This is a genomic window from Nannocystis sp. RBIL2 (assembly GCF_026626745.1).
Classification (GTDB): Bacteria; Myxococcota_A; Polyangia; order Nannocystales; family Nannocystaceae; genus Nannocystis.
In genome coordinates this window covers 1,663,872-1,779,214 of sequence record NZ_JAPNJW010000001.1, presented here as the reverse complement: position 1 = coordinate 1,779,214, position 115,343 = coordinate 1,663,872, and the positions used below count along the sequence as shown (strand labels likewise).

Genomic DNA, 115,343 nt, shown 5'->3' with positions numbered 1-115,343 from the left:
CTGGGCGACGTTGGGGTGCGACAGCTTGGCCATCGCCTGCGCCTCGCGCAAAAGCCGGGCCTGGCCGACGCTCTGCTGCTGGCCGCGGATCTCGCCGCGCAGCAGCTTGAGCGCGACCTTGCGCTCAAGCTGCTCGTCGTATGCCGAGTACACGACGCCCATGCCGCCCTCGCCGAGCTTGCGCAGCACGACGAACCGGCCGATCTTCGCGGGGCCGGCGTCGCCGTCCGACTCGGCCCGCTTGCCGCGCTCGGGCGCCGGTGCGGGCGTGTCGACGCGGGTGACGAGCTGGCTCGAGTGCGTGAGGTCGACGGGCATCGGCGCCTGTTCGAGGTTCTCGGATGCGGGCGAAGGGTGCAAGCTGCGGGCGGGCGATCCCGGACGTCGGCGCGCGATCGTGGACCGGGGATATCGCCGGGGCGCCGCGCCTCGGCCCCGGCGCACAGGTGGGCGCGGGTGTGGCGGACGGCCAAAGGCGATCGCAGGCCGATGTCTTCCGGGACATGTCCGTTGGTGCCGGCGCGGCGCGTCACCGAGGCTCCGCGCAGCCAGCGCGTACGCGTCGACTGCGTGAGGGGGCGAGCGAGATGTTTCGTGACGTCAGGTCGACTCGCACCTCGTCCGGCGACCTGTCCCGAAGGCCATCCACCTCCGGAAACCTCGACGGCGAGGCGCCGACTGATTCCAGTCGAAGGGGTCGCCCACGCCGGAGTCGGCCGCCTCACTGCGATGATTGGGGGTGGTCACCGTGTGCACATCGACGGCGCGCCGTACTCTGCGCATTCGGCGTGGCCCGAGCTGCGCCAGCTCGACGCTGGGCCGTCACCGGTTACGCGCCGCCGCGACCAGCCCCGCCGCGCGCCAGATCTGGACCGCGTGATCGCAGCGCGGCACCACCACGAGGTGCTCCCGGTCGGGGGTCAGCAGCACGCGCTCGATGGCGCCCTTGTTGTACGGCTTCAGCGTCAGCGCGCTGCTGCCGTCGGCGCGGTTCCACAGGACGAGCCGCGGATCGTGGGCGCCGCCGGTGGCCACGAGATCGTCGGTGAGGAACGTCGCCGTCTGGGCGCCGAGCTTGTGCTCGCCGGTGAAGCCGGCGCGCGTCTCACCGCTGGCGACCTCGACGATCGCGGTCGTCAGGCCCGGGAGCAGCAGCTCGGCGCCGTGAAAGCTCATGTCGTGCGCGGAGCCCTGGATCTGCAGCAGGCGGCGCTCGAGCCCCGACTCGGGGTCACACAGCCGCACGTTGCCGGCGGCGTCCGCAGTGACCAGGAGCTCGCCGTCGGGAGACAGCGCAGCGTCGGCCATCCACATCGCCTCGCCGGCGTGGGCGGCCAGCACTGTACCGTCGTCGAGGTCGATCCGCGTGCGCTTGCGGTCGTGGCCGCCGACCCATGCCGAGCGGCCGTCCCGCAGCACTGCGAGCCCATGCAGGCGGGTGTCGCAGACGCGGTGGACGGCGATGCAGCGCAGCTCCGGCCAGGTGAGCACCGCGACGGAGCCGACCCACAGCGTGGCGATCACCCGCGAGCGATCGGGCGTGAACGCGACGCTCGAGACGGCGTCGTACACGGCGGCGGGCACCTCGACCTCGTGCGAGCCGCCGCTGGCGAGGTCGATCACGAGGATGCCGCCGTGACGACCGAGCAGCAGCTTCGCGCCGTCGGGGTCGAGCGTCGCGCAGTAGTTCCAGCCCGCGAGCGGGATGTCGCGCTCGAGACACGCTGCCATGAGCTGCTTGCGTTCCTTGAGGGGAGCGAGTGGCATCGGCGTACTGTCGACGTGTACCAGAGGATCGGGCCGGCGAGATCTCCGGGGCCGTGGATGGGCGGTCGCTTCGCGCCAGCGCCTCGTCCGAGGGGGGCAGGCGGCCGCGGTCGGCGTCGGGGCGCCGACGACGATCCACCGGCGTCCCGGGGGGCGCTCGCGGCGTCTTGAAGGACGGATCGCAAACGGCTACGACGCTGGACCATGACCACGCATCGCGCCTCTTGTAGCTGCGGCCGGCTCGGTATCACGTGCGAGGGCGACCCCGTGCGCGTCTCGATCTGTCACTGCCTCGCCTGCCAGCAGCGCACCGGCAGCGCCTTCGGCGTCCAGGCGCGCTTCGCTCGCGAGCGGGTGACGTTCTTCGGCGCCGGGACCGAGTTCGTGCGCATCGGCGACAGCGGCGGCCGTGCGACCTTCCGCTTCTGTCCGACGTGCGGCTCGACCGTGTACTGGGAGGCCGACGGAGTACCCGGCTTCGTCACGGTCGCCGTCGGTGCGTTCGCAGACCCGGGCTTCCCGGCGCCGCAGCTGTCGATCTACGAGGAGCGCCGCCACGCCTGGGCGCTCTCGCCGGACCTCGACATCGAGCACCTGGACTGACCGGCTCGACGCTGGGTGCGAAGCGGGATGCTTCCGGGGAGCGAGGAGGTAGACTGTCGAACCGATGCTCGACGACCGCGCGCTGCTCACCGCATGGCAAGGAGGGGACGAGAGAGCGGGGCGGACCCTCGTCGAACGTCACTACGAGGCCGTCGTACGGTTCTTCGCCACCAAGGATCGGGCTGCCGCTCCCGACCTGATCCAGCAGACCCTGGTCAAGTTCGTGGAGTCCGTTCGGCGGATCCCGCAGGACTGCAGCGTCCGCGCGTACGTCCTGGGCATCGCCCGCCACGTGCTCTACGACCACCTCCGGGCCGCCTACCAGGGCTCCGGACGCATCGACTTCAGCGCGCGCTCGGTCGCCGACCTGCAGCCTGGGCCGAGCACCATCCTCGCCCGCGAGCGCCAGACCCGGCTGCTGTTGGAAGCATTGCGACAGCTGCCGCTCGAGAGTCAGCTGCTCGTCGAGCTCTATTACTGGGAGGAGCTCACGGGCGGCGAGGTCGCCGACATCCTCGGCGTTCCGGAGGGCACGGTGCGCACACGCCTGCGACGCGCGCGCAACCTCCTCGAACAGGCGCTCACGCGCCTCGCCGAATCGCCCGAGCTGCTTACCAGCACGCTCGCGGACCTCGATGGCTGGGCGCAGCGGGTCCGCGAAGAGCTGGGCTCGGCGTGAGCTCGTGCGATGTCGGGTCAGGCCGGCCGGCGAATGCGCCCACGCCATTCTCTACGGTTTGCGGGACCAGATGATGCCCTGAGAGCTGTAAAGGGTGTGAGGCTGCACCGAGGCGCACAGAGGCGGCTTGGCCACGTTCGGGCATTCGATATCGGCGTAGTTGTAAAGACGCAGCTGCAATCCGAGACAAAGGGCACCGTTCATGCCCCACACCGCATCGGTGAACGTGCCGCCGCCCTCGCCGATGCCGTACTTGTCTTCGTAATAGATCGGCGTGTTGTTCTCCGTCCATGATTTGCCGTCGCCGCAGTAGTCGGCGAGGATGAAGCGCAGGACGGCCTCGAACCGGTCGAGCCCGAGCATGGAGGGCCGGAAGCCGTAGCCCTTACTCGTGAGGGGCGCCTTGCCGACGGCGCCGCGGTAGCACGAGAAGTATACGGTATTCTTGCGCGCCACCACGTCGCCGGTCTCCGTGTCGATGTCGAAGCCGCCGTGGACGATCGCCTTTTTGCTGTTGTTGCCCTCGTCTTCTTCGCATGCCTCCTCGGGATGGTGGGCGATGCCATCGCCGTCGTCGTCCCAGAGCAGGCCGTAGCGCCAGTAGGGGTCCACAGGGTTCCAGCCTGCCACGGAGTTGATGTAGAGGAATTTCTGCTCGCCGGCGACGTCGAGGATGAACTTGGCGCCGACGAGGGCATTGCCGTCGCGCCGGACCGTGCCATTGGGGCCGTCGAAGTCGGCCCAGAGGTTGCCCTCCGTGGCCCCGAACGCCAACGCGGGCTCACCGTTGTGCACGAGGGTCTCCACGGTGATGCCCTTGTATTCGTTCCACGTCGTGTCGAGCGGCGAGATCGGGTGGAGGCTGCCCATCCACTTGGTGTTGCCGGTCGCCGGCGGGCAATTGGGGGCGCAGCGGAACTGCGCCTCCTCCTCGGGATCGCCGACGACCTCCTCGGGATCGCAAGCAGGGATGAAGGTGAGCGCAACGGCGAAGAGCAGCTTGTCGGCGGCGGACATGAGTGTAGTTCTCCCAAGAGTGCGGGGGCGCCCGGGGCACGGCTCCCCGCGCGGGTCCTCGCGCTGGATATCGGAGGCCGGCGGGCTTCAATTGGGCCGTCGTGACGAATTCTCCAATTCGCGGGCCAAAAAGCGCTGCACGGCCGCTGCCTCGGTTTTGCAGCCGGGCGCGCAGCGGCGCAGGGACGCGAGGGCGCCGCGCGCGAGCGACTCCGCGCGCGCTCTCTCGTCCGCGGGGCCGTTCGCCAGGGCGCGGGCCAGGGCGAACTCGAGCCGCGCCAGCAAGGGGTTGTGCGGCTCGGCGTTGTCCGCCACGTCGCGCCGGGCGGTCTCGTACTGTTCACGCGCGGCGGCGAGTCGACCGGCGTCGAGCAGGATATCGCCGACCTCGAGCCGGATCTCCGCGAGCAGGAGGAGGTAGTGCCGCGCGGGGGTGTCGAGCAGCTGGGCCAGACCCTGCGAAGCCAGCGCGACGGCGGCGTCGAGGTCGCCCACGGCGCGCAGGGAGGCGGCGATCCGGATGTCGTCGACCGCGAGCAGGTACGGCGCCGAGCCGGGCGCCTCCTCGTGGAGGGCGCGTACGCGCCGGAACGTGGCGAGCGCCTCGCTCGCGTCGCCGTGCGCGAGCAACAGCCGCCCCTTGGCGTCGAGGATGGTGGCGGCGGCGAGCGCCGGGCTCGGCCCCGCCTCCGCGACCGCCAGACCCGCGCGCAGCTCTGCCATGGCCTCGTCGTGGCGCTCCAATCCGGCGAGGGCCACGGCGCGGTGGGCGAACAGCGCCACGAGGAGTGGGTCGTCTTCCAAAGAGTGCGCGGACCCGACGGCGGCCGCCCGGTCCGCATATTCGAGGGCTTCTGCGAATGCGCCGCGGCGATTGCTCAGGTCCGCGAGCTGCACGTAGCAGTTGAGCAGCACTTCGGCGGATGGACCGTGGGCGCGCACCAACGCCGCGACCGCGGCCTGCATGCCGGGCAGGGCCGTGTCGTAGCGGCCGGCGTAGAGTTCAACCACGGCGAGGCCGAACCTGGCGAGCGCCACCCGGGGATGGCTGGCCCCGAGCGCGCCCTCGTCGCTCTCGAGCGCGCGGACCAGATACTCTCGCGCCGCGCGCAGATCGCCGAGCCCGAGCGCCACCAATCCCAGGTTGCCGAGCGTCACCGAGTACTCGAAGTCGAGAGCGCCGAGCTTCTCCTTCACCGCCAGCGCCGCGCGGGTGTGTTCGTGCGCCTCGGCGAAGCGGGCGAGGGCGTAGTAGGTCATGCCGGTGTTGTTGAGCAGCAACCAGCGCAGCTGATCGTCCCGCGACCAATCGACCAGGGCCCGCGCCAGCGGCACGTCCTGGATGGCCTCCTTCCCCCGGCCGGTCTGGCCCTGGACGAAGATCCTGCGGGCGAACGCCTCCGCCGCGACGAGCAGGTGGCCGGCGCGCAGGGCGGTCTCCAGCGCCTTCGTCAGCGCCTCCACCGCGGCTCCGTAGCGCAGCGCAGTCAGTTCGACGGTGCCGAGGGACAACCACGCCTCGGCCTCCAGCGGCGCGTACGCCTGCACCTCTTGCGAGTCGAGCACCGGCGTGACCAGGGCGCGCGCCTCCTCGTACCGCCCGAGCGCCTCGTACGCGTCGGCCTGGGCGAGGGTGCCCCGGTGGGTCTCGACCGCGCGGGCGACGTTCGGGTCCTCCGGGGGCGGCAGGGCGGCGACGAGCGCCTCCGTGTCCCGGCAGGGGGCGAGCGGCGGCAAGGCCGACACCGCCTGGGCCATGTTCTCGACGTCGCCGGCCGTCGCCGTCGTGAGCGCCGAGACCAGGGTGTCGAGGGCGGCGCGTCGACGGACCAGACAGGCGGTCCGCAGGTCGTAATGGCGATCGGACTCGAGCGCGTCGACGTGGGCGAGGCAGGACTCGGCGCGCATGGCGGTCCAGTCCTTGGCATAGGCATCGATCGCCGGCGCGAGGCGCTGCCAGGTGGCCTCGGCGAAGGGCAGCCCGGTCGCCTCGATCGCCGCTGCGACGGCGCTCCGCCGCTCCGGGTTCCACACGTCCGCGAGCTCGTCGGCGACCGTGGCGCACGGCGGCTCTGCCTCCGCGCCGCGGCTCGCCAGGACGTAGCTCCCGATCGACGCGCTCAGCACGAGCCCGCCGACCGTCAGCCGGCGGCGTCGGACGGCCACCGGATCGTCCACGAGCGCCGCCAGCAGCCCCGCGAGCGAGGGGTGACGCGCCTCCGGGCGGACCGCCAGGCCGCGGACGAGCAGGCGACGGATCCGCAGCGGCACGGGCGACCCCGGCGGCGCGTCGCGGATCCGTCCGCCGAGCACCGCGGCCTGGAGCGCCGCGAGGGTCGAGCCGGCGAACGGATGATGGCCGTAGAGCGCCTCGTACAGCGCGACGCAAAAGCTGAACTGGTCGCTGCGCTCGTCCGCCGCCTGCCCCAAATGCTGCTCCGGGGCCATGTACGCCGGCGTGCCCATCACCGTGCCGGTCTGGGTCAGCGCCTCTCCGGACAGCGCCTTCGGCCGCTCGCTCGCGTCTGCGGCCACCAGAGACGGACCGTCCTGGGGCGCCGCGCAGGCGAGGCCGAAGTCGAGGACCTTGACCACGCCGTCGCTGCGGACGATCACGTTCTGCGGCTTGAAGTCGCGGTGGATCAGCCCGGCCTGGTGGGCCGCGACCAGGCCGGCGCCCGCCTGGGCGAACAGCGCCAGCACTGCGCGCCAATCACTGTCTCTCCCGCGTCCGCGATGGCTCGCCGTCCAGACGTCGAGCCGCTCCCCGCGCACGAACTCCATGGCGATGAAGACCCGACCTTCGTGCTCGCCGACCTCGTGGACCGTGACCACGTTGGTGTGCGACAGCTGGGCCATCAGCCTCGCTTCGCGCAGCATGCGGGCGCGGAACACGTCCGGCCGCGAGGTCGCGTCGCCACGCAGCAGCTTGATCGCCACCTTGCGATCGAGATCCTCGTCGTACGCGGTGTAGACCACTCCCATGCCCCCCTCGCCCAGCAGGCGGAGGAGCGTGAAGCGACCGATCTGAGGCGGGCTCGCCTCGCGCGCGAACAGATTCGAGAGGATGAGCGCTCGCAGGTGCGGGCCGCCGAGTTCGGGCTCCGGCCGCGGTCCCAGCGGACGCACCAGGGTGCTGTCCGTGGCGATGTCGGGCGCGGGTCCGGCGGGCCGCTCGAGAGTGCTTCGCAGCTCCCACCCGCGCTCGTCAGGCGTCTCGCTCGCTCGCGAGTCGCTGCTGCGGGGTCGCGGCTCGGGCCTGAGGTCGTCGACCGCCTGGTCGTCAGGCCCGGGCCTCGACGTGTCGCCCGGCTTTACCCCGCTCCCCACGCATATCGGTGTAGCGCCGGGACCGACCCGCGCGCAACCGCGGCGACGGCGAAACCCCTGACGTTTTGGCGCCGGGGCCCGCCCCGCCGACGATCACGTGCCCGAGACGCGCGGCGACCTGGAGGTTCGCTGCCGCGCGCGGGTTCGCAAGCTGCGGCCCGCTCACCGCTCAAGCGTCGCGCTTGACGATGCCGCTGTAGCTCTGCAGCGATGCGGCGCTCACCGGGTCGACGTTGATCTTGTATTGGCGGTACTCGTAGATCGGCCCGTAGATCCGGCGCAGGTAGTAACCGTCGTCGAGATCGGACTGGCCGCAGTTGGTCGTGAGCGCGCCGCCGAAGCCGCGCACGTGGCAGAGCTCGGCGTGGATCACGTCGTTGTAGCCGGGGCTGCTGCTGGACTCGTAGTTGCACGCGACCATGTCGACGTGGCTGTCCTGATACCAATAACTGGGGTGCGGATTGTAGATCGTCGCCGAGCCGGTCGCCGAGCCGAGCTCCTCCACTCGACCGGGCGCGCCGGCGAAGCGGGAGCCCATGTAGCTCTGGAAGTTAGCCCACGACAGGCACGTGAAGTCGCTCTGATCCGTGTGGAGGATGTCCTCGAAGGCCGCCAGCGGGTCGGAGCCGGGGACCGCGAGGGGCCGGGGCGCGAGGACCGGGCGACCTTCGGCGGCGATCTGCCAGTCGTGGGCGAGCTGCAGGGCCTCGGGGACCGGCGCGTCGTCGGTGGCGACCGCGAGGTACAGCTCGAGCGGCGTGGCCTGCTGGGAGGTGATGAGACCGCCGTAATCGAAGCCGCCGTCCCGGCCGAGGATCGTCACGTCGACGGGGAAGTGCCCGTCGACGTCGGCGTCGCCGCGGCTGAAGTAGATGGTGGTCTCGGCGTCGGCCTCGACCACTGCGACGATCTGGTCCTCGCGCGCCCTGCCGTCCTCGTGGATCTCGAAAGCACGTGACCGGACGCCCAGGGGCTGCGCGGCGTCGACCGAGGCGGCCGGATCGTCGGCGTCGACGGAGTGCGCCTCGAGAGAGGTGTCGTCGTCGCACGCCAGCGGGGCGAGGAGGGCGAGGAGGAGGAAGGAATGAATCGATCGGGTCATGTTACTCATGCTCTTTCGGGTTCAGCGTCGCCGATGCGACTCGTCGCGCCGGGGAGCAGCCCCCCAGCGCGCCGTGGCCCATCGGCACTTCGAGAATCGGGACCCGAGCCGAATCAATTCACCCCGCACGTACTTTTCTTCGCGGCGATGTTTTTTGCGGAGAGGCGGCGCCCCGGGCAGGCGCAGTCTCGGGGAGAACCACGCATGCGACTGGCGAACAGCGCGAGTGACGCGCTGCGATCGAGGTCGGGCGAGATGGGGGCGAGCACCCGCTGCTCCGCGGCGGCCAGGTTGCGCGCGAGCGCCTTCGTCGCTCGAAAACATGCGACTCTCCGCTTCCTCCAGCTCCCCCCGATGAAGAGCGAAACACGTCCTTATACGATTGCCCAGGCGTACGCCTTTTCGTTCGACTCCGCCCTGATGGGCGCGCGCTACGACGTCTCGGTCGCATTGCCGGCGTCCTACGCGGCGACCGGGCGCAGCTATCCGGTGCTCGTCGTCGTCGATGGCAACCAGCTGTTCGAGCTCGCGGTTCAAATCGCGCGGAATTTCGCCATCGCGGGCGAAGTGGAGGAGCTGATCGTCGTCGGGGTGGCATGCCCGGCGGCCGAGGGGTTCCACGAGTTCGTCCGCCGGCGTCATTACGAGTTCTCGCCCCCTGGCCGGTATGCGTTCGACAACCCGCTCATCCAGCTCTTGAAGGAAAGGATGGAGACGGTGGGGCTCGATCCGCAAGAGGTGGGGGGAGCTCCGAAGTTGCTGCGGTTCCTGGCCGACGAGCTGTTGCCGACGCTCGCGGGCGAGTACCGGCTCGACATGCAACAGTCGGGACTCTTCGGTCACTCTGCCGGCGGGGCCTTCGTCCTGTACTCGCTCCTGTCGGATGCGTCGCCGTTCCGGAAGTACATCTGTGGCAGTCCGGCCACGTCGGTGAGCGATGGGGAGCTGTTCCGGATGGAGGAGCGCTATGCGGCGACCCACCGCGATCTCGACGCGACCCTGTACATGGCGGCAGGAGTCGAGGAGATGCAGAGCGCCTTCATGGAGTCCGGCGGGATCGTGAGCGGCTTGGCACGATTCGCGGGACTGTTCGCGCTTCGGCGCTACCCGAGCTTCCGAGTCGGTAGCGATGTCTTCCCCGGGGAGGGGCACACCTCCGTCATGCCCATGGTCCTGAGCCGGGGACTTCGGATGTTGTGGGGCACCGGTCGAGGGCCCGACGACGAGGTCATGCCGACAGATGGCGGATGCGGCGAAGCCAAGACGCCGAGCTAGCCCAGGGTGGGCGCCAGGAGTAAGGCGGCCAACACGAGCATGAGCACGGCGATCACGCCGTCGAGGATTCGCCATGCACGTGGCGTCGAGAGCCAGCGACCGAGCAGCCGCGCCCCGAAGCCGAGCGCGGTAAACCAGACCACGCTGGCGACCGCCGCTCCGAGGCCGAAAGCCCAGCGGCCGTCGCCGTGTGTGTTGGCCACCGAGCCGAGCAGGAACACCGTGTCGAGGTAGACGTGGGGATTCAGCCAGGTGAGCGCGAGACAGGTGGCGATGGCTGCCGCCGGTGTCGTCGCCCGGCCGGGGTCGTTGCCGGCGGTCAGACCGCTCCCGCCGGGGCGCACGGCGCGTCGCGCCGCGAGGCCGCCATAGCCGGCGAGGAAGGCTGCGCCGGCCCAGCGAGCCACGTCGAGCAGCCACGGCATCCGCTCCAGGGCCGCGCCGATCCCGGCGATCCCGGCGGCGATGAGCGCGATGTCGGAGAGCGCGCAGATGGCGACGACTGCGGCGAGGTGCTCGCGCCGGACGCCCTGGCGGAGCACGAAGACGTTCTGCGCGCCGATGGCGACGATCAGCGAGAGGCCGAGGCCGAAGCCGGACAGCGTGGGGGCGAACATGGAGGCCATGGCTGGACGCTAGCCGCCGCTCACTCGGCAATCCAGTTCATAATTTTTCAGTATCATTAGAATAGTTCACGATGGACATCGCCAGCGAGCTCCTCGTCACCCTTGCCACGGTCGTCGACGCCGGGACGTTCGACGCGGCCGCGCAGCGCCTTCGAGTCACGCCGTCTGCTGTCAGCCAGCGGATCAAGGCGCTGGAGCAGCAGCTCGGCCGCGTCGTCCTCGAGCGGACGAAGCCCGTCCGGCCCACCGCGTCCGGCGAGGTCCTGCTCCGCCTCGCACGCCAGATCGAGCGCCTCCAGGCCGATGCCTGCGCCGCGCTCGGGCTGGAGATCGGGGAGACGCCTTCGGTCGCGCTGGCGGTCAACGCGGACTCGCTCGCTACCTGGTTCCTGCCCGCTCTCGCCCCGCTCGCAGCGGAGGGCGTGCGCTTCGAGCTCTTCCGCGAGGATCAGGACCACACTGTCACGCTGTTGGAGGACGGGAGCGTGATGGCTGCCGTCACCTCGTCCGCGGATCCCGTGCCAGGGTGTGTGGTGAGCCGCCTCGGCGGCATGGAGTACGTGGCGATGGCCGCTCCCGCCTTTCGGGACCGCTGGTTCCCGCAGGGCTTCACAGCGGACGCGCTCGCCACGGCGCCGCTCGTCGATTTCGACCGGCGCGACAAGCTGCAGTCGCGCGTCCTCCGACGGCTCACGCGCCGTCCGCTCGACCCGCCGCGGCACTTCGTCCCCTCGTCGACGGATTTCGCCGAAGCTGCGGCGCTCGGCTTCGGCTGGGTGATGCTCCCGCCGTTGCAAGTCAAGGCGCACCTCGCCGCGGGCAGGCTCGTCCGCTTGCAGCCCGCGCAGTCCATCACGGTGCCGCTCTACTGGCAGCAGTGGCGGCTGGAGTCGCCGCTGCTCGCCCGGGTGGCCGCGGCCGTCGTCGCCGCGGCCGCGCGCTCGCTCGCCTAGTTTCGCGGCTTCGTGCATCCACCCGTTGGTGAGCCGTCGACGAGCCGCGGACGGCGGCGATGAACCGGTGGTATAAGGGGTTGTCCGCGCCCATGCCTGCCGCCATCGAAGCGATCGCGCGATACATCGATCACCTCGAAGATCGGGCGTGGATCGAGCAGCTCGTCGAGGGACACGGTGTGCCGCAGGTGCTTCGCGGCATCTCGGAGCTGGTCGTGGACGGGGCGCCCGGCCCGGCTCACAACGCCCTGACGCTCGCGCGTGACCTCGGCATGCGCGGCATCGTCGATCCGGACCTGACCTCGCGGGTGCGCGCCGAGATGCCCGCGCTGCTGTTCCCCTCGTTGCAGCGCGGCTTGCAAGCGACGGCGTACTCGGTCCGGGCCGGCGTCGTGTACACGATCGGCAAGCTCAGCTTCGACGATCAGGCGCAGCTCTTGCGGGACGCGTTCGAGCAGTTCTTGGACCGCGATCCGCTGCTGCTCCCGCGGATCTTCTTCGAACTCCACTGGCTGCTGCCGGGACCCGAGTGGTCCTACATCCGTCGCCTGACGGAGGCGCCGCACCGTCTGATCCGCTGGTCCGCGCTCGCGGCCATCGAGCCCTACCCCTGCGGGCCGGGGGATGACGCGTTGGCGCAGAAGCAGCAGACGTACGAGCGTCTGGCGACGGACCCCTTCGAGCCGCTCGCCGCGGAGAGTCGCCATCGCCTGGCTGCGCTGCTGCGAGGGACCGAAGCGGACGGCTCGCCGCAGCTCGTCAAGCCCGGTCTGACCTTCGAGGCCGTCGAGCTCCGCTTCACCAACCGCCTGCCGCCCGCCGCGGACTACACGATCGAGGAGCTCGATGCATTCGTCGTCTCGCTGATGCCGCGCTCGCGCGACGAATGAGGTCGCATACGTCTCGTACCGGAGGCCACCGTGCTGCACCTGACGCCCGGTCCCTGCTTCGCAGGTGAGCACGCCCGCACCGGCGCCGCTTGCGGGTGCAACCAAGGGGCAGGACCCTCGACACCGATGCCCATGCACCGCCGCGACCTGCTCCGCGTCATGCCCCTGCTCGCCTGCACCCCGGCGCTAGCGACGTCGTCGCGCGCCGCCGACCGGTTCGACGACGTGCTCGCCGGCTTCGACCACGACGAACATGCCGACCTGCGCGCCGTCAGCGTGCACCGCGGCGGGCGACGCGTCGCGCTGCGCACTTACAACGGCGCGCGTGCCGACGAGCTGCACGACGTGCGCTCCGCCGGCAAGAGCATCACCTCGCTGCTGGCCGGCGCGGCCTTCGATCGCGGCATGCTGCGCGATCTCGCCGATCCCGTGCAGCGCTACCTCCCGGCCTCGCGCGGCAGCGCCTTCGCCGATGTGCCGCTGCGCGATCTGCTCGACATGCGCAGCGGGGTCGACGCCTTCGACGAGGATCCCGCCTCGCCCGGCAGCGAGGATCGCATGGATGCCGCGCCCGATCCGGTGGCCTTCGCCTGGACGGTGCCGCGGGCCACGGCGCCGGGCCTGCACTACCGCTACAACTCGCTGGCCGCCTACGTGGCCGGCCTCGTCGTGCAGCAGGCCTGCGGACAGGACCTCGAAGCCTTCGCACGCGACACCCTGTTCGCACCGCTCGGCATCACGCGCTGGCAGTGGGCACGCGACGCGGCCGGAAACGTGAAGGGCCAGGGCAATCTCTCGCTCGCCGTGGACGACCTGCTGCGTATCGGCCGTCTGCTGCTGGACGGCGGCAAAAACGGCGACACGCGCGTGATCGGCCGCGAATGGATCGACCGCACGCTGCAACCCGCCTTCGCCATCGGCGACGCCGATCCCTTCGCCTCGCACTACGGCCTGTACTGGTACCACGCCACGCACGCAGCGCGCGGCGGGCCGGTGCGCGTGCTCTTTGCCTCGGGCAACGGCGGCAACAAGATCTACGTGGTGCCGGCGCTGGACTTGGCGATCGCCATCACGAGCCGCGCCTACGGGCGCGGCTACGGCCAGCGCCGCTCGCAGGCGATCCTGCAGGCCCTGCTCGCGGTGGCGTGACGCCGAGTGCGGCGGCCTTCTTCGCCACGCGTCTGGCGCGGGGCTCGAGGTCCGCGGCGACGTCGGCCAGCGTGATGCTCGCCCGGTGAGCTCTGGCGTCAGCCGTGACAGGCGTGGGTCGGCCTCCTCGCGGCCGACCCCGTGTTCACGCCGGCGCGAGGGCGCGGTCGACGATCTCGCGGACCGCCTTCGACAGGCCCGATTGACCCGCGATCCGCTCGAGCTGGGCGCGCATGCTCTGCTGGCGGGTGGGATCGAAGCGGCGCCAGGGGTTGAAGGCGGCGACCAGGCGGGCGGACAGCTGGGAGTTGTGGGGGTCGATGGCCAGCACCTTGTCGGCGACGAGGGCGTGGCCGCGGCCGTCCTTGCGGTGGAACTGATGCTGGTTGCGCGCGCCGAACACGCCGACGAGGGAGCGGGCGCGGTTGGGGTTGAGCAGGTTGAAGTCGGGGTGGTCGGCGAGGGCGGTGACGCGCTCGAGAGTGTCGGGGTGGCTCGAGGCGGCCTGCAGGGCGAACCATTTGTCGAGCACCAGCGGGTCCTTGTGCCAGCGGCGGTGGAACTCGGCCAGGGCCGCGTCGCGCTCGGGGCCGCCGTGGTCGATGAGGCAGGCGAGGGCTGCCTCGCTGTCGGTCATGTTGTCGGCGAGGTGGAACTGCGACACCGCGAGGGCGACGAGCTCGGGCTCGCCGAGAGTGACGAGGTAGGCGAGGGCGAGGTTGCGGAGCTTGCGGCGGTCGACCTCGGCGCGCTCGATGCGGTAGGTGCCCTGCGGCGCGCTGCTCTGATAAATGGCGAGCAGGGGCTCGCGCAGGGCGGCGGCGAGGGCCTTGACCGCGAACTCGCGGGCCTCGTGCAGCGCGTCGACGGCGACGACCGGCTGGTGCTGGCCGAGCAGCCGCTCGTTCGGCAGGGTCAGCGCCAGGGCCTTGAGCGAGCCGTCGAGGCCGGGGTCGGCGACGATCTTCGCGCAGGCGTCGACGAAGGCGCGGTCGAGCGCGAGCGGGCGGCGGGCCTCGACGTCGGCGGCGAGCCGCAGAAGCACGCGCCGGCCGAGCTCCTGGCCGGCGTCCCAGCGCGAGAAGGCGTCGGGGTCGGCGGCCATGAGGCGGGCCAGGTCGGCGTCGCTGCGCTCGACCTCGAGCTCGACCGGGGCCGAGAAGCCGCGCAGCAGCGAGGCCACCGGCGCGTCCGGGACGCCCTCGAAGCGGAAGCTCTGGCTGCGCTCGCGCAGCTCGAGCACGCGGGTGGCGTCGCCCGCGGCGGTCTCTCCGGACAGCTTGAGCGGGAGCGGGCCGCCCGGCCCGAGCAGGCCGACGGCGACCGGGATGTGCAAGAGCTCGGCGCTGGTGCGACCGCGCGGCGGGGCCTGCTCGAGCGTGAGGGTGTAGCTGCGGGTGTTCACGTCGTACTCGCCGCGGGCGCGCACGATCGGCGTGCCGACCTGGCTGTACCAGCGGCCGAACTGCTCGAGGTCGACGCCGTTGGCGTCGGCGAGCGCGGCGCGAAAGTCGTCGCAGGTGACGGCCTGGCCGTCGTGGCGCTCGAAGTAGAGGTCCATGCCGCGGCGGAAGCCGGCCTCGCCGAGCAGGGTCCGCATCATGCCGATGACCTCGGCGCCCTTCTCGTACACCGTGGTGGTGTAGAAGTTGTTCATCTCGATGTACGACTCGGGCCGGATCGGGTGGGCCATCGGGCCGCTGTCCTCGGCGAACTGATTGGTGCGCAGCGCCAGGACGTCGCCGATCCGCGCGACCGCGGGCGAGCCCATGTCGGCGCTGAACAGGCGGTCGCGGAAGACGGTGAGGCCCTCCTTGAGGGTGAGCTGGAACCAGTCGCGGCAGGTCACGCGGTTGCCGGTCCAGTTGTGGAAGTACTCGTGGGCGATGACCGACTCGATGCCGTCGTAGTCGTCGTCGGTGGCGGTGTCGGGGCGCGCCAGCACGTACTTGGCGTTGAACAGGTTGAGGCCCTTGTTCTCCATGGCCCCGAGGTTGAAGTCGTTGACCGCGACGATCATGTAGATGTCGAGGTCGTACTCGCGGCCGAACTTCTCCTCGTCCCAGCGCATCGACGCCTGCAGCGAGCGCAGGGCGTGGGCGCAGCGGTCGATGTTGTCGGGCTCGACCCAGATCTCGAGGCGGACGGTGCGGCCGGAGCGGGTGACGAACTCGCCGGGGAAGCAGCGCAGGTCGCCGGCCACGAGCGCGAACAGGTAGCTCGGCTTGGGGAAGGGGTCGTCCCAGCGGGCGAAGTGGCGGCCGCCGTCGAGGTCGCCGGTGGCGACGCGGTTGCCGTTGGCGAGCAGCACCGGATATTTGGCCTTGTCGGCCTCGACGACGGCGCTGTAGCGGGCCATGACGTCGGGGCGGTCGAGGAACCAGGTGATCCGGCGAAAGCCCTCGGCCTCGCACTGCGTGCAGAAGTTGCCGCTCGAGCGGTAGAGGCCCGACAGCTCGAGGTTGTCCTGCGGCCGGATCTCGACCACCGTCGCCAGAGTGAAGGCGGCCCTCGGGGCGGGGACCGTGAGGCTCGTCGGACTCACCACGTACTCGCCTTCGGCCAGCTCGCGGCCGTCGAGCGCGACCGACACGTGGCTCAGGTTCTCGCCGTCGAGCACCAGCGGCGCGGCCTCGGAGGCGCCGTCCAGGCGCCGCACGGTCAGCGTGGCGTGGACCCGCGTGACCTCCTCGCCGAGCTCGAACCGCAGGTCGACCCGGTCGATGGTGTAATCGGGGCGGCGGTAGTCCTTGCGGAAGATCGGCTGCGGCGCGGGCTTGGCCTCGGTCATGGTCCTGGTGTACCGAGCGCGCCCCCCTGCTTCAAGCCCGCCAGGGCCCGCGCACGGGCTTTACGGCGGTTTGCCGGGTCCAGCGGCGTGCGAGTCGGCGCACGCGGGCCCGCAGGGCCTCGCGCGGGGCGGGCGCCCGCGGCGAGGTCGTCCGCCTGGCGCGCCCGAGGGGGTTCCTGTGCGAGCGACGGATCGCGGCCGGTATCGACATTGGTGATTCGCGGCAAGATGCGCGAGTGTGCATATTGTGACGCGCATCCCTGCGCGCCGGACCGACACGGGTCGGTCCCAGGTCGGCGCCCGCGGACGTGGGCCCCCGCGGGCGCAGATCGGCCTCGGAAGGCCGCCTGGGCGGTTTCACGGGCGCTGCGGCGGATGCTCACGCGCGGCCGGCGATCCCGCGGCGGGGCGGCGTCGCTATCCCGGTCGCTTCAATGACATGAGGCGCCCTCGCGCGATAGACCCGCGAGGGCGGCCTGTCTTACCGGAGATAGTATCGTGGACGGAATCCTCGAAAGTGACCTGATCCTCGCCCGCGTGCGCGCGCTGATCGCCGAGAGCCTGCGCCAGCCGGCGTCCGCCATCCCGCTCGACGCCCGCGTCGACGGCAGCGAGCTCGGCATCGACTCCCTCGGGCTCATCAAGCTGATGGTGCGCATCGAGGAGACGTTCGACATCACGATGCCCGATCTCGCGGCGCCCGGCGCGGCCCCGTTCGGCTCGGTGCGCGAGGTGGCGGCGCTGGTGGCCCGCGAGGTGGCGGCGCGCCAGGCGGGAGGTGGCCAGTGACCGCCGCCGCCCACACCCGCGCCGAGCGCGAGGCCAACCTCCGCAGCGTCGCCGACCAGCGTGAACACGAGCGCGAGGCCGTCGCCGCCCACTATGAGCACAGCCCCGAGATCTTCTCGCTGGTGCTCGACAGCCGCCTGGCCTATGCGACAGGTGTGTACGAGCACGCGGGCGAGGACCTCGAGACCGCTCAGGCCCGCAAGTACGCCCGGATCGCCGCCAAGCTCGACATCCGGCCTGGCCAGCGCGTGCTCGACGTCGGCTGCGGCTGGGGCTCGAACCTGCTGTACCTGGCCCAGCACAGCGAGGGCGTGTTCCAGGGCATCACCCTCAGCGCGCAGCAGCGCGAGGAGGCGCTCCGCCGGGCCCGCGCGTGGGGCGTGGCCGATCGCGTGAAGATCGACGTGCGCCACGTCGAGGACTTGGACCTGAAGCCCGAGTCGTTCGACGCGGTGCTGTTCAGCGGCAGCATCGTCCACATGCACAACCGCCCGGCGGTGCACGAGATGGTGGGCGAGGTGCTGAAGCCCGGCGGGCGGGTGCTGATCTCCGACTGTTACTTCCCGGTCCAGCAGCGCGGCGATCGTGACAGCGCGGCCACCGAGTACATCTTCGTCGAGGCGCTCGGCTACTGCCGCCTGATCGGCCTGGCGGAGGAGCTGCAGCTGATGGAGCGCGCCGGCCTCGACATCCTCCACGTCGAGGACCTGACCCGCCACTACGCGCAGACTCTGGCCCACTGGATCGACAACGTGCGCAAGCACCGGAAGACGATCGACGCCATGGCCCCGGGCTTCGCCGCGGTGCTGCAGCAGTACATGACCGTGGCGCGCATGAGCTTCGCCCGCCGCACTGCGCTCGAGTACATGATCCTGGCGACCAAGGGCGCGCCGACGGTGGACCCCGGGGCGTGGCCGATCGCGCAGAAGGGCGGGCGGTCGTGAGCGCGCGGACGCTGGCAGGCCTGCTCGCGGCGCGCGCCGAGGGCCGCGCCGAGGCGGTCGCGCTGCGCTGCCGGGTGAGCGGCGACGAATGGCGCGAGTACACGTGGGCGGGCTACTGGGACGGGGCCCGCCGGGCCGCCGCGGGTCTGTGGGCCCGCGGGGTCCGCCCCGGCGATCACCTGCTGATGCTGGTGACCGACGTCGAATCGGCGGTGCTGACATTGTTCGGGGCGTGGTCGATCGGCGCGGTGCCGATCCAGGTCGGGCTGCCGTTTCGCCTCACCGACGTCGCCGGCTTCATCGCCCAGTTAGAGGACACTGCGGCCCGGCTCGACGCGCGCGCGCTGGTGCTGTCGGCGGCGCTGGCTCCGTTCGCGCCGACGGCGGCGGGGCTGCCGGTGCACGTGGCGGAGGAGCTGACCGCGAGCGCGCCATTCGACGGCCTGCCGCACCCCGACTCGTTCGCGGCCGACACTGCGCTGATTCAGCTGACCAGCGGCAGCACCGGCAAGCCGCGCGGGGTGGTGCTGACGCACGAGCGACTGCTGCGCCACCTGGCGTGCATGAGCCGGGTGCTGCCGAGCCACGAGGCGTCGGTGGCGGTGTCGTGGCTGCCGCTGCACCACGACATGGGGCTCATCGGCGGGCTGCTGTTCCCGTTTTATAACGGCTTTGTCGCCAACATGATGTCGCCGCTCGACTTCCGCGCGCGGCCGCTGGCGTGGCTCGAGGCGATGTCGCGCTTCAAGGCGACGATCTGCGCGGCGCCGCCGTCCGCCTACGCGATGCTGCTGCGGCTGGCGCCGAAGGCGATCGCGGCCGGCTACGACCTGTCGGCGTGGGAGTGCGCGATGATCGGGGCCGAGCCGATCGCGGCGCCGCTGCTGCGCCGCTTCGCCGACGCGTTCGCGCCGGTGAATTTCCGCGCGGAGGCGTTCTTCCCCGTGTACGGGCTGGCCGAGGCGACTGTGGCGGTGAGCTTCCCGCGCCTGTTGGCGCCGACGCGGGTGCTGCGGATCGATCGCGCGGCGCTCGAGCGCGACGGGTCGGTGACGCCGTCCGAGGAGCCGCACGCGCTCGAGCTGGTGGCGGTGGGGCGAGCGATCCCGGAGACCAAGCTGCGCATCGTCGACGTCGCCGGCGAGCTGTTGCCGGAGCGCCGGGTCGGCGAGATCCGCGTGTGCGCCTCGACGCTGATGCAGGGCTATTACAAGGACCCCGCGGCCACCGAGGAGGCGCTGGCGGAGGGCTGGCTGCGCACCGGCGACCTCGGCTTCGTCGACCGCGGCGAGCTGTTCATCACCGGTCGCTGCAAGGACATCATCATCCGCGGCGGGCTCAACCTCATCCCGTCGGTGATCGAGGACATCGCGGCCGAGGTCGAGGGCGTGCGCGCGGGCGGGGTGGCTGCCGTGGGCGTGCGCGAGCCGGAGCTCGAGACCGAGGTCGCCTACCTGGTCGTCGAGACACGTCTCGAAGGCCAGGAACAAAAGGACCTGCGGGCGCGCCTCGACGCAGCGTTGCAGCTGCGCGGCGTCACGGTCGATCGCATCGCCCTGGTGGCCCCGGGCGCGCTGCCGAAGACGACCAGCGGCAAGCTGCGGCGCGGCGAGATCGCGGCGGCGCTCGCCCGCGGCGAGACGCTGTAATTCGGCGGCGCGAGGCTCTCTCGGGGTAAAATCCGAGGACGAGAGCCTCGCGTCTCAGGTGAGGAAGTCGAGGACGCGCGCGCGCCATGGCTCGGGGGCCTCGATCGCCACCGTGTGACCGACGTCGGGCAGCACCTCGACGCGCGCAGGGCCGGGGAACGCCGCGGCGAGGACCTCGAGCTCGCTCGGCGAGGCCAGGCGATCGAGCTCGCCGGTCAGCAGCAGGACGGGGGCGCGCACTCGCGGCGCGAGTCGCAGCGGCGCCCACGGCGAGTCGGGCCCGTCGTCCAGAGTCTGGGCGAACAGGGCGGCGGTGTTTTCATACGAGTTGCGGCGCACGGTGGCCTTGACGAACGCGGCGAGCACCGACTCGTTGGCCTCGAGGTAACCCGGGCCGAGCGTGTCGGCCAGGCTGAGCCACGCCAGCGCCTCGAGGTCGCCGGTCTTGAGCGCCTCGCGCCAGGCGCGGAGGATCACCCGCCCGAGCGCGCCACGACCGGCGCCCACGCCCGACAGCACCAGCCGCCGCACCCGCGTGGGACGCTCCGCGGCGATGCCGAGCGCGATGCGGCCGCCGAACGAGAAGCCGCACAGGTCGACCGGTTCGGTCACGCCGAGCGCGTCGAGCAGGTGCTCGAAGTCGCCGACGTGGACCGGCGGCGACACGTCGCGCGTGGCGAGCCGCGTCTGGCCTTGCCCGCGCGCCTCGTACACGAGCACCGGCCGCTGCGCCGACAAAGGCCGGACGTGCGCGCCCCAACTCGCCAGGGTCTGGGTCATGCCGCCGACGATCACGAGCGGCGGCGCAGTCCCGTCGCTCGGCCCCGCGTGGCGATCGATCTGCACCTGGCCCACGGCTCCCGGACCGGCGACAGGGTCATGGATGGTGATCGGCTCGGGCACGCGAATCCCGAGGGTAGAGCCGCCTGGGCGCGGTTTCAAGGGGCCGAGGGTCCCACGATCGCGGCGCGACCCCGGCCGTCCGCGCCCGTCAGCAGCAGCGCTCGTGGACCGCGCGGAGGGTGAGGTGTCGATGCTCGTCTCGATCCGCGCAATGCAGTCCGCGGGCGGCAATGATGATGGATCAGGATGCGGCGGATGGTGGGTGTTCGGGCCGCGGAAATCGCGTGTCGCGCGGCGCAAGGGAATGCGCAGTCTCGGGCGCGCGTGCTCGCCGAAGTTCGTCGGGCGATTCCTGCGTTGGCAGGCGTCACGCGAATCATGAGACCGGCTCGCCGATCGAGGGGTGATGCGCGAGCGACCGTGGCATTCGGTGGTGCGTGCGGGCGGCAGATCTGCGCCGGTCGCCGGCGGACGCGTGTCCGAAGATTCGCGGCTCCGCGCGGAACGATTGTGTCATTCTCGCGACAAACCTGTATTGCTCGTCAGAATGGTGTTCCGCGCGAAAGTGGGCCGCCTGCGGGGGAAAATCACGATCCGCGTGGCGCGAACCCGACGACGGTTGTCACGCAGGTGTGACAATAAAGCCATCGTTCTGCAAACTCGGCCTGACACCTTCGCGGCGGCGCCGCAGCCCGCGAGACGGCGTCAGACGGCGGAATTCCCCGGCGTCGACGGGACTCAGCCCGATCTCGCACCGGCCCGCTCCGTGACGATCGTGACCTGAACGTAACAAGGCACCGCGCCGCCGGCCCTGGCCGAGCGGACCGCGCGCAGGCGCTCTTGCGAGCGCTGGGAGGCGATGGCCGGGCGGCCCGAAGCGACCGCCGGACCGGATCCTCGCCGCAGTGTCGCGCGACGTCACCCCTGTCGTCGCGCGATCGGGGCCTTGTTGTTGTCAGCACTGCACCCGCCGTGACTCCGATGATTCGCCGCCGCCGATTCGTGTCCTCGCGCTCGCTCCAAGTCGCTGCCGGCCTCGCCGCGGCCCTCGTCGGGGGGCCGGCCCGCGCGGCCGCTCCGCCCGAACCGGACCTCGAGATGTGGAGTCAGGTGCTCATCGACGCCAACCTCGACGCGCGGGCGAAGGGCCTGCGGCTGTCGCTCGACTTGCAGCTGCGGCGGATGAACGCGCCGCTGCAGTACATCAAGGACATGTCGGGGACGGTGACCGAGACGCGGCAGAATCCGAACACCGTGGCCATCGTGCGCCCGGCGATCGGGTACATGTGGGCCAAGTGGGGCGGGCTGTTCCTCGGCTACGCGTGGCAGCCGGACTTCTTCGACGACCGCGCGGTCGCCCGCGTCAAGAACGTCGACGAGCACCGCATCTACACGCAGTTCAATCTGCGCTGGCAACGGGAGGGCCGCTTCGACCTCGGCGGGCGCAGCCGGCTGGAGCACCGGATCCGCTCCCACGGGCCGGGCAGCGACGACATCGTCGACGGCGAGCCGCAGCACAAGGGGCTGTCCCGCTGGGCTCACCGGTTTCGCCAGCAGGTCCGCTTCGCGGTCAACTTCAAGAAGGACGCCCCGTGGCAGCTCATCGTCTGGGACGAGTTCTTCTTCCACCTCAACGAGACGGCCTTCACGACGGAGCGCGGGTTCGACCAGAACCGCGCGTTCGTCGGCATCGGCTACGACACCAAGCCGGTGCGCGTCGAGGTCGGCTACATCAATCAATACGTGCGCCGCTTCCACGACCCCGATCAGCTCAATCACGTGTTCGCCCTGAACTTCATCATCAAGCTCGGCCACGCCAAGCACGACAAGCACGCGCCCGCTCCGCCGGCGCCGGTCCAGCCGCCGCCGAATCACTGACGGCGGCCCGCTCGTAGCGCGGGCCGCCGCTCGCTCGTTCGTCGCGGCGGCTGCGCAGGATCTGGCGAGGCAGTGAATCATCGGTCTCGCACGGGGCACAGGCGCGATCGCGGGCGATGTCCCGGTCGTCGCGGCGGGGTCGGGCCTTGTTGGTCGGCCCCGTGCCGGTGCTGCCATGATTCGCCGCCCATCGCGCCTGCTCCCGCTCGTCGTCGGCCTGGCCGCGCTCTTCGCCGGCAGCACGGCGCGCGCGACGACGCCGTCCGAGCCGGACCTGGGGATCTGGAATCAGGTGATGCTCGACGTCAACCTCGACGCGAAGGCCAAGGGCCTGCGCCTCGTGCTCGACTTCCACCTGCGGCGGATGAACTCGCCGCTGCAATACATCCGGGACATGGCGGGGCAGGTCGTCGAGACGCGGCAGAACCCGAACACGTTCGTCGTGGTACGCCCGGCCATCGGCTATATGTGGGCCAAGTGGGGCGGGCTGTTCGTCGGTTACATCTGGCTGCCCGATTTCTTCGACGACCCGGAGTTCGCGCGCACCCGCAACGTCGACGAGCACCGGATCTACAGCCAGCTGACGCTGCGCTGGGCGGTGGAGGGCCGCTTCGACATCAACTGGCGCAACCGCGTGGAGCACCGGATCCGCACCCACGGCCTCGGCAGCGACGATGTCGTCGACGGGGTGCCGCAGACGATGGGGATGGGCCGCTGGGCCCATCGGTTCCGCCAGCAGCTCCGCGTGGCCATCAATTTCAAGAGAGACGCGCCGTGGCAGCTGCTGCTCTACGACGAGTTCTTCTTCCACCTGACCCGCACCGCCTATACCGAGCCCGGCTTCGATCAGAACCGGATCTTCGTCGGCCTCGCGTACGACGCCAAGCCGGTGCGCGTCGAGTTCGGGTACCTCAATCAGTACATCGTCCGGCCGCGCGATCCGGACAACAGCAATCACCTGTTCTCGCTGGCGTTCATCATCAAGCTGGCGCCGGGGCAGAAGGCCAAGCCGCCGGCCGCGAACCAGGCCGCGCCGGCGCCGAAGCTCTGACGGGCGCTCGACGGGCCCTGGGCGCGTCGAGCGTGGTCGAGCACATGTCCCGAGGGGCATGCCCTCATGGACATGTCCCATCGACCCGCGAGCGGCCGCTGGATTACCGCTCGCTGTCGAGGTGGGCCATCATCGGCGCGGGGTAGCGCTCGCCGGCCACTTCCGTCGCGGGCACTGCGGTCTCGAGCGCGGCGACCTCGGCCGGAGTCAGCTCGATCGCCAGGGCGGCGATGCTGTCGGCGATCTGCTGCGGCGTGCGCGAGCCGATCGTCGGGATCACAGTCACGCCCTGCGCGGCGCCCTTGGCCCGCGCCCAGGCGATGGCGAGCTGCGCGGGCGAGACGCTGCGGCCTTCGGCCAGGCGGTGCAGGGCTGCCACCAGGTGCTGGTTCTTGACCCCGTTGTCGCCGGAGAAGCGGGGCAGGTGGGCCCGCATGTCGTCGCTCGCCGGCTTGCTGCCGGTGAGCAGCCCGCGCGACAGCACCCCGTAGGCCGTCATCGCCATGCCGTGTGTGCGCAGCGCCGGGATGATCGTCGCCTCGGGGCCGCGGCTCGCCAGGCCGTACTCGATCTGCAGGTCGCACAGCGGGTGCACCGCGGCGGCGCGGGCGATCGTCTCGGCGCCCACCTCTGACAGGCTGATGTAGCGGATGTAGCCGGCCTTCACCATCTCGGCGAGCGCGCCGATCGTGTCCTCGATCGGCACGCGCGGGTCGAGGCGGGCCGGGCGGTAGATGTCGATATAATCGACGCCGAGGCGCGTCAGGCTGTAGGCCAGGGCGCTCTTGGTCGCGGCCGGGCTGGCGTCGACGCCGAGGAACGCGCCGTCGGGCCCGCGCAGGCCGCCGTACTTGACGCTGAGCAGCACGCGGTCGCGGCGGTCGGCGATCGCCTTGCCGACCAACAGCTCGTTCTTGCCCATGCCGTAGAAGTCGCCGGTGTCGAGCAGGTTGACGCCGCGCTCTGTGGCGGCGTGGATGGTGGCGATGCCCTCGGCGTCGTCGCGCAAGCCGTACCAGCTGCCGGCGCCGAGGCCCATGCAGCCGAGAGCGAGCGGGAAGACGGCGGGGCCGTGCGTACCGAGCTTCGTTGTCCGAGTCGTCATGGGCCCTAACATAGCCCCTGGCGCTTTATCCTCCCAGTGAATAGGATGAATGCGACACATGAACCACAGTTATGGGCGGGACCTCGACCTCAACCTGCTGCGCGTGTTCGCCGTCGTCGCGGAGGTCGGCAGCGTCACCGAGGCGGCCAAGCGGCTGTACCTGACGCAGCCGGCCGTCAGCGCGGCGCTGCGGCGGCTGACGACCGCCGTGGGCGCGCCGCTGTTCGTGCGCAGCGGTCGCGGGCTGGTGCTGACGAGCCGCGGCGAGCGCTTGCGGGCCGGCGTCCAGCCGCACCTGCAGCCGCTGATCGACGCGGCCCTCGCCGCTCCTTTGTTCGATCCGTCGACCAGCGAGCGCACCCTCCGGCTCGGCCTGTCCGACTCCACCGAGCTGTGGCTGCTGCCGCGACTGCTGCAGGTGCTCGCGGTCGAGGCCCCGCGCATGCGCGTGGTCGCGATCCCGGTCCAGTTCCGCACCGTGGGGGCCGCCCTGGCCGCGGGCCTCGACGCGGCGGTCACCGTGGCCGACGAGCTGCCGACGGCGATCCGGCGCGAGCGCCTGATCTCCGGCGGCTTCACCTGCCTGTTCGACCCGCGACACGTCCGCCTGCGCAAGCTGAGCGAGCGCGAGTACTTCGCCCGGGAGCACATCATCGTCTCGTACAACGGCGACCTGCGCGGCGTCGTCGAGGACTACCTCGGCAAGGCGCGGAACATCCGCTGCTCGGTGTCGTCGTTCGCCAACCTCGGCGCGCTGATCGACGGCACTGCGATGCTGGCGACGATCCCGGCGCTGGTGGCCGAGCAGATCCGCCTGGTCCGGCCGCACCTCCGCACCGCGCCGCTGCCGTTCGCCATGCCGCCCGGGACCATGGAGCTGCTATGGCCGGTCGCCACCGACGACGACCCACCGTGTCGCTTCGCCCGCGCGCACATCAAGCAGATCGCCCGAGCGGTGGCGGCGAAGTGAGGGGTTCCGGCCCGGCGCGCCGAGATGTCCGATGGGACAGGTGCAACCAGTCGCCGGCGCGGCCGGACCCGGCACGATGCAATGGTCGTGGCATTCCCGAGGGGGAACATCCTGTGCGTCGAGGCGGGCGAGTGAGCCAAGTCTTGCATCCCCGCGGCCCCGCGGGGAGGCGCTGCGCGGGCCCGTGCTAGCGTGCGCGCGCGGTGCCGTCGATCGTCGCGCACCGCCGCGACAACCCCCAAAATCCCCCCGCGAACACGATGACGAAAAAGGCGAATCCCACCACCTCCACGCCGGGAGCCGGCGACCCGCTCGGATCGAAGCACGCCAAGCTGCTCGAGTTTCTCGCCACGCGAGGGCAGGTCGAATTCGACGCCAAGCAGGTCAAGCGCGGCCAGCAGCTGCTGAAGCAGGCCCGCGCCGAGCTGCTCGGGCCGCTGCCGAAGGACGCGAAGGTGGCGATCTTCGACGGCTGGGTCCGGCACGTCACTCTGAGCACCCGCGAGGCGGCGGCGTTGTGGCCCGAGATCGCGGCCGCCCCGGCGCTGGCGCAGCTCGAGGAGATCGAGCTGCGCCTCGACGACGGGACGGAGGCGTGGATCGAGGTGGCGGCCCGCCAGCCGCTGCGAGTCACGCGATTTCACCTCAACGGCGACAACGTCGACCCGGACACCGGCGAGGTCCTCGACGAGAGCGAGAACTCGGGGCGCCTGGTGGCGGCCGCCAACGCGCTGGCCCACGCGACCGAGCTGGTGATCGAGCTCTACCTCGACGACACGTCGTCGCTGGCCGGGCTCGAGCTGCCGGAGCTGACCAGCCTGTGGGTCAAGGCGATGAACTGCGGCCTCGTCGAGCCCGACGCCGCGGTGATGGCGACGCTGAAGGAGGCCCGCCTGCCGCGGCTCGTCCGCCTCGGCTGGGAGAGCTACTTCTCGGTCGATCCGGCGGTCGTGATCGCCCTGCTGCCGCAGATCACCGAGCTCGGCTTCTTCGGCGCCAACCACCACGCGGTGCTCCCGGCGCTGGTGGCCGCGCGCCCGTCGCTGACTGCGATCGGGGTGCCCAGCCTGGACGGCGACGACCCCGACGCGCTCGACGACGACGCGCTGCGCAAGCTCGGGGAGGGCAAGCGCCTGTTCGGGCCCCGCACTCGCTACGTGGATGCCTTCAACGCGGGGTTCCGGATCTTGCACACGCTCGACCGCGCGGCCGACGGGGCGGCGCAGTTCGCCGCGCTGCGCGGGCGCAACAGCCAGGACGCGGATGTGCACTTCCAGTGCGGCACGGCGAGCGAGGACGACCACGAGGCCGTGGACGCGCTCTGCGAGGCGCTGCTGATCGACCCGGACCACGCGCCGACGCACAACAACCTCGGCAACGCGATGGTCCGCCTCGGCCGCTGGCGCCCGGCGATCTGGCACCTCAAGCGCTACCTCGAGGTCGAACCGACCTTCGCGTCCGCGTGGGAGAACATCGCCAAGTGCCACCGCGCGCTCGGTGAGGAGGAGGCGGCGCAGGCCGCCGAGGCGAACATCCCGAAAGAGGCGTGAGCCGCCGCGGCTGGGGCCTGCGTGGCGAGCGGGAGGGCGAGAAGGACATGTCCGCTCGGATATGTCCGATCTGACATATTTTTGGACCTGTCTGAAGGGGCAGACGAGACGTCGCGCGGGTGCGGCCCGGGGCATCCCGGGCCGCGAAGGCCTGACCGCGCCGACCGCTCTCACAGCCGCTGCAGGCCCCACGGCGGGGCGGCGTTGATCAGCCAGCCGGCGCGGCACTTCATGCGCACTTGGCGGAACTCGGCGCCGGCCTTGGTGGCCGTCCACGTGTATTCGCCGGGCGGGACCTGGACGAACAGGACGCCGCCGTCGTCGCTGGTCTCGGTCAGGCCGGGCTCGGGGATCACGCTCGAGTTGAAGTAGATCGGGCCGTTCTCGGCCGGCAGCGGCGGGTCGAGGGTGACGAGCACGGCGGCCTCGCCGTGGGCGCCCTCGTCGTAGATCGACTTGCCGACGCGCGTCACGGTCGTGACCATCTGGCAGTACTCGCTCTCGTTCGGGGTGACCATGACGATCGCGGCCAGGGCGTCGTAGATGGCGTGGGTGACCGCCTGGAAGGTGATGCGCTGCAGGCCCGCCTCGGGCACGACGTGGGTGCCGGTCTGGATCGGGTGATAGTCGGGGTGCGTCATCGTCAGAGTGACGTCTGCGCCGACCGGCAGGCCCTCGAACTTGAACTTGCCGTCGGCGCCGGTGACCACGGTGCGGTCGGGGAACTCGAGGATCGCAACCTCGGCGCCGGCGATCCGCCCGTTCGGGCTGGCGTCGAACGGGATCGCGTCGCCCTCGACGGTCGCCACGAGCAGGCCGCTGCAGTCGGCCTTGCACTTGCCGCCCACGCCGTTGTCCGGGCCGTCGTCGCAGACCTCGCCGCCCGCGACCTCACCGTCGCCGCACACCGCCTCGCCGGTCTCGCTCTGGGTGGTGGCCTGGGTGTCGCCGTCGCTGCCGGTCGAGCCGGCGTCGCCGCAGGCCAAGAGGCCGCACAGGACGAGGGCGCCGAGGCGGCGGAGTAGGAGGCCGGGGAGGGAGGAGCGGGCGAGGCGCGGACGCATGGGCGCGAGCATCCGCCAGGTGCTGCGAGAGATGCAACCGCGGCGCGGCCGAGGTTTTCGCAGATACGCACGAGCGGCGAGGCAGGGGGCACCGATGAAGCGTGGAGCGGCGGGCTCGCAGCCCGACAGCGGGGTGCATCGCGGTCGGGGGCATCCGGCGATCTTGCGAGTCGCGGGAATGACACGTGTAGCGATCGGCGAGCGATGCTTCGCTGCGTAGGTCGTGATCTTGCGGGTGAGGGTTGGTATCAGGAATGGATCTGGCGAATCTGCAGATGCGTAATCTTTCGTGTCTCGCTGTATGGATAGTGTGGAGGAGGCCTGGCGATGGACGCGACATTCGCTCGCGTCTGCATGGATGGCATGGAAGACTCGCATCGCTCCGCGTGCAGCGGGCGGCTGCATGTCCGCGCCGACACGGCATTGTCGACAGCGCGGGCGCGAATTGCCGCGTGCGCTTCGGGGTTGGGTTCGCGACCGAGGCCGGCTAGGCTGCGCCGCCGATGCTCGCGCTCACCACGTGCGCCGCGCTGCTCCTCGGGCCTGGGCCCGGGCAGGGCCCGGTGATGCCGGAGGTCCGCTGGGAGGCGCCGCCCGGCTGCCCCGACGAGGCCTCGGTGAAGGCGCAGATCGCCGCGCTGCTGGCGCGGGCGCCGGCGCGGACCGGCCAGGCCCCGCAGGTGAACCTGCGCGTCGAGGCGCTGCCGGGCGGGCGCTGGCGGCTGGACGCGACCATCACCAGCCGCGAAGGGCAGGGCCGCCGCAGCCTCGAGGGCGACCGTTGCGAGGCGCTGGCCGAGGCTGCCGCGCTGCTGACCGCCATCGCGGCGGCGCCGGAGCTGCAGCAAGCTGCCGGCCCCCTTCCAGAGGAGGCGCCCGGGAGCTCGGTCCAGGAGGCGCCGGGAGGGCCGGCTGCGAATCAGGCAGCCCCGGGAGGGCCGGCGAGTCAGGATGCACCGAAAGGGCCGGCCGCGGGTGCGGAGGTGCCGGGGAGCCAGGCCGCGGTTCCGGAGCCGGCGCCCGGCAGCCCGGCAGAGGCTCCGGAGACCGGTTGGCCGCCCGGCGCCGAGGGCGAACTCGAGCCCGAACTGCCAGGCGCCGGCACCGGACGGGAGACTCGATCGGGGGCACCGGCCCCCATTCGCCCGCGCAACCCGCCGAAGGCCACCCTGGGCCTGGGCGCGGGCATCGGCGCGGGCGCGCTGCCGGGGGTCTCGGCGCTGCTGCGGGCCGCGGTCGGCTTGCGTGGCCGGCACTGGTCGGTGGCGTTGACGCAGAGCTTCTGGCTGCCGCGCGACCTGCCCGCGGCCGGGGATCCGGACGTGGGCGGGCGGATGTGGCTGGCGGCCACCGGCGTGCAGGGCTGCGGGATCGTCGGCAAGGGCCGGGTCGAGGCGCCGCTGTGCGCCGGCGTCGCGGCGGGGGTCCTGCGCGGGCGCGGGATCGGCGACCTCGCGGCCTCGTACCGGGCCACCTCGGCGTGGGCGGCCGCGACCGTGGGGCCGAGCCTGCACGTGCGGGTGGCCCCCAGGGTGGCGCTGACCCTCGGCGCCGAGCTGCTGGTGATGCTGACCCGCGTGCGCTTCGAGGTCGCCCAGGCCGGCGAGGTCTGCTGCAGCGCGCCCGTGGGCGCCACCGGGACCCTCGGCGTCGAGGTGCGGTTGCCGTGAGCGGCGGCCCAACGATTCTCGCCGGACCCGGACATGAACGCCGGCGCGCATGATCGCCGCCGCCATGCCAGGCCCGCTCGCCGATGAACCGTCCGCCCAGGCGTCGGCCGCCGATCGCGAATTCGAGGCGGTCTACCGCGAGCACGTCGGCTTCGTGTGGCGCAACCTGCGGCGCCTGGGCGTGCCCGAGCCGGAGATCGAGGACGCGGCCCACGAGGTGTTTCTAGTCGTGCTGCGGCGCCTGCCGGAGTTCGACGGCAGCGCGGCGATCACGACCTGGCTCTACGCCATCACGCGCGGGATCGCCAGCAACCGCCGGCGCGGCGATCAGCGGCGACAGCGGCGGCACGCCGAGGTGCCCGAGCCCGGGCCGGCGGAGGGGCCGGCGGAGTGGCTCGAGCGCTCGCAGGCCGCCGCGACCGTGGCGCAATTCCTGGCCACGCTGACCCCCGAGCAGCGGGTGGTCTTCGAACTGTTCGAGATCGAGGGCCTGCGCGCGCACGAGGTGAGCGCGGCCCTCGATCTCAATGTCAACACCGTGTACACGCGGCTGCGCGCGGCGAGGTCGCGGTTCGCCGCGTTCGTCGCGGCCTTGCACGGCGGCGCGACGGGAGGTCCCCATGGCTGACGAACTCGATCCGCGCGCACGCGCCTTGCTGGCCGCTTACCGTCGTGACGCCGGGCCGTCGTCCGCCGCCACCGAGCGCCTGCTGGCGTCGGTGCGGCGCAGCGCGGCCGCGGCCGAGGAGGCGCGGGTCGTGCCGTTGCGGCCGCGCAGCAGCTCGCGTCAGTGGCTCGGCGTGGCGGTGGTCGGCCTGGTCGCGGCTGCGCTGGCGCTCGCCTTCAAGCTGTCGCCGCGGCGCCTCGACGCCGACGCCGACGCGGCCCGCTCGGCGGCCGCGCTGCAGTCGGCCGACGAGGCCGCGAGCACCTCGGTGACGTCGCGGGTGCGGCAGGGCGGCGGGTCGGCCACGATCGATGTCGTGCCGGAGCAGGCCGCGGACACCGAGCCGCCGCTGCAGCGACCGGGCGCGAACGACGAAGCCGACGGCGCGACGGCGTCCAGCGACGCGAATCGCGGCGCTGCGATGATTTCGACCCCGGCGAAGCCGCAAGGTCGCGGCCCCGGCGCGGCCACGGCTCGCGGTTCCGCCGGCACGCCCGCCGCGGCGAATGGTGCCAGCGTGGACAAGGCGGGCGCCGCTGCGACGAATGCGGACACCCCGGGTCCGACGAACGCCACGGGCGGCGGCGGCGACGCGCTGGCAGAGGAGCTGGCGATCGTGCGGGCGGTCAACGATTCGCTCGCGGGCGGGAGCGCCGAGCAGGCGCTGGCGCGGCTCGACGACTACCACCGGCGCTTCCCGGCAGGGGCGCTGCGCGAGGAGGCGGCCGCGCTGCGGGCGGTGGCGCTGTGCGCCGCGGGTCGGGCCGACGGCGCGAGCGCGGCGGAGGCGTTCTTGCGCGCGCACCCCGGCTCGCTCTCGGCCGAGCGGGTGCGCCGGTCCTGCGGCGTGCGCTGAGATCCCATGTCCGGGCGGACATGTCGATTTTTCTCGCGACGGGGCCAACGAAAGCGCGGGGGTATGGACATTCACCGGGCACAGAGGCAAACATGGCATTCAACTTTTTGAGCATCCTCCCCCTCGCCGCGCTGACGCTCGGCGGTTGCACCCTCAACGCCAAGCTCCTCGGCGAGCCGAACTACGACTCGTCGACCGACTCCGACTCGGACGGCTCGAACGAGGACACCGCCGACGCGACGTCGAGCAGCTCGAGCGCGGGCTCCGACGGGAGCAGCTCCAGCACCACGAGCGCGGGCTCCGAGGGGACGAGCTCCACTTCGACGACCGGCCCGGAGGCGACGTCGAGCAGCTCGAGCGCGGGCTCCGAGGGGACGAGCTCCACCTCGACGACCGGCCCGGAGGCGACGTCGAGCAGCTCGAGCGCGGGATCCGACACCGACCAGACCAGCACCTCCACCACCTCGACATCCGGTCCGGAGGAGACGTCGAGCAGCTCGAGCTGGGGCTCCGACACCCAGCAGACCGGCACCTCGAGCTCGAGCGGGGTCGAGACCGGCGGCGGCCAGCTGTGCGAAGATCCCCCGCTGGACGCGCCCGGCATCGACCGGTCGTGCCAGTTCGACCAGGACTGCCTCGTGGTGTTCCACCAGAGCGATTGCTGCGGCTCGGTCGACGCGTACAGCGTCAACACGCAATCCATCGAGGCGTGGCAATCCGCCGCCGCCCCGTGCACGTTCGAGCCGTTCTGCGACTGCGCGCCGGAGGCGACCGACGCCGAGGACGGCGAGTCGACCGCCGACAAGGACGAGATCGTCGCGGTGTGCATCGACAACGTGTGCCGCAGCGCCGTCCCGTAGCGCCCCGCCGATGCGGGCAGGCGTCGCCGCCGCTTGCGAGGTCGAGCACAATGCCCCCACGATCGCCGCGCGGTCGGTGTGTATACGCATCCGCCGCATTTGCGCGCTGGCCGGTGACGGTTAAGCTCGTCGGCGAGAAAGGGCATTCATGCAACATCGAATTCGAGTCCTCGCATCGCTCCTGGGGATCGCCATGATGACGGCGACCGTGGCCACCGCCCAGGCGGCCGAGAAGGGCAAGACCGAGAAGATCGCCCAGCCGGAGCCCGATGCGCCGGCGGCTCCGCCGGCCCCGGAGCCGAAGCCGGAGCCGAAGCCGGAGCCCAAGCCGCCCAAGCCGAAGGGCCCGAACCCGTCGCCGAGCCCGACGCCGCCGCCGTCGCCGACCCCGCCCTGAGGCTGCAGGCGCGATTCGTGGTGAATGAGATACGCGAATCACCGGTGCCCCGCACCGGTGATTCGCGTATCGGCGCGCTCACCTGAATTCGTCAGTCGACGCCCTCGTGGCGGCGTCGCCCGGCGCGCGGGCCCTGCTGGTAGCGATGCACGCCGACCAGGGCGCCGCCGACGGCCGCGCCGAGGCCCAGGAGCATCGCCAGCGACAGCCCCAGCAGCGCCTTGCCGGTGCCCTCGGCGGCCTCCAAGGCGCCGGTGCGGACGGTGTCGGTGAACTCGTGCTTGCGGGTCTCGTAGCCGCGCTCGATCTGCCCCGCGATGTCGGCGGCCTCGGCCGGCGAGAGCGCGGTGTTCTCGGCCAGGGCGTTCACGGCGAGCTGCCGGTCGAAGCGACCCTGGCGGACCGAGGTGCGCAGGGCCTTCTTCGCGGCCGCCATCAGCTGCTCGCCGGTGAGGGCCGGCTTGCCCTCGGTCTGCAGGCGACGATTCACCGGGGCCAGCAGATCGTCGGTCGACAGGCCCAGCGATTCGGGCGTGAGCTCGGCGCCCGCGCCGGCGCCCACGGCCGCGACCGCGCCGCCGGCGGTAGCCGAGGCCACGCTGGCGCCTGCCGAGACCGCTCCGCCGATCACCGCGGTGAGCGCCATCCACAACAGAGTGATCGACACCACCGTCGCCAACGCCCACAGGACTGCGCCGTGGATGACGCCGCCGACGCGCCCCTGCGGCTGGGCCAGTTTGCCCACGGCGAGGCCGCCGACGAAGAGGGCGAGGATCGGGGCGACGAGGGCCCAGACCCCCGCGCCGATGCCGACGCTGCGCAGCGAGCCAGGGTCGTGCGGCTGGATGGCGGTGAGGCCGATTCCCATGCCGAGCAGGTGGAGGAGGAGCCACGCTCCGACGGCGATGAGGGTGCCCGCGAAGATCGAGCCCCAACAGACGTCGGCGCGCGGGAGGGTGGGCATCGGACCCACTGCGGTGACGGAATCGTCTTGTGTCATGCGCATTGGCATGCCACCAGTCGACGACTACGGCACGCGCAAATATGCACAGCGACCGCGGCGATTCAGAGCGAGCGCAGCAATATCACCACCACGAGCGCGACCAGAGCGAGCAGGAGCATCGCGGCGGTGAGCCGCAGCGGGCGGCGGTACGCCGAACGCGGCGCGCCGCGCCACCACCGGAAGAACACTGGGTCGTCCGGTCGAGGCGCGAGCGGGTCGTGCGGGTCAGGGGTCGCCGAAGTTGCCATCGCTGGCTCCGGCGATGATGGGCGGGGGATCCTCGCTCGGCGGCCGGTCGGGCGGCGGATCGATGCGCGGCGGCTCGCTCGGCGGCGGATCGATCTCGGGCGGGCTCGGCGGGGTCGGGTCCTCGCGCGGCGGCGAGGTCGGCCGCGGATCCTGCTGCGGCGGCGGAGTAGGGTCCTCGCGTGGACCTCGCGGATCGGGCGGGTTCTGGCCCGGATCCGCGGGGTCGATGGTGTCGGGTCCGGGGGCGCCGGGGCCCGAGCTCACAGTCCGAACGTGCATTGCAACCCCGCTCCCACGGTGCACGCGCCGAACTCGCCGCACGCGTCCGAGGCGCACGATTCGAGGTCGTCCAGCGTCTCCCGCTGTTCGTCGGCCATGCAGTTGCCGATCTTGTCCTTGCAGTCGTTGACGCACTCGTCGACCGAGACGTCTTCGTCACACTCGCGCGCCTTGTCGCAGTACGACTTGCAGCTGGCGCTGATCTCGAGGTTGGTGGCGCCGCTGCTGTCGTCGCCGCAGGCCGCCAAGCCGGCGCCGAACACGAAAGCGAACGCGAGGAAGGAGCGATGAAGGACGTTGATCATGGTGTTTTACGTGACTCCTGCCAAATGTATAGGCGGGTCGCCCGGTTGTGCAAGCTCTGCCGCTCGCTCGCGGTACCATTCAGCGTACTCGGTATTGTGGATCATGCGACGGCCGAGGTCCGGCGCGCCGTCGGTCCACCACACCGGGCCGCGCTCGCCGAGGCCGACCTTGGCGGCGTGCACCCGGGCCCGGGCGGCGCGCAGGCCGGCGGCGTCGCCCTCGGCCTGGGCGCGGCGGACGTCGCGGCGCGCAGTCATCAATGACTGCACAAGCGCGGCGCGGACGTCGTCGGCCAAAAAAGGATTCGCCGCGCGCCACAACCGGCCGCGGACGACGATGTATCGTCCGTCGGGGGTGTGCAGCGGCGGCGAAGCGCGGCGCGCCATGGCGGCCTCAGTTGCGGCGCTGGTCGTCGTCGGCGATCTCGCGCACGCGCGCGTCGTCGATGAACACGACCTTGCCGAGGTCGTTCGCCATCTCCTTGGGCAGCTCCCACGCCTCGATCGCGTTGGCAGGGACCTCTTCGAGCTCGCCCGAGACGGTGACGTAGTCGCCGGCGACGACGTCCTTCGGCATCTCCTTCGGGACCACGAACAGCTTCTCGCCGGTGCTCGGCCCGATCCACATGCCCTTGCCGACGATCGTCTGGACCTTCTCACGGTTCAGGTCGACGTTCTTGCCGTGCAGCGACTTCTGGTCGGTGACTGCGAGGATCTCGGTGACGGTCTCGACATCGCCCTTCATCACCTCGGCGGCGGCCTTGGCCTGCTCCGGGGAGATCTTGCGGACGGCCTCGGCGATCAGCACGGGGCGCTCCTTGAGCTTGATCTCGATCTCCGGGCTCAGGTCCCAGCCGAGGTCGCGCTCGACGTCGGCGACCACGAAGCGGCGCACGGTGCCGGTGACGATCAGCTCGTCGTCCTTGGCGTAGGACGTGTGCGAGGCGGCGTCCATCGGCTTCTTCATCAGCACGGTGATGTCGTCATCGAACGCCCAGCCGGTGCCCTCGAGGCGGAACGCCTGGTCGCTGTAGACCTCGTCGATCTCGCCCGTGACGCGGACCTTCTTGTCGTAGTACCAGGCCGGGTGCTCCTTCACCTGGTCGACGTCGGTGGTCGGCAGAGGCATGGGCGCGCGCTCGGCCTGCTGGGCCGGGCGATCGGCCGTCCGCTCGCGCTCGCTGTTGCAGGCGCCGGTGGCGACCACGGTGAACAGCGCCGCAATGGCCCACGCTTGGGCATGAATGTCTCGTCGCATGAGTATCTCCCTTTGTCTCTCGGGTGATGCGTTTTCGAGTTGTTGCCCGCCCGGCGGCTCGCCAGGGCAAGCGGCGCTGAGGGCATGCACCGCATCGCCGGAAGTGCAAGCTCATCGATTCATATTTGCCGGGACGAGCTCGGTCGCCGCCGCGCGCCAACGCGCAAGACCTCGCTACGAGGCTCCGGGGCGCGTTCTGGCGGCGACGGCGCCAATGCGATGAGGCCGGTGAGGCCCCTGCATTCGCACCGATGATTCCCATCCACGCTAGCAGCGGGGGCCCCCCGCGCAAGCCGCGAGATAGGGCAGCTTCGCCGCCAATGCGGCGGTTGTGGGCTGTTATGGTCGAGGCCGCCGGGCGGGCGTAGATACGCCGAGCTCGCCGCGGACCTTGCGCGCGTCAGGGCCGCAGGACGCAGCCGCCGACGAACTCGCCGCGCCACTTGGCCAGCATGGCCTCTTTGTAGGCGGTCAGCGGGAACTCGCGCGAGACGTGGGGACGGAGCCGGCCCTCCTCGACCCATTGGAAGATCGCGGCCAGCCGCGGCGCGCGGATCGTCGGGTCGTGCAGGGTCGACAGCACCGTCGGACAGCCGCGCACGGTGAGGCCCTTCATCATGATCAGATTGGTCGGCAGCATGTTGGCGTTCGGGGCGCCGCGTTGGCCCTTGCCGCGGGCGACCGCCGGGGTGGCGGCCCAGCCGACGATCAGGAAGCGCGCGCCGAACTTCACGCAGCGCAGGCTCTCGAGCGAGATGTCGCCGCCGACCCCGTCGTGCACGACGTCGACGCCGTGGCCGCGGGTGAGCGCCTTGACCTCGTCGCGGAAGCGACGCACGCCGGGGCTGCCGTCCAGGTTCTTGCAATTGATCACGTAGTCGGCGCCCTGGGCCCGCACCTCGGCCAGCTTGTCGTCGGAGCGGCCGGTGGCGATCACGGTGGCGCCGAGCAGCTTGGCGACGTGGACGGCGGCCAGGCCGGTCGAGCCGGAGGCGCCGTGGATCAGCACGGTCTCGCCGGGCTGCACCTGGCCGCAGGTGACGAGGCAGTGGTAGGCGGTCTCGTAATTGCCGAGCAGGTTGCAGCCCTGATCGAAGTCGAGGCCGGCGGGCAGGCGGCGCACTGCCGCGGCGGGCGCGACGGCGTAATCGGCGAAGCCGCCGTAGGTCTGATAGGCGCCGACCGAGCGCGGCCCAGTGAGCAGGCCGTCGACCAGCACCGGATCGCCGACTTGCAATTGCTCGGGGTCGACGCCGGGGCCGAGCCACGCGACCTCGCCGGCGTACTCGAGCCCGGGCGTGTAGGGCAGGGGCGGCGCGTGTTGATATTGGCCGCTCGTCATCAGCAAATCGACCCAGCCGACCGCGGCGCTGCGGATCCGCACGATCACGTCGGTCTCCGCGAGCAGGCGCGGGTCCGGCGGTTCGACTGGCTCCAAGGACATGTAATGCTCGATCGCCTCGGCCGGATCCTCGGCGAGCTCTTTGACGACGACGCGGTGTCCGGGGGGCAGGTTCAGTGCGGTCATGCGAGCGCGCGAGCGTACCGGCCGCGGCGCTCGCGGTCAAAGACGGCCGCCACGGGGCTCGGCGGGGCCGCAGACGGCGAAATTTCGGGCGAGCTCGGCGGTAAGCGCCGGTCGTGGCTCGCGCGGGTCGGGCGCGGGCCCGCGGCGACGGGCTCGCGCGAGGCTCGTGGCCGGCCGCGCCGGCGAGGACACGCGGCCCCGCCAATCATACGAGGTGGGGGCGGTCTTCCGGTGGTGTGGTGAATCGCGGCTGTTCGCGTCGGCCGACCCCCGCGTTCGCGCGCGTTCGTGCCCGCGAGGCGGCGCGCCGACAGGCAGACGTTTCATCGCCGCGCCTCGGCAATGCTAACAGTGTTCGTGCGGGCGCCTTTTGCTTGACCGCGGGCCGTGGACACCATCGCGGTGATGACGCGTATGGTTCTCGTAGTCTGTTTGTTGCTGTCCGGCTGTAGCGCCGGACCGGAGACGTTCTGGCGCGGCGTGACGCGCGGGATATGCAAGTACAACCGCAAGCGCGCCGACAGCCAGGAGCCGCTGGTGGAGTGCGAGCGGCTCGCGTACGAGGACGCCGGCAGCCCGGAGGATTTCGCCGCGACCTGCGGCGACTACGACCGCGAAAGCGCCCGCGCCTGTCTCCGCTACATCCGCTCGAGCCCGCGGATGTGCGGGGGCCTGTCGGAGCGGCCGACCTCGTGCGAGGGAGTGTGCGGGCCAGGCTCCGCGATCGTGTTCTATCCGGAGGACTCGGGCTGGTTGACGGAGGTGACGGTCGATCCGGGCCCGCGCCGGCCGGTGCTGATCGCGGAGTGAGCTGTCCCGAGGGGCATGTCCCAAAGCGCCGGCGAGTCTCCCGCGAGGGAGCGACCGGCAGGCGGGCCACCGTCCCGCGGTCGGGGAGGGTCCGGGCGCGCCGCGGGGCGTGCGCAGGCGCCGTTTTGCCGGGGCCGGTGTAGACTGGGCCGGCATGTGGCCGCGTCGCCGTCGACCTGCCTCCGCGCCGCGCTCGGGCGCGTGGGCGGGCGTCGTCGGCCTGGCGCTCGCGGCCATGACGTGCGGCGGCGCCGAGGGGCCGTGCGGCCCGCTGGAGCGGCTGTGCGCGCGCGACTTGGGGTGGAAGTTCGTCTCGCCGCGGGTCGACGAGGCGGTCGAGGTCGACCTCGACGGCGACGGCGAGCGTGAGCAGGTCGTGCTCGACCGCACGGGCGAGCAGCTGGTGGTCGCCTGGCCCGAAGGACAGCGGACGATGCTGGCCTTTCCCGCCCAGATGCCGGTGGCGATCGCGGCGCTGCCGGGCGAGGTCGCAGTGGCGCTGAGCGAGCCGCCGGTGGTGGTGGTGTTCGCCGCCGACGCCTCGGGCCGGCTCCAGCGCCGCCGCGAGGTCGTTTTGCGCGACGAGGCAGCGGCGCTCGTGGCCGCCGACCTCGCGGGCGACGGCGCGCCCGAGCTGGTCGCGACCCTCCCGGAGGAGGGCGTGATCGCGGTGATCGATCCGTCGACGGGGACCATGCGCGAGCACCCGGCCGGCCGGTCCCCGCTGCGGCTCGACGTGGGCGACGTCGACGGCGACGAGCACCTCGACCTTGTGGTGGTCGACGCCGGCCTGGCGCTGCAGGTGTTCTTCGGGACAGGTGACGGCGGGCTGCGGGCGGCGACTGCGAGCCTGGCGTCGGGGTCGATGCAGTGGATCGACCTCGGCGATCACGACGGCGACGGCGACCTCGACGCCTTCACCCGCGCCGACTCGACCCAGGTGCTGGTCCACCGCAACGACGGCCATGGCCGCTTCTCCAGCCCGACCGCCCTGCCGATGGCGGCCACGGGCAACGACGAGGACGCCGCGGGGCTGGTGGTCGGGCCGGTGGCCGCCAGCGGCTTCTTCGGCGTCACCGTGCCGTCGGCGCGCGGCATCACGACATGGTTCGGCAAGGGCTCGACGTGGCTCGGCCGGCTCGAGGAGTCGATGCAGAGCGCGGGCACCTGGGTCGGCGGGAGCGACGACGGCGGCCTGCTGATCGGCGGGTGGGGGTTCGTCCAGTGGGGCGCGTACGCCTCGGTCGGCGCGGCGATCGAGATCTGGCGCGACGCGACGGTGGAGAGCAGCCTGTACACCAGCGCGGTGACGACCGGCCACCTCGACGGCGATCCGCTGCTCGACGTCGCGGCGATCAGCGACTCCCGGCTGCTCGTGCTGCGCGGCCGCGCCGACCGCGGGCTCGAGCGGATCGCCGAGCTCGACCTCTCGGTCAAGCCGATGGGGCTGACGATCGCCGACGCCACCGGCGATGGCCTGGCCGACATCCTCGTGTCCGACGTGACGAACGTGTGGCTGGCGCAGGCCGGCGCGGGTGGCTCGTACGTGTTGCGTCCGCCGCACCAGGCCGCGGTGCTGCCCTACGAGCTGGTGCCGGTGCGCACCGGGCCCGCGTCGCCGGCGGCGATCGCAGCGCTGTCGGTCCCCGACGGGGGCGGGGGCTACGACGGCAAGGGCGCGTCGCTGCTGCGCTTCGCCGCCGACGGCAGCGTCGCCGACGAGGCTCCGCTGGGCCCGTGGCAGGACGTCTTCGGCATCGTCCCGGTCGACTTCGACGAGGACGGCGTCGACGAGCTGCTGATGTACGCCCGCGACGAGCAGGCCGCCGTCCTCGCGCACATGGTCCCCGAGGGTCCGAACTTCGTCGCCGCCGAGACCCACGACCTCGGGGCGTTGACGGGCCTCGAGGTGGATGCGTTTCGCCCGGGCGGGTTCGCCGTCGGCGACCTCGACGGCGACGGCGCAGTGGAGGCGGTGATCAGCGCCTATCAAGCGGGCGTGGTCGTGTCCGGCCTCGCCAGCGGGACCGCGGCGGCGACGGTCCTCCCGGACATCCAGCCGCCGCACACGCTCCGCGATCTCGACGGCGACGGCCGGCTCGACATCGCGTCGGCGATCCAGTCGGGGTCTTTTTACTCGCAGCGCGGGCTCGGCGACGGCACCTTCGAGCCCGGGATCGGGCGCACCAGCTTCGTCGAGGGCACCGCGGGAGCCTTCGCCGTCGGCGACGCGCAATTCGACGTCGTCACGCTGTCGCGCTCGGGCATCGCCACGCACCTCATGCGCCCGGTCGCGCGACCGGTGCATACCTCGAGCAGGTGGCTCGTCGGGATGCCGTACGAGCTCGAGTTCGGCGACATCGACGGCGACGGGATCGACGACGTGGTGTTCACGGCGGGCGATGCGGCGGGCGGGGTCAGCGTGCTGTGGGGCGCCGAGACCGATCCGCTCGCGCGCGGTCGGGCCATCAACGACGGGCACCTCCGCGGTTCGCTGGCCCTCGGCGACCTCGACGACAGCGACGCGCTCGGGATCCTCACCGTCAGCTCGCCGGACGGCATCATCGAGGTCCATCCGTTTCGCCCGGACGCGCGCGAGGCCCCGATCGTCCTCCCCGAGCTGACCGATGCCTTCGTGCGGTCGGTGAAGGTCGCCGACCTCGATGGCGACGGTCTGTCCGATCTCGTCGCGCTGCTCATGAGGGAGCAGGCCTTCGTCGCGGTGGCCCGCGGGACCGGGCCGCTGCAGTTCGCGCCGTTCGTCGCCGTGGCCGAGGTCGACACGTACTCTTCGGCGCTCGATCTCGGCGACGTCGACGGTGATCGCCGCGCCGACATCCTGGTCCACAGCGTCGAACCCGGCGTCAACACGCTCGTCCGGGCCGAGGTCGACGGGGCGTGGTCGAGCCCCGCGGCGCTGCCCGGGGAGGTGGCGATGTTCGGGCCGCCCGACGCCGCCGGGCGCGTCGAGCTGGTGACGCAAGAAGGCGCGTCTTTCTACCGCCACGACCGCGGCGCGCCCGAGCGCCGGTCGCTGCTGCAGCAGCGCGACGCGCAGGACGACGCGGTGCTCCGCCGCGTCGCCGACGTCGACCGCGACGGCCGCTTCGACCTCGCGATCGCCGACGCGAACGGCACGCACGTGTGGCTGCGCGGCGAGGACGGGGTCGCGCAGGTCACCCTGGTCGACGTGCCGCTCGAGGTGGTGGGGTTCCCCGACATCGACGGCGACGGCCGCAGCGACGTCGTCGGCACGTGGCTCGGGGTGCTGTTCGTCCGGCGTACGCGGCCGTAGCCGCCGCAGGGCCGCCTTGCGTGGATCTGCGCTTCCCGCAGGCGGGGCGCGCTGCTAAAGTCCGGCGCGCAGCAGCAGCAGCAAAGGCCCACAGCATGTCCAAGTTCACGCTCGTCCACGAGATCAATTGCGACGCTGACACCTTTTGGAAGGTCTTCCTCGACCAGGAGTACAACAAGAAGCTGTACCTCGAGGGGCTCGGGTTCTCCGGCTACGACATCCTCGAGCAGCGCGAGACCGACACGACCGTGACCCGCAAGGTCAAGGGGACGCCGAAGATGAACCTGCCGGGGCCGATCGCCAAGCTCGTCGGGCCCAACTTCAGCTACGTCGAGGACGGCTCGCTCGACCGCGCGACCAAGATCTGGACGTGGAAGGTCACCCCGAGCTCGATGGCCGACAAGGTCCGCAACGAGGGCACCCTGCGCATCGAGCCGATCGGCGACAACAAGGTGCGCCGGATCGCCGACCTCGTCGTCGAGGCCAAGGTGTTCGGCGTCGGCGGCCTGATCGAGAGCTCGCTCGAGAAGCAGCTCCGCGAGGGCTGGGAGGCCAGCGTGCCGTTCATGCACAAGTGGCTCGCCGCTCACGGCACCACTTGAAACGTATGTGATTACGCGGGCTTGGCGGGGGGGGCGTCACGGCCGCCTCGCGTCGCCCGCGGCTGTGTCAGATCTGTGTCACTCTCGTTGGCCAGGCTCGTCCGGTGGGCGGCCATCTTGGCGATCGCGTCGCGCCGCGTGCGCTTGCTGCCATGCAGGTAGACCTCCGTGGTACGGGCCGACGCGTGTCCGCACAACTCCTGCACGGTCTTGAGATCGGCGCCAGCCCGCAACGCGTGCGTGGCGAACGAGTGCCGCAGGCTGTGTGGACCGCGGCGCTCGATCCCTGCCAGCTTGGCGGCGGTGTAGAGGTAGTTCGTCACGGTCCGCCCGAACTTGTTATGGAGCAGCCACTCGTCCGTGCTGAGGTCCGCCGCCTCTCGCACGCAGGCGGCGAGCCGCGGGGACATGGGCACGACCCGCTCTCGGCCCGATTTGGTGTGGTACACGAGGCGCTTACCCTTCTCAGCGAAGACGGAGCGGCGCACATGCAAGTCGTCGCCGTCGATGTCCCTGATCTGGAGGCCGGCGACCTCGCTTGCGCGGAGACCCGCGTCCAGGCCGAGGAGCACCACCAGGCGGTGGGGAAGGTCGAGTTGTGCCTGGCACAGCACTTCCGCCTCCTCCTCGTCCAGATGCGCGCGCTCGCGCGGAGGCTCCGTCACTTCGACGCACTGCGACCCGATGGGCTCCGTGCGGAGCCCTTTCGACCGAGCAACCTCCAGGCAATGTCGCATGACGCCCAGGTAGACGTTCGCGGTGCTCGACCTCAACTCGGAGAGGGCGGAGCGAACGTAGTCGAAATCGGTCGCCCGGAAGTCCTTGACGGGCTTTTCGCCCAACGGCTTCCCTGATGCGTCTCGCGCAGCCAGGTGATCTCGCGGCGTCGCCGATGGGCATCGGACGTCCTCTCGACCGCCCAGGCCCTCCCCGTTGTCGTCCGCCACGGCGACCCGCGTCATGCCGCACGCGCGCTCGCCTATCTGCTCGCGCGCCAGGATCCCGACGGCGGGTTCACCTCGATCCCCGACCAGGTCGGGCCGCGCCCGCTGCCGTTCGACTTCCCGGTCCTGGCCGACATCCACACCCTGACGGCCCTCCAGCGGTCCGCTGAGCTCACCAACACCGCCGCCCTCGCCGGCCGCGCCCCGCGGACCGGGGACCTCGACTGGTCCGCGCTCGCCTCGCGGATCCGCGGCGTCGTCGTGCGCCCGCACGACCTCGCGTACGAGCAGGGCCGCCTGCTCGTCAACCAGCGCTTCGACCACGTCCGTCCGCAGGCCCTCGTCTACCCGGCCTGCGTCGAGGACGTCGTCGCTATCGTGCGGTTCGCCCGCGACCGCGGCGTCCGCCTCGCGCTGCGCTCCGGCGGGCACAGCTACGCCGGCTACTCGACCGGACCCGGCCTCGTGCTCGACGTCGGCTCGCTCAACACGACGAGCGTGGGCGGCGGCCGGGCTCTGTTCGGCGCCGGGGTCAAGGGCATGCAGGCCCACCTCGCCCTCGCTGCGACGGGCGCCGGGCTGCCGCTCGTACGCTGTCCGTCGATCGGCCTGGCCGGCGCGACCCTCGGCGGGGGATTGAGCGCGTTCACCCGCGCGTGGGGCCTCGCCTGCGATCACCTGCGCAGCGTCGAGATCGTCACCGCGGACGGCCGGATCCGCCGCGTCGGCCCGGACTCCGAGCCGCCCGACGACGACCTGTTCTGGGCCCTGTGCGGCGGCGGCGGCGGCAACTTCGGCGTCGTCACCTCGCTCGAGTTCGCCACCGAGGTCATCCGCGACCGTCACTTCACCCGATTCATTCTCACCTGGCCCGCCACCGACACGGCTGCCGTGATCCGCGGCTGGACCCACTGGAACGCCGACCAGGGCACCCCCCGCGCGCTCTGGAGCGCGTTCGAGCAGCTCAGCGACGCCGGCGCCCCTTCACTGCCCGCCGTGACCGGCACCTTCATCGGCACCCCCGACGCCCTCCAGCCTGCGCTGGACCGCCTGGTGGCCGCCGTCGACCGCCGCGAGGCCCAGCGCCTGATCACCCCGTGCAGCTACATCCAGGCCGCCAGCGAAGCGGAGCGGTGGGGCGGCGGGACCTGGGGCGCCCGCGTCGCCTTCGCCGCCAAGTCGCACGTCGTCCGCCGGCCGATGACCCCCGCCGCCGCTCGCAACATGGCCGAATCGCTCATGCAGCTCCATTGCTTTACCGGTGTTGGGGGTGCCAGCGCCCTGCTGATCGACGGGCTCGGCGGGGCAGTCGGCGATCGCCCCGCCGACGCGACTGCCTTCCCGCACCGCACCGCCGTCGGCGTCGTCCAGTACCACTCCTACTGGACCGCGCTCACCGACCGCGCCCACGTCGAGCGGCGCACCCAGTTGGTTGCGCGCCATCCACGGCGTCATGCAGACCCATCTCGGCGTCGGCGGCTACACCAACGGCATGGACCCCGAGCTGCGCGACTGGCCCGCCGCCTACCACGGCGACAACTACTCGCGGCTGCAGCGGGTCAAGGCCACCGTCGACCCCGCGCAATTCTTCGACTTCCCGCAGGCCGTCACACCTCGGTGATGGGAGTCGCAAGGCACGGGCGGTCTGCGGCGAGGCTATCGCCGCAGGCCAGCGGCCTTCGGTCCCCTAACGCATCGGCGCGCGGGCGACGGCGCCGGCGCTCATGGCAACCTCAGCGCGCGGGTACGTTGAGCTCGGCGCCGGCCCCGGCGGAATGGACCGGACCTCCGCCCAGGCGCTCCCACCCTGCTGCGCCTGCTCCTGGTTGCCCGCGCGCTCGACGGCGGCGGGTAGCGACACATGGAGGGCCATGCACCACACCTCCCTCGTCCTATCACTCACGCTCGCCGCGGCACCAGGAGCCGCTGAGAGCGCCCCGGAGCTAACTCCGCCGGCTGCTGCTGACGAGCTTTTTGCCCACCTGCAAGCGCCCGTCATCATCGACGACGTCCGTGCTGACGTGGCCGACAGCCAGCTCGAGATCAACTTCTACCTCGAGGAGGTCGGGCAGTCTCATTGACCGTTCGCCAGGACGATGCGGGGGCCGGTGTTGGCCTCGTCAAGGTCGAGGACGCCGTGGTGACGGAGGTCGGCTTCGTCGACGGGGCCGTCGTCTCGCAGTCGAGCAACTTCGCCACCCTCAGCACTGCGCAAACCATGGCCGTCGTCGCCAGCCTACTGCAGGTCTGGCACGACGACGCCGTGACCCTCGCGCTGGACGACCGGGACCTGAAGTGTTGGTGGGTCGGCAAGATCGCTGGCTCGACGCTGGGCGTCGCGGTCATTGCAGGCTGCGGTCTGGTGGCCAAGAGGCCGACATGCCTCGGCGTTGGCGGGACCGTTCACAACGCCGTTTCCGGCTATATCACCGATAAGTGTAACGGAGCGCAGAACAAGTGACTGACCGCGGAGCCCTGGACCTGCAGCAGCAACTTGCTCCCTCGCGCAAGCCCTTGCCGCCCCAACGGTGGGGGTTCCTGCCGACCGAGCAATTCTGGAGCCTCGCATCGTTCACCCCGATCGCGCTCGTGTTCTGGCTGCCTGCCGGATTCTTCTATGAATGGCTCGTTACGCTCGGATGGCCGTGGTGGCAGAACGGTCTCGCATTTATGGCCGTCCTTACCGTCTGGTCTGGGCTGGTCGAGCGAGGGAGCCGAAAATATCTCGCACAACAACGCTTGCGTGCGCTGACCGAAGGGGCACTCGATGAGGCGCAGCTCGTCCCGTCATCGGCCGAGCTCGTCCCGTCATCGGCCGAGCCGCAGAAGATGCCGGTCGTCGCCACGCGTGAATTCTGGCACTACGCCTTCGCTCGGCTGTTCGGCCGAGCGAGGGGCGTCGCCTTTAAGCTCTACGAGTTCGTGATCTTCATGGCGTTCTTCTACCCCTCCCCGCTGGTGTGGTTCGGGGCCTTTTCGCTGCTGCTCGTCACCTCGCTCTCCCTCGGTGCATGGCAGCGCCGGCTGCAGCGCCAGGAGCTCGAGGCCGGCGCGCGGCCGGGGCCGGCGCTGGCCGAGGCGTCGGGGTCGGGCGGTTCGCGGCCGCGGACGACCGGGTAGACACGGCGCTGTTGGGCTCGCCGTCGCCGAGGCCGCGGGGCATACGCGTGGTCGATGTGGCCCGACGTCCTCGGCGTCGAGTTCATCGAGCGGGCGTTCCGCACCGTCCGCGCAGCTGACCCCGACGCGGTGCTGCTGTACAATGAAATTGGGGCCGAGGCGCTCGGGCTCAAGTCCGATTTCATGTACGAGATGTCGACCGGCCTCGTCGCCCGCGACGTGCCGATCGATGGCATCGGTCTGCAGTTCCACATCGACGCCGCCGCGCCGCCGGATCTCGACGACGTCCGCGCCAAGATGGAGCGCTTCGCGGCGCTCGGCCTCGGCATCTACATCACCGAGCTCGACGTCATGATCGCTGGCGTCGACGCGGCGCAGCTCGAGCTGCAGGCCGACATCTACGCCAGCATCCTCGAAGCCTGCCTCGCGGTCACGACGGCGAGCACGCTCTGCCGCTGGTCAGCGGCGGACGCGTCGCCGTCGCGCTTCGGGGAGCGGATCCGGACGGTCGAGCGGCTGCCGATCGTTCAGGATGGGCACCCGCATTAGCTCGGGGCGCCCGCTGCGGGCTGCGGTCTCGGCGTTGTTGAAGCCGGACGTGCTCGGCACGAAGTATAGGTCGAGCCCGCCCCAATCGTCATGATCGCGCAACAGCGTGAGGGGGACATTCATCCCGTCGACCTTGGCGTAAAGGTCGTCCGCGTACGTGGCGGCGTCCACGAGCCCGTCGCAGTCGAAATCGACCCACTGGCTCCCGGGCTGTCCCAGACCTTCCTCCGCGGCCAGATCGATCTGACTACCGACCCCGCTCGAGTAGTCGAGCCGGAATTGCGCGAGGGGGCCGTAGGAAGACGCGCTCATGTTCGCGAGCTTTACGCCCTTGGCGGCGCACAGCGGGTTCACGTCGGCGTGTTCGTAGTAGTAGCGCTCGCCTTCTTGCGTGCCCAGGACCGGCAACCCCTCGTCGTAGAGATAATTCATGATGCTGAAATAGTTGGGCTTGTAGTTCGCCTCGTCCGCCAGAGAGTCACCGTTGGTCGTGCTGTAGCCGCCGTGACTGAGCCCGAGGTTGTGCCCGAGCTCGTGCATCAGTGTGTAAGCCTGATGGTTGTAGGTGTAGTTGACGTTTTGCGGCGTGTCGAACTTGTACAGGTGTTTCCCGTGCGAGATGTAGACGTCGTTGCCCGGTCGCTCGCCCTCGCCGCCGGTGGTGGGTTTCCCGCCTTCATTGGCGAAGACGACGTAGTGGAACATCGCCCAGCGGTTGATGGCTAGGTTATGAGCCTTGATCTCGTCGAAGTTCTTGAAACCAGGTGTTTTGCAGTAGCAGACCTTGGTGGGGAAGGGGACCTGGTTGCCCCCACCGCAATCGTGCTCGGCGGGATCCAGCCCTGGGCTGGCGTCGAGGAGGTCGCCGACGTCGAAGTGGAGATGAAACCCGTGGTCCGCGAACACCGCACGGATCCGGTCCAGCACGGGTTTGTAGGGGACCATCCCAGGATCGACAGTCTGCCCGTCGCCGCCCTTTGGATCCATGAAGTCGATCTCGACGTCCTTGTGCTCGCCGCCGGCCATTCCAGCGAGCTCAACCCGTTTGCGGACATCTCGCTCGCGTCGATCGAGCCGGCGTGCCCGCCGACCGACGACGGCTGCGGTCCGATCCAGCACGAGAGCTTCGCCCTGACCATCGAGGGCAACGCGGGCCAGATCCACTCCCGCGAGTTCGTGCAGATCGGCCAATTTGGCGTGTGGGCGGAGCGTCTGACCCACTTCTCCCAACCACCTCCGCAGTGCCGCGACGTCCCGTTCATCTGGCGCTCGCTCGGCCTGCTGCGCCTGGCGGAGTAGCGCCGGCAACCCCGCGGATACTTTGCACATGCGCCGACCTCCATGCATCACCGACGTTTTTTGGGCCGTGCTCACGGGTTGACGGACGGCGGCGTGGGCGCTGCGAATAGAACGGCGCGCCCTCCTGTCGACCCGTTGCCGGCCGACCCGTTTCCGGCCGACCCGTTGCTGGCCGGCCCTGTGCCGGGCGCTCTCGTGTCGGCCGATCCCTTTGGCTCCTCCGATGGCTGGTCCGAGCGCCACAAGTACGGCGACCTTTGGGCCATCGAGGTGATGAAGGCGCTGAACGGGATGGATGGCGACTTCTCCGGCGCCGAGGGCGAGGTCGCCGAGTTCATGTTCGACCTCGAGCTCTGCCCGGACGGCCGGCTGGCGTCCGGGGAGAAGAAGGGCACCGGTGACGACGCTCGACGGGCGGATCCAGAGATCGGTCGATAACCTCCGAGTCGCCGTTTCCACCGACGTGCTCGAGCTGCTGGCCGGCGAGTGTCGAGGAGCGCTCACGGTGGGCGGATGGCGCGGACACGTCCATGCGGGTCGCAGGGCTGGCCGTCTCCCAGTTCGGCGCCGACGTAGGGCGTGATTGTGTTGTTTTGGCTCAGCTGGAGGTTCACGCGGAACTGGAGGTGCCGGCGGCGTCGGTGGCGCGGCGACTTCGCCCGATCAACGAACCGGGCCGCTGGCAAGCCCGTAGTATCCGGCTGGGGCGTGGCTACCTCCGAGGCGCATGGCCCTTGATCTTTCGCGCGGTGCCGTCCTTAAAAGACACCTGCGTAGTCACGCCGTCGTCAGCCCCCACGGAGCGCCGCTCACGGGACGGGAGCGCCCGCGAGGCATCGTGGGGCATGGAAGCCTCCATCCGCGGCCAAGGCGCTCAAACGGGGTGTTCTGGCGAGCGGCCGCGAGCGCCACCACCACGTCACCGTCACGCTGCTGACCGACCACGGCATCAGCACGTGGCCGCCTCAACAGCCGCCATCGAGCAGGCAAGTCGCGCGGCCGTCGGCGTCGACCCCCCACCAGGTCAGGACCGGCAAGATGTGGCCGTAGAGGCCCTCGGGCTCCAGCCGCATCGCCTGGGCCGTGAGCTCCTGCTTCATCCCGCAGCGCCACGGCTCGTGGTAGCCGCAGAATTCTGCGCTCCCGCCGTCGGCGTCGCTGCACGCGCTACGATGGATCGCCACGACCACCGGGCGATCGGACGCGTCGTAGAAGTAATAAGGTCCGCCTGCATGGCCGGTGCTCGTCGACGCGGCCGTCCCCAGGACGCGGTCCCACCCGCTGATCGGGCTCGGTGCTCGCAACGCTCGGGCGGTCACCTCGAGCGGATCGGGATTGCCCCACAAGTGGCCGGCGCCGAGCAGCCAGTCGACGGGGCTCCGAACATCGCACGTCGCGTCTTGTTCGATCGGATAGCCCTTGTGTTGCAACATGACCCCGAGCAGCGCCTCGTCGGCGAGCGCTGTCACTCCGAAGTGCTCGTCGCCCAGGCGACGCTCGGCGATGGCCACGGCCCAGTCGGACAGGCCGGGCCGCTCGTTCTGCGGCCACGGCTCCGGGACGTACACGCGGATGACGTCGACCGCGTCGGTCTCGTCGCCGCGAGCGTCTCCCGCCTGCCAGCGTCGATCGGGCCGCGCGAAGCCTCCTTGCGTCCAGACGCACTGTGCGGCGGTGAGAATGTGGACAGGGCCGACCTGCACGCCGGTACAGCCGGGCCCGATCTGCGTCGTCCCGATCGCGCGTAGCGGGAACTCACGAGGGTCGCGCCAGTACACGCGTCCGGTCGCCGCGTTGCCGCCACGTTCGTGGTGCTCCGCGCGATCGGGCTCGTCGACGGCGTGGCCGAGGGTCAGGCCGGCGCGCACAGCGTGATGTGACAGCGTGAACGCGTCCTTGCGTTCCATGACGATTCGATAGGGGGCTGATCGCCGCGGGTCGTCGCCCCACAACACGACCTCGCCGGCGAGCGCACCCGGGCCCGTGCGGTCGGGCTTGTCAAAGTCGCGGCGAGGCTCGGACAGCCGGAGGTCCGCGCCGAGCCACCAGTCGGGCCATTGCGGCGTCGGCCGATCGATGGGTCGCTCGATCGCTCGCGTGAATGGTGGCACTTCAGTCACCTCCGTCGCCTCGGCGACGATCGGCGACGGGTGGCTCGGAAACCACACCCAGGCGAACACTGACGACAGCGCGCCCACTGCTGCCATCACAGGTGCGCGTCGCCGAATGCGGTGCGGAGCCCGTGCGGGCGTCCGACCGATCGCCGCCATATCCTCGGCGAACGCGGCGACGCTCGCATAGCGCTCGGCGGGGTCCTTGCACAGCGCGTGGACAATCAGATCCTGGATCGCGGGCACCTGCACGGCCTCGGCGAGGAACGAGGTGGGAATCGGCGGCGGCTCGGTGAGGTGCTGCGCCACCAGGTCGGCCGCCGTCGGCCCGACGAACGGCTTGCGCCCGCACAGCATCTCGAACGCGATGCACCCGAGCGCGTACACGTCGGCGCGCGCGTCCACCGGTTCGCTGCGCAGCTGCTCCGGGCTCATATAGCCGGGGCTGCCGAATACGTCTCCGGCGTGTGTGATGTCACAGCTATCGCCGTCGTCCGCGTGCCGCGTCGCCAGCCCAAAGTCGATGATCTTGACGGATTCGTCGCAGGTGCCGGCTCGCTGGACGATGATGTTGCTGGGCTTGAGATCGCGATGCACGACCCCCTGCGCGTGCGCGTGCTCGAGAGCGCGCGCGAGCTGGCCGAGCAATATCGACGCGCGTGACCACGGCAAGCGACCATCGCGGCGCAACACCACATTCAACGGCTCGCCCTCGACGAACTCCATTACGAGATAGAGATCTCCGGCGTCATCGCGGGCGACGTCGAGGATCTCGACCACATTCGGGTGCTTCACCGCTGCAACGGCGCGGGCTTCGCGGAGGAATCGGCGGCGCAGCCTCTCGCTCTGCGCGAGATCGCGCCGCAACCACTTGACCGCTATCCGCAGGCGCAGCAGCTCGTGATGGCCTTCCCAGACAGTGCCCATCCCGCCCTCGCCGATGCGCCGGACGAGGCGAAGCTTGCCACCTATGAGCGGCGGCTCTTCGCGCGCTGGGACTTCGCCGCCGATGCTACGAAGGAAGGTGTCGCGGTGGCGAGCGACGATGGACAGGTCTGCTGCGCGCTCCGGGAGTGGCTGCGACGTCCCCTGCATCGCCGCGCCACGCTAGCAGCGTGAGATACCCGAAGCAACCGCTAGAACGATGGCTGGGTTATCGTGGCCCGCATGCAAGATGAGTTGCTCCTCGAGCGGTGGCGGGAGGGCGATCGACGCGCGGGCCAGGCGCTCGTCGCGCGTCACTATCGACCCCTCTTCATGTTCTTTTGGGGCAAGGTCGGCGAACAGGCGAGCGCCGACCTGACGCAAGATACGTTCGAGACCCTCTGCGCCCGCCAGGACCGCTTCCGCGGCGAATCTTCGGTGCGCACCTACCTCTTCGGCATCGCGCGATGGAAGCTCGTCGAGCACCTGCGTCGCAGCCGACGCGACCGGGAGCGCTTCGATCCGGCGCAAGATGGCGTCGACATCGAACACGTCGAGCGCTCGATCACGTCGCTGTTCGCGCTCAGGGAACACGAGGCGCTGCTCATCCGGGGTCTCCGTTCGCTCTCGCTGGACGATCAGCTGCTGCTCGAGCTCAAGGACTATGAGGCCCTCACGGCGCGCGAGCTCGCCGAGATCTTCGATGTCCCCGCGGGGACCATCGGGGGGCGCGTCAGCCGAGCTCGCGAACGCCTGCGCCTGGCCGTCAAGGCGATGTCCGGCACCCCGGTGCTCGCCGACGAGACACTGCACGGGCTCGACTCGTACTTCCGCGCGATTCGCGGCACCGTTCAGGACCTGACGAAATCGTGACGACCAACCGAACAAACTGGGGCCCTCGATCACTACCTTGGCGTGAACAAATTTCACGGTTTCGCGCGCCACCTTCCACTTTTCTCATTCACACTTCCGCTCTTCGCGTGCGAGCCCGCCGTCCAAGGGGAGCAGGCCATCGTCTCGTCGGAGCTCCCGCTCGCGGGGGACCCGAACACGATCGAAAATCCCGAGCTCACGACCCTGGATGCGCGCGAATCCTGGATCGGCAACGAGCTCGGGCTCCGCGAGCCGACCTTCCACACGCTGGCGAGCGGCACGAAGATCCCGCTCCTCGCCCGTGACCTCCGCGAGCGCCTGGTAGCTCTCGCCGAGAAGGAGGGCTACGGACGTCCTAGCCGCGCCGTCGTCGACCCCGGCGTCGTCGAGGGGGCGCCGCCAGACCTGTCCCGCAGCACCGCTGCTCCAGGGGTCCTCGACGGAGAAAGGGCGACGCTCTCGGCCGCTCCAGTGGACCCCCTGGAGGGTGTCAGCGGCAGCGCGGACACTCGCGATTGCTTCGCGCCGACGAGCACGGCAGGGTGTGTGACGTCGAGCGGATACCCGTTCAACATCATCGGGACCTTCGGCAACGGCGCCGGGTGCACCGGGACCCAGATCGGGCCCGTCCACGTACTCACTGCTGCTCATTGTGTATGGCCCCGGGGCGGTTCTTGTCCCTTCGGCAGCCTTCAGTGGTTCCCGGGGTTCAGTGCCGGGGCGGCGAGTGTCGGCTCCGCGCCCGTCGAGCGCGTCTACGTCCCGCCGGAATGGGCGGCGGGCGCTTCGGACGCCGGACTGTTCGACTACGCGCTGGTCATCGTCGAGTCCCGGCTCGTCAACGATTGGATGGGCTACGGGTACGAGGCCGACGCGGCGCTGCAGGCCAAGGACCTGTACAATAGGGGCTACCCCGTGCAGATCGACACGGCGAACGGGGTTCCAGGTGCAGGTTTGACGTGTAACGCGTGGGGGCCTGATCCCACGCTGTGGAGCGGAGGGGGGGCGAACCGCCTGTTCGGCGACAGCTTCACGCGCAATATCGTGTCCGGCAAGCTCCGCGCGCCCGATCCGGTCAGCGGCGAGGAGCGGGTCTTCGCCACTGCGCATGACACCAGCGGGGGGCACAGCGGTGGTCCCTACTACTCGTACGAGACGGATGGCCCCTGGATCTGGGGCATCCACCGCAGCCCGTGTACGTCGGCTGATGGCGGCTCCGATGCCTTTTGTGAGTGGGACGGGTCGACCTATGAATGCTCCGACCAGGTCACCTACAACTCGCAGGCGATCCGCATTGAACCCACGAACAGGGGGAATATCCTCACGTGGCGCAGCCTGTGGGGTGTAGATAGTAGCGGCGACGCCGACTGCTTGGTGTCGGACTGTGGGGGCGAGACTCCGGCGTGCATGTGAGGAAGTCACGAGAATCGGCTGTCCTCCGGGCTCGCGGGGTACCGATGTAGCGGACGACGGCAGACTGCACGTGGTAAGGAGCGGGCATGGCGCTGACTCCCTATTTCGCAATATCGAGTCGTGGACTCGACTGCTCGCGCCCGCTGGTCCAATGTTCTTTCGGTTAATGGTAAACTACACAACAGCGGTAACTACACAACAAGGGTAAACATGCGCATCAGCAAGAATGTCATCACGACGGCCTCCGTCGCTCTGTTCTCGTGTGCTCTCGTCCCGATGTTTGCGTGCGATCCGGACGCCGCCGGCGAAGCCGACGCCGACGACGCCGGGCCCGCAGCCGCCGAGCCCACGGCCCCCGCCCTCGAGATCGGCGACCTGCGCGAGCCGACAAAGCCGAGCCGTTCGGTGCCGCAGACGCTGCCGTCCGTGATCAACCTCGACAGCTACCTGGCCGATCTGACGCCGCCGTCGGCGAGCCCCGAGACGTCGGGCATGCTGGTCGCGGTCGTCCGCGGCAATCACATCGCAGCGTTCGGCAGGTCGGGCTTCAACAAGTACAACACCGACGTCATCGACGACGACTCCGTCTTCAACATCGGGTCGAACAGCAAGAACATGACGGTGTTGGCGCTCTCGTACCTGATCGAGCAGAACTCGACGCTCGAGTGGGACACCCCGCTCTGGGAAGCAGCGCCGTTCGTGACGACCTGGCACAGCACGACTCTCACCGACGAAGCGACTCTGCGGTCTCTCGTGGCGCACCGGGCCGGCTTCAACGACACCGGCTGCAACGTCGCCTGGCCGAGCGGATGGCAGAACCTGAACTCCCAGACCGCCCTTCGCGCCAAGGCGATCCACTTCGCGGGGAGCGCCGCCTGCACGGACGGCTCGGTGGGCGTGGAGGATTACTCGAACGTGGGCTTCCACTTCGCCCAGGCGATCGTCGAGTACTGGACGAACCAGCCGCTGAAGAACTACGTCAAGTCGCAATTCGTCGACCCTTGGGACATGGACGCCTCGTTCCTGTGGACGCGGCCGCCCGAGCTCGCCCGCAGCCCGTCGGGCTTCTCGGGCACCCCCGCGCAGCAAGCCGTGTGGGAGCAGTACTTCTCGTTCTCGACGCACCCGCTGCTGTCGACCGGCCATTACATGTGGTCCAGCGGCGCGACCTTGACGCCCTACACCCTCGCCGACCCGAACACCGATCCGTACGGCCTCTACACCGGGGCCGGCAACATGGCGATCAACATGCAGGACTGGGCTCGGTACGCCACGCAGATGATGCGGAACCGCAACGCGGCCGTACGGCCGATCCGCGAGGCTGCCATGACGTCGACCTGGGACTACGAGTACGGCTGGCACATCGCGCAGGGCTCGACCACCGGCTTCGAGTGGTCGAGCATGGACCACGGCGGAGCGCTGCCCCTGGACGGGTCCCACGCTCGCTCGCGGATCGTCCTGTTTCCCCAGCATGACACGGCCTATCTGTTCTACGCGAACGGCGGCCCGGACCCGAGCGGTGCCATCGATGAAGCGTACAACGACATCCGAGTCTCGGCCGTCCCGCCGGGCGGCGACGACGGCTGCGCCCGCAGCGCGGACGTCAAGTCGATCCAGCGCTTCTACGACCAGACGATGTTCGGCTGCGCCGGCAGCGTGACCTTCGCCAACAGAGAAAATCTGTGCGCGACCGGCTTCCACACGTGCAGCGCGCTCGAGTACCACAACAAGAACGCGGCCGCCAACGAGATGCCGCTCTACCACTACTGGACCGACGACGCGCTCGACCGCAGCGCGTCCGGCGGGACCAACAATTGCAGCGCCTTCCCGCAGGGCAGCGGTACCGCTTGCGGAGGCAGCGCGGCGCCGATGCGGGTCTGCACCGACACGCAGACCGACCTCCTCGGCAACACCTGCAATTGGCTCAAGTGCGGCTGGCAAGACACCACCAACGAATGGTTCGGCGGCTGCGCGATCAACACCAGCGAGAACTGGGCCGGCACCCTCTGCTGCGAGGATTAGACTCCTCGCGCGCCGAGCGAGCCCCGGACGCCGACGCGCTCGCTCGCGCCGGCGTTCGGAGCGCTCGCGGCTCGCACGGCTTCGCCATCCATGAGCTCGTGGTCTCGTGGGTCTCGCCGGTCTCTACGGCGGTCGTCTCGCCCGGGCTGGTCGTGGTGCCTCGCGCCGTCCACCAGGCGCGGGCGATCGGACGCGCGTCGGACTACGCGACATGGAATCGTAGGACGCGGCCACCGCTCGCACGGCGGCCGGGGTCGTTTGAATTGCCGCAGGCCGAGGTCTGCCCGGGTCGTACGATTCGCGCCCGCGCGCCGCTCGCAACCGCGTACAGGTGCGGGCCGTCCGCAGCCCCGCGGCCCGCCGCGGGGCTGCGATCAATCGAGGGCGGTAGCGAACAGGTGCTCGCCGTCCTCGGCCCACACGATTCCGGCCAGGTAGATCACGCCGGCCTCGTCGATAGCGATCGCCTGGGCCTCGCTGGCGGAGTCACAGACGCGGACCTCGGTGTCGCCGTTCGGCGTGAGCCGCATGGCCATGGCCATGGCCGCGCCGTTCAGGGTGCCGCTGAAGGCCAGGGCGGTCTGGCCGGCGTCGTTCGTGGCGATCGCGCCGACGTAGGTATCGACGAGCTCCGGAGCCTCCAGGTCGAGGAACCACTGCTGCGCGCCGTCGGGCGCGAGGCGGATCACCCGGGCCGGCCAGTCGCGCGTCACCGCGACCACGTGGCCGCTCTCGTCGATGTCGGCGAGAGCCTCGGGTTGGCTCGAGAACGGGTGCTCCCACAGCACGCTCGCGTCGGGCGCGAGGGCGAGGACGGCTCCGTCGGCGCCGTGGCCCAGCGCGACGGCGACGCCGGCCGAGTTCATGGCCGACGGCTCGCGGAACGGCTTGTCGGCGATCACCTTGTCCCAGATCACCGCGCCGCTGGCGTCGTAGCGCTCGAGGCGGTCACTGAACTTGTCGCTGACCAGCGTCGTGCCGTCGGGCGCGACCGTCACCCGGCCGGAGAAGTCGCTGTCGAGGGGCCCGCGATCGTTCTCCCACAGCATCGCGCCGGTCACGTCGAACTTGCGCAGCCGCTTGCGCCCGGCCATTTCGTCGCGGAACGAGACGTAGAGGTTGTCGGCTGCGTCGATGCCGCCCCAGCCCCACGGCTTGGGCGGGTCGATCTGGCCGACCAGGTTGCCGTCCATGTCGAAATCGAGGACCGACCCCGAGCTCGTCACGCGCATGTGCCCGCGCGAGTCGATGCGGGCGTGCCCGGGCCGGCTCAGCGTCGGCTCGACGAAGCTCCAGCGGGCGCCCTCGCAGGTGAACCGGCCGAGGGGGACGCCAGGGTCGGGCATCGAGACAGTGTCGGAGGTCTCGTCGGTATGACCGCCATCGGTGTCGGGGCCGCTGGTCACGGTGACGGTCGACTGCGAGGTCGCGTCGGTGGGGCTCGGGTCGGTCGCGCCGGTTTCGGTCGCGCCGGTTTCGGTCGCGCCGGAGGTGGTCGGGTCGGGGAAATCGGTGCCCGGCCCCGTGTCGCTGGCGCTCGACTCGGCGGCGGTGCTGTCACTCGAGTCGGTGCCGGTCACTGTGGAGGTTCCGGGTCCGCAGCCGGTCAGCAGCCCCGCAGCGACGCCCCATGCATGCATGCTTCGCCAGACGATCCAAGCCATGGGCTCAGCATGCCCGACGGCGGCGAGGACCGCCAGCGTGAGGTTCGAGGAGGACGTGCGTGTCTCCACGACGAAGATGTCACGCTCGGCGCGCTCCCCGACATTGTATTGGCTCAGCGTGAACGGGACAGAGGGTGGGTTGACGAACGGAGACGCTGAGGGTGAAGTGGAGGGTCGAGAGAAGTTACGCGGGGGTGCCGAGGTGGTCCAATTCTCGGCGCTTGCGTCGGAGCTCTCGGGCTGCCTCTCGCTTGCGATCGCGGCCGGCCCAGATCTCGGTCTCGCGTCCGAGGAGTTTGTCGCGCGGGCTGACGTAGCCGATCGCGCTGTGAAGGCGGTGGTTGTTGTAGTGGTCGATGCGGGTGGCGATGGTGGCGTGGGCGCCGTCGGGCGTCACGTCCCCGCTCAGACCCAGCCGAACCGCGAGCTCGGCGAGCCCGTGCGAGCGGCGCCGGAGGGAAGCGTCGCGGCAGGGCGACGACGACGCGATCCTCGCCGTTATCATCACTTCGCAGCGAGCTCGTCGGCGAGCCCGTAGAGGGCTGCAACGAACACGAATTCTCGCGCGAGCGCGGCGGCGTGAACCGTCAGTCGGCGGCGCGCCGGAACGCCGGGCGCTCGCGCAGGCGGGCCAGGTAGCCCTCGGCGGGGCCGGCGTCGCGGAGCAGGCCGCAGACGTCGGCCCATTCGAGCAAGCCGCCGAGGATGATGTCGGCCGTGGTGAAATGCTGCCCGAGCACCCAGCCGGCCGCGAGGCGGTCGTCGAGCAGGTTCAGGTAGCGGCGCAGGGCAGCCCGTTCGTCGTCGGTCGCCGCGGTGCTGCGCAGCTCGGGCGGCCGCGGGAATGCCCGCAGGTAGGGGCCATGCACCATGCTGTCGATGTTCGTCATGCTGAAGAAGATCCACTGATAGTAGTGCGCGCGGGCGATCGACCCCTCGGGGGGCACGAGTCGGCGCTCGGGATCTTTCTCCGCGATGTACATGCAGATCGCCGCCGATTCGAGCACGACCTGATCGCCGTCGACGAGTGCCGGCACGCTGCCGAGCGGGTGGATCTTCAGGTACTCGGCTGACTTGTGCTCGGCGCGCGCGAGGCTGAGGTGGACGACCTCATGGGCAAGACCGGTCTCCTCGAGCGTCCAGCGGCAACGGAAGGCCGAGGTCATGGCTGAGTAGTAGAGCCTGAGCATGGTCCCATGATACCCGGTTCACGCACCGAGGAGCGCGCCGGAGCTCGTCACCGGGAGCTCGATCGTGAACACCGATCCCTGACCGGGTGTGCTGACGACGGAGATTCGCCCGCCGAGCATCTCACAGAGGCGACGCGTAATGGTCAGACCGAGGCCGGTGCCGCCGGCGCGCCGCGCGGCCGAGCTGTCCGCCTGGTGGAACGCCTCGAACACCCGCTGCGTCTCTTCGGCCGTCATGCCGATGCCGGTGTCGTCGACCGCGAACATCATTCGCTCGCCGTCGCGGCGCACTCGCAGGGTCACCGTGCCCGCCTGCGTGAATTTGGCGGCGTTGCTGAGCAGGTTGAGCAGCACCTGGCGCACGCGCACCGGGTCGCTGCGCATGTCCCCGAGCGCGTCCGCGACCTCGACCGTGAACGCGTTGCCGGCGCGCTGCATCAGCGGACGCACCGCGTCGGCGACCTCGTCCACCAGCGGGGCGACCGCGAAGCTCTGGACCGTGATCTCGAGCTTGTCGGCCTCGATCTTCGACAGGTCGAGGATGTCGCTGATGAGCCCGAGCAAGTGGGACCCGGCGCGCCGGATCCGTCCGGTGTCGGCGAGCAAGTCGACGTCGCCACGCTCCTCGGCGACCTCGGACAGCAACTCGCTGTAGCCGATGATCGCGTTGAGCGGCGTGCGCAGCTCGTGGCTCATGTTGGCGAGGAAGGTGCTCTTCGCCCGGCTGGCCGACTCGGCGGCCTCGCGCGCCTCCTGCAGCCGCGCGACCATGCGCGCATGCTCGATCGAGATGGCGATCTGCGAGCTCAGGAGGTGGAGCGTCTCGATGCGCGCCGGGGTGAAGGCGCCGGCGGTGACGCGGTTCTCGAGGTAGAGCGCGCCCAGCCGCTGGCCGCGCAGCGCGAGCGGCAGGCACAGCAGCGAGCGCGGGCGCAGCCGGGCGATCACCGGGTCGGCTGCGAGCGCGGCCGCGGTGTCGGGGTCGTCGAGGCTGACGATCTGGGCTGTCCGGAAGGTCAGGCGGATCGGGACCGCGGGGACGTGCGGGCAGGCCTCGAGGGGCTGGAGAGCGAGCAGGGTCCGGGCGCCGTCGTCGGCCGCGAACTCGCCGACGACGGCGAGGCCGTGGTGCTCCTGCAGCACGAGCACACCGCGACTCGCCCCGGCGGTGAGGACGACGATCCGCATGACGGTGTGGATCAGGTCCTCGAACCGGAGCTCGGCGGCGAACGCCTGCGAGGCGCGCAAGACGCTGCGGAGGTCGAGTTCGGCCTGGGCGGCGCGAGTGACGAACGCCGCCGTCGGCTCGACCGCGGCGACGTGCGGCAGATCCCGGCGGAGCAGCGCCGCCTTGGGATGCGCCCCCCAGCGGGCGTAGCGCTCGCTGGCGTCGCGCAGGAGCATCTGACCGATCTGGACCCGGCCGCGCGCGATGAAGTAGCGCCCCGCAAGCTCAGCCGCGAGCGCGGCGTGCCACGAGAACCCGTTGTCGACGGCGAGCCGGATCGCCTGGTCGTAGGCCGCGCTGGCGCGCTCGTCGTCGCCGCACAGCCGCGCGCGCTCGGCGGCGACCAGCCGCGCCCGGTGCTCGTAGGTCTCGGGGGCGAACTCGGACCACTCGACGAGCTGGTCGTGGAACGGATCGATCCACGCGCGCAGCGCCTCGTCGACGCCGAGCGAGCCGCCCGCCGCCGCGGCCGCCGCGAGCGCCCCGAACAGCGGAAGCTCGGTGGTGAAGTAGAAGCCGTAGCCGGCCTGGATCACCGGACCGACCTCGCGCAGCAGCGCGAGCGCCTCTTCGGGGCGGCCGAGCAGCACGCCGAGCAGCAGCTTGGCGATGTAGTACCAGCGCAGCGCGAAGGTCAGGCTGTCGCGACGCAGGCGCTCGCGGAACGACTCCTCGTCGAAGCCGGCGTCCGACAGCGCGTGAGGGGCGACGGTGTCGCCCACCAGCGCGGCGACGAACTGGCGCGCGACGGTCAGCACGGCGCGCGACGACGCCACGCGGGTCCGCTCCATCAACACGAGCGCCTCGTCGGTCGCCGCGGCGACCTCGGGCAGCGGGCGCCCGAGGCTCAGCATGGCGATGATCTGGTGGCTGCACGCGAACGACAGGTAGTTGTAGTCGCCCGACTCGAGGCCGTCGCGGCGCGCGCGCTGGAGGTCGCTCACCACCTCCGGGAGCGAGCGCGAGAAGTGGGTGTACGAGGCGAACACGAAGCCGAGCCGGCAGCGCAGCTCGGCGCTGCCCCGGCGCTCGTTGAGCTCGAGCGCGAAGCGGCCGAACGCCTCCGCCTCGACGTAGCTGCGCCGCACGGTGGCGAGGAAAAAGCCGAAGATCACGTAGGTGAACGCCGACAGGTCGGTGTGCCCATGATCCATGGTGAGGCGGACCTGCTTGGTGATCAGCAGCGCGTACAGGTCCGGCATCGTCATGTTGGCCGGCGTGAGCAGCTCCTGCAGGATCTCGAGCGCCGCGCGGAGGTTGGGGTCCTGGAGCGGCGGCGCATCCATCAGCGCGAGGAAGGGTCGGCTCGCCAGCTCGTCCTGGATCGCCGACAGCTCGGCGGCGACCGCCGCCTTGCGCGCTTCAGGGCCATCGGGCAGCTCGACGCCGAGGAGCTGCAGGCCCTGACGACCTGCCTCGATCGCGGCGTGGATCCGCCCGGTCGTGACGTGGACGGTCACGCGCAGCGCATGCACGTGGGCCCGCTCGCGCGGCGACAGCTCGCGGGCGGCGAGCGCGTCGAGGCAGGCGTCGGCGCGGTCGAAGGCGCCGCGCAGGTACTCGCAGTTGGCCTGCTCGAAGTGCAGCTCGAAGCAGAGCGCGTCGCCGGCGACCCAGGTCGTCGGCTCATGCGACCGGTCGCCGTCCTGGACCGCCGCGCGGCTCCGCAGCAGCGAGAGGCCGCCGAGGGCGTGGGCGAGCGCGGCGTCGTAGCTGGCGCTGGCGCGGGCGCGGCGGGCGGCGTGCAGGTGGAGCTCGGCGGCGCGGCGGCGGAGCGACGGGTCGTGCAGCTCGGGCTCGGCGTGGCGGAGGTGGGCGACGAGGTCGAACAGCGCCTCGGGCGACTCGTCGGCGGCGTCGACCCGGGCGAGCATGGCGCGGGCGATGGCGAGGTGGAGCGCGGGGCGGAGGTCCTCGTCGACGAGCGCGTCGGCGGTCTGGCGCACACGGTCGTGGAAGAAGCGCATGGCCGACGGCCCGGCGTCGGCGACGAGGTCGAGGGCGAGGGCGGGTTCGAGGCGCAGGACGGCCTCGGACGCGTCGCAGCCGAGGACCTGGGCGAGCAGGTCGACGTCGAAGCGGGCGCCGATGCAGGCCGCGACCTTCACCGCCCGGAGGGTGGAGGGGGGCAGCTTGCGGAGGGTGGCTCCGAACAGCTCGGCGATGGTCTCGGGGACGCTGGCGGCGTCGACTTGAGCGAGCGCCCAGGTCCACGTACCGGCGTCTGGATCGAAGCGCAGGCGGGCTTCGCGGTGGACGAAGCGCAGGTACTCGCGCACGAACAGTGGGTTGCCGCCGGTCCGACGCAGCATCTCCTCTGCGAGCGGACGGAGCGAGCCGTTGCCGCCGAGCGCGTCGCGCAAGAGCTGCTCGATGTCCTCGACGTCGAGCGCTCCGAGCACGACCTCCACCGGCGCCGGCGTGGCGGCCCGCAGCGCGGCCAGGTGGGCCTGCAGTTGCGGTTGGATAGCGACCTCGTTGTCGCGGAAGGCCTCGATCACGAGCAGGTGCCGCACCTCGACGCTCGCGGCCAGCGTCTCGCACAGGCGCAGGCTGGCCACGTCGGCCCACTGCAGGTCGTCGAGGAACAGCACGAGCGGCCGCTCGGCCGCGGTGAAGCAGGCGATGAAGCGCTGCAGCGTCAACTGCAGCCGCTGCAGGCGCTCGTTGGCCGACAGCGGCGCTGGCGGCGGCTGCACGCCGACGATGGCCTGGACCTCGGGCAGCAGCTCGGCGATCACGGGCAGGCCGGTGCCGACGCCTCGCCGCAGCCGTTCGCGCCACGCGGCGACCTCGGACTCCCTGCTCGAAAGGGCATGTCGCAAGAGACCTCCGAGCGCCTGGGTCAGCGCCGAGAACGGCTCGCTGCTGCGCTGAGGTTCGAACTTCCCGGCCGCGAATCGGGCCCTGTCGGCGACGTCGGCGGCGAGGTGGTGCACGAGGGCCGTCTTGCCGCCGCCCGAGGGCGCCGCGAGCAGGCAGACGGCGCTGTCGCCGTCGGCCGCGCGGGCGAACGCCTGGCGCAGCCGTCGACGCGCGTCGTCGCGGCCGTAGAGGCTGTCCGGGAGGCGCAGCGGGGCCGCCGCGCCCTCGCGGCGGGGGACGAACACCGCGTCGGCCGGGTGCGTGGCGACGGCCTTCAGATCGAGCAGGAGCGCCGCAGCCCCGGCGTAGCGGTCCTCCGGGTTCTTGGCCAGCAGCGTGTGCACGATCGCCGCGAGCGCGGGCGACACGCGCGGCGCGCGGTGAGCGAGCGGCTCGGGGAGCCGGGTCAGGTGCGCGTGGAGGAGCTCGAGCGGGTCCTCGCCGTGAAACAGCGGCGCCCCGCTCAGGAGGGCGTAGAGCACGGCGCCGAGGGTGTACAGATCGGCGCGGGCGTCGGGCTTGCTGCGCGTGCGCCCGCTCTGCTCGGGGGCGATGAATTCGATCGGTCCCGACAGCGCTTCGGCCACCGCGGGCCCGGGCAGCCCGCGCACCCTGGCTCGCGCGAGCTCGGTGAGCTTGACCGTCCCGCCGGCGTCGACCCACAGCGCCTCGGGGCACAGGCTCGAGTGAATCGCTCCGGCCGCGTGCATGCGGGCGAGCGTCTCCGTCGCGGCCATGGCGAGCTCGAGGATCGCCGCCTCGTCGCGCCAGCGCGGATCGCCGACCCGGACCGGCGCGCCCGCGAACGACTCGTAGACCAATACGAGCCGCGAGCCGTGGCGCTCGACGCCTCGCGTCCCCAGGACGCCGGGAGCGTCGAGGGCCCGCGTCACGGCGTGCTCGCGCTCCAGCTCGGCGAGGACGCCCACGTTCGCATCGTCGCCGACCGACATCTTCAGCAGCAGGGCCTCGCCGTCCTCGCGGACCGCGCGCACGATTTGCCACTGCGCGCGCGAGACGAGCAGCTCCACGACGCGAAATCCGGACAAGCCGGGGCGCTCCTCGGATCGTCGTTCCTGCACGGGGAGGCCCGTGATTGTGCCATGGAAGCCTGCACGACACGACGCGCTCGCGAGCGCCGGCATCCGCTGATCGGACTACAGGCTCGCATAACTCGGACGCAGAACCACACTACCCACAACGAGCCGGTGAGATTGCCGCTGCCGGCGCCGGTCGACGACGGTGCAGCTCGTCGCGCTCATGCGCGGATCCGCGGATGAATGTCGCAACGCGCCAGAGCCGCGACTAGGGGGGCGGTTCACAGGGCGACGCAGATGCCGTCGTCGTCCGCGGGGTACCTGCTGGCGAACCCGTGCGTCGCCTGCAGCCGCGCGCTCGCCCAGCGCCGGTTCGCGGCGGAGCGGTAGTCAAGGAACAGGCCCGGCTGCGTGCGTCCGTCGGTGACGACGCGCGCGAGGCCCACCGGGTCTGGATGCCCGTAGCGGCTCCCGTCGGTCGACCGCGGTGGTCTGCGGGAACGAGCCCGCGCCGACGATGCCTCGAAGCGACTGGGCCAACCCCAATGCTGGTTGGGTCCGCGACCCAACTGGCGTTGGGGTCGTCCGCCGGCGCGTTCTTGTCCACACCCGTTTGCGCAGCAATTCTGGCCGTTTCCGGCGCTTTGGTGCCGCACGAGCGGTGCAACGAGCGTCGCGTGGCCAACAAGCGCACGAGCCAGTACCTCCTCCGCCGAGCCTTCCGCTGGACCACCGCGCCGTCTTCGGCCGGCGGTCCGCCTGCCGCCCCGTCCACCGAGCGAGCATGGGATGTCTATCCGACCCGCCCTCTCCGCCGAGGCCAGGCGCATTCCTCGGACCTCCAGACCTTCACCGCGCAAGCCGACTCGAGGCTCGACCGGCGCGGCGCAGAATCTGCGGAGAGTAGAAGCTCGGACCGGGAGAAGAAGAAATTCAGGTCCTTCAGGCCAGCTCGCGGTCCACGCCTGCTCGGTTTGCTCGTCGCGCTCGTCATGGCACCCCGAGCGAGCCACGCAGCGCCGGCCGAGGCGGATCCCGCCGGCACCATCGACGCGTACGTCGCCAGAGCGACAGAGCTGTTCCAGCAGGCCGAAGACCTCAAGGCGAAGGGCGATCGCAAGGCGGCACGTCATTATCACGAGGCGGCCAGGGCCGCGGCTGCGGCCCTCGAGCGCCTCGATCACACCGCGCCCCACTATCTCGTCTACGCGCAGACGCTCGCCTCGCGGGTGGTCCGATCCTACAAGAACGCCCTCCTCCTCCTCGACCACCCGCTGTTATGGAACACTGCGAGGACATGGTGCGCCACTTCGATCGTCGCCACGCTCGACCCGGGGGCCGGCCCGCGGCTCGCCGAAGTCCGCGCGTGGTGTGACGCTCTGCCGCCGTCGCCGTCGCCGCCCCCCGCGGGCAGCCTCGTCTACGACCCGTGGACAGGAATTCCGTCCCCGCCGTCGCCGCCTTCACCGCCCAATCCCACGCGCCGCGGCCTCGTCTCGGCGGCGGACACGGCCCTCCGGGTCGCCGAATCCAGAGAGAATCCATTCTTCTCATCCGCGTGCAACGACCGGAACAGCGTCTTCCTCCCGACCGCCCCCAAACAGTGAACCACCAGCAGGGACCCGGACATGACTCTTTCCGCCTTGGCGCCGACTGGACCATCGCCTGCCCTGATTCGACGGAATCAAGGGCGAGTACGGTCGACGCAACCTCGACAGAGTATCGATGCGCAGGCCGCGCTGGCGATGGCGCGCGAGGATCTGGCTCCAATCAGATGCACCGGCTATTCTCGCGCGATGACAGGCGACCCGGCGTTGCTCGGTTCGGTCCTCGCGGAGCGGTGGGAGGTGCTCGACGCGCTCGGCCGTGGAGGCATGGGCACTGTCTACCGCGCTCGCCATGTTCACCTCGGCACCGACGTGGCAATCAAGGTCCTGCAGAACACCGCCCGGCTCGACGCCTCCGAGATCGCGCGATTCTACCGCGAATCCCGGCTCATCGGCTCCCTTCAGCACGATCACATCGTCCGCGTTCAGGGTACCGGCAAGACCCCGTCGGGCGACCTGTACTTCGTCATGGAGTACCTCCGGGGCCCGAACCTGCGGTCGTTGTTGAAGAGCAAGGGCCCGCTCCCGTGGACGCGCATGCGCGTGATTGTTTTGCAGATCTGCGACGCCCTCGGCGCCATGCACGACCGCGGCGTGATCCACCGTGACCTCAAGCCGCAGAACATCGTCCTCGACCCGCGGCCCGGTCGTCCCGATTTCGTCAAGCTGCTCGATTTCGGGGTCGCCAAGCCGACGGGAGACGATCGGCAGGACCTGACGCAGACGGGTGTTCTGCTCGGCACTCCGTTGTACATGGCGCCCGAATATCTGTGCGGTGTCGCCCCCGATCGCCGCATCGACATCTACGGCCTCGGTGTCATCGCGTTCGAGCTGCTGACCGGCCAACCGCCCACTGCCAACGCCGCCGCCAATGCAGTCACCCTGCAGGCGGCAGGAGTGCCGACCGCCGCAGGAAACATCGTCGCCCAAGCGTTGGCGCGAGACCCCGAGCGTCGATTTGCCGACGCCCGCGCACTGGCCACTGCCCTCTCGTCCGTGCCCGAGGAGCCGCACCTCGACGCCGATGAGACCACGCGGGTCCGAGTCCTCGCACCCCCCGCGAAGCTGGCGTCCACCGCGGCCATCCCTGCACCACCGCGACCCCAGCCCGCGCCAGCGATATGGCCTGCCCCGACTCTCCCGCCTCACCCGGTCGATGCAGGAGCAGTCACTCGCCGCGAGGGGGGCGCCGTCCTTGCCCTCCCTCCCGACGACGCGCCATCGACGCTGGTGGCGGCGCGACGACGTGCCCCGCCGCTTCCGGCTCCCACCAACGAAGCACGCGCCATCGCGCGAGGCGGGGGCGGAGCCGCATTCGTGTTCTCCGTTCAGGACCCCGAGCGGACCATCCAGTTGTCGCTCGAAGACGTGACGCAGATTAAGGAGGCCCGCAGCCCGGACGCGATCGGGTCGGTCCAACTTGAGGCATCCGATCCCGCGCGCTCCGCCGTGCAGGAATCGGCCGCGCCTGTGTCGACGCTCGTCCGGGTCCCAGCGGCCCGGAAACTCGCGCGGCCGGGCGGCACGACTCGTCGAATCGCCGCATTCGTGTTCGTCCTTGCCGTCTTCGGGTTCCTGTGGGCCATCTGGCCCCCACCTCCGGAACGCGAAACGACGGAGGCCCCGGGCCTCCTCGAGCCGTCGCCACCCGCCGAGTCCGTCTCTGTCCCCGACGCCCGGCCCGGAGCTCGGAAGCGAAAGAACGTCGGGCCGCCAGCCTGAGCCCGCACCTCCCGATAACGCTGGTAGCCGCGCCAAAGCTCCCGAGGCGGTCCCGGACTCTATCGGCCTCGAAACGCAGCCCGGGGGCACCGAGCCGGGGCGGACCGGCGCCGACAGCTATGCCAACAAGCGAGAGACAATCCGCGGGAAGGTCCGAGAGTGCGGAAAGCAAGGCATCGGCGGCGAGAGCATCCAGCTTCAGATCGCCCTCGACGGCCAGCGCGGCAAGGCCAGGGCGACAATGCAAGGGCCCGCGATGTTGATCGGCGAGCCACCTGCAAACTGCGCCATTAGCGCTATTGAACAGCTCAAGTTCGACAGATTCGTCGGCCCGATCTATACGAAGACCGACACATTCAACCTCTCCAGATAGCTGACCATTGTTCTCCATTCATTTCAACCTCGCGTGCCGCACGTCACCTGCCCAAGGCATACGCAACGTGCTGCCAGTGCGAAAATCATGCGCGGTCCCCTGCGTCTGCGGGCGGAGAGGACGCATGAAGTGCTCATTTTAGAGAGGTACCGCAAAACAGGGTAAGATGCCGATAACGCCCAGGGGTATCCGCATGCCACGCGAGCGCAAGAAGTCTTATCGGAAGTTCGGGCGAGAGACCTTCGCGGCGCTGACGTTGATGCTCTTTAGCCTGCCTGCCCTGTTGTTCAGCATCTTTCTGACCGTCCTGAAGCTCCGTACGAGCTATCGCTGTGACGGCTTCATGCATAACGTCTGCTCTTCGGGTTGCGACGTGGCGCTCGCGGATCGCTGGGCGGTCGTCCTGGGAGTACCGATCTCGGTGTACGGAACTGCGTTCTATGCCGTCGTCCTGGGGCTCGCAGTCATCATCGGCCTCTGGCCGTTCACCTTCACCCCGACTGCTCGCCTCCCCGTCCTGGTCCTCGGCGTCGCAGGGCTGGGGAGCTCGTTGCTCCTCGGCGGGTACGCGTGGTTCGGCCTGGGGGTCTGGTGCATCTATTGTTCCGTCCTTTACGTCGCCAACTTCGGCATCTTCCTGTCCGCGACGCTCCTGAACGCGGAGGGGCTACTCCGCGGCCTGCGCAACGGGCTACGCCGGATCGATCTCTTGAGCGGTACGATCTGCTGGGCTGTGCTGAGCGCCTTCATCGCCTGCGTCCTCGTGCAGAAGCGGCTCTACTCGCACGCCGCCGCCGACGCGCTGCGGGAGAGGCACCAACACACGAGCCTCAGCTGCGAGCAGGAGGACCTGCGGGCGCTGCCGCAGACGGCCTTCGAGCTCCCGAGCGAGGGGCCTCCCGAAGTGATCGTGGCCCTGTTCTTCGATCTCGCGTGCACGCACTGCAGGAGGGAGGCCGAGTTCTGGCGGACCTATCAGCAGGAGCACCGCGACTTTCTGCAGGTGGAGTTCTTCCACCTGTCCGCGGACCCGGCGTGCGGGCCGCTGGACAGCAGCCCCTTGCGGCAGAACGAGTCGTGTAGCGGCGCTCTGGCCCTCGAGTGCTTCAACGCGCTGGCCGGCGGCGACCCGTTCGTCAACCTGGAACGGCTCTTCGCGCTGCAGGACCAGCCGTCGCCGTACTTCTCCGTCCAGAACCGCGAGGCGCTGGCGAGGGAGCACGGAGTGAATGGGCTCACGGAGTGTATGAACGCGCCGGACACGTTCCAGCGCATCAGCCAGCATATCGATTTCGGAGTCCGAATGAAGCTGACCGCGCCGCCATCAGCGCTCATCATCCCCGCCAGAAACGGCAAGCCCTTCGGCTCTGCGCTACGCCTGCGAGGCGGCGCCAAGTCGAAAGACTATATCGACGCCAAGATCAGGGAGTCCCGGGCGAGGAGCCGCGGCCATGAATAAGCTCGTGCAGCGAATCCGTGCGCTGTTGAAGCCGGCTCGTCCCCGGTCGAGCGCGCCGGTGCCGGCGCCGCCGGTGCAGGCGCTCGCCGACGACGTGGGCGTCACCGTCCTGATATACGGCATCTACTTCACGATGGTCGTATTTCTCGGCGCGGCCCTGTACGTGGTCTTCGCCTTCGTCATCCCCGGAACCACGCCGACGATTCCGGCCTGCCGGGGGGATCGCGAGGGCGAGTGCGGCGAGGGCAAGGTTTGCCGCGCCGGCTCCTGCGTCACGGAGCCTGCGCTGCTCGAGTGCGCGGTCGGCAGCTCGTGCGACGGGTGCGCCTGCCTCCAGCCCAATTCGTGTGACGGCGCGAATGTGTGCCAGTCGCCGAAGCTCGACAAGGCCGCCTGTTCCAAGGAGTCGATCGAGTTCGTGAAGGACCTCCAGGCGCATCAGGCGGCCTGCGTCTCGAACGCGGGCGGCGAGATGCTCTCGAGCTGCCCCGCGAGCAAGGTCGAGGAGTTCCTCCTCAATCACCAGGGCTTCGACAGGTTGCTGAAGGAGTTCCCGCGCGGGCTGCTCTTCCTCTATCCGTCCAATGCCCCGCCTCTCGACATTCTCGAGGGCGACGACGCGCAGAAATACCTGTGGCCCGACGAGGCGACCAAAAAGCACTACGTCGAGGAGGTCAAGAAGCTCAGCAAAGAGCTCAAGAGCGCCAGGCACATCGTGCTCGTCGGGCGGGCCAGCCGGGGTGGGACCGCGAACAAGAACTTCGCCTTCGCCCAGGCGAGGGTCCGCTTCGCCCGCCAGATGCTCATCGATGCCCTCGCCGAGACGCATATCGAGCGCAGCGAGGCGTCCAAGAAGTTCATCGAATTCGCGCTCGGGGACGTGCGGCCGCTCCAGCTCGACTTCTTCCTGTCGTACTCCTATCCAGCCGTCACATGGAGCTCGCAGTCGATCCACGACCTCTCCAAGACGCTGGAGAAGTTGGGCAGGAACCAAGCCCTCACCCAGAGCGAGCGCAGGGAGATGGAGGACATGATAAACCGCTCGGTCGCCATCTTCGTCATTCCGACGGAGTGTTCGGAGGGTTCGTGATCGACCATCACGAGTCGGGGCACCTCGAGCGCGGGGCGCTCCCGATCGACTCCTCGCGGATCGCCCTCGGCGTCGGCGCGCTGGCTGCGCTGTTCACCGGCATCACCCTCTGGGCGTTATGGGGTTGGGAAGACGAGGTCTCGCTCCCTCCCGAAGAGCCCAGGCTGGCGGTGAGTCAGTCCGTGCCCGACACGGTCACGGCCCCGGAATCGGCGGGGCCCGCGGCTCAGGCACCCGTTCCCGGCGACAGGGCGCTCCAGGGGCGGTTGATGAAGCCGCGAGAGGTCGGCCCGCTGCTCGCGGAGGAGTTCCAGTTCCGCAGCTCGGACGGCAAGCTGGGATTCGCCAGGCTCCGGAGCGCGCTCGGGGGCGAGCGCATGGTCTCCATCCTCAACGTATGGGCGCCGTGGTGCGAGCCCTGCAAGCGGGAGTTCCCGGGCTTTCGCGCGCTGCAAGACGCCTGGGGCCCGCGGGTGCGTTTCTTGCCGATCCAGCTCGGAGAGGGCGACTCGAGCGAGCTCCGGGCGATCATGCCATCCGCGCCCTACCACCTGATCGACTACGTCCTCGGCGGCGCAGTGCAGCGGAACCTGGTCGCCCTGGACCTCCTGTCGAAGGACGCTCAGATTCCGATCACGCTCGTGCTGGATTGCAAGGACAAGCTGCGCTGGCTGCACGTCGGAGAGGTCCACGACATGGAGGGGTTCGATCGCGTCATCAAGAGCCTGACCGAGGAGTCTTCCACCCCTTACTGTGCGGCCCCCCGGCCCGTGGAGCCAGCGGAGAAGTCGCAGTCGAGCCAGGAACGCTGTGGAAACGGTCGCTGCGAGACCCTCGAGGGGACAGAGGATTGTGACACGTGTCCCAAAGATTGCGGATGCCGACCTGGTCGACTCTGCTCTCGTCAAGCCGGCGGCAGGCATCTCTGTATCGATGAGGTAGAGTGAGGTCGTCATATGCTCGGTGTCCTTGAACTTTTGCTCAGCCACTCGCTGGTCTCCGCGAGCGTCGCATCGAGCCTGACACAGGGTCCTGCAAATCCTGCGGCCAGCGCCGAGAAAGAAGAGGCGAAGCGGGCCAGGGATGCCTTCGACGGCAAGCGATATCCGGAAGCGGCGGCGCGATACGAGGACTTGTGGGCCTCGAGTCGTGAGGCCAGATACCTCTTCAATGCGGCCATGGCGCGGGAACTCGCGGGGCACGAGGCTCACGCCTATTTCCACTTGCAACGATACCTCGCCCGCCCGACGATGATGGCCGCCGAGCAGGAGAAGGGCCTCGGGCGGCTGAATGATCTCAAGCAGCGAACGGTACCGTTGCGCGTCCGGAGCACGCCGGGGGCCGAGCTGACCCTGACCCTGGAGCTCAAGCCGAGCGGCGCGCCCACCGACGTCGGTCGAGTGCCGGTGAAGGCGGAGCCAGAGATATCGAAGTCGGTCGCGTTATCGGACGAGCCTGGAGTCTACGTAATTTATGTCGAGCCCGGCACGTGGACGGTCTCGGCGGCCGCGCCGGGTTATCCGCCCGAGAGCGGCGAGGTCCTCGTCCGCAGCCATGAGAAGCCGAGCCTCGATCTTTTTCTGAAGGCAGAAGCTCCGGCGCCCATGCCGGTGACGGTCACCTTCTCGCCGCCCGCGGCAGTCGCGGGAGGCATCATTGTCACGACCGAGGGCCCGGGGGAGCCTGCCCAGTACACCGTCCCTCCGTCCGGCGAGCTGACGATTCCCCTGCCGGCCGGGACCCGGCTGCTGCGCGCCAGCGCCCCAGGGTTCGAGAGCCGCACCCTGAGCGTGTCGACGACGGGAGGCTCGCAGGCGCTGACGATGGAGTTGACTCCGCGCGGGGTGTCCGGCGCGCGAGACAGCCGTCAGCAATTCTCGCACGGGTTGAAGATCGGGGGCGGCACCGTCCTCACGTTGGGGCTCGGGCTCATAATCATCGGAGGCGCCGGGTTCCAGCCCTCGTATGCCTCGTTCGATGAACCATGCGAGACAGAGGGCGCGTTCTGTTACAAACCGGGGGCCCACCGCGCGCTGAGGAATGCCTTGTGGCTCTACGACACGGGGGCGATATTGGCGGGGGCGGGCGCCGCGGCCCTGGCGTACGGCGTCGTGAGCGGGCGGAAACCGGCGGGGAAGCAGTGGAAGACCCAGCTCGGGGTCGGCGTGGGGCTGGTCTCACTCGGGCTCGTCGCCGCGATTGCCTCCCATGCCGCGGATGACGGGCTCGAGGACGTGATCTATCGGCCGACGCCAGGGCTCAAACACGGGGCCCTCGGCGGACTTATCACGGCGAACGTCCTCGGGTTCGCGCTCATCGGCTCCGGGGCAGCGCTGATTGTGCTGTCTCCCGTCGAGCACAAGCTCTTCGGCAAGAAGAAAAACGCGCGCGTCCACGCCAGGATCTCCCCGGCACTCTCGCTGACCGGTGCCGGGCTCAACATGAGGGTCGGCTTCTAATCCGTCGTTCAGGCAGGAATTTACCCCATGGCCCGTCATCTCCCGAATATCCTCGCCATCAGCGCTGCCATGTTCATCTCCTTGAGCTGCGTCAACGATCCGCAGGAATGTGGCGCTACGGCCGCATTGAATGCTCAAGGGCTATGCGAGATGGTCGTGGCCACCATGAATTGGAAACCGCCTACCGGAGACAGCGAAACGACGGGTGACGTCTTTGTTAGCACGCTGCCCACGAATGCCGAGGTGACTGGCACGGTGACTACCGACGTCATGACTACCGGAGCTGCGACGGACACCAACTCCACAATTTCTCCCACGGACTCGACCGAAACGAGCATGACGACGCCGGCGTGCGGCGACGGTTTAGTGAATGGAGAAGACGAGGAGTGTGACGACGGTAACATGATGGAAAACGATGCGTGCTTGACCACGTGCAAGAACGCGACCTGCGGTGATGGTCAGATCCGGACCGGAGTCGAGGAGTGTGACGCCGCCACCAATAACATTGATCCAAAATCGGCCGAAGAGACTGACGATTGCACCACTGATTGCAAAATCGCATGCGGCGATGGAATTCTTAGTCCCAGCGAAGAGTGTGACGACGGCAACAAGGACGACGAGGAAGGCTGCAGCAACAATTGCATTGAGCCGAGACTCGTGTTTGTCACCAAGTCTGACTTCCGCCCATCGATGCAGGATGATTTCAAGGGTGGACGGTTCAAAGGCGTCAGCGGCGCCGATGCTGCCTGTGGCACAGCGGCATCCGAGGCTCAGCTCTCTCCCACAAAGTGGGTTGCGTGGATAAGCGACGGCAGTTCTTCCCCCGCGATCCGGATGAATAGCGACATGGGGTTCAATGGCTGGTACCGCTTGCCAGATGGAACGAACGTCGCCAACGGTTACATGGCTCTCACAGCCGAAATGTTGGATAATCCCATTGATGTGAATGAATTCGGCGAAACTCTTGTTGTGGACGATCTTCTGAAGGCTTGGACCAACACGAAACCTGATGGAACCGTTGCCGATCTTAATGATCATTGTTCGGGTTGGACGACCAATGATGATGATGATGAGGCCATTGCAGGCGATATTAAAGAAACGGGTGAGAAATGGACCCTCGGCGTGCCGAGGGACTGTACAAACGGCTTCCACCTGTACTGTTTTGAAGTTCGCCCATGAGAGCTATAAGAGCGAGCTGTTACGCCCGGCTGTACGAGCAGCGAGGCTCTCCAATCCGCCGAAGACTGCCCAAGGAAGATCATGGCGACCAAGCGGCTCATCGCAGATCTTAGCGGGACCACCCTGAAGGGGAGGTACCACCTGCAAGCGTCCATCGGCGCCGGCGGGTTCGCCTCCGTGTACCGGGCTCACGACGCGCACATCGGCAAGCTGGTGGCGGTCAAGGTGCTTCATCCCGAGCACACGAAGGATATCAAGGACCTCGAGCGCTTCCGCAACGAGGCGGCGATCGCCGCGCGCATCGACGACGAATTGCTCGTGCGGGTGACGGACTACGGTCAGGACGGCCCGTTCTTCTTCTTCGTGATGGAGCACCTCGTCGGGCAGAGCCTCCGCGAAGAGCTGCGTCAGCTCGGAGGCAAGCCCATGTCGTGGGTCCGCGCGTTCAGGCTGGCGGAGCAGGTGTGCGCCGCGTTGGAGGTCGCGCACGCCCACGATATCGTCCACCGCGACGTCAAGCCCGAGAACATCTTCATCACGCAGCGCCGCAAGAGCGAGGCCGTCAAGCTGCTCGATCTCGGGATCGCCAAGATCTTACAGGACCAATATTGGTCGGGGCTGCAGAAGAACCTCTCCAATACGAACGACATCATCGGCTCGCCCTGCTATATCACCCCGGAGCAGATCCAGGGCTCGAAGAGCTGCGACGCGCGGGTCGATATTTACGCGCTCGGAGTCGTGCTCTACGAGATGGTCACGGGCGTCGTGCCGTTCCGGGGCAACAACGTCTACGACACGATGTTTCAACACGTGAACGCGCAGCCCGTTCCCCCGGCCGTCCGCGTTCCGGGCCTGTCGCTCCCGAGCCCGCTGGAAGCGATCGTTCTGCGTGCGCTTGAGAAAGACCCCAGAGATCGCTTTCACACCGTGCGGGAGATGAGCACCTCGATCGCGTTCGAGATGAATCATCTGAGAGGTGAGCGCTCCATCCCACGCCCAGCTCGTTTCCTCCCCGCCCTCGAGGAACTGGATGCGCCACCGCCGGGCGGCCCCGGGGCATCGGGCGGCCGCCCTTCCGTATCGCTGCCGGGCATGAGCGACCCGGCCGCGGCCTCGCCTCGGGCCTCGGGCTCCCGTCCTTTCGTCCCGCCGCCGAGGACCGGCCCTCCAGCGATCGTACTGCCGGCGCCCCGGCAGGAGTCGTTCGGCGACTCCGAGCGCACGACCCCGAAGAGGGCACCAGCGCCGAAAACCACCTCGGCTCCTCCAGCGCCTCCTCCGGCCCCTCAAGCGCCCCGTCTTGAAGCTCTGGGGGACGACCTCACCCCTGCCAAGACGAGCCCGCCGCCCAAGGAGCAGACTCTACAGACCCATCCGGACATGGTGGGCCTCGGGGCGCTCGGGAGGGATGCGCCGGTAGCGACACCGCCCCTGCCGTTATCAGGAGCCACCAAGTTCATGCTGGGCTCGCTCGTGGCCGCGTCTTTCATGGTCACGTGCTCGGTGGGCACGGTCCTGGCGATGACGGTCGATACGACGTGGATCGATCAACGGCTCGGAGGAATCAACCGGAGCGCCGGTCCGCGCATCGAAGAGGAACTCGTCGATAACCAGGTTCCTCCCCCGGTGGAAACCAAGCCGGCAGCGGCAGTCCCGGATGCGGCGATCCCGAGCGAGGAGCCCGAGCCCGAGAATGCCTCGGATCCCGCTCCCGAGCGCTCGATCGCCGGCAAGACCGCGCCGATCGATCCGTCGCAGTCGCCAACCGCCGGCAAAAAAAGGGCAGGGAGGACCCCGTCCGGGACTCCGACGACGAAGGAGGCGGCCCCGGCACCGCCGCAGTCGTCGCCGTCGCCGACCCCGTCGCCGAAGCATCACGATTCGGACGACGATCTCCTGCCGATCGGCAGGACGATGAAGGCGATGGCCGCGCGGGTCGCCAGCAAGATCAGGTCGGAATGCAAGATCAGCTTCCTCTCGAGCGTGGAGCGGGCCGAGTACCAGATCGTCTTTCACGTCCACCCCACGACCGGCGCGATCCTCCGCGTCAATCCAAACGGCCCGCAGTTGCCGTTCAAGGAGGACAGGTGCGTCGAGAAGCTGGCCGAGTCTCTCGTGGGCTCGTTCGAGGGCGCGACGGACCTCCAGGCCACGTTTCCCTTCAGGTACACGGTGGTGAAGCAGTGAAAGCGTGGACGCTCCACACCCCGGCCGCCCTGGCCCTCTGCGCTGTCATGGGCTGGCCCTGCCGGGCGGGCGCCGCCCGGAACGACGCCATCGCCAGGGTGCAGGCCCTGGACAGCGCCGCTCGGGCCCTGGAGGCGCGGCTTCAGGACCACTGCAAGGAGCCCGGGGTCCGCGATCCGGACGGTGCGCGGATCGCCGAGCGGGTCGCGCAGATCCATGTTGCGCGGATCGACATCGCCCGCATCGAGCTCGAGGTCAAGCCGGACGATTTGGTTCCCCTGGCTATCCAAGCTGTCGAAGCGTTCCGTCAGTCCTATCGCTGCGATCCCCGGACGAGGAGAGCCCTGGACGAGGCCTTTACAGTGCTGCGAGACTTGCGGATGCAGGTCCCGCCCGACCGGACGGAGGCGCTCTCTACCCTGGACACTCGAGTCCAGGAGATTGAGGCTGAACTCGTCGAGCACGAGCGGACGGTTCCCAAGACAGAGACAGTCGGCCCGAAGACGATCGTGGGCTTGGTGACGTACGACGGCGAGGTCGACCCGAAGGGGCCGCTGAGAAACACGTACCTCGGGCACCTCGCGTTCAGGACCGAGATCGGCGGAGGTACCGCGGCCTTTTACAACTACGACCTCGCGCGTCATTACACGCATCGTGGGTGGTACCTTCGCCTGGTGGCGCTGGCGAGGTTCTTTCCCGGCGGCTCTTCCCGGGTCGGCGTCCTCTTCGGACCTTATTTCAGTTACATGAGCCTGAACCCGGTCCCGGGGTCCCAGCCTAACTGGCCCGGCTCCGGTTCCTTGTTCAGCTTCGGGGTTCAGGCAGAGCTGCAGTGGGTCCCCTTCAAGCGGCTCCCGTCGCTCTCCATCAACCCGTTTGTGACTGTCGGCATGGGCCTCGTCAGCAGCAAAGACCCCGCCGTCTCCGAGTTTGGCGGGGCCTACGGCGGAGGAGGCTTACACCTGTGCTTTTTACGCGGAGCTCTATGCCCTGGCTTGCGCCTCACCTCGACACCTGCATATTACCGGGAATTCAATCCGACGGTTCAGGGCGGGCTCAGCGTCGACCTGCTCCGCATCGCGGACGCGGTGCTCACCGCAGTCGCTCGCAAGCACGGGCGAGAGCCCGGTGCGACGGCGGCGCGCGCTGCCACCCGGTGACATGGTACGATCCTTCAAATCATCCGAGACCTGCGCGCCCTCGTCGCTCGCGCAGACGTCGCCGATGCCGTTGCGCATTGTTTCAGAATGCCACCCGCACCTGGAGGCCGACGCGCCCGGGACCCAGCGCGAGGCCGCCATGGACCCGGCGCATTCCCTCGCGCCAGGTGAGCATGCCGACCCCCACGGAGGCCGAGAGCATGGAAGCGCCGCGCAGCAGACCGGCCGCGAGCGCGCGCTGCGGGTCGCAGGCGCCCTCATCGCAGGCGCCCTGGGTCGCCAGCCCCGACCAGGCGACGCCGAGGATCCCCGCGCTCACGAGGAGTCCGCCCACCCACGGGAGCGCTCGGACCCGTCGCAGAGGCGGAGCGGAGGCGTCGGCCGCCCGCAGGCCTCCTTGCACGTATCCGAACCCCGCGGCCAGTCCGAAGCTCGTCACGTACGAGGCGAACGCGCCGAGGCCGAGCCCGAGGGTCTCGTCTCGCGGGGGCTGGCAAGGGGCGCTCGCCTCGAGCGTGCCGGCCGGACGCTCGCAACGGTCCGCCATGCTCCGCGCGACTGTGAGGTCCAGGCCCACCGCGATGGCCTGGCTCATCGCGCTGCCGAGCAGAAGTCCAGTGCGGAGCGAGCGAGAAGTCTCGGCGCGCGGCGGCGAGGTCGCAGTGCGCACCGCGGGCGGGAGCGCTGTCGGGGCGGACGGCGGCGGCGGCGGCAGTGGCAGACTCGAGTTCCAGGCGAGGGCGCCGCGGGGCGCTGCCAGGCAGGCGGCTGAGGCGAAGAAGAGGGGGATTACGGATGAACGTCGCATCGACGCCTCAATTCGCCGCCTTGCGGCGGGAGTCGTGGTCACGCACGAGGTTCCGCAGGTGTTCCACCAGCTCGGGCCGGGGCGACTCGTGACGCTCGTACTCCTGAAGCGCGGCGTGGACGAGATTGCACGCGACAGTATGGTCGTCGTCGTCGAGGACCTGGCTGAGCAGCACCCGCACGCTCGCGCTCTGGGCGGGCGAGACGTTGACCGCCTCGCGAATTTGCAGCGCCCGCTCGAGCAGGAATCGCGCCGACACCTTCGCGCCCATGCTGACGTGGACTCGCGCCATCCCGACCAGCGTCGACGCGAGCCCGGCGTTGACCCCGCCCTCGGTCTTCTCGTAGATCGTGCGCGCCCGCTCGAAGTAACACAGGGCGACCCGGCGCCGCTTGCAGCGACGCGCCAGGTTGCCGAGCACGCACAGCGTGCGGGCCACCGAGGGGTGGTCCCAGCCGAGCTGCTCCACCTTGATCGCCAGGGCCTGCTCCCCAAGACGGGTCGCCTCGCCGTTGTCCCCGGCCTTGCTGGCGACGACGGCGAGGTTATGCAGCGTCACGCCGAATCGCAGGTCGTCGGCCTGGAAGCGCTTGCAGGCGACCTGGTGGGCCTGCTGCAGCAACCACCGCGCCTCCTCGATCAGCCCCTCCCGGTACGAGAGCTCACCGAGCCACGTAAAGGACCACAGGAGCCGCGGATCGGCCTCACCGCGGTGCGTGCGGCGGAGCTCCATCGCCTGCTCGTGAAGGGCGCGCGCGGCTCGAAAACGACCGCGAGCCGCCTCGGTCCGGCCGCGGTCGTCGAGGGAATCGGCGAACGCCAGATCCCGGTCGGCCTGGCTGTCCAGCGGCTCTTCGGAGGGGGCGTCGACTGCCTCGCCGTCCGTTGCAGCGAAGAGCGCCGGCATGTCGCCGCGACGAAAGGCTCGCGTAGGCTGGTATTCGAAGTCGGTGTACTGCATGGGGCCTCACCGGACCTCTTGCAACGACCGAGCGGGGCCCTGTGCGCAAAATTATTGATGCATTCCGGCTAGATGGTACTCGATGAAGGGCAGGGGCCAGCGCCAGACCCAACGCGAGTTGGCTTCCCCCTCCAACCTTGACAGGGGTTCGACAGCGGCCATGACGATCCAAAACGACGATCCGTCCTCCGTCCCCGATTCGGGCGAAGGCCTCCCCACCCGACTGCTCATCCGTCGCGGTCCCGGACGCAGCATGCGCCGGCTGGGGCGCGTCATCCTTCGGGTGTGCGAGGGCCCGGACCGCGGACGCGAGATCAGCGTCGACCTCGAGGAGAGGCTCTCGATCAAGGGCGGCCGCGGGGCGGTCAACGAGCTCGTCCTCGCCGACGACCACATCAGCAACAGCCACTTCGAGCTGGTGCGGACCAGCCGCGGCGTCCTCCTGCGCGACCTCGGCAGCCTCAACGGCATCTATTTGGGCGCCCATCGCATCCGCGAGGCCTGGATCGAGCCTGGTACGATCTTCCGCGCCGGGGAGACGCAGATCCAGCTCGTCGCCGTGGAGGCGGTCGAGGTGCCGCTGGCGACCACGGACCAGTTCGAGGAGCTGCTCGGCCGGAGCCCGGCGATGCGGGCGATGTTCGCCCGGCTCGAGCGCATCGCCCAGCACAAGAACCCGCGCGTCCTCGTCATCGGCGAGACCGGCAGCGGAAAGGAGTTGGTCGCGCGCTCGCTCCACCGGCGTTCCGCGCGGAGCGCCGGGCCGTACGTCGCGCGCGACTGCGCGACCATCCCGCGCGAGCTCGCCGAGAGCATCCTGTTCGGCTTTCGCCGCGGGGCCTTCACAGGCGCGGTCGCCGACACCCACGGCTGCTTCGAGGAGGCCCACGGCGGCACCCTGTTCCTCGACGAGATCGGCGAGCTGCCGCTGGACCTGCAGGCCAAGCTGCTCCGGGTCCTCGAGCAAAAGGAGGTCGTCCGCGTAGGCGAGCACCGGCCGCGGAGCGTCGATGTGCGGGTCGTCTTCGCCACCCATCGCGACCTGCAACACATGGTGAGCGAGGGCAAGTTCCGCGAAGACCTTTGGCACCGGATCAACGGCTTTCCCGTGGCGGTCCCCCCGCTGCGCGAGCGCGAGGGCGACGTCCGGTTCTTGGCCGAGGCGTTCCTCGCCGCGTGCATCGCCGAGTCCGGGGTCCACCGGCAACTGACGGAGGAGACCTGTCTCGCGCTCGAGCTCCACGCGTGGCCTGGCAACGTCCGCGAGCTGCGCAGCGTCATCGAGCGCGCCTACTGGCTGGCCGAGGGTGACTCGATCTCGCCCGCCGACCTCGATCTGATCGCCGAACCTCGCGGACGCAGTAGCGCCAACGAGTGGTTTTTGCACCCTCACGCCGCCGCCGTCGGCGAGTTCGAGCGCGCCTACTTCAACGAACTCCTGGCGCGGTTCCCGACCAAGGTGCTCGCCGCCCGCGCCGCGGGCCTCACCCCGGAGGGCCTGCGCCTGGCCCTCAAGCGCCTCGGCCTGCGCTCCTGAGCGCCGACCCAAACAAACTTGGCGCCGGGCCCAATCTCGCTTGGGTCTCACCTCCGGCGCCATTCGTATCTCAGGAGAATTCCACGCTTTCGCGGGGCGCCGGTCTTGCTGCAGCAGGGTCGTACAGGAGAGCCCCGAATGATTGACCCCCGCTCGACCCGTCTCGCTGCGTCCACGCTCTTGCTTTATGCCTTCGTTGCGTCGGGGTGCGCCATGGGAGCGCCGCTCGATGACGGCACGACCGACGCCCCCGATTCCGGCTCCACGACCGCGGCCGACCCCGAGTTGCCCGACCCCGAGTTGCCTGAAGCGCCGCCGCCGCTGCCCGAGGAGGCTCGCGCCGTGTTCGAGCGCTACTGTGTCGACTGTCACGGATCGGACAGCCCCGGCAACGCCAACATCCGCTTCATCGACGACCTCGCCGCGCTGGTCGAGCATGGCCTCGTGGTCGCCAGCGAGCCCGAAGCCTCGAAGGTGTATCAACGGATGACCGACGAGGCGAGCCCGATGCCGCCCGCGGGCGTGGCGAACCGGCCATCGGCGGCGGAGATCGAGCTGGTGCGGCGCTGGATCGCCGCCGGCGCCCTCCCGGGCGGGCAGGCCTGCGCCAACGACTTCGTCGGCTTCAACGACATGATCGAAGCGATGAGCGGCGACATCTTCCAGCGGGTGGACAACGCCGATCGAATCCACATTCGCTATCTCACCCTCACCCATCTCCACAACGCGGGCATGTGCGACCGCGAGCTCGACCTGTACCGGGGCGCCATCGCCAAGGGCGTCAACAGCCTGTCGTTGCGCCCGACTCTGGCCGAGCCGGTCGCGATCGACGAGCGCCGCACCATCTACCGCATCGACCTGCGGGACTACGGCTGGGACGAGAACCCCAACTTCGTCGATAGCGACCTGTGGGACACGGTCGCCTCGATCAATCCGTTCGCCGTCGCGTTCGAGCGCGGCCCCGCCGACGACCTCCGCGCGCTCGCAGGCACCTCGTTCGCCTTCCAACCGGCCGACAGCTTCCTGCAGATCGCCGCGGGCGGGGCGCTCGCCGGCGTCGACCCCGGCCTGAACCTCTACTACAAGATCCTGCAGCTCCCGCACCCCGAGGCGCCCGAAAACTCGGTCGCGGCGCTCGAGCGGCTGCCGTTCATCGGCTTGACCGATCGGGCCGCTGCGATCGCCGCCGGGGAGGTCTTCCGCGTCATTATCCAGGACTCGGGCGTATCGCAGAACAACCGCGCCTTCGACCGCTACGCGGGCCTCTCCTTTGGCTCCTATTATTACCGCAGCTTCGACTTTGCCGACGAGAGCGGCACGGGTAACCTCTTCAACAACCCGACCGACTTCGTCGCCGACGGCGGCGAGATGATCTTCACGCTGCCCAACGGCCTTCAGGGCTATGCCATCTCCGACAGCGCCGATCGGCTCGTCGCCGAGGCGCCGACGAACATCGTCAAAGATCTGGGCCAGCGAGACGCCGTCGTCCGCGTGGGGCTCTCGTGCATGTCGTGCCACGCCACGGGCATCATCACGAAGGCGGACGAGTTTCACGCATACTATCAAAATACCGAGAGCAACTTTCAGGAGGCCGAGCGCGACCTGATCGACCTCCTGTTCTCCGATCCCGACCGCGCCGTCGCCCGACAAGGCTTCGACGCCCAACAGTTCCAGGGTCTGCTCGCCCAGATGGGCATCTCTGATCCCACGCCGGAGCCGATGTACGGCCTGTCGCAGCAGTTCGAGGCCAACCTCAGCCTCGCGCGCGTGGCCGCCGAGGTCGGCATCCGGCCGGAGGACTTCACCTGGGAGGTGGGGGCCCTCGACTCGGTCTTCAACAAGCTGCGCGCCGGCACCATGACTCGCGACGAATTCGCCACAGTGTACCGGGGCAGCCTCTGCCTCCTCCTCCCCGGCGAGGACGTCCTGCCTGCCGGCTGCACCCCCGCGTGAAGACGAGCCCCATCGCGCTGCAGTCCTGCGACCCGGAGCGCCGGACTCGTCTTTGACGAGTTCGGCTCCTGTCGCGTTTGCTCGCCCAGCTGCTGCATGGAACCATCTACCGAGAAGCGCAATTCACGAGCGCGGCTGCGAGTTCTTCGACGCGCACGGAGGCTACGATCGGGAACAGCCTGGCTTTGTCGAGGTCGAGCAGCTCGCAGTGCTCCTCGCCTGGCGTCCAGACGATCGCGTCCTCGTCGCGCCAGAGTCCCTCGTTGGTGGCGTCGTTGAGGGCCGCGAGCGGCGTGATGCGCTCGCCGAGCAGCTCGACGCGACGGATCCCGAGCGTCGGGGAGTAGGTGATCCTGACGTGAGCGTTCGGTAGCCGCTCGGCGTCGACGTCCGGGCACATCGCGCGGCTGAGATAGACCACCTGGTCTGCCGCGGTCCGCAGCAGATCGCCGACGAGCTTCGGCGCGTCGTCGCCGTCGACGGCATGCACCGTGACCGCGGCGTCGGCGCGGATCTCGAGCACCACGACCTCGTCGCGGGCGAGGACCTCGTCGAGGCGCACGACCGCGGGCACGTCGAGGACCGAGGTGGACGTGGACCTGAAGCGGAGCCACGCCGCGATGCCCAGGAATTCTGCTGCCCCCACGCCAGCGGCCGCTGCGGCGCCGAGGTGGCCCGTGTGGACGTTGAACGCGGCGAGCGCGGCGAAGAGACCGACGATCCACAGCATCGACCGGGCGCCGCCGTGGGTCGCCCTGCGAAAGTTCTCCTCCTCACGGACGTGTGCGACGACCAGCCGCGCGCGCTCGGCCTCGAACTCCGCCCTCTCAGAGGCGGTCAGCCGTCGGGTCACGAGCGACAGCACCTCGACACGCTAGCAGAGGCTGCTCGGTGAATCTTCGCCGATAATCAGAACGGAAGACGTTGTGGGCAACACCGAGGAGATAGGTGCGAAAGCTCGAATTTGCGCGGAAATTGTCGGTCTTGAGCCGGGATAATTTCTGCCCAGGGGAATGGCGAATGATGCAATCACGAAAAACTATTCGTGTGACAGACTCAATCTGTGTCACAGACAGGGAGAGGCGGCGAGAGCAAGCGAGAGGGCAACAGAGTACTTCTTGCGAGGGCAAGCCCGCGCCATGGTAGAGATTCGAGGGCTGCGCGGGTGCTGGCGCGGGACTTGCTCATGTTTTCGGCAGTTCATGCACAAGTGGCTCGAGACCCACAAGTGACGCTGGGCCGGCGCGCGTCGCTGGCCTACTTCGCCGGCACGTGGGCGCTCCTCGCCAGCTTTCGCGCCCACGCGCCGCTTCACCTCGACACCGCCCGCGATCTGCTGATCGCCCGCGATTGTGTGCTCGGCGGCCCATGCCCAGGCGCCGGGCCGCGCAGCAGCTTCGCCGGGCTCGTGCAAGGCACCACCTGGTCGCGCCTGCTCGAGCTGCGCGAGCACCTCGGCTGCGACCTGGCCGCGATCGAGCACGTCGCCGACCTGCTGGTGGCGTGTGCGGCCGCCCTCGTCCCGCTGGTCGCGCGCCGCCTCGGCGCCCCCGCGAATGCATTGACATGGGCGCTGTGGCTCCCGGCGACCCTGTTGACGATCGGCTACCCCCGGCTGTGGAACCCGACGCCGTGGCCGCTGGCGCTGGTGCTGACATTCCTGGCCCTGCTGCACGGGGCGCGCACCGGCGGGGCAGCGGCCCTGATCGCAGCCGCGGCCGCGCTGGCCCTGGCGGTCGACATTCACGTCGCCGCGGCGGTGCTGGTCCCGTTCGGCGTATTCGCGGCGGCCGCGACGGCGCGCCGCCCCGGGCTGGCGCTGCCGGCCGCGGGCGCGGTGTTCGTCGGAGTGCTCGCGGCGAGCTCGCCAGGGGCGTTCGTCGAGAATCGAGCCATTCTCACCCCGCACGCCGCCGCGGGCTCCGCCGGGCTGGCGCTGGCGCTGGCGGCAGGCCTGGCGGCGCGGCGGTGGTTGGCCGAATCGGGGCCGCGACGGGCGAGAATCATCGCGGTGCTCGCCTGCCTGCATTGCCTCGTGGTGTTGCCATTGCTGGCGCTGATCAGCGGCCACGGCCTCGACCCGCGCTACTTCGCGCCGGTGGTCACGCCGGCGGCGCTCGTGGTGAGCCTGGGCCTGAGCCCGCGGATCTCGCGGCAGTTGCAGCTCGCGCTCGCGGGCCTGGTGGTGGCAGGGCACGTCGGGCTGTGGGCCGCGCAACGCGCCTTCGATCGGCAATTTCGTCTGGTCGAGGCAGAGGCGATCGGGCGCGAGCTGTACGGCCGCGGTCTGGCGTTCGGCGACCTCTATCGCCACGTCCGCGGCCCGCGGGCGTTCGACCTCGTGTCCACGCTGGCCGCGCTCGAGCCGCCCGATGGTCGCGTGGGCGGGCAGGAGACGCGTGACCTGCTGATCGTCCGCGCCGAGCGAGCGGCGTTGCCGGATCCGCTGCCGAGTGAATGGCGCGTCGTCGCGCTGGACGATGCGCATGCGGCGGTGATCGTCGCCCTCGCGCCGACCCTCGATCTGGCGCGATTCGCGGTCTGCGACGCCGCCGAGGATTGCACCGAGGTCACAGTCGACGTCGCGCGCTTCGCCCAGGGCCCCGCGATGCAATGGGCCGCGCGCGCGCACGCCGGCCTCGCCGAGCTGCCGCGTCGATTCGCCGGCGCGTCCACTGCCCGCTATCACATTCGCCGCCGAATCACGGACCCCTCGCCGCGAATCGTGCTGTTCCGCGACGATTGCCGGCGCTGGCAGCTCGACGCGGTGCAGCCCGACCGCGTGGCGCTGGCGGTGACGCCCGGCCCGCGCTGCCGCTGGTGGCTGCCGCCGATCGCCGAGGTCGATGTGCGCGATCTCGCACTCTCTTCGCTGGTGGCCGTGACGGGCGGAATTCCGCCGTCCTGAGCGAGGTCCGGGCAAATTCGCAAGGGCCGTCAAGTCGAGGGGCCCGGGCTGGGCTACGACTCGGGGCGTGAAGGCGGAGACGCAATCCTTCTACGAGGCGGCGGTGCTGCGCACGGTCGTCCAGATCTCGCAGACGCTCGACCAGGCCCTCGACCTGTCAGCGCTGGCGCGCGGGGCCGCGCTGTCCGCGTTTCACTTCCACCGGGTGTTCCGCGGCATGGTCGGCGAGACGCCGCTCGAGATGCACCGGCGTCTGCGACTCGAGCGCGCCGCGCGGGCGCTGCTGACCAGCGACGCCGGGGTCACTGCGATCGCGTTCGACGCCGGCTACGAGACCCACGAGGCCTTCACCCGCGCCTTTCGCCAGGCCTACGGCGCGTCGCCGTCGGCGTTCCGTCACGGCGTCACCGATCCGAAGACCGGCTGCGTGCGACCGCCGCAGGCCGAGCTCGCCGCGCCGTCGGGCGTGCATTACTGCGACGACCCGACGCGCGCGCTCACTGTTCATATTGCCACCAAGGAGTCCATCATGAATGTCGACATCGAGACCAAGCCCGCCCTGCGGGTCGCCACCGTGACCCACGTCGGTCCCTACAATCGCATCTCCGAGGCTTTCGCTCGTCTGGGGGCGCTGGCCGGGCCGGCCGGGCTGTTCGCAACCCCTGCGGCGGCGATGGTCGCCATCTATTACGACGACCCCGAGGTCACCCCGCCCGAGCAGCTGCGCTCGGACGCCGGCCTGGTGGTGCCCGAGGGCTTGGATCTGCCGGCCGGCCTCGGCGAGCAGCGCCTCCCCGCCGGTCGCTACGCGCGGACGACCCACATCGGCCCGTACACCCAGCTCGGCGACGCCTGGTCGCGGCTGATGGGCGAATGGCTGCCGCGCAGCGGGCAGCGGGTGGGCGAGGGCCACAGCTACGAGGTGTATCGCAACAACCCCACCAACGCGCCGCCCGAGCAATTGCACACCGAGCTCTACCTGCCGCTCGCGTGAATGGTGGGTGACGGCGTCCGCGAACGCAGAGGCAGCGGCCGCGACCGAACGCCGCCAACCGAGCGCTGCCGCGTGCTAGCTTCGCCGCGACTGCGGAGGCGCGAACATGTCGGTCAACCTGGAATTCGTGGCCAAGGTCGGGAAATGGCCGCCCGAGCGTAAAGACGAGGTGCTCGCCGCCCTGAAGGCGTGGGCCTACGAGGACGAGTCGCTCGACAAGCGCGAGGTCCTCGTCGACATCCTCGGCGGCGGCCCGCGCAACCCGATCGTCCGCATGGAGGCGTACACCACCGGGCCTATCATCATCAGCGGGTTCGGCGACTGGTCGGCGGCAGCGGAGGCGCGCCTGCGCAAGCGGATCGCCGAGGCCGGCGGCGAGGACGTGAGCCTCCGGTTCAGCTTCCCGGACGAGGCGTGACTGTCGCGCTCGCCGGCCGCTCCGCGCTGGCCCGCCGCTGATTCAGCGCCAGGAGGCGCCCCAGCAGCTCGTCGGCGAACGCGGCCGGCCACTCGAGGCGAATCATCGGTCGGGTGATTCGCCCGCCCTCGTCGCGCCGGCGAAACCCCGCCTCGGCCTGCGCCGCCAGGTCGGTCCAGCCATAAGCCGCCAGCGCTGCCCGGTCGAGTCCGGCGTGCAGCTCGCGCAGCTCGGCGATGTCGCCGGCGCGATCGTCGGGGTCGTGGAAGCGGTTGTAGAGGCCCGTCAATCCGTGATCGCCGGCGAGCATGCAGCGGCGCCGGCATTCGTCGTAGCGCCGCCCGGCCTCCGCCAGCGCGGAAGAATGTTGCCACTCCGCCGGGAACGGGAACGTCTCGAAGCAATCGGAGGGGTTGTAGCGCGGGTCGGCCCGCAGGCTCGAGCTGTGCGTCAATGCCCACAGCTCGTGGACGCGCGACTGCAGCACCGCGAGCGACGCGTGGTCGTCGAAGGTGAACACGTTGAGCGCGTTGGTGAACACCGCGCGGGCCTCGACCAGCGCGAACGTGACGTACTTGGCGACCACGGGGCACACGAGCACCGCGGCCTTGCCCGCGATCGCCCGGTACAGGCCGACGCAGGCCTCGTTGTACAGCCACCAGCGCTCGCGCCGGGCCTTGCGCTTGTCCGTCGCGCGGCGCGGCAGCACGCGCTCGCGGACGATCGCCATGCAGCGCTCGAACCGCTCGGCCTCGGCCAGGCTGAGCCCCGTGAAGTTGATGATGAAGCCCGCGGGCCGCTGCTGCGGCGAGGCCGTGAAGTTGCTGGCGTTCAACACCGGCCAGATGCACGCCGCCTCGTGCGGGGCGGCGCGGACGATGGCGTCGCGCTGCTCGGCCGTCAGCAAGAAACCGGTGCCGCCGAAGTCGACGCCCTTGTAGCTCTCCTCCGCGCGCTCGCGCAGGCGCACCGCCGTCCACGCCGCCCGCGGCCGCCGCAGGTCGGCCCCGATCTCCGCGACCACCTCACCGTCGAGCCGGCGCTCGCCCGGGTCGCCGCCCTTGCGCACGAACACGTGCGCCACGCGGACGCTGGCGCTCCCGTCCCACTCGGCGCTGCGCACCGCCTCGTAGACGACGCCCCCGGCGCGCAGCAGCGGCCCCAGCCCGGTCTCGCGGGTGTCGGCCTCGGCGATCGAATTGGTGGTGACGAAGCCGAGCGTGCCGCCGCGGCGCAGCAGGGCGAACGAGCGGCGCAGAAAATAGGCCGCGAGGTCGCTGTTGCCGTGCGAGCCCGGGTAGCAGCGCAGCAGCCAATCGCGGTAGCGATCGCCGAACGCGCGGCTGATGCGATTGCCCCAGAAGAACGGCGGATTGCCGACGAAGCAGTCGAAGCCAGGCTCGTCGCGGGCGAACACCGCCGGGAACTCGAGCTCCCAGTGAAATGGCAGCACCGCAGGCTCATGACCGGCGAGCCCGGCGGCCAGGCGATCGAGCGCCGCCAGGGCGTGGAGGTCGCCGCGCCGGGCCGGCCCGATGGTCGCGCGCGCCAGCCGGTCGCGCTGCTCCTCGCGCCGCCGCTCGCCGTCGTGGGCGAAGAACACGGCGATCGCGGCGTCGCCGATCCGGCGCGCCCGATCGCGCGCCGACATTTGCACAGAGTCATCCGAAGCGGCCGGCGGGCCCGCTCGCCCCGAGGAATGCTCGCAGTCCATGACGCCGGGCGCGGTCGAGCGAGCGCGCGCGAGCGACGAGGAATGCGGGCAGTCACCAGAGCCGGCCGGCGGTCCCGCTCGCGTCGAGAATTGCTCGCAGTCCGTGACGCAGGGCGCGGTCGAGCGCGTTCGCGCGAGAGACGAGGAATGCATGCAGTTCATTTCTCCGGAGGGGAGCGGCGAGCCGGTCTGCGCGGAGTCGAAAGAATGCTCGCAGACAGCCGCGCCAGCGGCGGTCGCTGGGCCGGCTCGCGCGGGGCCCGAGGAATGCACGCAGTCCGTGATGCCGGGAACGACCGACGCACCCACCGACCAGCCTTCCGGCGAATGCATCGATGCGTCTGCTCCGTCGCCGGCCGGGCCGCCCACGTCGGGGTCCCACGAAAACGCGGCGATCTGGGCCGGGCTCAGCCCGACCAGCGCGTCGCCGCAGCGCACCGCCGCCGCCATGAAAGGGCAGGGGGGCCCCTCGGCGCCGGTCAGCAGCCACAGCGACAGCCGCGTCAGATGCACGGCGCACGGGTCCTTGTCGACGCCGTACAGACAGTGCAGGGCGACCTCGCGCCGCGCGAGCGCCCCGGCGTCGACGTCCGGTGCAATCACCACACCGTGATCGCGCCAGGCCTGCTCGAGCCGCTCGCCGAGCTGACGACAAGCCGCCAGCAGGAACGCGCCGCAGCCGGCCGCCGGGTCGCACAGCTTCAATGCCAGCAGCCGCGCCGGGGTCGGCCGCTCGCCCAGCGCCACCAGCAGCGGCCGCAGGGCCGTGCGCACGATCGGGTCGGCCAGCCCGCGCGGCGTATAATGAGCGCCCGCTCGCCGGCGCTCCTCGCCCGGCCGCAAATACAGCGACCCCGGCGGCAGCACCTGAACGGCTCGCGTCCCGGGCCGTTCGCCGGCCGCAGCCAGCACGTCCTCGGGCCTGTCGGCGCCCGCGAGCGCCAGCTGCAGCGAGGCGTCGAGCACGAGGCCGGCCGCCGCACACCGGCGCCCGCGCTCGCCTGGCGCATGGGACAGGATCTGGCTCAGATCGACGACGGCGGCCCCGGGCCGCCCCATCAGCCCCGGCCCGCGCGTGCGCAGCAGGCGGTAGTCCATCAGCGATTCGTAGACCCCGCCGAGCGCTTCGAGGTCGAGCGCGCCGTACCACCCGCGCGGATTCTCCACGCCCAGCAGCGCCCGCAGGGCTCGCCGCACGGCGGCGTCGTCCGGGCCCGCGGACTCGAAGGACGGCGCGCCGCCGCCGAGCTCGCGGATCCGCGCGAGCAGCTCGGGCCAGGCATTGTGCCGCCGTTCGGGACCCTCTGCGTCGCCGGGAGCGTCCGCGTCGAGGCGCGCCTCCAGGTCGAACAGCGAATCACCCCACAGCCGGCCGCGAGCCTCCGCGTGCAGGCGAAACACCAGCCGCGTCACCAGCCCGATGAGGTCGCGCTGCAGCGGCCGGAGGTCGTCTTCCGGGCCGGTTGCCGCGGCAGGTAAGCCGCTCACGAGCTCGCGGAGGGCCTGCAGGGCCATCTCGGGGAGCGCCGGCGACTGCCGCGCGGACGCGACGAGCTCGGAGCGTCTGCCGATGCGGGGCAAGGGCCCGGCAGAGTATCACGGGACCGGCTCCCGCGGCGCGGCGGAGCTACGCAGGGCGCCGGGACATTGCATTCGCAGCGTACGATTCGCAGACGCGTCCGGCTGACCACGAATGGGGGCAGCAGCCTGCGTCGCCCGCGCAAAATTCCGCCGAGGGTCGACCGGGGGCCGTTCCGCGGTAAACCCGATGCGCTTACAAGGACTGTGAATACCGCGTGTCCGACGATGGAAGGGGTGGCGGACATTTGACCGCGAGGACGTCCGCGCTCATTGCGGCCGGCCGCCCCGCCCGAGTCCCCACCAGAACCCGGTTGTAAGACCGTTTTGGGCCAATCGGCGCTCCGTCAGGCGGCCCGCGGTCCGCGCGGTGACGAGGAGATCTCGCCCGGTGTCCGCTCCAGATCCGTGCGCCCAATCACCGAACTTGAGCACCTCGGCCCGGTTCCGCGCGCTGCGACGCCGCGTCCGTCGGCCTCGCGGCGCGGTCTCGCGTCGCTCGCGCAATGGTCGGCAGCCCTCATTGCGATGCTTCGCCGTCGGTGTTGTCTAGTTGCGCGCCTCGCCGCGGCGCCGATCGTCGCCTCCTTATACGCCGACTCGAGCGGCGCGGCGGTCCGGGAGCGCGCAATGTCATGACATCGCGCCGCACGGTTCGGTCCGGCGGCCGCGCGGCCGATCGCGGTGCGCACAATCGCCGCTTGCTCGCGGGAACCACGGCTTCTAGTTTGCCGTTGCATCGTCGGCAAAACCACGCAGTGCGTGAAAAGGGAGGGTGAGGATTCATGGTTGCATTGACGTATCCTGGTGTATACATTCAAGAGGTCCCCTCGGGTGTACGCACGATCACGGGGGTCTCGACCTCCACCGCGCTGTTCGTCGGTCGCACCGAGCGCGGCGTGATGAACAAGCCGACGCGAGTGTTCAACTTCACTGAGTTCCAGCGCAACTTCGGCGCCGGCACCGAGGAGAGCGAGCTCGCCACCGCGGTGCGCCTGTTCTTCACCAACGGCGGCACGGTGGCGATCATCACCCGGATCGCCGACGATACGGCCACCCCGGCCTCCGTCACGCTCGAGGATCTGGCGGGCAACAGCGTCCTCAAGGTCACCGCCCGCGAGGCCGGCCGCCGCGGCAGCGAATTGCGGGTGGCGATCGACTACGCGACGCAGAACCCGAGCGAGCTGTTCAACCTGACCGTGACCCGCGTGAATTCGACGAGCTTGCAGGAGTCGGAGACCGAGGTCCATTCGAACCTGAGCATGCGACCCGGTGATCCGCGGTTCGTCGACGACATCGTCGGCCAGAACTCGGCGCTCGTGACCACCGAGCGCGTACCCGTGGTACTGGGCAACGGGTTCTCGGTCGGCGCTCGCGTCGTCGACGGCACGAACTTGACCGATATCGATATCCCCGACGGCGCGGTCTTGACACTCGTCGTCGACGGCGGCAATCCGGCCAACGCGGTCTTCGACGCCGACACGGGCACCTTCGCCGGCCTCCCGGCAGGCATTTTGGTGACCGTCGTCCAAGCCGGTACCGGCAAGGCCCTGCTCAGGGTCACGTCGGCGGGCAGCGCCGTCCAGGTGATCCCGTCCGGCGGTGCCAACGACATCGCCACGTACATGCAGATGGGGGCGGCGCGCGGCGGTCTGGAGCAGTCTCCCTACGGCGCGCAGCGCCCGGCGCCGACGGGGCTGCACACGACGATCAGCCACGAGAACCTCGGCAGGCTCGCGGCCCTCGACCAGGAGAACTTCCAGATCGCCGACGCGATCGCCATCGAGGTGGACGGCACGACGCTCGAGGTTTTCAACCTCAACACGACCGGCACCGGCCGCTTCTACAAGGGCAACATCACCTCCCTCGACTCGCTGCTGAACGTGCAGGAGAAGCTGCATGCCCTCGCGGCGCAGTTCAACACGAAGGCCCAGGGCAAGGCCAACTTCCCCTGGCGGGCCCAGGTCCACGGCTACACGCTCGCGTTCTATCGCCTCACCGGCGGCGCCAACCTCGGGGCGGGCGTGACGGTGACCTCGACCGGCGCCGGACTGTTCGACAACTTCGGCTTTGCCGACTTCGGCAACGCCCGCTATTACAGCTTGGCGCCCGGCGGCGCCGGCGGCTTCCAGACTGACGGCACTGAGGGCTTCGACGGCGACCGTCCCACGCCGACCGACTACGACGAGGCCTACGAGCTCATCGATCGCGAGGTCGACATCTTCAACATCCTCGTCCTCCCGCGCGACGCCAAGGCCAGCGACGCCGACCGCAACGTGTTGTGGGGCCCGGCGAGCGCGTTCTGCCAGCGGCGGCGCGCCGTGCTGCTAGTCGACCCGCCGAGCAGCTGGGTCACCGCCGCCGACGTCACCGCCGGCATCGCCGGCCTGCGCGTGGGGCTCGTCAAGGATCACAGCATCCTCTACTGGTCGCGGCTACTCGCCCTCAACGAGTTCAACCTCGTCAAGCCCGTCGATCCGAGCGGCGCGATGGCCGGCGTCATCGCGCGTACCGACGCCCAGCGCGGCGTGTGGAAGGCGCCCGCCGGGCTGGAGGCCGACATCCGCGGGATCCTCGGCGTCGAGCGGCAGACCTCCGATCCGGAGAACGGCGACCTCAACCAGCAGGCGGCCAACAACATCCGCGTGTTCACGGGCGGCATCGTCAGCTGGGGCGCGCGGACGATGGACGGCTACGACAACTCGGGCAGCGAATACAAGTACGTCCCGGTCCGCCGGCTCGCCCTGTACCTCGCCGAGAGCCTGCGGCGCGGCCTGCAGTTCGCCGTGTTCGAGCCCAACGACGAGCCGTTGTGGGCCCAGATCCGCCTCGCCGCCGGCGCCTTCATGCACGGCCTGTTCCGCCAGGGCGCGTTCCAGGGCCAGAAGAAGTCCGACGCCTACTTCGTGAAGGTCGATGCCGAGACCACCACGCAGAACGACATCAACCTCGGCATCGTCAACGTGATCGTGGGCTTCGCGCCGCTGAAGCCGGCGGAGTTCGTGGTCGTCCAGCTCAAGCAGATCGCCGGGCAGATCCAGACCTGAGTGAGCGCAACCGACATTTCCGAGGAGAGTATCGACAATGCCACAATTCACCGTCAACGCTCACCGGTTCGACCCGTACAAGAACTTCAAGTTCAGGGTCAAGCGAGAGGACGGCACGGTCGTCGCGGGCGTCAGCAAGGTCTCGTCGCTCAAGCGGACCACCGAGGTCGTCAAGCACCGCGAGGGCGGCGACCCCAGCACCTCGCGCAAGTCGCCCGGGCGCACCGAGTTCGAGGCCATCACGCTCGAGCGCGGCGTCACCCACGACCGCGACTTCGAGAACTGGGCCAACCGGGTCCACAGCACCGAGGGCGACGGGGCCGTCTCGCTGCTCAACTTCCGCGAGAACCTCCGCATCGAGATGCTGAACCTGCAGGGCACGGTCGTCGCCGCCTACAACGTGTTCCGCTGCTGGGTCAGCTCGTACACGGCCCTGCCGGATCTCGACGCCAACGGCGACGCGGTCGCCATCCAGTCGATCGTGCTCGAGAACGAGGGCTGGGAGCGCGATACGGACGTCGTCGAGGTCCTGGAGACCTGATCGGCGTGGTCGCATGAAGCGCCCGGCCCTCGCGGCCGGGCGTGAGCGGGCAGGGGGCGCGCCACGCAGCGGCGCGCGACTATGGCGTGGGGAGGGCGATGATGTTGGAGCTGACATTGAAGCCAGGTCTGGCGAATGGACGGAGGGCGCGCCTGCGCGAGCTCTGCGGCCACGACGAGAGCCTCGTGCGCGGCACCTCGAGCGCAGTCGCCGTCGCCCTGCTCGACCGGCTGCTCGTCTCCGGCTCCGACGACGCCGTCCTGCCCGGCTCGGCCGGCGACCTGGCGATCTGCGACCGCGATCGCCTGCTCGCCGCCGTCTACCGCGCCGTCTTCGGCGATCGCATCGACACCCGCGCCAGCTGCGTCCATTGCAACCACCCGTTCGAGCTGGAGTTCTCGCTCGCCGCCCTGCAGGACAGCCTCGCGGGTGAGGACCTGGCCGAAGGGCCAGACAGCGCGGGGCACTACCGCCTGGCCGACGGGCGGGTGTTTCGCCTGCCGAGCTGGCGCGACGAGCAGGCCATCGCCGGCCTCGACCCTGCCGACGCCCGGCGCACCCTCGCGACCCGTTGCCTCGTCAGCGGCGATCCCGACGCCGATCCGGCGCCGCTGCTCGCCGCGCTCGAGCGGCAGGCGCCCGTCCTCGACCTCGAGCTCGACGCCCGCTGCCCCGATTGCGAGCGCGACGGCGTCGTTCACTTCGACCTGCAGTCCTTCCTGCTCGCCGCGCTCCAGCGCGAGGGTCAGTGGCTCGCCCGCGACGTGCATCGGATCGCCGTCGCCTATCACTGGTCGCACAAGGAGATCCTCGACCTCCCGCGCAGCCAGCGGCAGCTTTACGTCACGCTGATCGAGGCCGACATGGCCGCGCGCCGGAGGCCGGCATGACCGACTTCACCGGACGCCTGCAGCGGCGCACGGAGGGTGGGGGAGCGGTGATGTTGCCGCACCTCTTCGAGCGGCCGAGCGACCCGCGCCTCGGCCCCGCCTCGCCCATGGCCGACCTCGGCGACGACGGCGGCGACGATTCGCTTGCGACCTGGCCCGCCCCGGTCGTCCCGGCGAGCACGCCGCCGGCCTTCGCCTCCCCCCCGCCGGTGGTCGAGCGCCGCCTCGAGCGGATCGTGGAGCGCACCCGCGAGGTTCAACCAGCCGAGGCCCGGCCCGCCGGCAATCGTGAACCTGTCCGAACGGACATTCATACCACCGCAGCGACGAGCCCGATCGGCGCCCCGCAGGTCGTCCAGCCGCTCGCGCCCGCGTCGGCCCCGACCACTGCGCCGCCGGCCCCGGCCGTCCTGGCACCTGTCCCTCAGGACATGAATCACACGCGCGTGGCCGATCCGCCGCGCTCGCCCGCGCGGCGAATCGTCGCCCCCGCGCGGCCCGATGCGCCCAAGCTCGACCCCCGCCCGGCGAGCCTCACCGAGACCCGCGAGGTTCGCCCGCCTGCGCAACCGCAGCCGCGAGCCGCGATCGCGCCCGCGATCGCGGCGACCCAGCCGGTCGCGCGCCTCGAGCCGCGGCCGCGCGACCCGGGCCCGCTCGTCGCTGCCGCGCCCGAGCCTGTCACCCCGCGCGTGGTGATCGGCAGCCTGCACATCGAGGTCGTGCGCGCCCCGGCGCCCGCGCCGGCCCGGCGGGAATCACCCAAGCGCGAGCCTTCGCGGGCCGCCGCGCCCGCGCCTGCGCCCGCCGCTGGCGCCCGCCGGCGCACCATCTTCGGCCTGGGGCAGCTCTGATCGACGGAGATTATCATGGCACTCGAAGACCTGTCCCTCGTCACCGAGACGCTCATCACCCTGCTCACGACCCGGATCGGCTCGGCCACCGTCGTCCCGCAAGCGCCCGATCAGCTGCCGACATCCACCAAGAGTACGATCAGCGTCTATCTCTACCACGCCCGCGAGGACGCCCATTACAAGAACGCCGTCGCGCGCGACGGCTCCTCCAATCCGTTCCACACCCCGCTGGCTCTCAGCCTGTTCTACGTCGTCACCGCCCATCATTACGGCGATGACGACAAGCCGGAGCCGATGCGCGAGCAGAAGCTGCTGGGCTACGCGCTCAAGGCCCTGCACGACTACCCGATCGTCGACGACGACACCAAGATCGGCGCCGTCGACATCCTCGACGGTGGCCTGCGCGGCAGCGACAACGCCCTGCAGATCATCTATCGCCCGGTCGCGCCGGAGGAGTCGGCCACCTTCTGGAACGGCGACGATCAGCGGCTGATCCGCTTCTCGGCCTTCTACGAGGTCCGCGTCGTCCTGATGAAGCCGGAGCCGGTCACGCACATCCCCGGCTACGTGCTCTCGGTCGGCAACTACATCGTCCCGACCGGGGTGATGCACCTCGCCAGCTCGCACAGCGTCGTTCGCTTCACCCCGCCGGGCGGCGACCCGATCGCCCTGCCGGCCTCGCCCGCCCGCGTCGCGCTCGAGCTGCTCGGTCCGCCGAGCCCGGAGGTGCCCAACAATCACCTCGCCCTCCACGGCAGCCGCCTCGGCGGCGGTCGGCTGGTCCTGCGCAGCCCGCTGTTCGACCCTCCCAACAATCAGATCGTCGTCGATCCCGCGGTCAACTCCGCCTGGGACATTCACGTCACCTCGACCCGGATCACCGCGCGGATCCAGGCTAGCGTCAACGTCGACGGCGTCCCCAAGAAGATCCTGCCCGGCATCTACGGTGTCTCGGTCCAGGTCAGCAGCGATGTCGCCCTGCCGGGCGGCCTGAGCAAGACCGTCACCTCGCGCTCCAACGAGCTCGCCTTCGCGGTCACGCCGTTCGTCAAAGACAACGGACCGGTCGGAGCCATCGGCGTCGCGCTCCCCGTCGAGGTCGCCACGGGGACCAACCTGACGGATCCGGCGCTCGCCGGACAGATCGAGGTCTACGTCGACGGCATCGCCTACACGGAGGCGCCGGGGGGCGCTCCGAAGACCTTCGAGATCACCGACGGCCAGCACCTCGACCTCTATCTGCACTTCGACGACGGCGACGCCGGCAATCATCCCTTCCGTCTGATCGTCCGCGGCGCCGAGGCGCCGCCCTACTGGATCGAGGTGGCCGAGTGAACCGCCTCGCCACCGCAACGCGCGTTCCGGAGCCGGACGCGCCGCCCGTGCTCGACCTCGTGTGCGAGCGCGTGATCCTCCGCGTGCGTCGACGGCTCGCGTGGGTGCGTCACCTCGAGCACGAGGAGGCCGACCCGCTCGCGCGCCTCGGCCTCGACCTGCCCGCGCACGAGGCCCGCTTCTACGCCGCGAGCGACGAGCTCGCCGGTCTGCAGCGCCGCCTCGCCGCCGTCGAGGCCGAGCTCGACGCCTGCCTCCTCCAGGACGCGTGGGACAACCCCCTGCGGCACCTCGTCCTCGCGCTCGGCCTCGACTCAGGCGAGCTCGAGCTGCTGCAGACCTGCGTCGCCGTCGAGCGGACCCCCGCGCTGGCGGCAGCCCTGCAGCGGCTCACTGGCGTCCCGGGCGTCACCGAGGAGCTCGTGCGCCACCTGTTCGGCCGCTCCCTCGCGCCGCTGCTGCGGCCCCTCGGCGCGCTCCGCCACTGGCGCCTCGTCCACGAGCGCGACGCCGGGCCCGGGGTCCCCGCCGTGCTGCAGATCGATCCTCAGGTGACCGGCTGGCTGATCGGACAGGTCCCGGTCCCCTCCGAGCTCGCCGCAGTCGTCACTCGCCCCGTGCTCCGCGAGCCGCTCTCCAGCTGGCCCGTGCGCCAGGTCCTCGACGCCCTCGTCGACTCCCTCGACGCCGGCGTCTCCGTCCGCCTCGTCGTCGCCGGGCAGCCCGGCAGCGGCCGCCGCAGCTTCGCCGCCGCAGTGTTCCGCGCCCTCGAGTTCGCCAGCTTCCTCGTCGACGTCGCTGCTCTCGGCGACGCCGAGCTCGACGAGCGCTGCCGCCTCGTCGTCCGGCACGCTCGCGTCCTCAACGCCATCCCGATCTGGCACCTGCCCGCCGAGGCTCGCGCCCTGCCGGCAGCCGCCGCCGAGTTCGGCCTCGCCGCCGTCGTCTGCGCCGCGCACGACCGCCCTGCGCCGGTCGACGGTGTCGTCGACCTGCGCGTCGACCTGCCCGCGCCCGACCTCGCCGAGCGGGCCGCGCTGTGGCGGCGCCTCGTCCCGACCGCCAGGACATGGCCGGAAGAACATGTCCTTCAGGTCTCACGGCGTTACGCCCTCCCGGTCGGTGACCTCGCGGCCGTCGGCCTGCGCCGGCCGGCCAGCGTCGACGCCGCCGCCGAGCTGTGCCGCGAGCGTTCGCGCCACCGCCTGGGCGAGCTCGGCCACGTCCTGCGCTGCCCCTTCGACCTCGCCGACCTCGTCGTGCCGGCCAAGCTGCGCGACCACCTGGCCGAGTTCGTGTTCGAGGCCCGCGACCGTGCCGAGTTCTGGGAGCGGCCCGAGGCGCGCCGCCTGTACCCGCGCGGCACCGGCCTCGTCGCCCTCTTCACCGGTCCCGCCGGCACCGGCAAGACCATGGCCGCCCAGGTGCTCGCCGCCCAGCTCGGCCAGGACCTCGTGCGCATCGACCTCGCCACCATCGTCTCCAAGTACATCGGCGAGACCGCCAAGAACCTGCGGAAGATCTTCAGCGTCGCCGCCGGCATGAGCGCAGTCCTGCTGTTCGACGAGGCCGACGCCCTGTTCGCCCGCCGCACCGACGTCCGCGACTCCCACGATCGCCACGCCAACAGCGACACCAACTACCTCCTGCAGTTGCTCGAGGACTTCGCCGGCGTCGCCGTGTTGGCGAGCAACAAGAAGGCCAACATCGATCCTGCCTTCATCCGCCGGATCCGCCACGTCCTCGACTTCCCGCGCCCGGACGCCGCGGCGCGCCGGCAGATCTGGCAGCAGGTCCTGTCCGAGCTCGGCACAGACGTCTCGCCGGCCGCGCTCGACACCCTCGGCGGCGTCGACCTCTCGGGCGCCCAGATCAAGAACGCAGTGCTCGCCGCGACCTTCGTCGCCCGCAGCGAGAAGCGCCCGCTCGGCCTCGGCCACCTCGTCCGCGGCCTCGAGCGCGAGCTCGACAAGGACGGCCGCGCCCTCGAACGGCGCGACCGGGAGAGGTTGGTCGTGCATGTCTGAACCCCAGCTCCGGATCTGCAGCCTCAGCGTCCGCGTCCCGGGCGACGACCGCGGCGCCGGCGAGCGCCTGGCCGCCGGTCTTCACGAATCCCTGCAAGCTGTCCCGATCGCCAGGTCGCGTGAACTCGGCGCGGTGCGCCTCCGCGTCACCGTGCCGCACGACGCCGGCGAGGCCGAGACCCTCCGCGCAGTCCAGCGCGCCCTCATCCAGGCCCTGCATCAGGAGTGACCATGCCGACACCTCCCGGAAATCCCAGCTCTCCGCGGCTCCACCCGGGCGCGCTCATTCAGCTCAACCGCGACGTCGTCGGGGTCATCCCGCACATCACCCTGTTTCAATACAACCCCGAGACGATCACGCGCGGCTTTCAGGTCAACATGCCGGGCGACGGCAGCAACGGCCTCGAGGAGCGCAATCGTTACACCTTCCCGCCGACCGAGAGCTACTCGTTCAAGCTCGAGATCGACGCCACCGACGACCTCGAGAAGGGGCGGGCGCTCACCGAGCGGGTCGGCGTATCCGACCGGCTGGCCGCGCTCGAGCGGCTCGTCTACTCGCCCAAGGGCATCCTCGGCGACTTCGCCGACAGCTTCGTCTCGCTGTTCAACGGCGCCACCGACGACATCCCCTCGCGTCAGACCGTCCCGATCGTCCTGCTCGCGCTCGGCCGGCGGCGCGTCCTGCCGGTGTGGATCAGCTCGATGAGCGTCACCGAGACCCTGCACAACGCCGCGCTGATGCCGATCCACGCCGAGGTCCAGCTCGACTTCCAGGTCATCCAGCCGCACGAGCTGCGGGCCAAGCCGTACCCGGACATCGTCCTCGCGGTCGCGGCCTACAAGCTCAACGCCCTCGAGCGCGACACCCTCGCGCTCGCCCACCTCGCCACCGTCGTCAGTGATTTGAGGGACTATGTTTGATCGGACCAGTCGATATTACGGGGTGCCGACCGGCACCGTCACCGACCACCGCGGGCGCACCGTCCAGGTCGTGCTCGTCCCCGACGCGCCGAAGCTGCAGCTCCGCGGCGAGCACCTGCGGCGGCAGGGCCAGCGGCTCGACCACCTGGCCGGCTTCTACTTCGGCGACCCGCACGGCTACTGGAAGATCGCCGAATTGGCCGACGTCATGCACCCCGAGGCGTTGAGCGAGGCCCGCGCCATCCCGATCCCGATTGGAACCTGACATGGCACTCGACTGCATCCTCCTGATCGACAACGTCCCGGTGGTCGACCTGCTCGAGCTGGTCGACTCGGTGCGCGTCGAGCAGAGCCTCGGCGAGCCGGCGCGGTTCAGCGTGCGCCTCGTCGCCGAGCTCGACGAGCTGGTCCGCGACTATCCGTTGCTCGTCGACCCGCGCCTGCGGCCGGGCGCGGTGGTCAGCATCATCGTCGACGACGGCGTCGGTCAGCAGGCCTGCCTCGCGCGCGGCCCGATCGACCGCCACCAGATCCACATCGAGAGCGGCAACGTCGGCTCCTGGCTCGAGATCGGCGGCGGCGATCGCCGCATGGAGATGGCGCGCGCGCACCGGACCGTCGCCTGGTCCGGGCGCGACAGCGACATCGTCGGCACCATCCTCGCCGGCTACGGCCTCGTGCCCGACGTCGCCCAGACCACCCGCCTGCACTCCGACCTCAGCCAGACCCAGAACCAGAGCGGCAGCGACCTCGACTTCCTCAACCGGCTCGCGCGGCGCAACGGCTTTCACTTCTGGATCTCCTACCGCACCGCCGGCCTCGCCGTCGTCGAGGTCGGCAACTTCAAGCCCTCGCCGCCGCGCCCCGACGTCCCCGCCGCGCCCGCGGTCATCGACCCGTTCGGGCCCAGCCTCTCGATCAACGTCGGCGACCGCAGCGAGCAGACCATGCTCAGCCTCGACATCGACGTCGACTTCGATCGCCCCGTTTTGAGCAGCGGCCTGCGCGTGCTCGAGGGCGTCAACGAGGTGACCCCCGCCGTCGTCCCGACCCCGCCCAACCTGCCGCTCGGCGCCCGCCCGATCGCCTCCTTCGTCTCCGGCGTCATGCGCGAGGTCTTCTTGACCACCGCCGGCGACCCCAGCGAGCTGACCACCCGCGCCCAGGCCGCCCTGTCCGAGGCCGAATGGTTCGTCCAGGCGCGTGCGCGGACCACCCGCTTCGCCCTCGAAGGCCGCGTCCTCCAGCCGCACATGGTCGTCCCGATCAAGGGCCTCGGCCTGCGCTACCGCGGCGATTACTTCGTCACCGGCGTCTCGCACACCCTCGACGTCAACGGCCATTCCATGGACCTCACCCTCGCGCGTAACGCCCTCGGAGTCTGACATGCACGACGACCCGACCTCTCGCGACATGCTCGATCTGCTGCGGAACCGCTACTTCGGCAAGTACCGCGGCCTGGTCGCCGCGTCGACGCCGGACCCGACCTTGCGCGGGCGCGTGCAGGTGCAGGTGCCCGCGGTGCTCGGCACCGCGACCGTGTGGGCCATGCCGTGCGTCCCGTACGCCGGCAAGGACGTCGGCCTCCACATGCTGCCGCCCGCGGGCGCCGGCGTGTGGGTCGAGTTCGAGGCCGGCGATCCCTCGTACCCGATCTGGAGCGGCTGCTACTGGGCGCAGGGCGACATCGACCCGGCCGACGCCGTCCCGAGCGTCAAGTTCATCCGCACCGACCGCGTCTCGCTGCGGATCGACGACCTCAAGGGCGAGCTCGTCATCGACACCGGCGCCTCGAAGATCACCATCAACGCCCTCTCGATCAAGCTCGACTCGATCGAGATCAAGGCCAGCGCCAAGACCCGCAACATCTCCGTCGATCCCGCCCGTGTGTCCATCAACGATGGCACCCAGGAGATCTTCTAATCGTAGGAGGAGCGCAGCATGTCCGGCCCCGTCGTCACCATCCCGCCCTTCGGCGTATCCGACTCGTTCAACCAGCGGGTCATCGGCGTCATCACCACCAACACGCGGGTGAGCGGCGCCAAGGGCATGATGGGCACCGCCCGCGACCAATTGCTGTTCGGCGGCGGACCCTCGGTCTACGGCATCTGGACCGTGCCCAACACCCGCGTGTCGATCGGCGGCGTCCCGACCGTCGGCCGCTCGAGCCAGGGCCTCGCGCTCAAGCCGAGCGCGACCGGCCCCGTCGTCACCGGCCCGCTGCTCGTCAGCCAGGGCGACCGCAAGATCCGCAACACCTGAGGCTTTTATCCCATGGCCAAAAGTACAGCTCGCCTCAAGTTCCCGCTCGCCGTCGATCAGGGCCTCGGTCGCCTCCGCGAGGAGCCGAACCCCGACGCTTACATTCAGCAGTTGATCCGCCAGGTCATCCTCACCGGGCCCGGCGAGCGCGTCCACCGGCCCGACTTCGGCGGCGGCCTGCGGCGCCACGTCTTCGCCCTCAACAGCTTCGGCGGCGCCGCCCTGGCCGAGACCACCGTCTATCAGGCCCTCGACCGCTGGCTCGGCGCGCTGATCCGCGTCGAGAAGGTCGAGGCCACCCCGCGCGACGCCACCCTGGACGTCGCCATCACCTACGTCGTGCTCGCGCGCGGCACCCGTGAATATCTCAACGTCGAGGTCGCCTGATGTACGCCACACGCATTGCCGCCATCAAGACCTCCAATCCGCCGCTGACCGGCATCGACTTCGTCGAGGTCGAGCCGAGCCAGACCGTGCTGCGGGTCCACTTCCACCGCAACCCCGGCGACCTCGCCACGCCGTTCGCGGACAATGACCCGGCGCCGTCCGACATCACCATCGTCAGCACCACCGGAGGCGACGGCGTGCCGGTCGTCCGAGTCACCGAGGTCATCCTCGACGACACCGACGACGACCATCACGTCCTCGTGCTGGAGGTCGACAAGCCGGGCGACTTCTCGCGCTATCGCCTGACGATCGAGGACCCGCGGATCGACTACTTCTTCAAATCCAGCGAGTTCACCTTCAAGGCCAATTGCGCCGACACGCGCATCGACTGCAAGCCGGTCCTCGAGGCCTGCCAGCCCGGCGACCTGGTCGACTTCCCGGTCGACTACATGGCCCGCGACTTCCTCAGCCTGCGCGGCGCCCTCCTCGAGTTCGCCCGCCAGCGCTACCCGCAGTGGCGCGAGCTCGTCGAGGCCGACGTCGGCGTCATGCTGCTCGAGCTGTTCGCCGCGCTCGGCGACGAGCTCTCGTACACCCAGGACCGCATGGCCCGCGAGGCCTTCCTCGAGACCGCGACCCAGCGCCGCAGCGTCCGCCGCCTCGCTCGCCTCGTCGACTACGACATCCACGACGGCCGCTCGGGCAGCGCCTTCCTCGACGTGCAGGTCAAGGACACCGAGTTGTTCCCGTTCCACCTCGACGCCGGCTCCCGCGTGTGGGCGGGCGGCGACGACGGCGCCGTCATCACCTTCGAGCTCGGCGAGGGCCTCGCCGACTTCCTGGGTCACAAGAAATACTCGGTGCGCACGCAGTGGAACGCGCTCGCGGCCTATGCCTTCGATCCCGACGCCGCCGAACTGCCGGCCGGTGCCACCGAGGTGTACCTCGTCAACGAGGGCCCGCTCGTCGATCCGGCGAGCGACTGGGACGGCAAGTGGATCATCCTGCACCGCGACCCCGTCGCTCCTGGCGAGCCGGCGCGGCGGCACCTTGTGCGCGTCATGAAGGCGACCCCCGTCACCGACACGCTGATGGGCATCGACCTCTTGCACCTGACTTGGGAGCCCGAGTACGCCCTCCCGTGGTGCCTCAAGCTCGACGAGTACACTACCGCCCACGGCAACATCGTGCCGGCCACCGCCGGCGAGCGCTTCGCCGAGCAGTTCGTCATCCGCGACCCGTCACTGGGTTACCCGCTCGCGGTCGAGCGCGAGAGCGCGTTGCGCCTCGAGACCGGCGAGCGCGGCGTCACCTTCCTGTATAGTCTCCTGTCCACCGAGACAGCCGGCCTCGGGCGGCTCGGCAAGGACTTGCGGCAGACCGTGCCGGAGGTCGCGCTGGAGTCGATCTTGAATCGGTGGTCATGGCGGCGGACCCTGCTGTCGTCGCTGCCGCTCGACCAGCACTTCACCCTCGACGACGGCATCTGGCGCCGCGTCATCGGCTTCCAGCGCGCCACCGTCGACAAGGACTTCGTGCATTTCGACTACGCCAGCGGTGACGGTGTCACCATTCGTTTCGGCGACGGCGAATTCGGCACGAGCCCTCCCGACGGCCTGCGCTTCCGCTGCTGGTACCGCACCGGCCCCGGCTCGGCCAGCAATGTCGGCGCCGGCGCGATCCGCCTGCTCGCGCGGCCCGGCAGCAACGAGGTCAGCACGCTCCCTGCGGGGCGGATCGCCAGCATCTCGAACCCGCTACCGGTGAGCGACGGCGTCGACCCCGAGTCGCTCGACGACATCCGCCAGCTCGCGCCCGAGGAGTTCCGCGCAGTCACCCACCGCGCGGTCAAGCCCGAGGACTATTGTGAGATCGCCAGGCGCCTCGACTGGGTTCAGGTCGCCGGCGTGCGCCAGCGGTGGACCGGCAGCTGGCCGACCACCTTCGTCACGCCCGACCCGGTCGGCGCCTACGCCCTCACCGACGAGCAGCGCGACGAGCTCGACGGCCTCATGCACTGCGTCCGCCAGGCCGGCCGCGACGTGTTCGTCCGCGACCCTCGCTTCCGCGCCATCGACCTCGAGGTCCAGATCTGCGTCAAGCCCGGCCACATCCCCAGCACAGTGCGCGACGCGGTGCTCCGCCGCCTCCGCGGCGACGGCGTAACCCCCGGCTACTTCGCCCCCGACACCTTCACCTTCGGCGCCCCGCTGCAGCGCCTCACCATCGAGGCGGTGGTCGGCGCCGTGCCCGGCGTCCTCGCCGTCAAGGACATCCGGATCGGCGCACGCGCCGTCCACCACATGCGCCCGATGGAGGACCTGTACGTCGTCCCCGACGACCAGATCCTCCGCCTGGCCAGCGACCCCCGCACACCCGAGCGCGGCTCGATCCGCGTGATCACGGAGGGCGGGGTATGAGGGGGGCTAGCTGCTCAGTTCGAGTCGGTGCAGCAGCACTTGATGGCCGGATTTACCCAATCTTGGGGGTCGTCGCAAGCTTCATTCGACCCGAGAGCACTCTCGTCATTCATACACAGAATCGGATCGCCGTAAAAGAAGACGGTCTTGCCGTCACACTGAGCCTCTGCGCAAGTCTCGCCGAGACTCTGGCAGATTTGAGAGCAAGTGACGAACCCAGAGTCGAAAGTGAAGCATTCGCTCCAGGTTGGGCTGCACCCACCTTCCTGACAACCCATCGATGTGCATGCATGGCCGCACATCCCGCAGTTCGCTCCGTCGTTAGCAAGGTCCGTGCACGCGCCGTCGCAAGCCGAGCCGCCCGCGCACTGCAAGCCGATCCCGATGGATTTGGTGGTGCTGTTTGCCGCCTGATCGAAGAAGCGAGCGCTGAAGCTCCGGCTCTCCATCATGTTCTCGAAGTGGATGGGGACGGCCTGATGAATCTGCGCCCAGGACAGCGTGATCGAGTACGTGCCCGGCTGTCCAGCGGCGACGAAGGGCCCGAAATCGACGGCGCCATTGGCATCCAGAAGGCTGCCCCCGATGATGTCGTCCACGCCGTCGGGGTCGGTCAGGATCGCCGTGAAGGTGACGGACTCGCCCTCGGTAATCTGAGTGACATTCGTGCTGAGCGTGAGAAAGACCGGCGCATTCTCTCCCGTGGAGGTCGTGCCCGCGGACGGCTCACTCGTCGCGTCGTTCGTGGGATCCGTGTCCGAGCTCGCGCTGGTACTCGTGCCTTCGCTCATGGTGAGCGTCGCCGGTCCGTCGGTCACCGGCGCCGTGGTCGGAGTGCCGGTGTTGGTGGCCGTTTGCGGGCCTTCGTTATCACCGCATGCCGCCGCGAGAGCCAGGATGAGCGCGATGTCGTGCCGGACCTTCATGGCCCGATCCTGCCACAGCCCTGACCCGCGCGCAACCGACCACCCGACCGCTTGAAGAGGACATCCATGCCCAAACTTTTCACCTGTGCTCCCTGCTTGATGACTTCGACGTCGGGGAATGCCACCTTCGAGGTGAGCCCGCTGGACCCCACGCCGGGCCTCAGGTTCGTCCTCCTCCGTCACGCCCTCGGTACGAGCATCCCGGTGCAGGAGGTCGATGGCGTTCAGCCCTTGGCGACCTGGAAGCCGCACTCCGATTTGAGCTCGATGCTGTTCGAGCTCTGGGCATATGTCGGGGACGTGGTCGGTCTCTACAATGGCGTGATCATGGCGGAGATGACCGTCCGGACGGCGAGGCATCGCCGCTCTCTGCGAGGACTGTCGGGCCTGCTGGGATACCGAGCGCGGCCGAGCGTGGGTTCGGTGACTGAGATCGCGGCTTTGGCTGATCGTGCTCAAACTCTTGGTGCCGTCGCTTTCCGAGCGTCCACACCCACCCAGGTGTTCGAATCGCAGGGCGCACGGGTCTCGGGGAAGACGAGCGAGTTCACCTTGAGCTCCGTGGTCCAAGCGGCCGGCGGCGGATTGGACGAAGCTCGTCTGCTTTTGGATCCTGCCACGGCCAGTGCGGTGCGGGGGCGCCCGGTCATGATCCTCTGGCTCGATGTGATCATTAGGCAGCACGCTACTGAGATTGTGAGCGTGTCGTCTATCAAGGCTGTCGACGCCCGCGAGTATGTCGAGATCAAGGTGGCCAAGCCGGCGACGGAGATCTCTGACGCGACCGAGTACAGGAATGTGATCCTTGCTAGCCCTTCACAGCGGGCCTACCTCAGGACCGGTCTGCTCGAGTCTGCGAGCGCGACCCCGATCTCGAATGCTACGTCCTTGAACGACGAAACGCTGAATGATCTTAATAAGGATTTTTCGTTTTCGAATGGCGGCCAGGAGGAAGGATTCGAATATGAGATCTCGGCTCAAGATTATACGGCTGATGATAGAAAGCAGAGCTTCGTCGAGCTCGACAGCGTCTATCGATCCATCTTTGTGGGCGATTATGTGATCGTTCAGTATAATTCATATTTTTCGGCCCATCGGGTTACCCTGACCGAAGAAATTCAGCTGAAACTCAAAGACTCTGGTACTCCGGATGTATACCTCCCGATTACCCGCCTGCGGGTGAATCCGGCTATCGACACGGCCAAGGTTCTTGATAGTAGGCCGGGGTCCGTCATCATCCACTACAACATGCACGACGTCGGCCGCATCATGCGGCTCGCGCACACCGAGCTCACGCCCGAGGTCGTCCTGAACACGCCTCTCCCGCTCGAGGGCATCCACGACAAGCCGGCCAACCCCCCGACGCGCTTCATCCTCGAGGACGCCGACGGTCGGGGTGTCCTCGTCAACGGCAAGCTCGACGTCCAGCCGAACGGCAGCGCCACCCTGACCATCAGCGGTCCGAAGTGGGACGGCGGCTTGCGCGTCCCGGTCAAGGCTTACGGCAACGTCCTCGACATCTCGCGCGGCGAGACCGTGCAGGACGAGGTCCTGGGCGACGGCGACCCGACTCTGGCGCACCAGTCTTTTAAACTCGCCAAGTCGCCGCTGACCTACTTCTCGCGGCCCGGCGCGGCGAGCGGCGTCGTCAGCACCCTCGAGATCCGCGTCGACGGCATCTTGTGGCACGAGCGGCCCAGCTTCTACGGCGCCGGCCCCAACGACCCCATTTATATCGTCCGCCACGACGACGACCAGAACACCTTCGTCACCTTCGGCGACGGCGTCCGCGGCCTCCGGCTGACGACCGGCCGCGGCAACGTGCGCGCGAATTACCGCCACGGCGCCGGCGCCGAGGCGCCCCCGGCGGGTGCCATCAATCAGATCATCAAAAACGTCCCCGGCCTGTTGCGCGTGCGCAGCCCGATCGTCGCGCGCGGGGGCGGCGACGCCGAGACCAGCAAGGACATCCGCAAGCACGCGCCTGCCTCCGCGCTCGTGCTCGGGCGCTGCGTCTCGCTGGCCGACTTCGCCGCGCGCACTGCCATGACCGCCGGCGTGCGCAACTGCAAGGTCGAGTACGCCTGGGACGAGCCGTCGCAGACCGCGGGCGTCAAGGTCTGGTACATCCCGAACGACCCCGGCGTCGATCTCACCGAGCAGATCGTCGCGGACCTCCAGGCCATGTCGGAGCCCGGCACGCCGATCCGCGCCGAGGTCGCCAAGCCGCGGCAGAGATTCCTGTTCTTGAACCTCGAGATCGAGCGCGACCGCGTGCCCGCCGACGTCGAGACGGCCGTGCGCGCCGCGCTGCTCGACCCCGAGAAGGGCCCGCTCGCCATCGAGAACACCCCGATCGGCGGCCCCCTGTCGCGCAGCCTCATCGTCGGCACCGCCAAGTCGATCGCCGGCGTCCTCGACGTCACCTCGATGTACTTCGCCTTCGATCACCCCCCGGTCCCGTTCCCGACGCCGGGCCTCGCGCTGGACCCGGGGCAGTACCTCGACCTCGGCGACTTCGACGCAGTCCGCCTCGTGGTCAGCGCCTACCACGCCGAATCGCGCGGCTGCCGCGACCTCGTCTCCTGACCGAAAGGACATCTCATGGCCGCCAACGACCAATTCGCCCGATACTTCACGGAGAAGCTGTGGGACTGGATCCCCGGCGTCTACCGCGAGCTCGACGCCGCCGCGCCCAACCAGCATGTCCTTCGCGCCCTGATCCAGGCGGTCGCCGAGCAGGCCGCGGTCGCCCGCCGCAGCATCGATCGCCTGTGGGAGGACCAGAGCATCGAGTATTGCGACGACTGGGTCGTCCCGTACATCGGTGACCTCGTCGCCACCCGGCTCGTGCCCGCGCTCAACGCCCGCGCGCGGCGGGTCGATGTCGCTCGCACCATTTACTATCGCCGACGGGCCGGCACAGTCACCGTCCTCGAGCGGCTGATCCTCGACATGGCCGGCTGGGACGGCGCAGTCGTCGAGGCCTTCCGCCGCCTCGGCCGCACCCACCACGGCCTCGACCCGCAGCCGTACCCCGTCGGTCGCCTCACCGCCACCCCGGTCGGCGGGATCGCCGACCTTCGCCGTCAGCGGGGCGTCGAGCTGGCCCACGGGACATTCGACGAATTGTCGCACACCGCCGATCTCTGGCAGCACCGCGGCCACGCCGGGCGCTACGCGATCCCCAAGCTCAACCATCACCTCTACCGCATGCAGGCCTATCGGGTCGACGCGCCGACCCCGTTCGAGCTCACCACCCGGCGCTACACCTTCGATCCGTCGGGGCGCGACATCCCGCTGTTTCGGCCGTCCTACCGGCCCGAGGACGGCTGCCGCCGGCGCCTCGAGGAGGATGTGAGCGCGCCGATCCGCTGCCGCCTGCTCGGTCACGCCGAGTACGAGATCACCGACGCTGTCCTCGAGGCCATGGTGGGCGTGCTGCTGCCCGCCTCGCGGACCGAGCTGCGCGACTGGATCGGCGTCCGCTTCCGCGACGAGTATCGCCTGCGCGCCACGCTGAACTCGCTCGCGAACGGCGCCGACTTCACGGATCCCGACAAGCTGCACCGGCTGCTCGCCGCGGCGCTGACCGAGGATTCGGCCAAGGCCGCGCTGGTCCGCGACGCGCGGGCCTTCAAGATCACCCGCCTCGACGACACCGACGACGTGCAGATCGCCCCGGAGCGCACCCTCGCCGGCGACCTCGGGAATTGGGGCACCGGCCTCAGCGTCGCCATCGGCAAGCAGCTCATGGTCGATCCCGTGCGCGGCCGCTACTGGTTCCCCGAAGCGGCGTTTCCAGCCGGCACCAAGGTCGCCCACTATTATTACGGCTTCTCCGGCGACCTCGGTGCCGGCACCTACGACCGCCGCGCCACCGTCCTCACCAACTCCGACGGATTCTTCAACGACGGCAACTTCGACCCGCCGGTCACCTGGGCCAATGTCTACACCTTCGACGACAGCAAGACCTACCTGGTCGACGACGTCGCCGACTTCACCGACCTGACGCTGCAGGCGGCCTCGCAGCGGCGCCCCTACCTGCGCCGGGCCACCACGGAGAACACCGACTGGAAGTTCACCGCCGACGGCACCGACGCCGAGCTCACCCTCGACGGCCTGTGGTACGGCGGCGGCAGGCTGGTGCTCGCCGGTGACTACGCGCGCGTCACCATTCGCCACTGCACCCTCGACCCCGGGGGTGTCCGGGCCGACAGCATTCCCCTGGTCCCGGCCGACATCTTCGTCCAGGGCACCATCGACGAGCTCGTGATCGAGAGCTCGATCGTCGCCGGCATCACCCTCGGCGTCGCCGGGGCCGTGCATGCCCTGCGCATGCGCGACAGCATCGTCGCCTCGACGGCGGCGACCTCCCTGGTCCACCTGCCGCAGACCGAGCTGGAGTTCGCCCGCTGCACTCTGGCGATCGCTACCACGGGCCTGCGGATCGACGCCACCGAGCTGCTGGCGCAGAAGCCCGTCAAGGTCACCGACCACCAGCGCGGCTGCGTGCGCTACAGCGTGCTCGCCCCGGGGAGCGAGACCTCGCCGGTCTACCCGCCGCCCGGCGTCGCCGAGGTCTTCCCGCACTTCTTCGTGTCGACCCGCTTCGGCGACCCTGGCTTTTACGTCCTGTCCGAGAGCGCACCCGACTTCGTCGTCCGCGGCGCCGAGAGCGGCTCGGAGATCGGCGCCTACAGCCGGCTCCTGAACCCGCTGAAGCACGACAGCGTGCGCGCCAAGGTCCACGAATTCATGCCGATGGGACGGATCGCCGCCTTCATCCGCGAGAACTGACGCACCCGAGGATCGCCATGTCCGCCCACGACATCTCTCGCCATCTCTTCCAGGCCAGCAATCATTACACCGGCACCCGCATGCAGCAGGGCAGGGTGGTGCTCGACAGCGACTTCAACGAGGCGCGCATGCTGGACGAGGAGGACCAGCGCCACCTCGTCGTCGCGGTCGTCGGTCCGCACGGATCGCCCGACCGCGGCTTCAACGTCGAGAACGTCACCGTCGCCGGCTCGACCTGGAACTTCGGCATCGCCGACGGGACCTACTACCTCGGCGGATATCGCCACGAGATCAGCGGCGGGCAGAGTTTCCGCAGCCAGCGCGACTGGCGGCAGCTGCTGCGCGACGACGTGCGGGCGGTCCAGGTGCCGCCGGTGCCGAACCAGCCGCGCAACGACCTCGTGTACCTGCTCGGCTGGGAGCAGGGCGTCGGCGCGGTCGAAGATCAGGAGCTGGACGACCCGGCCATTGCGAAGCACGACACGGGCTATCGCACGCGCCGCATGCAGCGAGTGATGGTCCTCGCCAACGGCCCGGGCACGTGCAAGGAGGCGTTCGACGGCCTCGTCGATTCGCTCGTGGCGGGCGGTCACCGCTTCGATCGCGTCAACTTCGAACTCAAGTCGGGCGGGCGCATGGGCTCGCGTCGTAGCCCGGTCGAGCCGGCCGAGGACCTGTGCAAGCCCGAGGTGCTGCAAGGCCTCGCCGGCGCCGAGCACCAGGCGATCCGCGTCCAGCTGATCGCCCCAGACCGCTTCATCTGGGGCCTCGACAACGCCTCGACGATGTTTCGCTGCACCATGACGACCTCCGAGGTCGACGTCACCCTCACGTTGCCCACGGCGCTGCGCGACCTGGCCCACGCGCCGCGCGTCGGTCACATCCTCGAGCTCTTGCCGTGGGGCGCCGACCTGTCGAACGGCGAGCGCGTCGCCGACCACCCGGTCGCCAGCGACGTCGGCGGCGGCGTGCTGCTCCGCGTGCTCACGCCGTACGACCCGGGCACCCGCAAGATCACCGCCGCCGTCGCCCTCGAGCACAGCGCGCGCCTGACCAAAATCGTCGCGTGGTACCAGACGATGGCCACGCCGTACCTGTACGCGCGCGTGTGGGAGCCCGGCGACAACGACGTCGCCGGCCCGTTCGGCATCGGCATCACCTTGGACGAGCCCATCCGCTTGCGCGGCACCGACTACGAGATCGGCTTTACCGCCCTCGGCATCGTCGGCGACTATTGGATCCTCGGCGCACGGCCTGCGACCGCGCAGCCGATCGTGCCCTGGGATCTGCGCGACGGCGGGCCGCCCCACGGTCCGCGGCGGTTCTACAGCCCGCTCGCCGTCATTCGCTGGACGATGCATCCCACGCTCGGGCCTGTCCCCGCGGTCAGCTCGTGCCGCCGCACCTTTCGCCCGCTGACGCGCCTGCGCGGCTGCTGCACCGTGACCGTCGGCGACGGGAAGACCAGCTTCGGCGACTTCACCTCGATTCAGGCGGCCGTCGACGCCCTCCCGCGCGACGAGAAGGGCCGCGTCTGCATCCTCCCCGGCGAGTACCGCGAGCGCGTCGTGCTCACGGACCGCAGCGACCTCATCCTCGAGGGTTGTGGTGCCCGCACCATCCTCCGCACGCCGGAGGGCAACGACAGCACGCGCGCGCTGATCGAGGTCACGCTCGGCTCGCGGCTGACGATCCGCAAGCTCACGCTCGAGGCGTTCGGTCAGTTCGGCATCAGCCTCCTGGGCAACGGGGTGGCCAAGACGAGCGCAGTCCTCGAGGACCTGCGCGTCACCACCCGCCGCGACCCGAGCCTGCCCGCGCCCGATCCGTGGTGGAACCTCTGGCTGCCGGCCTCGGGCCCGGCCCCGTTCCCGGTGTCGACGATCGCCGCGCACCGGTTCTCCGATCTGACCATTCGTCGCTGCTACCTGGAGATGTTCGGCAACCTGAGCGCCGCGGCCAACGTCTTCCTCAGCTTCTGCGGCCGCTCGCGGGTGAGCGACTGCCAGATCCTCACGCCCTCCATCGACGGCGACGTCAGCAAGGCCTGGGGCGGGCTGCAGACCGGCGGCGGCGACGACGTGGTGATCGAGAACAACATCATCCGCGGCGGCCTCGGCCACGGCATCACCCTCGGGAGGGTGGTCACCGAATACATCCACCAGGATTACAAGACCGCCTTCGAGCCCAACGGGTGGTTCAGCATGGCTGACGATCCGGACTGCCCGAGCGTCACGAACGAGATCCCCGAAGCGGTCGACGAAGCGGAGGGGCCGGACACGACGCTCACGGCCAGCACCCAGGCCGACGTAGTGATCCGCGGCAACAGGATCGGCCAGATGGGCGCCTCGGGCATCTCCGTGCCGGGATTCTGGACTGACGAGCTCACCCTGAACGTCGAGGGGCAGCGGATGTTCCGCTCGCCGAACCTCGTCATCGAGGGCAACCTCATCGAGGCCAACTGCCGGCGCCCCTATCACGGCGTGCCCGGGCTCGGCTACGGAGAGCTGGTCGCCTTCGGCGGCGTGGTCCTGGCCGACACGGACAACCTGCGGATCCGCGACAACCGGATCGTGGGCAACGGGGTCGATCATCGCTACCCGATCTGCGGGATCTACGTCTTTCACGGCGAAGACCTGGCGATCGAGAACAACGAGGTCCGCGACAACGGCAAGCGGGTCGGCGGGGCCGCCTTCGCGGGCAATCGCGCAGGCATCGCCCTGCGCTTCGTGGGTCGCCTGGCGACCTCGTACGGGTTCGACAGCTACGAGACCGAACCCGACTCGCTGCGGCCGGCCGCGCGGGTCCGCGGCAACGTCGTCGATCAGCCGGCCGGGCGGGCGCTGGAGCTCTACGGGATCGGTCCGATGTTGATCGAGGGCAACGCCTTCAGCAGCGGCGGTCTCACCCACCCGGTGTCGTCCGAGCGCGCGCACTGCATCGAGCTCCACAACATCGGGCTGTCGGCCGAGATCGCGGTGTTGGGCTACGTGCCGGGCAACCTCGGCTACTTGCCCGCGCCGCCCTTGCCGATGGACGAGCCGCCGACGTCGGACGACACCGTCGACGGTCGGATCTTGTTCACCGGCAATCAGGTCCACTTCCGGCCGGTCGCCGGCGCCTCGGCCAACATCTACCGCGCGGTGAGCCTGCAGTCGTACGACGACGTCGCGGTGCTCGACAATCAGTTCGTCACGACCTTCCCCAACGGCGTCGGCAACATGATGTGCGACACCGTGGTCACCGCGTGGTCGACCCGCACCAATCACAACCGCTGGGAAGACCCGATCGGCGCCCTCCCCAATGGCTCCTTCCAGACCGACATCTCCGCCTCGACGCTCGGCGTCATGAACTTCACCAAGCTCAACGAGGCGTCGCGCTGCATCCACGTCCAGGTCAGCATGCTCACCGACCCGATCACCAACAACGGCGACGGGACCAACCTGACCTACACGGATTGCGACCCCGTGCCCGGCTTCGCGGCGCTGCTGGCCCCCACGCCCTGAGCGGACCTGCGCCCACGCCCTCATCCCGGAAGTCTCGACCATGGCAAACCACGACCTCTCCCGCCACCTCTTCCGCCCCGCGAATCGCTACACCGGCCTGCGCATGCAGCAGGGCCGGCCCATGCTCGACTCGGACTTCAGCGAGGGCGAGATGCTCGACGACGAGGACCAGCGCGCGGTCGCCGTCGACGTGATCGGGCCGCACGGCTCGCCCGACATGGGCTTCCATATCCAGAGCCCGTCGACCAGCGTCTACGACTTCTCCATCCTCTCCGGCAGCTATTACCTCGGCGGAATGCGGCACGAGATCGTCGGGACGACCGTCAGCGCCGACGCCACGGCCACGGCCGCGGGCACCTCTTTCACCGCGCCGCAGCGCTTCCGCGCCCAGACCGACTGGCTGCAGGCCACCCGCCGGGGCCAGCTCCCGCAGCCGCCGTCGCTGCCGGCCGACGCGCGCCGCGACCTCGCGTACCTGGTCGGGTGGGAGCAGGAAGTCTCGGCCGTCGAGGACCGCGAGTTCCACGAGATGGCGCTCGGCGGCCCTGACACTACCACCCGCATCTGGCGCGGCCATCGCGTGTACGTCCACGAGAACGTCCCCGAGGGGTGCCACGACGCCTTCGAGAAGCTGGTGGAATCGCTCGAGTCCGGCGGCAACACCTTCGACTGGGCGAATCACGAGTTGAAGTCGGGCGCGCGCCTCACCGTCGTGATCGACGAGCCCGGCGCCGACGACCTGTGCGAGCCCGCGATCCCGCCGGGCTATTCGGGTGTGGAGAATCAGGCGATCCGGGTGCAGGTGATCGCGCGGTTCCGGCTGTTGTGGAGCTACGACAACGCCGCGCCGCTGTACCGCGTGCGCACGTCGAACGATTCGAACGCCACGGTCGTCGAGTTCCTGACCCAGCCGCGCGACCAGGCCCACTACCCGGTGGCCGGGCAGGTGTTCGAGATCTTGCCGTTCGGCGCCCAACTGGCCAACGACGAGTACACCGCCGATTATCCGATCGCCCACAACATCGGCGGGGGCGTGCTCGCGCGGGTGCTCGATGCGTACGACCCGGTGCGCCGCACCGTCAAGGTCCAGCTCGAGTCCGCGGACGCGCTCGCGGCGATGACCGAATGGTTCGGGCCGAACGGCGTGGCCCCCGAGAAGCGGTGCTTCTATTTGCGGGTGTGGAACCCCGGCGACGGCAGCCGGACCGGGCCGATCGGGCTCGGCTTCAAGATCGACGAGGAGGTCGCGCTGCCCGGGACCGGCCTGCGGATCAAGATCAGCAAGCCGGGCATCGTCGGCGATCACTGGATCATCGCCGCGCGGCCGTCGACCCCGACCGAGGTGGTGCCGTGGACCCTGCGCAGCGGCGAGCCGCCGCACGGACCGCGGCGGTTCTACGCCCCGCTGGCGATGCTCCACTGGACGTTCTCCACGGCCTTCGGCCGCGGCGTCACCGTCGATTCGTGCCGCCGGACCTTTCAGCCGCTCACGCGCCGGAAGGGCTGCTGCACGGTCACGGTGGGCGATGAGAACAAGAGCTTCGGCGACTTCACCAGCATCACCGCGGCGCTGGCCTCGATCCCCGTCGACCAGCCGGCCAAGATCTGCGTGTTGCCGGGCGAGTACCGCGAGCAGGTCGTCATTCACGGGCGGAGCCACCTCGTCATCGAAGGTTGCGGAGCGACCACGCTCCTCGCCACGCCGACGACCAGTGCGACCACGGCAGGGCTGATCGAGATATCCTCGAGCCACGACATCGTCCTCAAAGACCTCACGATCGAGGCGAAAGGGCAGTTCGGGGTCAAAATCGCCGATTTGCTGGTAAAGGACGAGCCCCCGCCCCCCCAGCGGCGGATCCGTCTGGAGGGGCTCTCGATCAAGACGATGGGGGACACAGCGCTGCCTGCGCCGGGGCTGACGACCCTCTGGACTCCCGCCACGGGCGCGGCACCCTTCCCGATGGCGACGATCGCGGCACTCCTCGTCGACGACCTGCGGATCACCGGCTGCGTCACCACCATGGTCGGAGATCTGAGCGGCGCACCGAACATCTCCCTGTCTTTCTGCACCGCGGTGACGATCCGCGGCAACCGGATCCAGACGGTCGACAACGCCAGCGCCAAGCGGCTCGCGTGGGGTGGGCTCCAGATCGGCGCCCTGTGCGAGCGCGTCCTCGTCGAGGACAACTGGATCGAGGGTGGCAGCGGCCATGGCATCACCTTCGGCATGGGCCAGGCCGTGGCGGACGATCAGGACGAGCTCGATGTCTTCGACCC

95 protein-coding genes (2 of these 95 cut by a window edge) are annotated in these 115,343 nt (G+C 70.0%); 64 read left to right on the top strand and 31 right to left on the bottom strand.

The window, feature by feature from the left end:
• Window positions 1–318 carry the 5' portion of a serine/threonine-protein kinase gene (locus tag OV090_RS07015; RefSeq protein ID WP_267702726.1) on the bottom strand. The gene continues 2,577 nt to the left of window position 1, outside the view, so only the first 318 of its 2,895 coding nucleotides appear in the window; its start codon is at window positions 316–318; the stop codon falls past the left edge of the window.
• 504 nt (window positions 319–822) lie between these two features.
• Complete coding sequence (locus OV090_RS07010; protein ID WP_267702725.1) at window positions 823–1,767, bottom strand: hypothetical protein; 945 nt, start codon at window positions 1,765–1,767, stop codon at window positions 823–825.
• Between the two features lie 204 nt (window positions 1,768–1,971).
• On the opposite strand from OV090_RS07010, the gene OV090_RS07005 reads away from it, so the two are divergent.
• Complete coding sequence (locus OV090_RS07005) at window positions 1,972–2,370, top strand: GFA family protein (RefSeq protein WP_267702724.1); 399 nt, start codon at window positions 1,972–1,974, stop codon at window positions 2,368–2,370.
• A 64-nt stretch (window positions 2,371–2,434) separates the two neighbouring features.
• The gene (locus OV090_RS07000; protein WP_267702723.1) at window positions 2,435–3,049 is read left to right on the top strand and encodes a sigma-70 family RNA polymerase sigma factor; all 615 of its coding nucleotides are present in this window, start codon (window positions 2,435–2,437) and stop codon (window positions 3,047–3,049) included.
• A gap of 51 nt (window positions 3,050–3,100) precedes the next feature.
• On the opposite strand, the gene OV090_RS06995 is transcribed toward OV090_RS07000, so the two are convergent.
• The 3 genes from OV090_RS06995 to OV090_RS06985 all read right to left on the bottom strand — a co-directional run bounded on the left by OV090_RS06995 (window position 3,101) and on the right by OV090_RS06985 (window position 8,498).
• Window positions 3,101–4,066 (bottom strand): ADYC domain-containing protein, encoded by a 966-nt coding sequence (locus OV090_RS06995; protein WP_267702722.1) that lies wholly within the window; start codon window positions 4,064–4,066, stop codon window positions 3,101–3,103.
• 87 nt (window positions 4,067–4,153) lie between these two features.
• Complete coding sequence (locus OV090_RS06990; protein WP_267702721.1) at window positions 4,154–7,396, bottom strand: protein kinase; 3,243 nt, start codon at window positions 7,394–7,396, stop codon at window positions 4,154–4,156.
• A gap of 169 nt (window positions 7,397–7,565) precedes the next feature.
• On the bottom strand, window positions 7,566–8,498 hold the full coding sequence (locus tag OV090_RS06985) for a hypothetical protein (RefSeq protein ID WP_267702720.1): 933 nt from the start codon (window positions 8,496–8,498) through the stop codon (window positions 7,566–7,568).
• 354 nt (window positions 8,499–8,852) lie between these two features.
• On the opposite strand from OV090_RS06985, the gene OV090_RS06980 reads away from it, so the two are divergent.
• Window positions 8,853–9,773: an alpha/beta hydrolase-fold protein gene (locus OV090_RS06980; protein ID WP_267702719.1), complete on the top strand. Its 921-nt coding sequence runs from the start codon at window positions 8,853–8,855 to the stop codon at window positions 9,771–9,773.
• Here the strand turns inward: OV090_RS06980 and OV090_RS06975 are convergent.
• Complete coding sequence (locus OV090_RS06975; RefSeq protein WP_346660385.1) at window positions 9,770–10,390, bottom strand: LysE/ArgO family amino acid transporter; 621 nt, start codon at window positions 10,388–10,390, stop codon at window positions 9,770–9,772. The two genes, OV090_RS06980 and OV090_RS06975, sit on opposite strands and share 4 nt — an antisense overlap.
• 80 nt (window positions 10,391–10,470) lie before the next feature.
• Here OV090_RS06975 and OV090_RS06970 point away from each other — a divergent pair, with 80 nt between their 5' ends.
• The 3 genes from OV090_RS06970 (at window position 10,471) to OV090_RS06960 (ending at window position 13,391) form a co-directional block, all read left to right on the top strand.
• Window positions 10,471–11,352: a LysR family transcriptional regulator ArgP gene (locus tag OV090_RS06970; RefSeq protein ID WP_267702717.1), complete on the top strand. Its 882-nt coding sequence runs from the start codon at window positions 10,471–10,473 to the stop codon at window positions 11,350–11,352.
• A gap of 92 nt (window positions 11,353–11,444) precedes the next feature.
• Window positions 11,445–12,242 (top strand): hypothetical protein, encoded by a 798-nt coding sequence (locus OV090_RS06965; RefSeq protein ID WP_267702716.1) that lies wholly within the window; start codon window positions 11,445–11,447, stop codon window positions 12,240–12,242.
• A 132-nt stretch (window positions 12,243–12,374) separates the two neighbouring features.
• Window positions 12,375–13,391: a serine hydrolase domain-containing protein gene (locus OV090_RS06960; RefSeq protein WP_267702715.1), complete on the top strand. Its 1,017-nt coding sequence runs from the start codon at window positions 12,375–12,377 to the stop codon at window positions 13,389–13,391.
• Window positions 13,392–13,536: 145 nt separating this feature from the next.
• Here the strand turns inward: OV090_RS06960 and pepN are convergent, their stop codons facing one another.
• Window positions 13,537–16,182: an aminopeptidase N gene (pepN, locus tag OV090_RS06955; protein ID WP_267702714.1), complete on the bottom strand. Its 2,646-nt coding sequence runs from the start codon at window positions 16,180–16,182 to the stop codon at window positions 13,537–13,539.
• A gap of 498 nt (window positions 16,183–16,680) precedes the next feature.
• Here pepN and OV090_RS06950 point away from each other — a divergent pair, with 498 nt between their 5' ends.
• The 3 genes from OV090_RS06950 to OV090_RS06940 are packed head-to-tail and all read left to right on the top strand — an operon-like array spanning window position 16,681 to window position 19,564.
• Window positions 16,681–16,971 carry an acyl carrier protein gene (locus OV090_RS06950; RefSeq protein ID WP_267702713.1) on the top strand — a complete coding sequence of 97 codons (291 nt, stop codon included), beginning with the start codon at window positions 16,681–16,683 and terminating at the stop codon, window positions 16,969–16,971.
• Complete coding sequence (locus OV090_RS06945) at window positions 16,968–17,915, top strand: class I SAM-dependent methyltransferase (RefSeq protein ID WP_267702712.1); 948 nt, start codon at window positions 16,968–16,970, stop codon at window positions 17,913–17,915. The genes OV090_RS06950 and OV090_RS06945 overlap by 4 nt, the downstream gene beginning before the upstream one ends.
• On the top strand, window positions 17,912–19,564 hold the full coding sequence (locus OV090_RS06940) for an AMP-binding protein (protein ID WP_267702711.1): 1,653 nt from the start codon (window positions 17,912–17,914) through the stop codon (window positions 19,562–19,564). Before OV090_RS06945 ends, OV090_RS06940 begins: the two co-directional genes overlap by 4 nt.
• Before the next feature lie 54 nt (window positions 19,565–19,618).
• Here OV090_RS06940 and OV090_RS06935 read toward each other — a convergent pair whose 3' ends face one another.
• On the bottom strand, window positions 19,619–20,467 hold the full coding sequence (locus OV090_RS06935) for an alpha/beta hydrolase (protein ID WP_267702710.1): 849 nt from the start codon (window positions 20,465–20,467) through the stop codon (window positions 19,619–19,621).
• A 921-nt stretch (window positions 20,468–21,388) separates the two neighbouring features.
• Here OV090_RS06935 and OV090_RS06930 point away from each other — a divergent pair.
• Together OV090_RS06930 and OV090_RS06925 are read left to right on the top strand one after the other, a co-directional pair.
• Entirely contained in the window at window positions 21,389–22,285 is an 897-nt protein-coding gene (locus OV090_RS06930) for a DUF2490 domain-containing protein (protein ID WP_267702709.1), read from the top strand.
• Between the two features lie 175 nt (window positions 22,286–22,460).
• Window positions 22,461–23,336 carry a DUF2490 domain-containing protein gene (locus OV090_RS06925; RefSeq protein WP_267702708.1) on the top strand — a complete coding sequence of 292 codons (876 nt, stop codon included), beginning with the start codon at window positions 22,461–22,463 and terminating at the stop codon, window positions 23,334–23,336.
• A gap of 103 nt (window positions 23,337–23,439) precedes the next feature.
• Here OV090_RS06925 and OV090_RS06920 read toward each other — a convergent pair whose 3' ends face one another.
• Window positions 23,440–24,441 carry an aldo/keto reductase gene (locus tag OV090_RS06920; RefSeq protein ID WP_267702707.1) on the bottom strand — a complete coding sequence of 334 codons (1,002 nt, stop codon included), beginning with the start codon at window positions 24,439–24,441 and terminating at the stop codon, window positions 23,440–23,442.
• Window positions 24,442–24,499: 58 nt separating this feature from the next.
• On the opposite strand from OV090_RS06920, the gene OV090_RS06915 reads away from it, so the two are divergent.
• Entirely contained in the window at window positions 24,500–25,411 is a 912-nt protein-coding gene (locus OV090_RS06915) for a LysR family transcriptional regulator (protein WP_267702706.1), read from the top strand.
• 260 nt (window positions 25,412–25,671) lie between these two features.
• The gene (locus OV090_RS06910; protein WP_267702705.1) at window positions 25,672–26,961 is read left to right on the top strand and encodes a hypothetical protein; all 1,290 of its coding nucleotides are present in this window, start codon (window positions 25,672–25,674) and stop codon (window positions 26,959–26,961) included.
• A 170-nt stretch (window positions 26,962–27,131) separates the two neighbouring features.
• On the opposite strand, the gene OV090_RS06905 is transcribed toward OV090_RS06910, so the two are convergent.
• Window positions 27,132–28,025 (bottom strand): hypothetical protein, encoded by an 894-nt coding sequence (locus OV090_RS06905; RefSeq protein WP_267702704.1) that lies wholly within the window; start codon window positions 28,023–28,025, stop codon window positions 27,132–27,134.
• 503 nt (window positions 28,026–28,528) lie between these two features.
• Between OV090_RS06905 and OV090_RS06900 the strand changes: the two genes are divergently transcribed.
• The 5 genes from OV090_RS06900 to OV090_RS06880 all read left to right on the top strand — a co-directional run bounded on the left by OV090_RS06900 (window position 28,529) and on the right by OV090_RS06880 (window position 32,475).
• Window positions 28,529–29,695 carry a hypothetical protein gene (locus OV090_RS06900; RefSeq protein ID WP_267702703.1) on the top strand — a complete coding sequence of 389 codons (1,167 nt, stop codon included), beginning with the start codon at window positions 28,529–28,531 and terminating at the stop codon, window positions 29,693–29,695.
• Between the two features lie 64 nt (window positions 29,696–29,759).
• A complete protein-coding gene (locus tag OV090_RS06895) occupies window positions 29,760–30,323 on the top strand; it encodes a sigma-70 family RNA polymerase sigma factor (RefSeq protein WP_267702702.1) in 564 nt (187 codons plus the stop codon).
• The gene (locus OV090_RS06890; protein WP_267702701.1) at window positions 30,316–31,218 is read left to right on the top strand and encodes a hypothetical protein; all 903 of its coding nucleotides are present in this window, start codon (window positions 30,316–30,318) and stop codon (window positions 31,216–31,218) included. The genes OV090_RS06895 and OV090_RS06890 overlap by 8 nt, the downstream gene beginning before the upstream one ends.
• Window positions 31,219–31,310: 92 nt before the next feature.
• On the top strand, window positions 31,311–32,078 hold the full coding sequence (locus tag OV090_RS06885; protein ID WP_267702700.1) for a hypothetical protein: 768 nt from the start codon (window positions 31,311–31,313) through the stop codon (window positions 32,076–32,078).
• Window positions 32,079–32,271: 193 nt separating this feature from the next.
• Window positions 32,272–32,475, top strand: a complete 204-nt coding sequence (locus OV090_RS06880; protein ID WP_267702699.1) for a hypothetical protein — start codon at window positions 32,272–32,274, stop codon at window positions 32,473–32,475.
• 91 nt (window positions 32,476–32,566) lie between these two features.
• Here OV090_RS06880 and OV090_RS06875 read toward each other — a convergent pair whose 3' ends face one another.
• From OV090_RS06875 to OV090_RS06845, 7 genes are all read right to left on the bottom strand, one after another.
• Window positions 32,567–33,475, bottom strand: a complete 909-nt coding sequence (locus OV090_RS06875; RefSeq protein WP_267702698.1) for a hypothetical protein — start codon at window positions 33,473–33,475, stop codon at window positions 32,567–32,569.
• A gap of 65 nt (window positions 33,476–33,540) precedes the next feature.
• Window positions 33,541–33,726 carry a hypothetical protein gene (locus OV090_RS06870; protein ID WP_267702697.1) on the bottom strand — a complete coding sequence of 62 codons (186 nt, stop codon included), beginning with the start codon at window positions 33,724–33,726 and terminating at the stop codon, window positions 33,541–33,543.
• Entirely contained in the window at window positions 33,704–34,006 is a 303-nt protein-coding gene (locus tag OV090_RS06865; RefSeq protein WP_267702696.1) for a hypothetical protein, read from the bottom strand. Before OV090_RS06865 ends, OV090_RS06870 begins: the two co-directional genes overlap by 23 nt.
• Window positions 33,988–34,311 (bottom strand): hypothetical protein, encoded by a 324-nt coding sequence (locus OV090_RS06860; RefSeq protein ID WP_267702695.1) that lies wholly within the window; start codon window positions 34,309–34,311, stop codon window positions 33,988–33,990. The genes OV090_RS06865 and OV090_RS06860 overlap by 19 nt, the downstream gene beginning before the upstream one ends.
• 6 nt (window positions 34,312–34,317) lie before the next feature.
• Window positions 34,318–34,698 carry a hypothetical protein gene (locus OV090_RS06855; protein WP_267702694.1) on the bottom strand — a complete coding sequence of 127 codons (381 nt, stop codon included), beginning with the start codon at window positions 34,696–34,698 and terminating at the stop codon, window positions 34,318–34,320.
• Window positions 34,699–34,705: 7 nt separating this feature from the next.
• Window positions 34,706–35,569 carry a hypothetical protein gene (locus OV090_RS06850; RefSeq protein ID WP_267702693.1) on the bottom strand — a complete coding sequence of 288 codons (864 nt, stop codon included), beginning with the start codon at window positions 35,567–35,569 and terminating at the stop codon, window positions 34,706–34,708.
• A 400-nt stretch (window positions 35,570–35,969) separates the two neighbouring features.
• Window positions 35,970–37,097: an NADPH:quinone oxidoreductase family protein gene (locus tag OV090_RS06845; protein WP_267702692.1), complete on the bottom strand. Its 1,128-nt coding sequence runs from the start codon at window positions 37,095–37,097 to the stop codon at window positions 35,970–35,972.
• A gap of 480 nt (window positions 37,098–37,577) precedes the next feature.
• On the opposite strand from OV090_RS06845, the gene OV090_RS06840 reads away from it, so the two are divergent.
• The 3 genes from OV090_RS06840 (at window position 37,578) to OV090_RS06830 (ending at window position 41,804) form a co-directional block, all read left to right on the top strand.
• On the top strand, window positions 37,578–37,907 hold the full coding sequence (locus tag OV090_RS06840; protein ID WP_267702691.1) for a hypothetical protein: 330 nt from the start codon (window positions 37,578–37,580) through the stop codon (window positions 37,905–37,907).
• A 154-nt stretch (window positions 37,908–38,061) separates the two neighbouring features.
• Window positions 38,062–41,202, top strand: coding sequence for a VCBS repeat-containing protein (locus OV090_RS06835; protein WP_267702690.1), 3,141 nt, complete (start codon window positions 38,062–38,064; stop codon window positions 41,200–41,202).
• Window positions 41,203–41,297: 95 nt separating this feature from the next.
• Window positions 41,298–41,804, top strand: a complete 507-nt coding sequence (locus tag OV090_RS06830; protein WP_267702689.1) for a DUF2505 domain-containing protein — start codon at window positions 41,298–41,300, stop codon at window positions 41,802–41,804.
• 11 nt (window positions 41,805–41,815) lie between these two features.
• Here the strand turns inward: OV090_RS06830 and OV090_RS50535 are convergent, their stop codons facing one another.
• Both OV090_RS50535 and OV090_RS06820 read right to left on the bottom strand, forming a co-directional pair.
• Window positions 41,816–43,594: a site-specific integrase gene (locus tag OV090_RS50535; RefSeq protein ID WP_267702688.1), complete on the bottom strand. Its 1,779-nt coding sequence runs from the start codon at window positions 43,592–43,594 to the stop codon at window positions 41,816–41,818.
• A 138-nt stretch (window positions 43,595–43,732) separates the two neighbouring features.
• Window positions 43,733–44,203, bottom strand: a complete 471-nt coding sequence (locus tag OV090_RS06820) for a hypothetical protein (RefSeq protein WP_267702687.1) — start codon at window positions 44,201–44,203, stop codon at window positions 43,733–43,735.
• Between OV090_RS06820 and OV090_RS06815 the strand changes: the two genes are divergently transcribed.
• The 5 genes from OV090_RS06815 to OV090_RS06795 all read left to right on the top strand — a co-directional run bounded on the left by OV090_RS06815 (window position 44,202) and on the right by OV090_RS06795 (window position 46,417).
• Entirely contained in the window at window positions 44,202–44,369 is a 168-nt protein-coding gene (locus OV090_RS06815; RefSeq protein ID WP_267702686.1) for a BBE domain-containing protein, read from the top strand. The two genes, OV090_RS06820 and OV090_RS06815, sit on opposite strands and share 2 nt — an antisense overlap.
• Window positions 44,370–44,619: 250 nt before the next feature.
• Entirely contained in the window at window positions 44,620–44,829 is a 210-nt protein-coding gene (locus OV090_RS06810) for a hypothetical protein (RefSeq protein WP_267702685.1), read from the top strand.
• Window positions 44,826–45,209 (top strand): hypothetical protein, encoded by a 384-nt coding sequence (locus tag OV090_RS06805; RefSeq protein WP_267702684.1) that lies wholly within the window; start codon window positions 44,826–44,828, stop codon window positions 45,207–45,209. The genes OV090_RS06810 and OV090_RS06805 overlap by 4 nt, the downstream gene beginning before the upstream one ends.
• Window positions 45,206–45,868, top strand: coding sequence for a hypothetical protein (locus tag OV090_RS06800; RefSeq protein WP_267702683.1), 663 nt, complete (start codon window positions 45,206–45,208; stop codon window positions 45,866–45,868). Before OV090_RS06805 ends, OV090_RS06800 begins: the two co-directional genes overlap by 4 nt.
• Before the next feature lie 54 nt (window positions 45,869–45,922).
• Window positions 45,923–46,417, top strand: coding sequence for an endo-1,4-beta-xylanase (locus OV090_RS06795; protein WP_267702682.1), 495 nt, complete (start codon window positions 45,923–45,925; stop codon window positions 46,415–46,417).
• On the opposite strand, the gene OV090_RS06790 is transcribed toward OV090_RS06795, so the two are convergent.
• Window positions 46,328–47,443 (bottom strand): hypothetical protein, encoded by a 1,116-nt coding sequence (locus tag OV090_RS06790; RefSeq protein WP_267702681.1) that lies wholly within the window; start codon window positions 47,441–47,443, stop codon window positions 46,328–46,330. The genes OV090_RS06795 and OV090_RS06790 overlap by 90 nt on opposite strands.
• On the opposite strand from OV090_RS06790, the gene OV090_RS06785 reads away from it, so the two are divergent.
• Entirely contained in the window at window positions 47,426–47,716 is a 291-nt protein-coding gene (locus OV090_RS06785; RefSeq protein WP_267702680.1) for a hypothetical protein, read from the top strand. The genes OV090_RS06790 and OV090_RS06785 overlap by 18 nt on opposite strands.
• A gap of 135 nt (window positions 47,717–47,851) precedes the next feature.
• The gene (locus OV090_RS06780; RefSeq protein ID WP_267702679.1) at window positions 47,852–48,154 is read left to right on the top strand and encodes a hypothetical protein; all 303 of its coding nucleotides are present in this window, start codon (window positions 47,852–47,854) and stop codon (window positions 48,152–48,154) included.
• Between the two features lie 527 nt (window positions 48,155–48,681).
• Here the strand turns inward: OV090_RS06780 and OV090_RS06775 are convergent.
• Entirely contained in the window at window positions 48,682–50,724 is a 2,043-nt protein-coding gene (locus tag OV090_RS06775) for a serine/threonine-protein kinase (protein ID WP_267707074.1), read from the bottom strand.
• Here OV090_RS06775 and OV090_RS50530 point away from each other — a divergent pair.
• The 4 genes from OV090_RS50530 to OV090_RS06755 all read left to right on the top strand — a co-directional run bounded on the left by OV090_RS50530 (window position 50,614) and on the right by OV090_RS06755 (window position 55,059).
• Window positions 50,614–50,946 (top strand): hypothetical protein, encoded by a 333-nt coding sequence (locus OV090_RS50530; RefSeq protein ID WP_267707156.1) that lies wholly within the window; start codon window positions 50,614–50,616, stop codon window positions 50,944–50,946. The genes OV090_RS06775 and OV090_RS50530 overlap by 111 nt on opposite strands.
• A 48-nt stretch (window positions 50,947–50,994) precedes the next feature.
• A complete protein-coding gene (locus OV090_RS06765; RefSeq protein WP_267707072.1) occupies window positions 50,995–51,624 on the top strand; it encodes a sigma-70 family RNA polymerase sigma factor in 630 nt (209 codons plus the stop codon).
• 42 nt (window positions 51,625–51,666) lie between these two features.
• Window positions 51,667–53,037: a trypsin-like peptidase domain-containing protein gene (locus tag OV090_RS06760; protein ID WP_267702678.1), complete on the top strand. Its 1,371-nt coding sequence runs from the start codon at window positions 51,667–51,669 to the stop codon at window positions 53,035–53,037.
• 210 nt (window positions 53,038–53,247) lie between these two features.
• Window positions 53,248–55,059, top strand: a complete 1,812-nt coding sequence (locus tag OV090_RS06755) for a serine hydrolase (RefSeq protein ID WP_267702677.1) — start codon at window positions 53,248–53,250, stop codon at window positions 55,057–55,059.
• A gap of 374 nt (window positions 55,060–55,433) precedes the next feature.
• On the opposite strand, the gene OV090_RS06750 is transcribed toward OV090_RS06755, so the two are convergent.
• The 5 genes from OV090_RS06750 to OV090_RS06730 form a co-directional block, all read right to left on the bottom strand.
• Window positions 55,434–56,723, bottom strand: coding sequence for a hypothetical protein (locus OV090_RS06750; protein WP_267702676.1), 1,290 nt, complete (start codon window positions 56,721–56,723; stop codon window positions 55,434–55,436).
• Between the two features lie 184 nt (window positions 56,724–56,907).
• Window positions 56,908–57,120 (bottom strand): hypothetical protein, encoded by a 213-nt coding sequence (locus OV090_RS06745; RefSeq protein ID WP_267702675.1) that lies wholly within the window; start codon window positions 57,118–57,120, stop codon window positions 56,908–56,910.
• 190 nt (window positions 57,121–57,310) lie between these two features.
• A complete protein-coding gene (locus OV090_RS06740) occupies window positions 57,311–57,889 on the bottom strand; it encodes a glutathione S-transferase family protein (RefSeq protein WP_267702674.1) in 579 nt (192 codons plus the stop codon).
• Between the two features lie 42 nt (window positions 57,890–57,931).
• Entirely contained in the window at window positions 57,932–63,055 is a 5,124-nt protein-coding gene (locus tag OV090_RS06735; RefSeq protein ID WP_267702673.1) for an AAA family ATPase, read from the bottom strand.
• Between the two features lie 269 nt (window positions 63,056–63,324).
• A complete protein-coding gene (locus OV090_RS06730; RefSeq protein WP_267702672.1) occupies window positions 63,325–63,489 on the bottom strand; it encodes a hypothetical protein in 165 nt (54 codons plus the stop codon).
• A 99-nt stretch (window positions 63,490–63,588) separates the two neighbouring features.
• Between OV090_RS06730 and OV090_RS06725 the strand changes: the two genes are divergently transcribed.
• The 9 genes from OV090_RS06725 to OV090_RS06685 all read left to right on the top strand — a co-directional run bounded on the left by OV090_RS06725 (window position 63,589) and on the right by OV090_RS06685 (window position 76,279).
• A complete protein-coding gene (locus OV090_RS06725; protein ID WP_267702671.1) occupies window positions 63,589–64,650 on the top strand; it encodes a hypothetical protein in 1,062 nt (353 codons plus the stop codon).
• A 189-nt stretch (window positions 64,651–64,839) separates the two neighbouring features.
• On the top strand, window positions 64,840–66,372 hold the full coding sequence (locus tag OV090_RS06720; protein ID WP_267702670.1) for a serine/threonine-protein kinase: 1,533 nt from the start codon (window positions 64,840–64,842) through the stop codon (window positions 66,370–66,372).
• Between the two features lie 539 nt (window positions 66,373–66,911).
• Window positions 66,912–68,204, top strand: coding sequence for a vitamin K epoxide reductase family protein (locus OV090_RS06715; RefSeq protein WP_267702669.1), 1,293 nt, complete (start codon window positions 66,912–66,914; stop codon window positions 68,202–68,204).
• Window positions 68,197–69,294, top strand: a complete 1,098-nt coding sequence (locus OV090_RS06710) for a hypothetical protein (RefSeq protein ID WP_267702668.1) — start codon at window positions 68,197–68,199, stop codon at window positions 69,292–69,294. The genes OV090_RS06715 and OV090_RS06710 overlap by 8 nt, the downstream gene beginning before the upstream one ends.
• Window positions 69,291–70,241, top strand: coding sequence for a TlpA disulfide reductase family protein (locus OV090_RS06705; protein ID WP_267702667.1), 951 nt, complete (start codon window positions 69,291–69,293; stop codon window positions 70,239–70,241). Before OV090_RS06710 ends, OV090_RS06705 begins: the two co-directional genes overlap by 4 nt.
• Before the next feature lie 30 nt (window positions 70,242–70,271).
• The gene (locus OV090_RS06700) at window positions 70,272–71,753 is read left to right on the top strand and encodes a carboxypeptidase-like regulatory domain-containing protein (RefSeq protein WP_267702666.1); all 1,482 of its coding nucleotides are present in this window, start codon (window positions 70,272–70,274) and stop codon (window positions 71,751–71,753) included.
• Window positions 71,754–71,780: 27 nt separating this feature from the next.
• Window positions 71,781–72,932: a DUF4215 domain-containing protein gene (locus OV090_RS06695; RefSeq protein ID WP_267702664.1), complete on the top strand. Its 1,152-nt coding sequence runs from the start codon at window positions 71,781–71,783 to the stop codon at window positions 72,930–72,932.
• A gap of 81 nt (window positions 72,933–73,013) precedes the next feature.
• Window positions 73,014–75,119 (top strand): serine/threonine protein kinase, encoded by a 2,106-nt coding sequence (locus OV090_RS06690; protein ID WP_267702662.1) that lies wholly within the window; start codon window positions 73,014–73,016, stop codon window positions 75,117–75,119.
• Complete coding sequence (locus tag OV090_RS06685) at window positions 75,116–76,279, top strand: hypothetical protein (RefSeq protein ID WP_267702661.1); 1,164 nt, start codon at window positions 75,116–75,118, stop codon at window positions 76,277–76,279. Before OV090_RS06690 ends, OV090_RS06685 begins: the two co-directional genes overlap by 4 nt.
• Before the next feature lie 82 nt (window positions 76,280–76,361).
• Here the strand turns inward: OV090_RS06685 and OV090_RS06680 are convergent, their stop codons facing one another.
• Together OV090_RS06680 and OV090_RS06675 are read right to left on the bottom strand one after the other, a co-directional pair.
• Window positions 76,362–76,598: a hypothetical protein gene (locus tag OV090_RS06680; RefSeq protein ID WP_267702660.1), complete on the bottom strand. Its 237-nt coding sequence runs from the start codon at window positions 76,596–76,598 to the stop codon at window positions 76,362–76,364.
• A gap of 496 nt (window positions 76,599–77,094) precedes the next feature.
• Complete coding sequence (locus OV090_RS06675; RefSeq protein ID WP_267702659.1) at window positions 77,095–77,994, bottom strand: tetratricopeptide repeat protein; 900 nt, start codon at window positions 77,992–77,994, stop codon at window positions 77,095–77,097.
• A 214-nt stretch (window positions 77,995–78,208) separates the two neighbouring features.
• On the opposite strand from OV090_RS06675, the gene OV090_RS06670 reads away from it, so the two are divergent.
• Complete coding sequence (locus OV090_RS06670; RefSeq protein WP_267702658.1) at window positions 78,209–79,585, top strand: sigma 54-interacting transcriptional regulator; 1,377 nt, start codon at window positions 78,209–78,211, stop codon at window positions 79,583–79,585.
• A gap of 213 nt (window positions 79,586–79,798) precedes the next feature.
• Entirely contained in the window at window positions 79,799–81,538 is a 1,740-nt protein-coding gene (locus OV090_RS06665) for a c-type cytochrome domain-containing protein (RefSeq protein ID WP_267702657.1), read from the top strand.
• A 106-nt stretch (window positions 81,539–81,644) separates the two neighbouring features.
• On the opposite strand, the gene OV090_RS06660 is transcribed toward OV090_RS06665, so the two are convergent.
• Entirely contained in the window at window positions 81,645–82,403 is a 759-nt protein-coding gene (locus tag OV090_RS06660) for a hypothetical protein (RefSeq protein WP_267702656.1), read from the bottom strand.
• A gap of 363 nt (window positions 82,404–82,766) precedes the next feature.
• Here OV090_RS06660 and OV090_RS06655 point away from each other — a divergent pair, with 363 nt between their 5' ends.
• The 3 genes from OV090_RS06655 to OV090_RS06645 all read left to right on the top strand — a co-directional run bounded on the left by OV090_RS06655 (window position 82,767) and on the right by OV090_RS06645 (window position 85,858).
• Window positions 82,767–84,446, top strand: coding sequence for a hypothetical protein (locus tag OV090_RS06655; RefSeq protein ID WP_267702655.1), 1,680 nt, complete (start codon window positions 82,767–82,769; stop codon window positions 84,444–84,446).
• A 67-nt stretch (window positions 84,447–84,513) separates the two neighbouring features.
• Entirely contained in the window at window positions 84,514–85,440 is a 927-nt protein-coding gene (locus OV090_RS06650) for an AraC family transcriptional regulator (RefSeq protein ID WP_267702654.1), read from the top strand.
• 106 nt (window positions 85,441–85,546) lie between these two features.
• Window positions 85,547–85,858, top strand: coding sequence for a hypothetical protein (locus OV090_RS06645; RefSeq protein WP_267702653.1), 312 nt, complete (start codon window positions 85,547–85,549; stop codon window positions 85,856–85,858).
• Here OV090_RS06645 and OV090_RS06640 read toward each other — a convergent pair.
• Complete coding sequence (locus OV090_RS06640) at window positions 85,836–89,153, bottom strand: type IIL restriction-modification enzyme MmeI (RefSeq protein ID WP_267702652.1); 3,318 nt, start codon at window positions 89,151–89,153, stop codon at window positions 85,836–85,838. The genes OV090_RS06645 and OV090_RS06640 overlap by 23 nt on opposite strands.
• Window positions 89,154–89,935: 782 nt before the next feature.
• On the opposite strand from OV090_RS06640, the gene OV090_RS06635 reads away from it, so the two are divergent.
• The 14 genes from OV090_RS06635 to OV090_RS06570 all read left to right on the top strand — a co-directional run bounded on the left by OV090_RS06635 (window position 89,936) and on the right by OV090_RS06570 (window position 103,834).
• Window positions 89,936–92,197, top strand: coding sequence for a phage tail sheath subtilisin-like domain-containing protein (locus tag OV090_RS06635; protein ID WP_267702651.1), 2,262 nt, complete (start codon window positions 89,936–89,938; stop codon window positions 92,195–92,197).
• 37 nt (window positions 92,198–92,234) lie between these two features.
• Complete coding sequence (locus OV090_RS06630) at window positions 92,235–92,738, top strand: phage tail protein (RefSeq protein ID WP_267702650.1); 504 nt, start codon at window positions 92,235–92,237, stop codon at window positions 92,736–92,738.
• Window positions 92,739–92,839: 101 nt separating this feature from the next.
• Window positions 92,840–93,628, top strand: a complete 789-nt coding sequence (locus OV090_RS06625; protein WP_267702649.1) for a hypothetical protein — start codon at window positions 92,840–92,842, stop codon at window positions 93,626–93,628.
• The gene (locus OV090_RS06620) at window positions 93,625–94,482 is read left to right on the top strand and encodes a hypothetical protein (RefSeq protein ID WP_267702648.1); all 858 of its coding nucleotides are present in this window, start codon (window positions 93,625–93,627) and stop codon (window positions 94,480–94,482) included. Before OV090_RS06625 ends, OV090_RS06620 begins: the two co-directional genes overlap by 4 nt.
• Before the next feature lie 15 nt (window positions 94,483–94,497).
• Window positions 94,498–95,817 carry a DUF4255 domain-containing protein gene (locus OV090_RS06615; RefSeq protein ID WP_267702647.1) on the top strand — a complete coding sequence of 440 codons (1,320 nt, stop codon included), beginning with the start codon at window positions 94,498–94,500 and terminating at the stop codon, window positions 95,815–95,817.
• Window positions 95,814–97,844, top strand: coding sequence for an ATP-binding protein (locus OV090_RS50525; protein WP_267702646.1), 2,031 nt, complete (start codon window positions 95,814–95,816; stop codon window positions 97,842–97,844). The genes OV090_RS06615 and OV090_RS50525 overlap by 4 nt, the downstream gene beginning before the upstream one ends.
• Entirely contained in the window at window positions 97,837–98,073 is a 237-nt protein-coding gene (locus OV090_RS06605) for a hypothetical protein (protein ID WP_267702645.1), read from the top strand. Before OV090_RS50525 ends, OV090_RS06605 begins: the two co-directional genes overlap by 8 nt.
• A gap of 2 nt (window positions 98,074–98,075) precedes the next feature.
• The gene (locus OV090_RS06600; protein WP_267702644.1) at window positions 98,076–98,765 is read left to right on the top strand and encodes a hypothetical protein; all 690 of its coding nucleotides are present in this window, start codon (window positions 98,076–98,078) and stop codon (window positions 98,763–98,765) included.
• Window positions 98,758–99,030: a hypothetical protein gene (locus tag OV090_RS06595; RefSeq protein WP_267702643.1), complete on the top strand. Its 273-nt coding sequence runs from the start codon at window positions 98,758–98,760 to the stop codon at window positions 99,028–99,030. The genes OV090_RS06600 and OV090_RS06595 overlap by 8 nt, the downstream gene beginning before the upstream one ends.
• 1 nt (window position 99,031) lies before the next feature.
• The gene (locus tag OV090_RS06590) at window positions 99,032–100,150 is read left to right on the top strand and encodes a hypothetical protein (RefSeq protein ID WP_267702642.1); all 1,119 of its coding nucleotides are present in this window, start codon (window positions 99,032–99,034) and stop codon (window positions 100,148–100,150) included.
• Between the two features lies 1 nt (window position 100,151).
• Window positions 100,152–100,688, top strand: a complete 537-nt coding sequence (locus OV090_RS06585) for a phage baseplate assembly protein V (protein ID WP_267702641.1) — start codon at window positions 100,152–100,154, stop codon at window positions 100,686–100,688.
• A gap of 18 nt (window positions 100,689–100,706) precedes the next feature.
• Window positions 100,707–101,027: a hypothetical protein gene (locus OV090_RS06580; protein ID WP_267702640.1), complete on the top strand. Its 321-nt coding sequence runs from the start codon at window positions 100,707–100,709 to the stop codon at window positions 101,025–101,027.
• 12 nt (window positions 101,028–101,039) lie between these two features.
• On the top strand, window positions 101,040–101,414 hold the full coding sequence (locus tag OV090_RS06575) for a GPW/gp25 family protein (protein WP_267702639.1): 375 nt from the start codon (window positions 101,040–101,042) through the stop codon (window positions 101,412–101,414).
• The gene (locus OV090_RS06570) at window positions 101,414–103,834 is read left to right on the top strand and encodes a hypothetical protein (protein ID WP_267702637.1); all 2,421 of its coding nucleotides are present in this window, start codon (window positions 101,414–101,416) and stop codon (window positions 103,832–103,834) included. Before OV090_RS06575 ends, OV090_RS06570 begins: the two co-directional genes overlap by 1 nt.
• A 14-nt stretch (window positions 103,835–103,848) precedes the next feature.
• Here the strand turns inward: OV090_RS06570 and OV090_RS06565 are convergent, their stop codons facing one another.
• Entirely contained in the window at window positions 103,849–104,760 is a 912-nt protein-coding gene (locus tag OV090_RS06565; RefSeq protein ID WP_267702635.1) for a hypothetical protein, read from the bottom strand.
• A 66-nt stretch (window positions 104,761–104,826) separates the two neighbouring features.
• Here OV090_RS06565 and OV090_RS06560 point away from each other — a divergent pair, with 66 nt between their 5' ends.
• The 4 genes in view from OV090_RS06560 to OV090_RS06545 are tightly spaced (at most 40 nt apart) and all read left to right on the top strand, a layout consistent with a single transcriptional unit that may run on beyond the window.
• A complete protein-coding gene (locus OV090_RS06560) occupies window positions 104,827–107,349 on the top strand; it encodes a hypothetical protein (protein ID WP_267702634.1) in 2,523 nt (840 codons plus the stop codon).
• 15 nt (window positions 107,350–107,364) lie between these two features.
• Complete coding sequence (locus OV090_RS06555; protein WP_267702633.1) at window positions 107,365–109,560, top strand: hypothetical protein; 2,196 nt, start codon at window positions 107,365–107,367, stop codon at window positions 109,558–109,560.
• Between the two features lie 17 nt (window positions 109,561–109,577).
• Entirely contained in the window at window positions 109,578–113,066 is a 3,489-nt protein-coding gene (locus tag OV090_RS06550) for a right-handed parallel beta-helix repeat-containing protein (RefSeq protein WP_267702632.1), read from the top strand.
• A gap of 40 nt (window positions 113,067–113,106) precedes the next feature.
• On the top strand, window positions 113,107–115,343 hold the 5' portion of the coding sequence (locus OV090_RS06545) for a right-handed parallel beta-helix repeat-containing protein (RefSeq protein ID WP_267702631.1). Its footprint extends 1,336 nt past the window's final position; only the first 2,237 of its 3,573 coding nucleotides appear in the window; the start codon lies at window positions 113,107–113,109; its stop codon lies beyond the right edge, outside the window.

Excerpts from the sequence above, each read along its gene's own strand:
- OV090_RS06605 (WP_267702645.1), top strand. The coding sequence starts at position 97,837 with ATGTCTGAACCCCAGCTCCGGATCTGCAGCCTCAGCGTCCGCGTCCCG.
- OV090_RS06860 (WP_267702695.1), bottom strand. The coding sequence starts at position 34,311 with ATGATCAACGTCCTTCATCGCTCCTTCCTCGCGTTCGCTTTCGTGTTC.
- OV090_RS06670 (WP_267702658.1), top strand. The coding sequence starts at position 78,209 with ATGACGATCCAAAACGACGATCCGTCCTCCGTCCCCGATTCGGGCGAA.
- OV090_RS06755 (WP_267702677.1), top strand. The coding sequence starts at position 53,248 with ATGCGCATCAGCAAGAATGTCATCACGACGGCCTCCGTCGCTCTGTTC.
- OV090_RS06865 (WP_267702696.1), bottom strand. The coding sequence starts at position 34,006 with ATGCACGTTCGGACTGTGAGCTCGGGCCCCGGCGCCCCCGGACCCGAC.
- OV090_RS06910 (WP_267702705.1), top strand. The coding sequence starts at position 25,672 with ATGACGAAAAAGGCGAATCCCACCACCTCCACGCCGGGAGCCGGCGAC.
- OV090_RS06880 (WP_267702699.1), top strand. The coding sequence starts at position 32,272 with ATGATGACGGCGACCGTGGCCACCGCCCAGGCGGCCGAGAAGGGCAAG.
- OV090_RS06850 (WP_267702693.1), bottom strand. The coding sequence starts at position 35,569 with ATGCGACGAGACATTCATGCCCAAGCGTGGGCCATTGCGGCGCTGTTC.
- OV090_RS06885 (WP_267702700.1), top strand. The coding sequence starts at position 31,311 with ATGGCATTCAACTTTTTGAGCATCCTCCCCCTCGCCGCGCTGACGCTC.
- OV090_RS06870 (WP_267702697.1), bottom strand. The coding sequence starts at position 33,726 with ATGGCAACTTCGGCGACCCCTGACCCGCACGACCCGCTCGCGCCTCGA.
- OV090_RS06715 (WP_267702669.1), top strand. The coding sequence starts at position 66,912 with ATGCCGATAACGCCCAGGGGTATCCGCATGCCACGCGAGCGCAAGAAG.
- OV090_RS06820 (WP_267702687.1), bottom strand. The coding sequence starts at position 44,203 with ATGACGCCGTGGATGGCGCGCAACCAACTGGGTGCGCCGCTCGACGTG.
- OV090_RS06875 (WP_267702698.1), bottom strand. The coding sequence starts at position 33,475 with ATGACACAAGACGATTCCGTCACCGCAGTGGGTCCGATGCCCACCCTC.
- OV090_RS06595 (WP_267702643.1), top strand. The coding sequence starts at position 98,758 with ATGTTTGATCGGACCAGTCGATATTACGGGGTGCCGACCGGCACCGTC.
- OV090_RS06570 (WP_267702637.1), top strand. The coding sequence starts at position 101,414 with ATGTACGCCACACGCATTGCCGCCATCAAGACCTCCAATCCGCCGCTG.
- OV090_RS06690 (WP_267702662.1), top strand. The coding sequence starts at position 73,014 with ATGGCGACCAAGCGGCTCATCGCAGATCTTAGCGGGACCACCCTGAAG.
- OV090_RS06575 (WP_267702639.1), top strand. The coding sequence starts at position 101,040 with ATGGCCAAAAGTACAGCTCGCCTCAAGTTCCCGCTCGCCGTCGATCAG.
- OV090_RS06835 (WP_267702690.1), top strand. The coding sequence starts at position 38,062 with ATGTGGCCGCGTCGCCGTCGACCTGCCTCCGCGCCGCGCTCGGGCGCG.
- OV090_RS06560 (WP_267702634.1), top strand. The coding sequence starts at position 104,827 with ATGCCCAAACTTTTCACCTGTGCTCCCTGCTTGATGACTTCGACGTCG.
- OV090_RS06830 (WP_267702689.1), top strand. The coding sequence starts at position 41,298 with ATGTCCAAGTTCACGCTCGTCCACGAGATCAATTGCGACGCTGACACC.
- OV090_RS06905 (WP_267702704.1), bottom strand. The coding sequence starts at position 28,025 with ATGCGTCCGCGCCTCGCCCGCTCCTCCCTCCCCGGCCTCCTACTCCGC.
- pepN (WP_267702714.1), bottom strand. The coding sequence starts at position 16,182 with ATGACCGAGGCCAAGCCCGCGCCGCAGCCGATCTTCCGCAAGGACTAC.
- OV090_RS06635 (WP_267702651.1), top strand. The coding sequence starts at position 89,936 with ATGGTTGCATTGACGTATCCTGGTGTATACATTCAAGAGGTCCCCTCG.
- OV090_RS06985 (WP_267702720.1), bottom strand. The coding sequence starts at position 8,498 with ATGACCCGATCGATTCATTCCTTCCTCCTCCTCGCCCTCCTCGCCCCG.
- OV090_RS06620 (WP_267702648.1), top strand. The coding sequence starts at position 93,625 with ATGACCGACTTCACCGGACGCCTGCAGCGGCGCACGGAGGGTGGGGGA.
- OV090_RS06815 (WP_267702686.1), top strand. The coding sequence starts at position 44,202 with ATGCAGACCCATCTCGGCGTCGGCGGCTACACCAACGGCATGGACCCC.
- OV090_RS06675 (WP_267702659.1), bottom strand. The coding sequence starts at position 77,994 with ATGCCGGCGCTCTTCGCTGCAACGGACGGCGAGGCAGTCGACGCCCCC.
- OV090_RS06765 (WP_267707072.1), top strand. The coding sequence starts at position 50,995 with ATGCAAGATGAGTTGCTCCTCGAGCGGTGGCGGGAGGGCGATCGACGC.
- OV090_RS06740 (WP_267702674.1), bottom strand. The coding sequence starts at position 57,889 with ATGACCTCGGCCTTCCGTTGCCGCTGGACGCTCGAGGAGACCGGTCTT.
- OV090_RS06845 (WP_267702692.1), bottom strand. The coding sequence starts at position 37,097 with ATGACCGCACTGAACCTGCCCCCCGGACACCGCGTCGTCGTCAAAGAG.
- OV090_RS06895 (WP_267702702.1), top strand. The coding sequence starts at position 29,760 with ATGCCAGGCCCGCTCGCCGATGAACCGTCCGCCCAGGCGTCGGCCGCC.
- OV090_RS06710 (WP_267702668.1), top strand. The coding sequence starts at position 68,197 with ATGAATAAGCTCGTGCAGCGAATCCGTGCGCTGTTGAAGCCGGCTCGT.
- OV090_RS06615 (WP_267702647.1), top strand. The coding sequence starts at position 94,498 with ATGGCACTCGAAGACCTGTCCCTCGTCACCGAGACGCTCATCACCCTG.
- OV090_RS06665 (WP_267702657.1), top strand. The coding sequence starts at position 79,799 with ATGGGAGCGCCGCTCGATGACGGCACGACCGACGCCCCCGATTCCGGC.
- OV090_RS06920 (WP_267702707.1), bottom strand. The coding sequence starts at position 24,441 with ATGACGACTCGGACAACGAAGCTCGGTACGCACGGCCCCGCCGTCTTC.
- OV090_RS06995 (WP_267702722.1), bottom strand. The coding sequence starts at position 4,066 with ATGTCCGCCGCCGACAAGCTGCTCTTCGCCGTTGCGCTCACCTTCATC.
- OV090_RS06725 (WP_267702671.1), top strand. The coding sequence starts at position 63,589 with ATGCTGGTTGGGTCCGCGACCCAACTGGCGTTGGGGTCGTCCGCCGGC.
- OV090_RS06580 (WP_267702640.1), top strand. The coding sequence starts at position 100,707 with ATGTCCGGCCCCGTCGTCACCATCCCGCCCTTCGGCGTATCCGACTCG.
- OV090_RS06555 (WP_267702633.1), top strand. The coding sequence starts at position 107,365 with ATGGCCGCCAACGACCAATTCGCCCGATACTTCACGGAGAAGCTGTGG.
- OV090_RS06790 (WP_267702681.1), bottom strand. The coding sequence starts at position 47,443 with ATGGCCGGCGGCGAGCACAAGGACGTCGAGATCGACTTCATGGATCCA.
- OV090_RS06630 (WP_267702650.1), top strand. The coding sequence starts at position 92,235 with ATGCCACAATTCACCGTCAACGCTCACCGGTTCGACCCGTACAAGAAC.
- OV090_RS06645 (WP_267702653.1), top strand. The coding sequence starts at position 85,547 with ATGTCGGTCAACCTGGAATTCGTGGCCAAGGTCGGGAAATGGCCGCCC.
- OV090_RS07005 (WP_267702724.1), top strand. The coding sequence starts at position 1,972 with ATGACCACGCATCGCGCCTCTTGTAGCTGCGGCCGGCTCGGTATCACG.
- OV090_RS06925 (WP_267702708.1), top strand. The coding sequence starts at position 22,461 with ATGATTCGCCGCCCATCGCGCCTGCTCCCGCTCGTCGTCGGCCTGGCC.
- OV090_RS06980 (WP_267702719.1), top strand. The coding sequence starts at position 8,853 with ATGAAGAGCGAAACACGTCCTTATACGATTGCCCAGGCGTACGCCTTT.
- OV090_RS06720 (WP_267702670.1), top strand. The coding sequence starts at position 64,840 with ATGACAGGCGACCCGGCGTTGCTCGGTTCGGTCCTCGCGGAGCGGTGG.
- OV090_RS06900 (WP_267702703.1), top strand. The coding sequence starts at position 28,529 with ATGCTCGCGCTCACCACGTGCGCCGCGCTGCTCCTCGGGCCTGGGCCC.
- OV090_RS06695 (WP_267702664.1), top strand. The coding sequence starts at position 71,781 with ATGGCCCGTCATCTCCCGAATATCCTCGCCATCAGCGCTGCCATGTTC.
- OV090_RS06810 (WP_267702685.1), top strand. The coding sequence starts at position 44,620 with ATGCACCACACCTCCCTCGTCCTATCACTCACGCTCGCCGCGGCACCA.
- OV090_RS06960 (WP_267702715.1), top strand. The coding sequence starts at position 12,375 with ATGCACCGCCGCGACCTGCTCCGCGTCATGCCCCTGCTCGCCTGCACC.
- OV090_RS06625 (WP_267702649.1), top strand. The coding sequence starts at position 92,840 with ATGTTGGAGCTGACATTGAAGCCAGGTCTGGCGAATGGACGGAGGGCG.
- OV090_RS06890 (WP_267702701.1), top strand. The coding sequence starts at position 30,316 with ATGGCTGACGAACTCGATCCGCGCGCACGCGCCTTGCTGGCCGCTTAC.
- OV090_RS06795 (WP_267702682.1), top strand. The coding sequence starts at position 45,923 with ATGTGGCCCGACGTCCTCGGCGTCGAGTTCATCGAGCGGGCGTTCCGC.
- OV090_RS06585 (WP_267702641.1), top strand. The coding sequence starts at position 100,152 with ATGCACGACGACCCGACCTCTCGCGACATGCTCGATCTGCTGCGGAAC.
- OV090_RS06930 (WP_267702709.1), top strand. The coding sequence starts at position 21,389 with ATGATTCGCCGCCGCCGATTCGTGTCCTCGCGCTCGCTCCAAGTCGCT.
- OV090_RS06855 (WP_267702694.1), bottom strand. The coding sequence starts at position 34,698 with ATGGCGCGCCGCGCTTCGCCGCCGCTGCACACCCCCGACGGACGATAC.
- OV090_RS06915 (WP_267702706.1), top strand. The coding sequence starts at position 24,500 with ATGAACCACAGTTATGGGCGGGACCTCGACCTCAACCTGCTGCGCGTG.
- OV090_RS06975 (WP_346660385.1), bottom strand. The coding sequence starts at position 10,390 with ATGTTCGCCCCCACGCTGTCCGGCTTCGGCCTCGGCCTCTCGCTGATC.
- OV090_RS06965 (WP_267702716.1), top strand. The coding sequence starts at position 11,445 with ATGCCTGCCGCCATCGAAGCGATCGCGCGATACATCGATCACCTCGAA.
- OV090_RS06970 (WP_267702717.1), top strand. The coding sequence starts at position 10,471 with ATGGACATCGCCAGCGAGCTCCTCGTCACCCTTGCCACGGTCGTCGAC.
- OV090_RS06590 (WP_267702642.1), top strand. The coding sequence starts at position 99,032 with ATGGCACTCGACTGCATCCTCCTGATCGACAACGTCCCGGTGGTCGAC.
- OV090_RS06550 (WP_267702632.1), top strand. The coding sequence starts at position 109,578 with ATGTCCGCCCACGACATCTCTCGCCATCTCTTCCAGGCCAGCAATCAT.
- OV090_RS07010 (WP_267702725.1), bottom strand. The coding sequence starts at position 1,767 with ATGCCACTCGCTCCCCTCAAGGAACGCAAGCAGCTCATGGCAGCGTGT.
- OV090_RS07000 (WP_267702723.1), top strand. The coding sequence starts at position 2,435 with ATGCTCGACGACCGCGCGCTGCTCACCGCATGGCAAGGAGGGGACGAG.
- OV090_RS06600 (WP_267702644.1), top strand. The coding sequence starts at position 98,076 with ATGCCGACACCTCCCGGAAATCCCAGCTCTCCGCGGCTCCACCCGGGC.
- OV090_RS06750 (WP_267702676.1), bottom strand. The coding sequence starts at position 56,723 with ATGGCTTGGATCGTCTGGCGAAGCATGCATGCATGGGGCGTCGCTGCG.
- OV090_RS06565 (WP_267702635.1), bottom strand. The coding sequence starts at position 104,760 with ATGAAGGTCCGGCACGACATCGCGCTCATCCTGGCTCTCGCGGCGGCA.